This window comes from Paenibacillus sp. EC2-1 (genome assembly GCF_049311625.1).
GTDB lineage: Bacteria > Bacillota > Bacilli > Paenibacillales > Paenibacillaceae > Paenibacillus_AQ.
Window position 1 is genome coordinate 5143357 of sequence record NZ_CP186006.1, and the last position, 115343, is coordinate 5258699.

Annotated in this window: 101 protein-coding genes, 4 riboswitches and 1 other annotated feature (1 of these 106 running past the window's edge); of the genes, 44 read left to right on the top strand and 57 right to left on the bottom strand. The window is 45.0% G+C overall.

Annotated elements, in window-relative coordinates; genetic code table 11:
- The 3 genes from ACK8P5_RS24150 to ACK8P5_RS24160 form a co-directional block, all read right to left on the bottom strand.
- Nucleotides 1-1016 carry the 5' portion of a cytochrome ubiquinol oxidase subunit I gene (locus tag ACK8P5_RS24150; RefSeq protein ID WP_422658716.1) on the bottom strand. Its footprint begins 391 nt before the window's first position, so only the first 1016 of its 1407 coding nucleotides appear in the window; it begins with the start codon at nt 1014-1016; its stop codon lies off the left edge, out of view.
- Nucleotides 1017-1290: 274 nt separating this feature from the next.
- Entirely contained in the window at nt 1291-3081 is a 1791-nt protein-coding gene (gene ade, locus ACK8P5_RS24155; protein WP_422658717.1) for an adenine deaminase, read from the bottom strand.
- Nucleotides 3082-3284: 203 nt separating this feature from the next.
- A riboswitch (purine riboswitch) is annotated at nt 3285-3386 on the bottom strand.
- Nucleotides 3387-3466: 80 nt separating this feature from the next.
- Nucleotides 3467-4174 carry a sulfite exporter TauE/SafE family protein gene (locus tag ACK8P5_RS24160; protein ID WP_422658718.1) on the bottom strand — a complete coding sequence of 236 codons (708 nt, stop codon included), beginning with the start codon at nt 4172-4174 and terminating at the stop codon, nt 3467-3469.
- Between the two features lie 195 nt (nt 4175-4369).
- Between ACK8P5_RS24160 and ACK8P5_RS24165 the strand changes: the two genes are divergently transcribed.
- From ACK8P5_RS24165 to gdhA, 3 genes are all read left to right on the top strand, one after another.
- Nucleotides 4370-4681: an antibiotic biosynthesis monooxygenase gene (locus ACK8P5_RS24165; RefSeq protein WP_422658719.1), complete on the top strand. Its 312-nt coding sequence runs from the start codon at nt 4370-4372 to the stop codon at nt 4679-4681.
- Between the two features lie 294 nt (nt 4682-4975).
- The gene (locus ACK8P5_RS24170; RefSeq protein ID WP_422658720.1) at nt 4976-5107 is read left to right on the top strand and encodes a DUF4023 domain-containing protein; all 132 of its coding nucleotides are present in this window, start codon (nt 4976-4978) and stop codon (nt 5105-5107) included.
- A 189-nt stretch (nt 5108-5296) separates the two neighbouring features.
- The gene (gdhA, locus tag ACK8P5_RS24175) at nt 5297-6667 is read left to right on the top strand and encodes an NADP-specific glutamate dehydrogenase (RefSeq protein ID WP_422658721.1); all 1371 of its coding nucleotides are present in this window, start codon (nt 5297-5299) and stop codon (nt 6665-6667) included.
- 238 nt (nt 6668-6905) lie between these two features.
- Here gdhA and ACK8P5_RS24180 read toward each other — a convergent pair whose 3' ends face one another.
- The 7 genes from ACK8P5_RS24180 to ACK8P5_RS24210 all read right to left on the bottom strand — a co-directional run bounded on the left by ACK8P5_RS24180 (nt 6906) and on the right by ACK8P5_RS24210 (nt 13246).
- Nucleotides 6906-7859 carry a 1,4-dihydroxy-2-naphthoate polyprenyltransferase gene (locus ACK8P5_RS24180; RefSeq protein ID WP_422658722.1) on the bottom strand — a complete coding sequence of 318 codons (954 nt, stop codon included), beginning with the start codon at nt 7857-7859 and terminating at the stop codon, nt 6906-6908.
- A gap of 156 nt (nt 7860-8015) precedes the next feature.
- The gene (locus ACK8P5_RS24185; protein WP_422658723.1) at nt 8016-8600 is read right to left on the bottom strand and encodes a DoxX family membrane protein; all 585 of its coding nucleotides are present in this window, start codon (nt 8598-8600) and stop codon (nt 8016-8018) included.
- 307 nt (nt 8601-8907) lie between these two features.
- Complete coding sequence (locus ACK8P5_RS24190) at nt 8908-9408, bottom strand: DoxX family membrane protein (protein WP_422661570.1); 501 nt, start codon at nt 9406-9408, stop codon at nt 8908-8910.
- 199 nt (nt 9409-9607) lie between these two features.
- The gene (cysK, locus tag ACK8P5_RS24195) at nt 9608-10522 is read right to left on the bottom strand and encodes a cysteine synthase A (protein ID WP_422658724.1); all 915 of its coding nucleotides are present in this window, start codon (nt 10520-10522) and stop codon (nt 9608-9610) included.
- Between the two features lie 91 nt (nt 10523-10613).
- Nucleotides 10614-11354 (bottom strand): ABC transporter ATP-binding protein, encoded by a 741-nt coding sequence (locus ACK8P5_RS24200; RefSeq protein WP_422658725.1) that lies wholly within the window; start codon nt 11352-11354, stop codon nt 10614-10616.
- A 1-nt stretch (nt 11355) separates the two neighbouring features.
- On the bottom strand, nt 11356-12174 hold the full coding sequence (locus tag ACK8P5_RS24205) for an ABC transporter permease (protein WP_422658726.1): 819 nt from the start codon (nt 12172-12174) through the stop codon (nt 11356-11358).
- 37 nt (nt 12175-12211) lie between these two features.
- Nucleotides 12212-13246, bottom strand: coding sequence for an ABC transporter substrate-binding protein (locus ACK8P5_RS24210; protein WP_422658727.1), 1035 nt, complete (start codon nt 13244-13246; stop codon nt 12212-12214).
- 162 nt (nt 13247-13408) lie between these two features.
- On the opposite strand from ACK8P5_RS24210, the gene ACK8P5_RS24215 reads away from it, so the two are divergent.
- Nucleotides 13409-14266, top strand: coding sequence for a lipoate--protein ligase family protein (locus ACK8P5_RS24215; RefSeq protein ID WP_422658728.1), 858 nt, complete (start codon nt 13409-13411; stop codon nt 14264-14266).
- Nucleotides 14267-14349: 83 nt separating this feature from the next.
- On the opposite strand, the gene ACK8P5_RS24220 is transcribed toward ACK8P5_RS24215, so the two are convergent.
- Complete coding sequence (locus ACK8P5_RS24220; protein ID WP_422658729.1) at nt 14350-15561, bottom strand: MFS transporter; 1212 nt, start codon at nt 15559-15561, stop codon at nt 14350-14352.
- 231 nt (nt 15562-15792) lie between these two features.
- Between ACK8P5_RS24220 and ACK8P5_RS24225 the strand changes: the two genes are divergently transcribed.
- Nucleotides 15793-18090 (top strand): helix-turn-helix domain-containing protein, encoded by a 2298-nt coding sequence (locus ACK8P5_RS24225; RefSeq protein ID WP_422658730.1) that lies wholly within the window; start codon nt 15793-15795, stop codon nt 18088-18090.
- A gap of 84 nt (nt 18091-18174) precedes the next feature.
- Here ACK8P5_RS24225 and ACK8P5_RS24230 read toward each other — a convergent pair whose 3' ends face one another.
- The 11 genes from ACK8P5_RS24230 to ACK8P5_RS24280 form a co-directional block, all read right to left on the bottom strand.
- Nucleotides 18175-19209 carry a glycoside hydrolase family 18 protein gene (locus ACK8P5_RS24230; protein WP_422658731.1) on the bottom strand — a complete coding sequence of 345 codons (1035 nt, stop codon included), beginning with the start codon at nt 19207-19209 and terminating at the stop codon, nt 18175-18177.
- A 6-nt stretch (nt 19210-19215) separates the two neighbouring features.
- Nucleotides 19216-21864 carry a transglutaminase domain-containing protein gene (locus ACK8P5_RS24235; RefSeq protein WP_422658732.1) on the bottom strand — a complete coding sequence of 883 codons (2649 nt, stop codon included), beginning with the start codon at nt 21862-21864 and terminating at the stop codon, nt 19216-19218.
- A gap of 6 nt (nt 21865-21870) precedes the next feature.
- Nucleotides 21871-22893 carry a carbohydrate-binding family 9-like protein gene (locus ACK8P5_RS24240; RefSeq protein WP_422658733.1) on the bottom strand — a complete coding sequence of 341 codons (1023 nt, stop codon included), beginning with the start codon at nt 22891-22893 and terminating at the stop codon, nt 21871-21873.
- 38 nt (nt 22894-22931) lie between these two features.
- The gene (locus ACK8P5_RS24245; RefSeq protein ID WP_422658734.1) at nt 22932-24221 is read right to left on the bottom strand and encodes an alpha-L-fucosidase; all 1290 of its coding nucleotides are present in this window, start codon (nt 24219-24221) and stop codon (nt 22932-22934) included.
- 76 nt (nt 24222-24297) lie between these two features.
- Nucleotides 24298-25686: an alpha-L-fucosidase gene (locus ACK8P5_RS24250; protein WP_422658735.1), complete on the bottom strand. Its 1389-nt coding sequence runs from the start codon at nt 25684-25686 to the stop codon at nt 24298-24300.
- Nucleotides 25687-25840: 154 nt separating this feature from the next.
- On the bottom strand, nt 25841-27439 hold the full coding sequence (locus ACK8P5_RS24255) for an extracellular solute-binding protein (protein WP_422658736.1): 1599 nt from the start codon (nt 27437-27439) through the stop codon (nt 25841-25843).
- A 56-nt stretch (nt 27440-27495) separates the two neighbouring features.
- Nucleotides 27496-28404 carry a carbohydrate ABC transporter permease gene (locus tag ACK8P5_RS24260; protein WP_422658737.1) on the bottom strand — a complete coding sequence of 303 codons (909 nt, stop codon included), beginning with the start codon at nt 28402-28404 and terminating at the stop codon, nt 27496-27498.
- A gap of 17 nt (nt 28405-28421) precedes the next feature.
- Nucleotides 28422-29342, bottom strand: coding sequence for an ABC transporter permease (locus tag ACK8P5_RS24265; RefSeq protein WP_422661571.1), 921 nt, complete (start codon nt 29340-29342; stop codon nt 28422-28424).
- A gap of 388 nt (nt 29343-29730) precedes the next feature.
- Complete coding sequence (locus ACK8P5_RS24270; RefSeq protein ID WP_422658738.1) at nt 29731-29949, bottom strand: DUF378 domain-containing protein; 219 nt, start codon at nt 29947-29949, stop codon at nt 29731-29733.
- A 102-nt stretch (nt 29950-30051) separates the two neighbouring features.
- The gene (locus ACK8P5_RS24275; RefSeq protein ID WP_422658739.1) at nt 30052-30492 is read right to left on the bottom strand and encodes a hypothetical protein; all 441 of its coding nucleotides are present in this window, start codon (nt 30490-30492) and stop codon (nt 30052-30054) included.
- 50 nt (nt 30493-30542) lie between these two features.
- Nucleotides 30543-31442, bottom strand: coding sequence for a LysR family transcriptional regulator (locus tag ACK8P5_RS24280; RefSeq protein ID WP_422658740.1), 900 nt, complete (start codon nt 31440-31442; stop codon nt 30543-30545).
- Nucleotides 31443-31591: 149 nt separating this feature from the next.
- Between ACK8P5_RS24280 and ACK8P5_RS24285 the strand changes: the two genes are divergently transcribed.
- Nucleotides 31592-32626, top strand: a complete 1035-nt coding sequence (locus ACK8P5_RS24285) for a YeiH family protein (protein WP_422658741.1) — start codon at nt 31592-31594, stop codon at nt 32624-32626.
- A 133-nt stretch (nt 32627-32759) separates the two neighbouring features.
- Here ACK8P5_RS24285 and ACK8P5_RS24290 read toward each other — a convergent pair whose 3' ends face one another.
- Both ACK8P5_RS24290 and ACK8P5_RS24295 read right to left on the bottom strand, forming a co-directional pair.
- Nucleotides 32760-34808, bottom strand: coding sequence for a putative bifunctional diguanylate cyclase/phosphodiesterase (locus ACK8P5_RS24290; protein WP_422658742.1), 2049 nt, complete (start codon nt 34806-34808; stop codon nt 32760-32762).
- Nucleotides 34809-34959: 151 nt separating this feature from the next.
- On the bottom strand, nt 34960-35679 hold the full coding sequence (locus tag ACK8P5_RS24295) for a Na-translocating system protein MpsC family protein (protein ID WP_422658743.1): 720 nt from the start codon (nt 35677-35679) through the stop codon (nt 34960-34962).
- 573 nt (nt 35680-36252) lie between these two features.
- Between ACK8P5_RS24295 and ACK8P5_RS24300 the strand changes: the two genes are divergently transcribed.
- The 3 genes from ACK8P5_RS24300 to ACK8P5_RS24310 all read left to right on the top strand — a co-directional run bounded on the left by ACK8P5_RS24300 (nt 36253) and on the right by ACK8P5_RS24310 (nt 38575).
- Complete coding sequence (locus ACK8P5_RS24300; protein WP_422658744.1) at nt 36253-37707, top strand: alpha-amylase; 1455 nt, start codon at nt 36253-36255, stop codon at nt 37705-37707.
- 73 nt (nt 37708-37780) lie between these two features.
- Nucleotides 37781-37960 carry a CsbD family protein gene (locus ACK8P5_RS24305; RefSeq protein WP_422658745.1) on the top strand — a complete coding sequence of 60 codons (180 nt, stop codon included), beginning with the start codon at nt 37781-37783 and terminating at the stop codon, nt 37958-37960.
- Between the two features lie 132 nt (nt 37961-38092).
- Nucleotides 38093-38575, top strand: a complete 483-nt coding sequence (locus ACK8P5_RS24310) for a glutathione peroxidase (protein ID WP_422658746.1) — start codon at nt 38093-38095, stop codon at nt 38573-38575.
- Between the two features lie 16 nt (nt 38576-38591).
- Here ACK8P5_RS24310 and ACK8P5_RS24315 read toward each other — a convergent pair whose 3' ends face one another.
- From ACK8P5_RS24315 to ACK8P5_RS24335, 5 genes are all read right to left on the bottom strand, one after another.
- Nucleotides 38592-39323, bottom strand: coding sequence for an HAD family hydrolase (locus ACK8P5_RS24315; protein WP_422661572.1), 732 nt, complete (start codon nt 39321-39323; stop codon nt 38592-38594).
- A gap of 98 nt (nt 39324-39421) precedes the next feature.
- Nucleotides 39422-40351 carry a dihydrodipicolinate synthase family protein gene (locus ACK8P5_RS24320; RefSeq protein ID WP_422658747.1) on the bottom strand — a complete coding sequence of 310 codons (930 nt, stop codon included), beginning with the start codon at nt 40349-40351 and terminating at the stop codon, nt 39422-39424.
- Nucleotides 40352-40396: 45 nt separating this feature from the next.
- Nucleotides 40397-41272, bottom strand: a complete 876-nt coding sequence (locus ACK8P5_RS24325; RefSeq protein ID WP_422658748.1) for a carbohydrate ABC transporter permease — start codon at nt 41270-41272, stop codon at nt 40397-40399.
- A gap of 12 nt (nt 41273-41284) precedes the next feature.
- Entirely contained in the window at nt 41285-42181 is an 897-nt protein-coding gene (locus ACK8P5_RS24330; RefSeq protein WP_422658749.1) for a carbohydrate ABC transporter permease, read from the bottom strand.
- An 85-nt stretch (nt 42182-42266) separates the two neighbouring features.
- Nucleotides 42267-43655 (bottom strand): ABC transporter substrate-binding protein, encoded by a 1389-nt coding sequence (locus ACK8P5_RS24335; protein ID WP_422658750.1) that lies wholly within the window; start codon nt 43653-43655, stop codon nt 42267-42269.
- Between the two features lie 221 nt (nt 43656-43876).
- On the opposite strand from ACK8P5_RS24335, the gene ACK8P5_RS24340 reads away from it, so the two are divergent.
- From ACK8P5_RS24340 to ACK8P5_RS24350, 3 genes are read left to right on the top strand one after another with little or no spacing between them, the layout of a single operon-like run.
- Nucleotides 43877-45547 carry a response regulator transcription factor gene (locus tag ACK8P5_RS24340; RefSeq protein ID WP_422658751.1) on the top strand — a complete coding sequence of 557 codons (1671 nt, stop codon included), beginning with the start codon at nt 43877-43879 and terminating at the stop codon, nt 45545-45547.
- Entirely contained in the window at nt 45544-47346 is a 1803-nt protein-coding gene (locus tag ACK8P5_RS24345; protein WP_422658752.1) for a cache domain-containing sensor histidine kinase, read from the top strand. Before ACK8P5_RS24340 ends, ACK8P5_RS24345 begins: the two co-directional genes overlap by 4 nt.
- A 49-nt stretch (nt 47347-47395) precedes the next feature.
- Nucleotides 47396-48268 (top strand): class I SAM-dependent methyltransferase, encoded by an 873-nt coding sequence (locus tag ACK8P5_RS24350; RefSeq protein ID WP_422658753.1) that lies wholly within the window; start codon nt 47396-47398, stop codon nt 48266-48268.
- A gap of 69 nt (nt 48269-48337) precedes the next feature.
- On the opposite strand, the gene ACK8P5_RS24355 is transcribed toward ACK8P5_RS24350, so the two are convergent.
- The 3 genes from ACK8P5_RS24355 to ACK8P5_RS24365 all read right to left on the bottom strand — a co-directional run bounded on the left by ACK8P5_RS24355 (nt 48338) and on the right by ACK8P5_RS24365 (nt 49821).
- Nucleotides 48338-48487, bottom strand: a complete 150-nt coding sequence (locus ACK8P5_RS24355) for a hypothetical protein (protein ID WP_422658754.1) — start codon at nt 48485-48487, stop codon at nt 48338-48340.
- Nucleotides 48488-48632: 145 nt separating this feature from the next.
- Nucleotides 48633-49076: a threonine/serine exporter family protein gene (locus tag ACK8P5_RS24360; protein ID WP_422661573.1), complete on the bottom strand. Its 444-nt coding sequence runs from the start codon at nt 49074-49076 to the stop codon at nt 48633-48635.
- 19 nt (nt 49077-49095) lie between these two features.
- The gene (locus ACK8P5_RS24365; RefSeq protein ID WP_422661574.1) at nt 49096-49821 is read right to left on the bottom strand and encodes a threonine/serine exporter family protein; all 726 of its coding nucleotides are present in this window, start codon (nt 49819-49821) and stop codon (nt 49096-49098) included.
- A gap of 468 nt (nt 49822-50289) precedes the next feature.
- On the opposite strand from ACK8P5_RS24365, the gene serS reads away from it, so the two are divergent.
- Together serS and ACK8P5_RS24375 are read left to right on the top strand one after the other, a co-directional pair.
- Nucleotides 50290-51576, top strand: coding sequence for a serine--tRNA ligase (gene serS, locus ACK8P5_RS24370; protein ID WP_422658755.1), 1287 nt, complete (start codon nt 50290-50292; stop codon nt 51574-51576).
- 193 nt (nt 51577-51769) lie between these two features.
- Nucleotides 51770-52810 (top strand): LLM class flavin-dependent oxidoreductase, encoded by a 1041-nt coding sequence (locus ACK8P5_RS24375; protein ID WP_422658756.1) that lies wholly within the window; start codon nt 51770-51772, stop codon nt 52808-52810.
- A 77-nt stretch (nt 52811-52887) separates the two neighbouring features.
- Here ACK8P5_RS24375 and ACK8P5_RS24380 read toward each other — a convergent pair whose 3' ends face one another.
- The 7 genes from ACK8P5_RS24380 to uxaC all read right to left on the bottom strand — a co-directional run bounded on the left by ACK8P5_RS24380 (nt 52888) and on the right by uxaC (nt 60376).
- A complete protein-coding gene (locus ACK8P5_RS24380; RefSeq protein WP_422658757.1) occupies nt 52888-53640 on the bottom strand; it encodes an SDR family NAD(P)-dependent oxidoreductase in 753 nt (250 codons plus the stop codon).
- 29 nt (nt 53641-53669) lie between these two features.
- Nucleotides 53670-54080 carry a MarR family winged helix-turn-helix transcriptional regulator gene (locus tag ACK8P5_RS24385; protein ID WP_422658758.1) on the bottom strand — a complete coding sequence of 137 codons (411 nt, stop codon included), beginning with the start codon at nt 54078-54080 and terminating at the stop codon, nt 53670-53672.
- A 447-nt stretch (nt 54081-54527) separates the two neighbouring features.
- Complete coding sequence (locus ACK8P5_RS24390) at nt 54528-55154, bottom strand: nitrite reductase (protein WP_422658759.1); 627 nt, start codon at nt 55152-55154, stop codon at nt 54528-54530.
- 43 nt (nt 55155-55197) lie between these two features.
- Complete coding sequence (locus ACK8P5_RS24395; protein ID WP_422658760.1) at nt 55198-57639, bottom strand: heavy metal translocating P-type ATPase; 2442 nt, start codon at nt 57637-57639, stop codon at nt 55198-55200.
- A 418-nt stretch (nt 57640-58057) separates the two neighbouring features.
- Nucleotides 58058-58381 (bottom strand): metal-sensitive transcriptional regulator, encoded by a 324-nt coding sequence (locus ACK8P5_RS24400; RefSeq protein ID WP_422658761.1) that lies wholly within the window; start codon nt 58379-58381, stop codon nt 58058-58060.
- 201 nt (nt 58382-58582) lie between these two features.
- Nucleotides 58583-58828 carry a glutaredoxin family protein gene (locus tag ACK8P5_RS24405; protein ID WP_422658762.1) on the bottom strand — a complete coding sequence of 82 codons (246 nt, stop codon included), beginning with the start codon at nt 58826-58828 and terminating at the stop codon, nt 58583-58585.
- 144 nt (nt 58829-58972) lie between these two features.
- Nucleotides 58973-60376, bottom strand: a complete 1404-nt coding sequence (gene uxaC, locus ACK8P5_RS24410; RefSeq protein ID WP_422658763.1) for a glucuronate isomerase — start codon at nt 60374-60376, stop codon at nt 58973-58975.
- 105 nt (nt 60377-60481) lie between these two features.
- Between uxaC and ACK8P5_RS24415 the strand changes: the two genes are divergently transcribed.
- The 4 genes from ACK8P5_RS24415 (at nt 60482) to trpS (ending at nt 64564) form a co-directional block, all read left to right on the top strand.
- Nucleotides 60482-61141: a GntR family transcriptional regulator gene (locus ACK8P5_RS24415; protein ID WP_422661575.1), complete on the top strand. Its 660-nt coding sequence runs from the start codon at nt 60482-60484 to the stop codon at nt 61139-61141.
- A gap of 43 nt (nt 61142-61184) precedes the next feature.
- On the top strand, nt 61185-62276 hold the full coding sequence (uxuA, locus tag ACK8P5_RS24420) for a mannonate dehydratase (RefSeq protein WP_422658764.1): 1092 nt from the start codon (nt 61185-61187) through the stop codon (nt 62274-62276).
- Nucleotides 62273-63145, top strand: a complete 873-nt coding sequence (locus tag ACK8P5_RS24425) for an SDR family oxidoreductase (RefSeq protein ID WP_422658765.1) — start codon at nt 62273-62275, stop codon at nt 63143-63145. Before uxuA ends, ACK8P5_RS24425 begins: the two co-directional genes overlap by 4 nt.
- Before the next feature lie 98 nt (nt 63146-63243).
- Nucleotides 63244-63523, top strand: a binding site (T-box leader).
- 54 nt (nt 63524-63577) lie between these two features.
- The gene (gene trpS / locus ACK8P5_RS24430; RefSeq protein ID WP_422658766.1) at nt 63578-64564 is read left to right on the top strand and encodes a tryptophan--tRNA ligase; all 987 of its coding nucleotides are present in this window, start codon (nt 63578-63580) and stop codon (nt 64562-64564) included.
- A gap of 160 nt (nt 64565-64724) precedes the next feature.
- Here trpS and ACK8P5_RS24435 read toward each other — a convergent pair whose 3' ends face one another.
- From ACK8P5_RS24435 to ACK8P5_RS24445, 3 genes are all read right to left on the bottom strand, one after another.
- The gene (locus ACK8P5_RS24435) at nt 64725-66032 is read right to left on the bottom strand and encodes a 6-phospho-beta-glucosidase (protein ID WP_422658767.1); all 1308 of its coding nucleotides are present in this window, start codon (nt 66030-66032) and stop codon (nt 64725-64727) included.
- A gap of 49 nt (nt 66033-66081) precedes the next feature.
- Entirely contained in the window at nt 66082-67047 is a 966-nt protein-coding gene (locus ACK8P5_RS24440) for an N-acetylglucosamine kinase (RefSeq protein WP_422658768.1), read from the bottom strand.
- A 145-nt stretch (nt 67048-67192) separates the two neighbouring features.
- Entirely contained in the window at nt 67193-68062 is an 870-nt protein-coding gene (locus tag ACK8P5_RS24445; RefSeq protein ID WP_422658769.1) for a helix-turn-helix domain-containing protein, read from the bottom strand.
- A gap of 235 nt (nt 68063-68297) precedes the next feature.
- Here ACK8P5_RS24445 and ACK8P5_RS24450 point away from each other — a divergent pair, with 235 nt between their 5' ends.
- Nucleotides 68298-69476, top strand: coding sequence for an MFS transporter (locus tag ACK8P5_RS24450; RefSeq protein ID WP_422658770.1), 1179 nt, complete (start codon nt 68298-68300; stop codon nt 69474-69476).
- A gap of 93 nt (nt 69477-69569) precedes the next feature.
- On the opposite strand, the gene ACK8P5_RS24455 is transcribed toward ACK8P5_RS24450, so the two are convergent.
- Complete coding sequence (locus ACK8P5_RS24455) at nt 69570-70334, bottom strand: TrmB family transcriptional regulator (protein WP_422658771.1); 765 nt, start codon at nt 70332-70334, stop codon at nt 69570-69572.
- A 101-nt stretch (nt 70335-70435) separates the two neighbouring features.
- Entirely contained in the window at nt 70436-70885 is a 450-nt protein-coding gene (locus ACK8P5_RS24460) for a hypothetical protein (RefSeq protein WP_422658772.1), read from the bottom strand.
- A gap of 380 nt (nt 70886-71265) precedes the next feature.
- Nucleotides 71266-71475, top strand: a riboswitch (cyclic di-AMP (ydaO/yuaA leader).
- Between the two features lie 117 nt (nt 71476-71592).
- Nucleotides 71593-71759: riboswitch (cyclic di-AMP (ydaO/yuaA leader) on the top strand.
- A 126-nt stretch (nt 71760-71885) separates the two neighbouring features.
- On the opposite strand from ACK8P5_RS24460, the gene ACK8P5_RS24465 reads away from it, so the two are divergent.
- The 6 genes from ACK8P5_RS24465 to ACK8P5_RS24490 all read left to right on the top strand — a co-directional run bounded on the left by ACK8P5_RS24465 (nt 71886) and on the right by ACK8P5_RS24490 (nt 79288).
- Nucleotides 71886-72296 carry a hypothetical protein gene (locus ACK8P5_RS24465; RefSeq protein ID WP_422658773.1) on the top strand — a complete coding sequence of 137 codons (411 nt, stop codon included), beginning with the start codon at nt 71886-71888 and terminating at the stop codon, nt 72294-72296.
- A gap of 161 nt (nt 72297-72457) precedes the next feature.
- Nucleotides 72458-72523 (top strand): potassium-transporting ATPase subunit F, encoded by a 66-nt coding sequence (locus tag ACK8P5_RS24470; RefSeq protein WP_422661576.1) that lies wholly within the window; start codon nt 72458-72460, stop codon nt 72521-72523.
- A gap of 30 nt (nt 72524-72553) precedes the next feature.
- On the top strand, nt 72554-74233 hold the full coding sequence (gene kdpA, locus ACK8P5_RS24475; protein ID WP_422658774.1) for a potassium-transporting ATPase subunit KdpA: 1680 nt from the start codon (nt 72554-72556) through the stop codon (nt 74231-74233).
- 21 nt (nt 74234-74254) lie between these two features.
- Entirely contained in the window at nt 74255-76288 is a 2034-nt protein-coding gene (gene kdpB / locus ACK8P5_RS24480; RefSeq protein ID WP_422658775.1) for a potassium-transporting ATPase subunit KdpB, read from the top strand.
- A 28-nt stretch (nt 76289-76316) separates the two neighbouring features.
- Complete coding sequence (kdpC, locus tag ACK8P5_RS24485; RefSeq protein WP_422658776.1) at nt 76317-76919, top strand: potassium-transporting ATPase subunit KdpC; 603 nt, start codon at nt 76317-76319, stop codon at nt 76917-76919.
- Nucleotides 76920-76957: 38 nt separating this feature from the next.
- Nucleotides 76958-79288 carry a histidine kinase gene (locus tag ACK8P5_RS24490; protein ID WP_422658777.1) on the top strand — a complete coding sequence of 777 codons (2331 nt, stop codon included), beginning with the start codon at nt 76958-76960 and terminating at the stop codon, nt 79286-79288.
- A 57-nt stretch (nt 79289-79345) separates the two neighbouring features.
- On the opposite strand, the gene ACK8P5_RS24495 is transcribed toward ACK8P5_RS24490, so the two are convergent.
- The gene (locus tag ACK8P5_RS24495) at nt 79346-79927 is read right to left on the bottom strand and encodes a TIGR00730 family Rossman fold protein (RefSeq protein WP_422658778.1); all 582 of its coding nucleotides are present in this window, start codon (nt 79925-79927) and stop codon (nt 79346-79348) included.
- 165 nt (nt 79928-80092) lie between these two features.
- Between ACK8P5_RS24495 and ACK8P5_RS24500 the strand changes: the two genes are divergently transcribed.
- The 5 genes from ACK8P5_RS24500 to ACK8P5_RS24520 all read left to right on the top strand — a co-directional run bounded on the left by ACK8P5_RS24500 (nt 80093) and on the right by ACK8P5_RS24520 (nt 87705).
- On the top strand, nt 80093-80632 hold the full coding sequence (locus tag ACK8P5_RS24500; RefSeq protein WP_422658779.1) for an RNA polymerase sigma factor: 540 nt from the start codon (nt 80093-80095) through the stop codon (nt 80630-80632).
- Nucleotides 80619-82262: a DUF4179 domain-containing protein gene (locus ACK8P5_RS24505; RefSeq protein ID WP_422658780.1), complete on the top strand. Its 1644-nt coding sequence runs from the start codon at nt 80619-80621 to the stop codon at nt 82260-82262. Before ACK8P5_RS24500 ends, ACK8P5_RS24505 begins: the two co-directional genes overlap by 14 nt.
- 204 nt (nt 82263-82466) lie before the next feature.
- Nucleotides 82467-83864 (top strand): MBOAT family O-acyltransferase, encoded by a 1398-nt coding sequence (locus tag ACK8P5_RS24510; protein ID WP_422658781.1) that lies wholly within the window; start codon nt 82467-82469, stop codon nt 83862-83864.
- 15 nt (nt 83865-83879) lie between these two features.
- A complete protein-coding gene (locus tag ACK8P5_RS24515) occupies nt 83880-85367 on the top strand; it encodes a copper amine oxidase N-terminal domain-containing protein (protein WP_422658782.1) in 1488 nt (495 codons plus the stop codon).
- Nucleotides 85368-85736: 369 nt separating this feature from the next.
- A riboswitch (cyclic di-GMP riboswitch) is annotated at nt 85737-85825 on the top strand.
- A 143-nt stretch (nt 85826-85968) separates the two neighbouring features.
- A complete protein-coding gene (locus ACK8P5_RS24520) occupies nt 85969-87705 on the top strand; it encodes an Ig-like domain-containing protein (protein ID WP_422658783.1) in 1737 nt (578 codons plus the stop codon).
- A gap of 98 nt (nt 87706-87803) precedes the next feature.
- On the opposite strand, the gene ACK8P5_RS24525 is transcribed toward ACK8P5_RS24520, so the two are convergent.
- Together ACK8P5_RS24525 and ACK8P5_RS24530 are read right to left on the bottom strand one after the other, a co-directional pair.
- Nucleotides 87804-89255 carry an FAD-dependent oxidoreductase gene (locus ACK8P5_RS24525; RefSeq protein WP_422658784.1) on the bottom strand — a complete coding sequence of 484 codons (1452 nt, stop codon included), beginning with the start codon at nt 89253-89255 and terminating at the stop codon, nt 87804-87806.
- A gap of 140 nt (nt 89256-89395) precedes the next feature.
- Nucleotides 89396-89683, bottom strand: a complete 288-nt coding sequence (locus tag ACK8P5_RS24530; RefSeq protein WP_422661577.1) for a DUF6509 family protein — start codon at nt 89681-89683, stop codon at nt 89396-89398.
- 234 nt (nt 89684-89917) lie between these two features.
- Here ACK8P5_RS24530 and yedE point away from each other — a divergent pair, with 234 nt between their 5' ends.
- Nucleotides 89918-91126: a selenium metabolism membrane protein YedE/FdhT gene (yedE, locus tag ACK8P5_RS24535; protein WP_422658785.1), complete on the top strand. Its 1209-nt coding sequence runs from the start codon at nt 89918-89920 to the stop codon at nt 91124-91126.
- Nucleotides 91116-91343 carry a sulfurtransferase-like selenium metabolism protein YedF gene (gene yedF / locus ACK8P5_RS24540; protein WP_208917198.1) on the top strand — a complete coding sequence of 76 codons (228 nt, stop codon included), beginning with the start codon at nt 91116-91118 and terminating at the stop codon, nt 91341-91343. The genes yedE and yedF overlap by 11 nt, the downstream gene beginning before the upstream one ends.
- Before the next feature lie 49 nt (nt 91344-91392).
- Here yedF and greA read toward each other — a convergent pair whose 3' ends face one another.
- The 3 genes from greA to rlmN form a co-directional block, all read right to left on the bottom strand.
- Entirely contained in the window at nt 91393-91878 is a 486-nt protein-coding gene (greA, locus tag ACK8P5_RS24545) for a transcription elongation factor GreA (RefSeq protein WP_422658786.1), read from the bottom strand.
- A 61-nt stretch (nt 91879-91939) separates the two neighbouring features.
- On the bottom strand, nt 91940-92707 hold the full coding sequence (locus ACK8P5_RS24550) for an AAC(3) family N-acetyltransferase (protein ID WP_422658787.1): 768 nt from the start codon (nt 92705-92707) through the stop codon (nt 91940-91942).
- 127 nt (nt 92708-92834) lie between these two features.
- Complete coding sequence (gene rlmN, locus ACK8P5_RS24555; protein ID WP_422658788.1) at nt 92835-93896, bottom strand: 23S rRNA (adenine(2503)-C(2))-methyltransferase RlmN; 1062 nt, start codon at nt 93894-93896, stop codon at nt 92835-92837.
- A 228-nt stretch (nt 93897-94124) separates the two neighbouring features.
- Between rlmN and ACK8P5_RS24560 the strand changes: the two genes are divergently transcribed.
- The 4 genes from ACK8P5_RS24560 to ACK8P5_RS24575 all read left to right on the top strand — a co-directional run bounded on the left by ACK8P5_RS24560 (nt 94125) and on the right by ACK8P5_RS24575 (nt 98060).
- Nucleotides 94125-95222: a PRK06851 family protein gene (locus ACK8P5_RS24560; RefSeq protein WP_422658789.1), complete on the top strand. Its 1098-nt coding sequence runs from the start codon at nt 94125-94127 to the stop codon at nt 95220-95222.
- A gap of 115 nt (nt 95223-95337) precedes the next feature.
- Nucleotides 95338-96009 (top strand): lysoplasmalogenase, encoded by a 672-nt coding sequence (locus ACK8P5_RS24565; RefSeq protein WP_422658790.1) that lies wholly within the window; start codon nt 95338-95340, stop codon nt 96007-96009.
- Nucleotides 96010-96261: 252 nt separating this feature from the next.
- Nucleotides 96262-97422, top strand: a complete 1161-nt coding sequence (locus ACK8P5_RS24570) for a YhgE/Pip domain-containing protein (protein WP_422658791.1) — start codon at nt 96262-96264, stop codon at nt 97420-97422.
- Nucleotides 97423-97523: 101 nt separating this feature from the next.
- The gene (locus ACK8P5_RS24575) at nt 97524-98060 is read left to right on the top strand and encodes a PadR family transcriptional regulator (protein WP_422658792.1); all 537 of its coding nucleotides are present in this window, start codon (nt 97524-97526) and stop codon (nt 98058-98060) included.
- 93 nt (nt 98061-98153) lie between these two features.
- Here ACK8P5_RS24575 and ACK8P5_RS24580 read toward each other — a convergent pair whose 3' ends face one another.
- The 6 genes from ACK8P5_RS24580 to ACK8P5_RS24605 all read right to left on the bottom strand — a co-directional run bounded on the left by ACK8P5_RS24580 (nt 98154) and on the right by ACK8P5_RS24605 (nt 104409).
- The gene (locus tag ACK8P5_RS24580; RefSeq protein WP_422658793.1) at nt 98154-99167 is read right to left on the bottom strand and encodes an aliphatic sulfonate ABC transporter substrate-binding protein; all 1014 of its coding nucleotides are present in this window, start codon (nt 99165-99167) and stop codon (nt 98154-98156) included.
- Nucleotides 99168-99205: 38 nt separating this feature from the next.
- Nucleotides 99206-100132 carry a TauD/TfdA dioxygenase family protein gene (locus ACK8P5_RS24585; RefSeq protein WP_422658794.1) on the bottom strand — a complete coding sequence of 309 codons (927 nt, stop codon included), beginning with the start codon at nt 100130-100132 and terminating at the stop codon, nt 99206-99208.
- A 262-nt stretch (nt 100133-100394) separates the two neighbouring features.
- Nucleotides 100395-101540, bottom strand: coding sequence for an anti sigma factor C-terminal domain-containing protein (locus ACK8P5_RS24590; RefSeq protein ID WP_422658795.1), 1146 nt, complete (start codon nt 101538-101540; stop codon nt 100395-100397).
- Nucleotides 101533-102036, bottom strand: coding sequence for a sigma-70 family RNA polymerase sigma factor (locus ACK8P5_RS24595; RefSeq protein WP_422658796.1), 504 nt, complete (start codon nt 102034-102036; stop codon nt 101533-101535). Before ACK8P5_RS24595 ends, ACK8P5_RS24590 begins: the two co-directional genes overlap by 8 nt.
- A 115-nt stretch (nt 102037-102151) precedes the next feature.
- Entirely contained in the window at nt 102152-102964 is an 813-nt protein-coding gene (locus tag ACK8P5_RS24600) for an SDR family NAD(P)-dependent oxidoreductase (RefSeq protein WP_422658797.1), read from the bottom strand.
- A gap of 392 nt (nt 102965-103356) precedes the next feature.
- Complete coding sequence (locus ACK8P5_RS24605) at nt 103357-104409, bottom strand: NAD(P)/FAD-dependent oxidoreductase (RefSeq protein ID WP_422658798.1); 1053 nt, start codon at nt 104407-104409, stop codon at nt 103357-103359.
- A 196-nt stretch (nt 104410-104605) separates the two neighbouring features.
- Between ACK8P5_RS24605 and ACK8P5_RS24610 the strand changes: the two genes are divergently transcribed.
- The 8 genes from ACK8P5_RS24610 (at nt 104606) to ACK8P5_RS24645 (ending at nt 114379) form a co-directional block, all read left to right on the top strand.
- Complete coding sequence (locus ACK8P5_RS24610) at nt 104606-105454, top strand: ABC transporter ATP-binding protein (protein ID WP_422658799.1); 849 nt, start codon at nt 104606-104608, stop codon at nt 105452-105454.
- Nucleotides 105405-106325, top strand: a complete 921-nt coding sequence (locus tag ACK8P5_RS24615) for an iron-hydroxamate ABC transporter substrate-binding protein (protein WP_422658800.1) — start codon at nt 105405-105407, stop codon at nt 106323-106325. The genes ACK8P5_RS24610 and ACK8P5_RS24615 overlap by 50 nt, the downstream gene beginning before the upstream one ends.
- 9 nt (nt 106326-106334) lie before the next feature.
- A complete protein-coding gene (locus ACK8P5_RS24620) occupies nt 106335-107345 on the top strand; it encodes a FecCD family ABC transporter permease (RefSeq protein ID WP_422661578.1) in 1011 nt (336 codons plus the stop codon).
- Nucleotides 107342-108349 (top strand): FecCD family ABC transporter permease, encoded by a 1008-nt coding sequence (locus tag ACK8P5_RS24625; protein ID WP_422658801.1) that lies wholly within the window; start codon nt 107342-107344, stop codon nt 108347-108349. The genes ACK8P5_RS24620 and ACK8P5_RS24625 overlap by 4 nt, the downstream gene beginning before the upstream one ends.
- Before the next feature lie 177 nt (nt 108350-108526).
- Nucleotides 108527-110824, top strand: coding sequence for an AraC family transcriptional regulator (locus ACK8P5_RS24630; RefSeq protein ID WP_422658802.1), 2298 nt, complete (start codon nt 108527-108529; stop codon nt 110822-110824).
- Nucleotides 110825-111046: 222 nt separating this feature from the next.
- Nucleotides 111047-111925: an ABC transporter permease gene (locus ACK8P5_RS24635; protein WP_422658803.1), complete on the top strand. Its 879-nt coding sequence runs from the start codon at nt 111047-111049 to the stop codon at nt 111923-111925.
- A gap of 12 nt (nt 111926-111937) precedes the next feature.
- On the top strand, nt 111938-112801 hold the full coding sequence (locus ACK8P5_RS24640; protein WP_422658804.1) for a carbohydrate ABC transporter permease: 864 nt from the start codon (nt 111938-111940) through the stop codon (nt 112799-112801).
- Nucleotides 112802-112843: 42 nt separating this feature from the next.
- A complete protein-coding gene (locus ACK8P5_RS24645; RefSeq protein WP_422658805.1) occupies nt 112844-114379 on the top strand; it encodes a hypothetical protein in 1536 nt (511 codons plus the stop codon).
- Between the two features lie 88 nt (nt 114380-114467).
- Here ACK8P5_RS24645 and ACK8P5_RS24650 read toward each other — a convergent pair whose 3' ends face one another.
- Nucleotides 114468-115313 (bottom strand): neutral zinc metallopeptidase, encoded by an 846-nt coding sequence (locus ACK8P5_RS24650; protein ID WP_422658806.1) that lies wholly within the window; start codon nt 115311-115313, stop codon nt 114468-114470.
- Between the last annotated feature and the right edge of the window lie 30 nt (nt 115314-115343).

A 115343-nucleotide genomic window follows, 5' to 3' on the forward strand; every position in this document is an offset into this window, starting at 1 on the left:
GAACCCGCAGCAACCATGATACGGAAGCTCCAGAATGTCGTGCGAACTGGCGGAATGTAGTCCCCAGGTCCGTACTGCTGCTCATACTGTGCCTGCAATTCTTTCATCCCGATAACTTCACCAGAGAATTTGCTGTAGGACAGGAAGCTAAGCAGATAAGGAACTTTAAATTCTGCCTTATTTGTCTGATTCTCCGGATCAATCGAGGCAACAACCGTCCACGGAGCCGGGTCATCACTCGTTTCCCACAAAGCTTCTGCAGCAGCCATCTTCATAGGCTGTGTATCAACCAAGTACTGTGCTTGTTGGTGACCGAAGACAGCAACGAGCACGGAAGAGATAAGTGCGACAATAATTGCAATGTTAAATGATTTTTTGAAAAACTCGATATCTTTCTTCTTAAGCAACTTATATGCACTAACACCTGTAATCAAGAATGCACCTGTAGCCAGTGCACCAAAGATCGTATGCGGGAACTCAACCAAGAGCTGACCATTTGTAATAATGGCTAGGAAATCATTCATTTCCGCACGTCCATTATTAATCTCAAATCCGACCGGACGCTGCATGAACGAGTTAGCAGCCAAGATCCAGAATGCTGACATCAGCGTACCGAAGGATACGAGCCATATGCTAAGCAAGTGAACTTTCTTGGACACACGGTCCCATCCGAAAATCCAAAGACCGATAAACGTAGATTCTAGGAAAAATGCAAGTAATGCTTCAATAGCAAGCGGTGCTCCAAACACATCCCCGACAAACCGGGAGTAGTCCGACCAGTTCATACCAAACTGGAATTCTTGCAATATACCTGTAACGACCCCGACAGCAAAGTTAATGAGGAACAGTTTCCCCCAGAATTTTGCCATCTTCTTGTATATTTCCTTGCCCTTGACGACATACATCGTCTCCATTATGGCAATCAGAAACGCCAAACCGATGGACAACGGAACAAAGATGAAATGAAAAATGGTTGTCGAAGCGAACTGAATTCGCGCGAGCATAACCGGATCCATAATATACCCCTTCCTTTTGGTCACGTATTAATGCTTCAAAATTTATCTTTAATTATTTTCGCAGACCGCCGTTATAAGAATTGTGATCTTTATCACATTTAAACAACTTGAAAGGGGTTAAATAGTTGTGAATTTGTGACGAAAATCACGTTGTTGTCAAAAATAAAAAAAGCCACCTATTAAAGGTAAATCTTATGACTATATTTGCTACAAAAACATGAGAAGAGTTGCCCAATCTTGGACAACTCTTCTGCCTTATCTGTTTAAACTTTACTTAAATTTCTGTCTCAATTAATTTGAATTCCGTCACATCAGCCAAGCCCCGGTTCGTAATACGAATGTCTGGAATGACTGGCAAAGCGATCAATGAAAAGGTCATAAAAGGTGCATTTAGTGGACAACCAAGCTCTTTCCAAGCTTCTTCCATTGCCACCACTTCAGCCGCTACGGTCTCAAGCGGACGGTCTGCCATAAGTCCAGCTACAGGCATAGCTACTTTGGCAAGCACCTTGCCGTCTTGCACAACAACCATCCCTCCGCCGCATGCAGCAAGTTCGTTGGCTGCAAATGCCATATCTTCAGGATTCGCCCCCATGACAAGCAGGTTATGGCTGTCATGAGCTACCGTAGAAGCTACGGCACCGGATTTGATCTGGAATCCATTAGCGAATCCAAGAGAAATCTGTCCTGTTCCTTTATGCCGTTCAATACATGCAATCCGAATAATATCCTGTGCCGGATCTGGCTGAATAATACCATCGACTACCGGAAGGGATGCCGTTACTTTAGCAGTACGAGCACTATTCTCAATCGCACCTACGACATTGACCTGTGTCTGATCCGCATGTTTTTTGCTACGGAGTAGAAAGTCATCGGCTACAAGTGGCCTTTGAAGTCGTACGGAGCTTCGAGCTTCGGCTGGATATTCATAAACCGGGAATTCCTTCACGATCTTACCGGATTCAGCAACAACCTCACCATCTGCAATAACAAGTGAAGGCATCATCTGTTGTAAGTCATCAATGAGCAGAATATCAGCCGATTTACCTGGCGCAATACTTCCAATCTCCTTATCCATTCCAAAGTAACGAGCGACATTGATTGTACCCATCTGAATCGCAGTAACCGGATCAACACCTTCTTCAATCGCTCGGCGTACAACATGATTCAGATGACCCAAGTTCAGAAGCGTCATTGGATATACATCATCAGTTACAAGGGTAATATTATCTGTACGTACCTTATCTTCTGTCACAACTTTTATAACTTCCTTCACGTCATGCCATGCGGAGCCTTCACGAATCATCAAATGCATACCAAGACGAACCTTCTGCAATGCCTGCTCACGGGTTACTGTCTCATGACAAGAATCCACACCCGAAGCTAAATAGGCTTGCAACATACGCTCATCGTCTGATGGGAAATGCCCTGTGACAGCTTTACCCGCCTTAAGCGTTGCTTCAATCTCACCACACATCGTCTCATCACCAAATACGACACCAGGGAAATTCATAACCTCGCCAAGGCCTTCCACGCCCGGCCATTTCAATCCTGCTTCGATATCAGCTACTCCAAGAGCCGCACCGGCGTCTTCAAGATCTGTCGTTGCAGGCACACAGGAAGGAAACGTCGTAAATACTTTAAGGGGAAGTTGTTGTCCCTCCTCATGCATCCAGCGCACACCATCTGAGCCAAATACGTTCGCAATCTCATGCGGGTCCATAAAAATAGCCGTTGTGCCTTTTGCCATCGCCGCTTTAGCAAATTCCGTTACCGTCAGCATCGTGCTCTCTACATGCATATGTCCATCCAGCAGACCTGGAGTGATGTACCGTCCATTTGCCTGGATCACTTTTGTATGCTCACCAATGGTATGATCAGCTTGACCGATGTATGCAATTCTACCAAAGGCAATTGCGATATCTACATGCTCTTGAAGTTCTCCGGTAAACACATTGACCAATGTGCCATCCTTAATCACGGTTTCTGCCGCTGCCTTCCCCATTGCGATCTGTCCGAGTTGATAACTAACCTCGTAACGCTTCTGTCTCTTCTTCGAACTCATGTATGACACTCCCTTATTCAAATATAAAGTCGTCTAGCTACAGGCTTCCCTTTGAACACATACAAAATAACCCAGGCAGCGTCTTCTGTCCGGGTTATCGACCATACACGAAAAAGAGAGATTATGGAAGCCAATCTATGCGTTTTATAGAACAGGCCCAGCATCTATTCCTGTGGCCCTGATTTCTGTTATTCACATGATGTTTATTCTCTCATCTTCTATGTAGTCAAGTCATTTACGGTAACCTGGTAGAGACGCCTGAGCCTTATTCTCTGGCATATACATAAAATCTTTTTAGTTGTTGTATGCATTATAATCCTTTAGGAACGTAAGTCAATAGAATGGAATTTTATTCAAAAAACCAGAATTATATTGCTGCTCACTTTTATAATAGAAGATATATGCCCGTACTGACCAACAGAATATAGGTAAGCACTTTGAAAATTCGGGGATTAAGCCATTTAAAAACGATCTGACCTAGAAATAATCCGAGAAACACCATTGGAATGGCTAATAAGCTGGATGTCCACACCGTTTGATTCGTTCCAGCGAATACGGTCTGGCTCATCAGACTAATCGCATAAATAAATAGATAAAAGGCTAGCGTTGTAGCCCTAAGCTTCGATTTCTCCGTATCAGTTCCTGTAAAGTAGAGTAATAATGGTGGACCAGGCATGCCAATACTAGTCGTTAGTACACCGGATAACCCACCAACAACAAAGTCTCTGGCTGATGTACGCTGGATCTTGAAATTACACATTAGTAGTAGAGTTAATAAAAGAAGAAGAACACCAAGCCCTAACTTCAGAGCATTGATATCCATCGTCATAAAGACGAGAATGCCAAGAGGTACCCCCGCGATACTCCCTACCACAACTCTTTTTAAAAGTCTGATATCAATATCATGTCTGATCTTCCATATCAATGATACGGAAATAAGCAGCGATAATATGATATTGATCTGTATCGCTTCATTCGGCAGGAAGATCATGAGCAAGAAAGGAGTTGCCATAATAGAGAATCCAAAACCTGTGCTGACTTGAAGAATAGAGGCTAATAATACAATAGCTGCAAAAGCAAACATCGTTCCCACGAAAACATCCCTCCTAAGTGAGATGACTGCATCCTCTTATTTTATCATTTATAGAAGGTTAAAAGAGCCTCATTTCAAAACACACCTGCTTGCTTGGATGAAATGACCATCTCGGCTAAGGTATAATAGACATGCAATTATAACCCTAATAACCGGCTAAGATTAGCCGAATTACAAGCCTAAGGAGGAACAAATATGCTGGTCGTAACGAACTCAATCAAAGTCAAACCAGGGCACGGCAAAGAACTGTCCGAACGATTCGCACAGGCAAAGGGTGTACAGGAAATGCCGGGGTTCATCCGAATGGAAGTATGGCATGAAGCCAAGGAAGGCGCGGAAGCCGAAGAACTCAAGGTTTGCACCGTATGGGAGAACGAAGACGCATTTAAAGGCTGGACTTCCAGCGAATCGTTCCGTCAATCTCACCGTGGAGGCGGGAGTGAGTACATTCTTGGCGCATCCCTGAATAAATATGAACTGCTTGTGAGCAACCCACCAATCGCTTAAACCTTAATAAACCCGCGGAAAGCCTAGACTTCCCGTGGGTTTATTAGTTAGTTGCGGTTCTATTTTAGCAACTTACCTGATACTTATTTCGCACTTTTCGACTCTGTTTTCACAAAAAAGAGCGCTGTCATCACTCTTTTTTCAAAGGTCGATAGGAAAGTTTTATGACCGGGGTAAACTTCATGGAATGTCTACATAAAAATTCAACATATCTATACAAATTTACGCAATGGGAAATAGTAAATGAGCACGCAAAAAACACTAAATAGACCCACTTCAAAGGAGGATTTTAGCGTGGAAAACACTCATGAGTTTGTTGAAAAGATGAAATCAAATGCCGAAAAAGCGCGTCACAACAAGGAAAACCATGGTAAGGGAAGTCCCAATTCCAAATTACCAACAAAACAGCATGGAACCAATAAGTAACGTAACGAATGCATAACGTGGCGATCCTTTGGATCGCTTTTTTTGCACTAATCGTATAATTTCTGAAAGCATTTTTTAGGTAAAAATGTATAAATAATTATTCACGATGTATAAATTGAAACTTGCAAGGATGCTGAATATTTGATAAATACAACATAATACATATTTATGAGAGAGGTGGACCTGTACATGAATCTTACTGCACAACAATCGCAAGAAGCGGTATCTTACGTCCAATCCATATTCGAGACAGTACAAAAGCGTAACCCTAATGAGTCTGAATTCCATCAGGCTGTGAAAGAAATTCTGGATTCACTCGTTCCAATCCTCACAAAATATCCGCAATACCAAGAAGCTGGAATTTTAGAAAGACTCGTTGAACCAGAGCGTGTCATCACATTCCGTGTTCCTTGGGTAGACGACAAAGGTAAAGTTCAGGTTAACCGCGGCTATCGTGTTCAGTTCAACAGCGCGATCGGACCGTACAAAGGCGGCCTCCGCTTCCACCCTTCTGTTAACGTAAGCATTATTAAATTCCTCGGCTTTGAACAAATTTTGAAAAACTCCCTGACAGGTCTTCCTATCGGCGGCGGCAAAGGCGGCTCCGACTTCGATCCTAAAGGCAAATCCGATAATGAAATCATGCGCTTCACACAAAGCTTCATGACGGAGCTATACAAGTATATTGGTCCTGATACTGACGTACCTGCTGGTGATATCGGTGTAGGTGCACGTGAAATCGGTTATATGTTTGGTCAATACAAACGTATCCGTGGTGGTAACGAGGCTGGTGTTCTGACTGGTAAATCCATTCAGTACGGTGGAAGCTTGGGACGCCCTGAAGCAACAGGCTATGGTTGTGTGTATTTCGTAGAAGAAATGCTGAAATCCAAGGACATGAGCTTTGAAGGCCAGACGGTTGTTGTATCTGGATCCGGTAACGTGTCCATCCACGCGATCGAAAAAGCACACCAACTCGGTGCTAAAGTCGTAGCATGCAGTGACTCCAGCGGTTATATCTATGATCCTGAAGGCATCTGTCTTGAAACACTTCGTCGCCTTAAAGACGTTGAAAGAAAACGCGTAAGCGAATATGTTAAAGAGCACCCACGTGCTAGTTTCACTGAAGGCTGCCAGGGTATCTGGACGATCCCTTGTGATATTGCCCTTCCATGTGCTACGCAAAACGAAATCAACGAATCAGACGCTGCGATCCTCGTATCCAACGGCGTAAAAGCGATCGGTGAAGGTGCTAACATGCCATCTACACTTGAAGCGATTGATCTCTTCTTGAAGAACAATGTACTGTTCGGACCTGCAAAAGCAGCAAACGCTGGTGGCGTAGCTGTATCCGCACTGGAAATGTCCCAGAACTCGATGAGATTGTCTTGGACCTTCGAAGAAGTGGACAACAGACTTCACCTCATCATGAAGAACATCTATGAGAACAGTGTGCAAGCGGCTGAAGAATTCGATTGCGCTGGTAACCTTGTTGTAGGTGCTAACATCGCTGGTTTCCGTAAAGTAGCAGACGCTATGCTCGCTCAAGGTATTGTTTAAAGACTAGCAAGGTTTCAATGCATACCCTGTGCTCTTGGTTTCAGATTGTAGGCAAAGTCTAATGGAAGCTGATTACACACATCAGGTTAAGCGGTATCCATCATCTTCTGTTTGACTTTGTCATCAGCCTGAGACCTTGGCAGTACACGGGCTGTGGTTGGAATGCTTGTATGCTTTATAGAAAAACCTCCGTTTCAATGAATTGAAACGGAGGTTTTTCTATGTTGAATATTATTTTTTATATGCTCATCCATAACACCGCTATGCCAAGCGCCATAATCCTCGCTATATTCATCATGAGAAAGTTTTGGACTGCGGTGATAAAGGTCGCTTTCTTGGATGGATTGGCCATAAATCGCTTTATATTTCTGTGGATCGGAATGACGGTTAGTAGGATAAGCAGTACAATGATCGGGTTAATGCCTATGAAAAGCAGCACTACGACATCTACATAAGCGAGAAAATAAAGCATACGAAACAGAACAAGCGCATTTGGACGGCCAATATAAACCGGAAGGGTGTAGCGTTTATTCTCGATATCCTCCTCCACATCACAAATATTGTTCGCGAGCATAATGTTAGCAATACCGAGTATGGCCGGAATCGAGAACATAAATAGCACAATCACTTCCGGTAAATTCACCTGTAAACTCGCCATCCCTCCCTCTAACGTCAGACTCGCCAGCTGATTCCCATCCACATGAACCCATGCCGAGATAAAGATGATCACAAAGCCCATGAATAGTCCGGAGAACAGCTCACCAAGCGGCATCCGTGAAATCGGAATTGGTCCAAAGGAATAGAGAATACCTACCGCGAACGATAGCCCGCCAAGCAGTAGGATCAAAAGTCCTGTATCAAGAAATAACATTATACCTGCACTGACTGCGATCAATAACAGAATAGCAATCACGGTAATTACCGCTGCTTCCTTCAATTTGTGGTGAACAATCGGATTGTGGAACTCATAACCGAAACCGTTCTTTTTAATCGCCTTTTTATAGTCATAATAGTTGTTAATCGCTGTGGTAGCCATATCGAATGATAGTAAGGAGGCAAGCATAAGCACAAAGTGATACGTATTAAACTGCTCAAAGCGGAATAGCGCATACAGTGTTCCCATAAGAAAAGGAACCATGCTCGCAACCTTCGTCTGAATCTCCACCAGCCTAAAAAAAGGTTTGACCCCCATCTCTACACCTTCCGTCCTTCTGTGTACATTATCTAAAAATAGAATATCTTATATTTTAAATTTTGGATGTGGAGTTTGTGCTTGACAAAGAAAAAACACCCTTTAGATAGGATCATATTCACATATCATCCTATCCAAAGGGTATTCTAATATTCATTATATATGCGTCGTTTGTTCCTTCGTTTCCCGGCTACTCCGAGTCCAAGGCGTACCTAACAACGGCAATGCCCAGCGATCTAGTCCATACCAGCCTGCTACCTTCCATGCGAGCACGATCAAGATTGCAAGAATGAACAGAATAGGATTCACACTGATCGAGCCAGCGAACAGGAAGCTGACATTCATCAGGCCACCAAAAAATGCCGCAATTCCTGTCAGTAGACCGAGAATAAGACCTAAGCCAACCAATGTCTCCCCAAATGCCACCATATGGGCGAAGACTTTCGAATTAGGAAGAACCACATTTTCAAGAAAGGTCGCATACCAGCCGGTGACATCATCGCCACCTTCCGCTTTAGCAAGTGCTCCTTTAACAAAACCTTCCAGCCCAGCTCCTGCATTCTCACCGGTCCAAGTACCAGACGATAACTTCTTGATCCCAGCAGTAAACCAGGTATACCCAAGATATAGACGTAAAGCAAGCCATATCCATGCTGAGTAAACACTGTTAAAAAGAAACATCGATACCGGATTCTCCGGTATTACCATATACTGACCTTCTCTGAAGCTGTTCTTCTTCATAACTTTCCTCCCCATTTCTGCATAAATGATAATAATTCGTTCAGAATTTACCATTTATAAGGAGAAGATACAATCCTTCCATTGGCATAAATTAGAAATACATGGTTATGACCTTTAGATGATTCCCTTTTAGCCTATAAAACGACTTGTCACCTCACTCCAACCGTATATTTATGTAAAAATATTCAATATTAATCATTACCATACATATACTGACACACAAAAACACCCGTAAGACGGGGCCAACTGCGCGCGAGTCCATCTTAAGGGTGTGTACTTCTTACCTATTTAACGAATATTTATTCTTTCAATCCCGCTTCCGTCGACTCCATGGTGTACCTAGTAGAGGCAACGCCCAACGATCTAGTCCGTACCAACCAGCCACTTTCCAGGCAAGTACGAGCCATGTTGCCAAGATGAACAATAGTGGATTGGTGCTTAGTGTACCAGCAAACAGGAAGCTCGCATTCATCAGTCCACCGAAGAACGCTGCGATCCCTGTCAGAAGTCCGAGAATAAGCCCTAATCCGACTAGCACTTCCCCATAAGCAACCATATATCCAAAAAGTTTAGCATTCGGCAATACGAAATTTTCCAGAAACGATGCATACCAACCCGCTACATCCTTACCACCTTCAGCTTTAGCAAGTGCACCTTTCACAAAACCTTGAATCGCCGCTCCAGCATTCTCACCTGTCCAAGCATCAGCCGATAACTTCTTAATTCCTGATGTAAACCATATATAACCTAGATATAGTCGGATAATTAGCCATATCCAAGCCGAGCGGGTACTGCTGAACAGAAACATGGACACTGGGTTCTCAGGTACAACGATATACTGCCCATCTCTTAAATCTCGTTGTCTAGCCAAACCAATCATCTCCAATCCTGATAAAATGGATATAGTCATTCTAAATATAACCATTATTCCAGAATGGATTCAACCCAATTATTTCTTATAACTATGGGTTAATGCATGTAAATGAGAAGAGACAACTGATTTAACATTAAAAAATATTCATACTCAGATATCTTTCACCCGTATCTGGTGCAATACATACTACTCGCTTACCCGCACCTAACTTCTCAGCTACACGTATAGCGGCGAATACAGAAGCACCTGAAGAAGGACCGACCAATATGCCTTCCTTTCGAGCCAGACTACGAACAGTCTCAATGGCTTCTTCATCCGCAATTTGAATGATCTCGTCGTATACATTTGTATTCAGAATATCCGGAACAAAACCAGGACTTGTCCCTACGAGCTTATGTGGCCCAGGCTGACCACCAGAGAGTACAGGCGAGCCTTGTGGTTCAACCACAGCGATATGCAGCTTCGGAAGATGCTTGCGCAGTTCCTCTCCCGTACCTGTAATCGTCCCCCCTGTTCCTGCTGTCGCAACAAAGGCATCAAGACGCCCTTCCATCTGCTGCAGGATCTCAGGTGCTGTCGTCACCCGGTGAATATCCGGATTCGCTTGATTCTCGAACTGCTGTGGAATAAAGCTACCTGGAATTTGTTCCTTAAGCTCCAAGGCTTTAGCAATCGAACCTGGCATACGTTCACTGCTAGGTGTCAACACTACCTCCGCTCCGTAAGCTTTCAAGATATTAATCCGCTCTTTGGACATATTATCTGGCATAATCAAAATCGCACGGTAACCCTTAGCTGCAGCAATCATAGCCAGTCCAATGCCGGTATTGCCACTTGTAGGCTCGATAATTGTACCGCCTGGCTTCAAATGACCCTGCTTCTCAGCGGTATCGATCAAATTAAAGGCTGCACGGTCTTTCACACTGCCGGAAGGATTGAACATTTCCAGCTTCACATACACCTCAGCTGCTCCATCCGGAACGATTCGCTGCAACCGAACCATCGGCGTTGCACCGATCAAATCTACAATATTATCGTATATCCCCATGGTGTTCTCCTTTGTTATAACAGAATGATTGGATCCGCCATTAACCTTAGCGCTCTCTCTATCATACCATTCCTATCGGATATAGACATAATCAATGATTGCTTAAATCAAGATGCTTCATAATCCTCTCTCGCAGAGCAACAAAATCTGCTCCGTTACGGTTACGGGGCCGGGATGAGTCAATTGAGATTGACTCCACAATCCGTCCAGGACGTGGACTCATAACATAAATGGTATCCGCCAAATATATTGCTTCATCAATATCATGTGTAATGAGAAGAACAGTCTTGCCCGTGCCATCCCACAGTCGAAGCAGCTCATTTTGCATCGAGATCTTGGTGATTGCGTCCAATGCACCAAACGGTTCGTCTAATAGCAGCACCTCAGGATCCATCACAAGTGCACGTGCAATAGAGGCGCGTTGGCGCATGCCGCCGGATAACTGATGTGGATAGTACTTCTGGAATCCACGAAGGCCAACCTTCTCCAGCATGGCGTCTACCCGAGAGCTTCGTTCTTTTTTGGATATACCTGCAAGCTCCAATCCGAAACCGACGTTATATTCAACCGTCCTCCAAGGATACAGAGCATGCTCTTGAAAGATTAACATCCGGCTAGGATCAGGCTTTACAATCGCTTGTTCGCTCGCAGTAACCTTTCCGTCTGAAGGGTATTCGAGACCCGCAATCATACGCAGCACAGTACTCTTTCCGCAACCCGAAGGGCCGACGATCGCCACGAACTCACCTTGGCGAATTGTAATGTCCACCTCTTCAAGTACATTCAATGATCCGAAAGATTTCGATACATTGTCTACATGTATGGTCTGCATGCTACTCATCTCCTCCCGGCTGAACGTAGCGATAACGTAACAGCTTTCTTTTTAGCCCCTCTAGCAGCACTAAATCTAACAGCGCCGCGATCGTTCCGATGACGATAATGCTCATCAGCACGCCTTCCATATCAGCGACCTCACCACGCCAGCGAGAGTAGAATCCCAGTCCTGCCATCGCTCCTCCCACCATTTCTGCTGCAATTAGGGAACGCCATGCGTTCCCGAATGCAACCTGTGCGCCAGTAACAAAGGCTGGTAGGGACTCAGGAGCAAATACCTTCGCCAGCAGCTGACGGCGGCTTGCACCCATCACACGGGCCAGCTCCAGATGCGTACGATTAACGCCTTCAGTGGCATTCAGAACGGATAGGGCCATGGGGAAGAAACTCGCAATAATAATGACTGTAATAATGGTTTTGTTACCGAAGCCTAACAATATAACAAAGAAGGGCACCCAAGTAATTGGTGGAATGGCCTGCAAAATAGATATCAGACTGCGCAGGTAAACGGCAAAGCCTTTCGAAATCCCACCAATTAGACCTAACAACGCTCCGAACAGGCACGCAAGGGGATATCCCCACAAGAGCCGGATCAGACTGTCACCGATATGGCCTCTGAATTCAGGATCTTGGATACTGCTGAACAAACGAACGAATACATCAGGCACATCTGGCAGCAAATAAGAGGGCAAGAATAACGCCGTGATCTGCCAAATCGCAAGAAGGCTCCCTACTGCAAGGAGATAGGGGAGCACTTTTCGCCAGAAGGAGCCTGATTTCGGTTTGGTCCGCGACACTTTCGAGTAGGATGGATTCACCGGAAACTCTCCTTTTGTATGATATATGACTTACCTATTATTTCTTCATTTGATCCTGCCAGCTTAAATCGATAATATCTGCTACTTTCACGTCTTTCTCGAGTACACCCTGTTCTTTCATCATGTCGGATATTTCCTGCATACGGGTCACTTGATCCGGTGTTATATCCCAGTTAAATACTTGCGTTTCAATCGCTTGTTTGATAACATCTACCGATTCTACTGTACCGCCATGGTGAGAAGTCATCGTATCTGAATCTACAAAATGCTTCATGATCAGTCCCGCAGATTTCTTCGGATCCTGTTGCAGCATTTCGATGGCTTCCTTCTGAGCATCCAGCAGTTGATTTACCGCTTCACGTTTGTTCTTCAAGTTATCTTCTGTTGTAATGACGACCATGCATGGAAACGGCCATACCTTACCAACTTCGTATATTTGTTTAGCACCGAGTGTGTGAGTGGCGATACTATCGTATGGCTCAAACACAAATGCTGCATCCACCGCGCCGGAAGCCAGAGATTGAATGGCCTGACCCGGATCAACATACACCATCTGCAAATCTTTACTCGTCAACCCTGCTTCCTTCAGTACAACACCATTCAGAACGATATCTGCCGTACTTCCTTGCCCTTGGGAAGCTAGCTTCTTGCCTTTAAGATCTTCCACTTTCGCAATAGGGCTGCCATCCTTCACAAGTACACTGTGGAATCCAAGCTGCGCTCCACCAACAACCTTTACTCCTGCCCCCTTTGAGGCCCATGAGACAGCATTCGTAAAACCAAGAACCCCGGCATCCACCTGTTTACCGACCATCGCTTTGATAAGATCAGTTCCGCTCTTGAACTGCTGCATTTTCACATTCAATCCGTGCTTCTCATAAAGATTCGCCTCATAAGCAAGCATGGCTTGCGCATCATCCATCACGTTCAGATAACCGACTACAAAATCGGTCTTCGCTTTACCATCTCCACTTCCTTGCTTCGCATCGTTGCCGCAGGCTGTAACCGCCAGCATCGCAATGACGAGCAGGCCTATCATGAACCCTTTCAGACTACGGGTACCCTTTATCATTTTAAATCCCCCTTTTTATATAAACCCGATAAACTTACTAGGATTATAAAAAGATTCCTGTCTATTGTCAATCCATTCCATTGGAATTTTAAGGATAGAGTAATATAGATATTTTCTCTTTATGGTATTCTGTAAGTAATTAAAATCAGGAGGACCTCTGTCATGACTACACCATTCACCCCATCCCAAGGGACAGGGCCAATATTGCTGTTAGATCGCATACATGAACTATCCGAAGATGACGTGCTCTACTCTTTTGCACTGGACGAGCTGTTATGCAGGCAAACAGGGCGCGGCGGCCCGGCGATCTGCCATCTTTGGCGTCATCCTCGTGCTTTTGTGATGGGCGTACGAGATAGTAGACTACCAGAGGCCTCTGAGGCTGAGCAGCAGCTACGCAAGCTCGGTTATGACACAGCGACTCGCCACTCAGGCGGAGCGGCCGTACCGCTCGATCTAGGAGTTGTGAACCTCTCCCTCATTCTTCCACTCGGCGATCAGCCGAACCATCAGAACTTTCAGCAAGATTTCGAATGGATGGTGCTCTTGATACGAGAGGCACTCCGAGATACAGGTTATACCGTAGATACGGGTGAAATTGCCGGTGCTTTCTGCCCTGGCACATATGATCTTAGTATTGAGGGGCGCAAGTTTTGTGGTATTGCCCAGCGGAGACAGAATAAAGCGTTCATTATTCAAGCCTTTATTATCGCTGAAGGTTCTGGCAGTGAGCGCGCAAGTCTCGTCCGATCCTTTTATGACAAGGCTGCGGCAAAAGCTGACCCTGCCGACTATCCATTGGTTCAACCAGAATCAACCGCAAGCCTTGAGCAACTGACAACTCTTGGCCCGAATGCAGTTGACGTCTTCACAGAAGCCGTTAAGAGAGTCATCAGGGAGTGGCAAGTTAGCATGGAACAAGCTGAGATGATATCAGCAGCTGCCAACCTGCAGCTTCCGTCTTCGGAAGAGATCCGTCATATGGCACAATCACTTCGTCAGCGCTATACACGGGATTAAACGCAAAGAGAACCGCCCTGTTTCTAAGGCGGTTCTCTCCAAATGATATGAGGTTTATTTCAATAAGTGTGAAGTTCTCTACACTAAAGGGTCAGTCGCTGATTCGGTGGTTGTGCTGATCCCCGAATATCCCGAATGTGCAGACCTAAGAAGCAGATCGTGGCTAGAACAAGCAGCCCGCAGTTCACGATAAATACGGCTTTAATATCCATCTGCGAGAATAAATATGACCCTACCACAGCACCCACGGTAGCAGCGAATACACTCATGAACATCGACATGACAGCCTGCCCCGTAGAACGATAGCGATCGGGAATCAACTGGATCATATACTGAGCTGTATAAGAAAGATAGATTGCGATGGCTATGCCCATTACCGCTTGTGAGAACAATAATACTGCAAGATTCATCGTAAAAATGATCATTAACGAGCGAACAGCGAACAGAAACGTACTCAACGCAAGCATGAATAGTGGGTGAAAGCCGCTACCGTGTCGTCCAATGATGATGAAGACGACAACCTCAACACCCGCGGGGATCATCCATGCCAAACCATTATGAAACGAAGTCCCTCCCAGATCGACAAGCAGGAAACTTAAATATTGGTCACTCATGACCATGGCTATACCGCATAGACAGCTTACGAGCAGGAACAACAGCACTTGAGGTTCACGAAACAGCGGCCAGGCTTCCTTCATCGATACCTTCTCCACCAGCTCAATGCTGTCCTTAGAAGGCCTCCTCGGATCACTAACAGGTATAAGGCTAATCAGCGCGAACGCCATGAACAACAGAAACATGTAGCCGATGGGTTGAAGTCCCGTAATAAACCCTAATGTTATGCCAACAATCAATGCAGCAAAAGAAAATCCTGCTGCTCCAGCACTTCGTAGTGAGGCATAAGAGAGCTTCAAGCTCGTTGATTTCAACATAATGAAGCTTTCCACGAGCACAGCCACCGGAGCTGCAAAAAATTGATAGGTTAGCATCGAGGCCATAACACCAAACGGATTTTTCAGTGTAAACATAACGGCAACGGACAGCAGCGACATCAAGTTTAGTCCAATAAGTAACAGTTTGATTCGGCTTAGCTTGTCACTCAGAATACTCCACATGTAATTCGATAACAGTGCTACAATCGGCAGTAGAGCATTTTGGAGGCCGTATAATTCTCCTGAATATCCGACATCTCTGAAATAAAGCGGAAAAAACGAAGCAACGATCCCTGCTGGAACAAATAAAAGAAAAACCGATATAAACGATAGCGGAGCTTGTTGGTTAAAATATGATCTCAATATTCACACCTCACTACTTCCATGAAGGCGACCGTCAACTTAGCTCCGCCCAAATTATGTATACTACTTAAAGCATTGTAGACAATGATTAGCGCCATTGGCAACGATAAAAACAATGAAACACCATCTTGTAATACATAAAACGGAAGTTTCATTGATTTTGGAAAGCGTTTACCTTACAATTTTAGTAGGCAAACATCACGTTAGCGAGCAACTTAGGAGGTCACACCCATGAAATGGAATCATTTCAAGTCGAAGCTACTACTAAAATATACATTGTCCTATATAGCTATTTTCCTCATCCCGCTCGTTATCATGACGATTATCCTCTATCTCAATGCTGCCAAAACACTTCGTTCTGAGATTGAGCAAACGAATGTCAATCAGCTGAATCAAGCCAAGACGGTTATTGATGAACGTATGAAGGAGCTTCAGGATATGGCATCCCGAATCTCTTACGACGAGCAGCTGACAAAATATTTGACACATGACCCTTATTACAGCCGCGAGGCGATATTTGCTTTATCTAAATACAAAGCGACCAGTTCTATCATTAATGAAGTTTTCCTGTTTTTTCGTGAAGATGATCAAATCTATTCCTCTCAAGGCCTCGAGGATCTCGATGTTTTCACCAAGCGGTACAAATTTCATTCCTGGAACGAGACAGATATGGTTCGCGACTTAAATACATTACAAATCCCAACCATGCGTCCAGCGGAACAAGTGGATCAAAGAAGCAATGTTCCAGAATCTTTGCTTGCCTACCTTGTACCCATTACACCGAACCAACCGAATGCACATGGGACCGTCATGTACTTGATACATGAATCTACCTTGACTGGATTAATTGATTCCATCCTTGGTGACTACCAAGGGATGACTTATATATTTGATAATAATGGAGAGGTGCTGGCTGGTAATTATCATGGAGAGACGATGACTCCCCAGGAAGTAGATTCCTTATTCAAGCTAAAGCCTGGAACTCACAGCCTTTCACTAAATCATGAACCCCATTCTGTTGTATCGGTTAAATCCGATTCTGGATGGACCTATGTCACTGCCATGCCAAGCAGTCAGTTTTTCAGCCGGATTGTTCATATACGCTCAATTATTATCCTTGTTTTCTCCCTTACCGTTGTCATGGGTACGTTCCTAGCAATTATACTAGCGCGGAAACAATACCATCCTATCTCCGACCTAATGGAATTTGTCAAACTAAAAGCAGCGGCCGACACTTCCTCCAGTAACGAGCTGGAATGGATCAAGAAAACATTATACGACTACAGCCAGCGTGTAGATCTTCAAGAGCCTTATGCACGCAATCACATTTTGTTAATCATGTTGAAGCACGGTCATACAGAGGAATTCACACCTGAGTTCAAAGAAACACTAGGCATCCGGTTTAACCGCAACCACTACTTCGTGATATGTATGGGTTGGGATGCGAATACATCTTTGAAAAGTGATGGTACTGAATCGGATAGTGTCTTTATGCTAATGAACGATGTAGAACTACCCGCCCATTCTGCCCATGTCTATGGAATTGAATTACCTCAGCCCGACAGATTAGCTCTTATTGTTGGTTTTGATGCTGCAACAGGTGATGAAGCCCAGTTACAAACGTTAATGGAGGGGATCGTCGAGACGCTTGGTCTGATGGTGAAGGAGCATATGAATCTATCTCCTGCTATTGGAGCTGGCGCACGTTACAGTCATCCAGAACAGCTGAATCAATCTTACATTGAAGCCTCATCTGCTTTTGAGTCATCAATGCTTCATGGCGAGGGTAGCATTACCTTTTTCGATAAATTATCTGGCATAGAGGATCCGGATTCTTCATTTTGGGTGCCAAAAGATGTACTTCTAAAACTCGTTCAAAGTTTGAAGCAAGGAAGCTATGATGTAGCGGTCCAGATGGTCTCAACTGCGCTAAACAATTTGAAGACAGAGAAACCGAGTGTCCCTCTAGTGAGATGTATATGCTTCGATATTCTGAATACGATGCTAAAAACCGCTTCAGAACTCGAAATTCACCATGTGGTGAATGAAATTCCACGAATCACCTCCTTTGACTCCCTTGAGGATTTGGAGAAGAGCCTTACAAGACTAGCTGCAGATATCTGTGCTCATGTCGAAGCGAAAAGTGAAACTGAAGAAAGCTCTCTCATGGATCAGATTCTGACCTTTATCGATCATCACTTTACCGAATACGATTTAAGTTTAGCGACGATCTCTAACAAATATTCCATATCCTCTTCGTATTTCAGCCGTTCTTTCAAAGAGAAGGTAGGGATTAACTTCTCCCAGTATATATGGCAGAAACGGATGGACGAGGTCATCAGGCAGCTCTTGCATACAAGCGATCCTTTAAAAGACATCATTACACGAGTCGGTTATCTCGACACACCAAACTTCATTCGCAAGTTCAAGAAGGAGCTTGGCTGCACCCCTGGCCAATATCGTAAAATGCACAGTCTAAACGGATCCTCCATCCCATCAGACGATGAGGAAGAAGAATACACAGGATAACAAGCCCTTATACATTATAAAAACAACGAACTCCCCAAGGCTTTAGCCTCGGGGAGTTCGTTGTTTGGTACCTTGAAACTATAATTAGCCTTGAAGTCCTTGATGCATGGCTCCAAGCAGACTGTATGTTTTGTCACAGCCATACTCCCAGAACATAACACCTGCAAGACCCTCAGCCTTTACATACTCACATTTACACTGTATCGATTCCTCATCATCATAAGAGATCAGGCTCGATCCATCGAACAAGTAAGGCGCCTTAGCCTCATCATCCCAATAACGAACATAACCATTCTTATTAATGTAGTTCGCAGCCAGCTCCGTAAAGTCAGGACCGTAGCCGCCTGTTGTACCAGCCATCTGATGAAGGCCGTGGTTACGATCAGGAACCTGCTTCCAGACACGGGAGTAGAATGCAGCTCCAATAACAATCTTCTCCTTCGGCACGCCTGCACGGATGAATATGTTGACGGAAGCCTCTGTACTAATACGGAACAAATCACCTGTTGATGTATGCAGGTTCGTGTGATGACCCGTCAGCACTTGGAATCCTCCGCGCATATCGTAGGTCATTAGCTGAACGAAATCCAGATACTTCTGCACTTGATCCATCTCCGTGCCATCCACGTAATACTGATCAGCACCTGCCGCAATGGTAAGTAGATAGTGACGTCCATCTTGAGTGCCTTTTGCATCCAAAGCTTCACGGATGGTTTTGAGCAGCAATGTGAAATTTTGTTTGTCATTCGGGCTCGAAGCAATCTCAGCTTCACCATAGCAAGGATATTCCCAATCCAGATCGATACCGTCTAGAGGGAGATCATTCAAGATCTGAACTGCGGAAGCTGCCATGCTATTTCTTCCTTCTTCTGTGGAAGCCGCCTCAGAAAATCCCCCAGCACTCCATCCTCCTACGGACAACAGGATCGTAAGCTCAGGATGCTCGGATTTAATCTTCCCAATCGACTCTTTATTCTGTAGATGCTCAATCGTAATGGCATCGTTACGAACATGGCCAAAGGCAATGTTCATATGCGTTAATTTCGATAAGTGCTCGTGTGTCATATTCGGAAGGTCTCTATCAGACACATATCCAGCAGAAATATATTTCTTCGTCATTCTCATTCACTCCGATTCTTGGGGTCGCTTAAACACACCAGATAAAATTTGTAATGCTTCCTTTCCGGTACCGATCTTGTACCCGGAGGAGGTATATCGAATTTGGTCTAAGGCGTCCAGCACAAACAGATGCGGGAAGCCAGCTTCACTAGCAGGTGACTTCGATATGAAATCTGGTAAAGATGCATAGGATGAATCCCGTACAAAAACAGTTCGTGCAGGCAGGTTCGGATAATTCGCAGGATTAAATGAAGCTGTCCACTCCGAATCGCCAACGATCAGAACGATCGGTGAGCCCAGCTTATCAAGCGGTTCAGCTATCTCGCTCAGCTCACGGAACAAATGCTTAGTCGGCTCCCGTTCAGGCTCGATCCACGCAGTTATCGCTCCCTCAGTCCCGATCAGATCGCCCAGTAATACTTCGGTACTGCCATCCAACTGAAGCAGCGAGCTGCTGCGATCTAAAGTACCAAGAACAGGAATCTCCGAAGTCGTCTCACGGTAAGTCAGCGTAACTGTGGTTTGTTCAGCAGCGCTCACCGTGAAATATGAAAAGCGAGCTCTTACCGTTCCATCCTTCAGGCGAATGCCTGAGGTTAAGCGATAAGCTCCTGGATCCACTTCAAATGGTTCATCGTAGACATCTTTTTTGCCGTGAGGATAAACGAGTGTCTTGTACACCCCATCCTCCAGACGGGCAAAAGAGAAGTTCTCATAGTAGGATGCTGCCGGCGTATCCTCTGCAGCTTCCGGATCCGGCAGTAGTTGCAGTGTACCACTCGTCACGTGCTGATCCTCTTCTTGTGAGGAAGATGAGATTGCAAATACAGCATCCACCCAGTTCCCATCAACGAGATATTGCGGCTTCTGCTCGCTCGGGTGAAGACGTGCCGGGATGCCCAAACTACGGCAGACAGCCACGAACATAATGTCTAGTGACACCCTATCTCCCATGCCCAAGCGGTATGTACCCAGTGGATTCCCTTTACCCTTCAGGTTAGGGAGGTCCTCCCAGATTTCATACCCCTGCTCTAAGGTCCGCGCAAGCTCTGCAGGATTAGTCTTAAATACCTCAATTTCTGCGTCACTAAAGGACTCTCGGAAAGCTTGTCTATATGGCACAATCATCTCATGGAGAACGCGTGGGCATAAAATATATTTGGAGAATACATCTTCTGCCTCCGCGAAATCTCCGAGATACACGAGCGCACCCTTCAGATGATCATCAAGCGTAAGTTGGAACGTATCAGTCAAATCCTTTTCATTCAAAGTTTCCAGCAAGCATAGCGGCCACTGGCCATGTTCAGCGGAACGATCTTGAAGAAATGTTGCGATCTCTTTGCTGTTCCCGCGTGCTTTTCGCAGTACATCCCACACTCTGTCAGACGGTAGTCCTGCTGCTTCGGCAATTCGTAACGCATCCTCTTCACTAAGGAAGGTAGACTCGTAATTTGTCCGTATCTTTGTACCTTCTTCAAGACGATTGTTGTGATGTTGAATCTTCTCTTCCGTGAGCGATTCAGCACCTTCTCCCTCACGTTCTGGAGGAGGAACCAAGTCGAAATCAAACGTACCCAGCGGTTGCTCCGAAGTATCGAGCACGAGCTCAAAGGATTCACGATCCGCAACGGTTATCGCCATTTCGCCCCACTGGCCGTCTTTCACTGCACGAATTAGCAGGTCGCCGTAGCCAGTCTTAAATGAAGCTTGTCCCTGCTCATCCGTTGGGAGGATGGCAATCGGATATAGTTCAGCCATGTTATACAACTGGAAGTGAACTTCAGCACCACTAACTGGAACACCCTGTCCGTCTTTCACATGAATGTGGATCGTACGCGTAGGCGCATAATTCTCCATCAGGTTGATTTCCGTAAACCATTCGTCTGTAAGTGTGATATCTTCAGGTCCAGGATAATCCGCGAAGATACGAGTGTTGATTAACATCCCGCGTCTTGCAGGCGGGCTGAACCAGCCTTGATTAAGCCGTGCTTCTGGCTCGCAAGCACCGAAATAGAACCATTCACCATCAGCCCAAGCCTCTACCCATGCATGGTTGTCATCACAATGCGCCCAGCGCGGAGTATATACCTGACGAGCAGGGATACCAATACTGCGCAGCGCTGCGACAGCCAGCGTAGATTCCTCACCACAACGCCCTCTCGCATTACGCATCATACCAAGTGGTGACATCGTCCGCAGGTCACTACCAATGTAGGTTGCCGTCTCATGACACCAATAGTTGGCTTCCATAATAGCCTCTGCCATGGATAAATGTGCTGTCCGTTCAGACAATTCATTATACATAACTCCGCGGTAATCCTCGATATTCTCGGTATTTACCCGGTAAGGAAGAACGAAATGCAAGAATAAATGGTCTGGCACACGTGCTCCCCAAGGAACCTGCTTCCGGATCGCGAGCGTCTGACGCACATGGCTCAGGAATAGTTCACCATTGTAGTCAGCCATATCGTTGATCGGCATATAGGCATATAAATATTTCAGCGCCCAAGTCTCTTCCTCGGTTAGCTCCTCTTGAAAGATATCAAACAACTCAGGCTTACGCGATCCAACAATCTTCTGTTTCTTACGAAATTTCTGATCGATTAACTCCAGCATAGATGGTTCCAAAGAAAATACAGATGTCTGTATCGTCATGAATGCTTACTCCTTCCATAGCTTTCCGTCTTCTCGAATACAGATGAATCCTTGTCCATCCGAGGACGGAGCTGTGATCTGAAACAGACCACGGGTCGTTTCAATGACTGGATCAATGCTCCACACATCGTCACCCATGAGCTGCTTTTTGTCCGTCGTAAACTGACCGTGAGCTTCGAAATAGTTACGTTCACGGTAATAGAGCTTACGCAGCTCCCACTTAATCAACTCATCCTTCGGCAGTTCAAAGGTGTCTGGTGTGCTTTCATCGGCAAACACAACGTAACCCCATAGCTCTGGATAGTGCATGTTGATGAGACCCATCGGCGACCATACCCAGTTGTCTTCCGGATAAGGTCTGCCTGTTTCCGGATTCAGCACTTTACGGTACTCACCATCTTGAACCTCCGTCTGCCATTCAACACGGGAGAAATTGACGCGCCAGAACTCACCTAAGAGAGGTGGACGGCTTTCAGCTGCACATTCCCGCAAGCTGGACCAAGGGATCGCTACTTCCACACTCCACTTCCGGTTGTCTGCATCCGGGCGATTCAGTTCACCGTCGATATGAACAGCGGTCTTCAGGCCGTTAATATCCCAGCCATTCACCGGAGGGCCACCGTCACGGTATGGCTTTACCAGAAGCAGATCCCATACCGTGTTCAGCGCGTTAATCTCAAACTCATAATAATTGTGTGTATCGCCATCGGGATCGATGAAAATCTCAAAATCTTTGTCATAAAAAATGACGGAGTCACGTTCTGTCAGCGTCGCCCAAATCTGATCCTCGATCATCTCTGCTGCGAAGTAGAAATACTCATCATCCCATAGCATCTTGACCCGGGTCTGCTTGCTCGGTTTTGGACGAAGATCGCCTTCGATATCTACGAAATCGTCGGTCCAATCCGCTGCGTTCCAGAATGCCTTATCTACTCGGCCATCTAATTCAAGCGGCCCTTCCGCCCGTCTACATACATAATGCTTAGGAGCATATTCAATATTTGGCTCCGGCACTCCACTTCTGTTCATTGTTCTACCCCGCTTCTTTATTGATGGTTAAATCCTCGTTAGTTATGGGTTACAACAGCTCCAGAACCGCCATACATGTCCAGCTCTTCATCGAATTCAAGCTTCAAGACCGTAACATGCTCATGAGTATCCTCAGGAGTCATATGAATCCAAGTTGTACCTGGGATGTTGAACCAAGGCACACCGCCATGAATCTCATGAGTGAGCTCCTTGCCGGAATGAAGCACAGTAATTTTCTTAATCGGGTTACACAGACCTTTCAGACATACATTCTCTTTCGGATCATCGTATACAAATAGATATAATGTTTTCTTGTCCTCGGAAAGTGTGCTACCTCCCAAATAATAGCGGGTCATGATGCCTTCACCTGTTCCGAAAACAGCTTCTTCATGAGCCCTGATCCATTCACCCAGTCCAAGCAGAATGTCTTCCTGACGCTTATCAATCGTTCCGTCCTCACGAGGACCGATATCGAGCAGCATATTACCACCCATGGAAATACAGTCACAGAACATCCGGATAATCTGGTTCAGTGATTTATACTTATTGTCTGTTGGCACATAGCCCCACGATGAATTAATCGTCGTACAGAACTCCCAAGGTCCTTCCGGTCTTGTAATCGGAATCCCCTGCTCCGGCGTCTTATAATCCCCATGTCCCTGAAGGCGTGAATTGATCATGATGTCCGGGTTAAAGGACTGTAGATAATGCTTGAACTCAGGTAAGTTCCATTGTTCAGCGCTCCGCTCCCAATCGCCGTCGAACCATAACAGGTCCACTTTACCATAATTCGTTAAAATTTCCCGCAGTTGATTATTGTTAAATTCAAGGAATTTCTGCCATTTCTCTTCATCCTGTACTCCATCCACGGGGTTTGAATGCGGGTTCACATTACTGAGATCCTCAGGAACCTTTCCACCTTCAAATACACTTGGATAATCCGGGTGAGACCAGTCAATAAGTGAATAGTACATCCCTAGGTGAATACCTCGTTTCGTAATTGCTTCTGCGTACTCCTTAATAATGTCTCGTTTAACAGGGGTCTTCTTCACTACATTTAGATCGCTGTACTGCGTATCCCACAGCGCTACACCATCATGGTGCTTGGTTGTTAGTACTGCGTATTTCGCACCTGACTTCTCTATTAAATCAGCCCACTGGTCGGCATCAAATTTAGATGCGGTAAAACCGTCCAGCTGCTTCATATATTCATCGTAAGAGATTCTTCCGTTATAGAAGGACCATGATTCCGCGACTCCATCCACGGCATAAATACCGTAGTGTATAAATATCCCTAGCTTTGCGTTATCAAACCAATTTTTTTGCATATTCTGTCACACCTTCCTTATGTATCAGCTCTAGTTATTGTTAATCACTTACTTGAACATCCGAATGAATTGTAATTTACGTTAGACGAAGTACATGAGCGATCGGAGCTAAACCTTGACGTTCCTGTTCTGGCAAACGTACCACGATTCCCGCATCTGTGCGGCTGAAATCAAGCACTTCTTGTCCACCCACTAGATCAATGCGATTAAAATCCCCCTGAATCGGTATATACAGTTCATCTGGAATATTCTCATTCTCATCCTTATAGAGGTAGAAGGCATACGTTGTACCGCCTTTTTGAGTAAACTGAACGTTCTCCACAGAATATGGCTCACAAGCACGAGTTTCATAGATCGCTTCTCCATGAACATTCAGCCATGCTCCCATACCTTTAATCCGAGCAATCGCTGTTTTGGACAATCTTCCATCTGGCTGTGGCGCTACGTTCAGCGCAAGGTTACCGCCTTTTGCAACGATCTCAACAAGAAGGTGAATGAGCTGTCGAACTGATTTGTAATTATCCTCATAGCGGAAAGAGAACGCAGATCCCATGGTGATGCAGCTCTCCCATGGTACATGCAGTGCACGCTCAGGAAGCGTCTGCTCTGGTGTAATCAAATTCTCATATGGACCGCCCACCGTGCGATCTGCTGACAGAAGCCAAGGCTGGATCTTCCGTGCCTTATCCACCACTTCACCCAACCGGATATTCTGATCGCGATAATCATTGACCCATCCGGCATCAAGCCACAACACATCGATGCGGCCGTAATTGGTCATAAGTTCCATGATCTGTTCGTGCGAAAACTGAACGAATTGCTCCCATAGCCAAGGGTACTCCTTCGGATCATAGGTAGGCCCTCTTGATGTGGTGGTTCCAGGCTTCATACCCGGTGCCCAGTAATAGGGAGTATGCCAGTCGGCTTTGGAGAAATACGCTGAAATACCTAGTCCCTTTGCACGGAAAGCGTCAAATAGTTGTTTTGTGATGTCAGCGAATTTGTGCGTATGGAATGGACAATCGGGACCCGTAATCCTGTAATCCGTTGTGTGGGTATCCCACATGCAGAATCCGTCATGATGCTTGGTCGTAAAGTTGAGATATTTAAAACCGTTCTCAGCAGCCAAATCAGCCCATAAATCAGGTTGAAACCGAAGAGGATTAAACGTCTTATTTAATGCAAAATACTGGCGCTTTAGCTCCTCCGCATCGATATCCCAATCAATCTCATTGCGCGACCATTCTTCGTCTGTGTCACTGAGTGCCCATGACTCCACAAGCCCGAGCTGAGAATAGGGACCCCAGTGCATCATCAATCCCAGCTTCTGATCCTTAAACCACTCCAGTCGCTCAAGCAGCAGCGGGTCCTCTGGCTTAACCCATTCTTTCTCACTGCTGTAATTATGAACACCCTGCTCGATAAAGTCTTCTTTCTCTTCCTCTATCAATTTGTTATCACTCATTTCACACCTCCGAAGTTATGTATTCGACATCATATTCTATTAGCCTTGTAAAAAAATGAATTCGTTTTCATAGTGAGGTTAATAATGTTAATAGCCAACCTCCGGTCACGATGGACCGGGCTGTGTTGGCTATTGTTTTTAAATATATTTAAGTTTATTTCTCTGTATTCCAACGATCATATGCACCTTGATAAAGCTCAACGAGGCGGTCAGATCCCATTTTCTTGACTTGAGCAGCATACTTGTCCCAATTCGATAGTGGCTCTTGGCCCGTAACGAATTTCGCTTCCATCTGCTGAACATACGTGTTGAGGTCAGACATCAGAGCACTTGCCTCACTCTGTTCTTCATTTGTAAGATATACGTTAGGGAACGGAGCTTTCGCGATTGGAATTAACTTCTCTTCGTTTTGTTTATTAATCCATTGATCAAAGTCGGATTGAAGTCCTTTAGACACTTCCGGATCATTGATACCTGGTGTCAAAATACCGAAGTTTGGTGTTATTTTGCCTTTGTATTCCTCACGATCGCCACCGCCTGGTACCGGCAACCATTCTTTTACGCGATTCTCTTTATCTTTGAACTTCCAAAGTGTATTCTCTGGTCCTTGAGAGAATAGTGTTGAACCTTCATAGCTGTAAAGATAGTCGATCCAACGCATAGTAGCTTCAGGAGCTGGGTTTTTGCTCGTAATGGCGAAGGTACCATTCGTAGATATCCCTGGATGCTTACCATAAACTGGAGAACCTTCAATATCACTCTTCACTGGTGTCATCATCGGATGATCTGAGCTTGGCTCGCCCCCGAGTGTAAAGTATGGATAGTAATCATTAAACAATGCGATCTGATTCTTCTGACCTTTCGACTTCTTCTGATCCGATGTCTGGGAGAACGTTTCATGATCTAGTAGATCTTCTTTCCATAGACGGTTCATGAATGTCAGGTAACTTTTGTATCCTTCTTCTTGAGGAGAGTAATGTACTTTACCATCCTTGTCAGCATAGATTTTCTCGTCGTACATTCCAAAGAATCCAAAGAAGTACATACGTAGATCATCCAGTTTTACGGAAGTCAGTGGAATTTCATCCTTTTGTCCATTACCGTTCGGATCTTCCTCTTTCACTCGTTTCAAGAACGTGTACAACTCCTCTGTTGTCTTCGGTTCTTCAACATTAAGCGCCTTCAAGAATTTACCGTTATACCACATCGGACCGCGGTACCAAACTGCTGCACTATCAATAAAAGGTAGCGCATACATATGGCCGTCAGGAGTCGTGAACGACTTACGAATATCCGGGTTCTCGTCTAGAATTTTCTTCAGATTAGGCGCATAGCCCTCATCAATATATTTTTCCAATGGAATAAGTACACCCTGACTACCATAAGTCACTTGCTCCGCTGGTTTTAAATCCGCTGCATAGAACATATCCGGCACATCGCCACTCGCAAAAACGAGATTCTTCTTCGTTTCAAAGCTATCAACTGGTGAGAGCTGATATTCTAGCTTAATGCCTGTTAGTTTCTCCATCTCTTGCAATACAGGCATCTTGTTCCAATCTGCTACACCCGCATCCTGGGACATGACCTTCAGCGTAATTGGCTGCTCAACGATTGGAAATCCTTCTTTTTTTACGTCAGCTGCACTAGTAGAACCGGATGAACCGCTTTCACCTTTAGCGCCACAAGCAGCCAGTATACCGGCTGATAGTGTGAGGCAGAGTAAGATAGATGATGCCTTACGAAGCTTATTCATGACAACAACTCCCCTTGTTTAGTGTTTGATGTTTTGATGTTTTTTCTATGACACGATCAGCCCTTTACAGAACCAATCATAACACCCTGGACAAAATAACGCTGAAGGAATGGATAGATCGCAATGATTGGAACCGTAGCTACGATAATAACCGCATACTTAACGAGTGCAGCAATTTCTGCCTTACTGTTCATCGCAGCAGCTGTCGAAGCATCAATGGCTCCGCCACCCTGTGCAGACATTTGTTGAAGTACGAGAATTTGACGCAATACCAGCTGCAATGGATATTTAGCTGAATCATTCAGATAAATGAGAGCCGAGAAGTAGCTGTTCCAGTTACCTACACCATAGAACAAAGCCATAACTGCGATGATTGGCATAGAGAGCGGCAGAATGATTTTGACGAACAATCTCATATTCGTACATCCATCAATCTGAGCTGCCTCCTGTAATTCCTTCGGAATCGAGCTTTGGAAGAACGTACGAGATACGATAATGTTCCAAATCGATGCAGCCGATGGAATGACGATAGCCCAAATTGTATCAATCATGCCGAGCTGTTTTACAAGTAGGTAGGAAGGTACGAGCCCACCACCAAAGAACATCGTTACCATGAACATGCCCATAAAGAAGTTGCGGCCAATAAAATCCTTACGGCTTAGAGCGTAAGCTGCAGGAAGAGTTACTACTAAGTTAATCGTCGTTCCGACTACCGTATAAAGAATCGTATTACCATATCCAATCCAAATACTAGTGTTCTCGAAGACTCGCTTGTAGCCGTCAAATGTAATTCCCTTTGGAAAGAGCCACATTTCCCCGGAACCGACAAGCTTCGGATCACTGATCGATGCGCTGACCATATACACTAAAGGATAGAACACAATGAGAAATGCAAAGAATACATAGATATAATTGCAAATCAGAAATATTCTGTCTCGTTTGGTTTCCTTAACACCTGTAAGCATTCATATCTTCCTCCTTTCTACCACAAACTATTTTCACTTGTACGGCGAACAATCTGATTCACAACAACCAACATAATTGCATTGATTACGGAGTTAAACAATCCGATTGCTGTCGAGAAGCTGTACTGAGCATCCACAAGACCTGAACGATATACAAACGTAGATATGACATCCGAGGCCCCCATGTTAAGCGGGTTCTGGAGCAATAAGATCTTCTCAAAACCTACACCTAGCAAACTACCTACATTCAGAATCAATAGAATGGTCATCGTAGGAATAAGTGTCGGGATGTTAATATGACGCAAACGCTGGAAGCGCGAAGCCCCATCGATAACAGCAGCTTCGTGAAGCCCTGGGTCTACACCAGAAAGCGCTGCCAAGTAAATGATAGTTCCCCAACCTGCGCTTTGCCATACACCGGAGAATACATACATGGTCTTAAACCATTTTGGATCTGTTAAAAAGTCAGGTGCAGTAAATCCGAGTCCCTCAATAATATTAATGATCATCCCTGTTGAAGGAGAAAGGAAAGTAATAATCATCCCCGCCATAACAACGACAGATATAAAGTGAGGTGCGTAGGTGACCGTCTGGGCCAACTTTTTAAAGAATCCGTTTCTTATTTCGTTAAATGCTAGAGCTAGAATAATGGGAATCGGAAATCCGACAGCCAGTTCGTACAAACTGATACTTAGTGTGTTCCATAATAGATCCCAAAAATAGTAGGATTCAAAGAATCGCTTAAAGTGATCGAAACCTACCCATGGGCTACCCGTAATCCCCATTGTTGGAATGAAATTTTTAAACGCGATCTGAATACCATACATCGGTCCATACGCGAAAATAAGAAAGTAAAAAAATGCAGGTGCTATAAAGATGTACAGCTCCCAATTCTGAAGCATTCTTTTCCATACACTTTTATTGCTCTTACCGAGCATCGTTCCCTGACTGCTTGCAATAGCAGCTTTTGTTTCCCGCATAGGATCACCCCTTCCTGATGATGTGGTTATTATTGTAATGATTCCTAAGTTAGCTATCACATCATGTCTCGATGTGTTAACGCTTACACGATTACAATAGCTGACAATCCTAATCATCGTAAATATGTCGTTTTGGGTATCCTTGAAAACCTAGTATTACCAAGGGTTTCAGCCATTTGACACCCCCTGCTGACAACTGGACAATGTGTTGTTTTTGACCCTCAAATTGCTTATTTTTTCGAATAAACCATTGATGACAATTTCCACCTCATAACAAAAACAGGCTACCCGTCATGATTACTTTAGGGTAGCCTGCTTCGTATTTTGAGCATTCAAGAACCAAATCTTAACGTGCACTCGAGCGATGATCTTCGGTAACATCTCCAAAGAATTTAATGGAATACAGAGCACACACGCCTACAAGGGTGTAAATAACACGGGCTCCAGCAGAAGTTTGTCCTCCGAAAATGGAGGCTACCAAGTCATATTGAAATAAACCAATAAGGAGCCAGTTAATTCCCCCAATGATAAGTAAAAGCAATGCAATTGTATTTATCGTTTTCATGTCTACTCCTCCTTTTTCATTACACATATTTTCCCCATATCTATTCCGTTTAGTCATTAATTATAAAAAAAAAAAAAACACCCCCTAATTTAGGTGATGTTCTTATGACCTGATGGATGAGCCAACTTGCTTCTTAACTCTCCTGACCAGTAAACGAATAATCTCTTGGATCGTCCAAAATATGAAAGCACCCATCATAAAAGGATATTTATAGGTATCCCAATCTCCGTATCCAACCACAGCTGAATAGATCCATCCTACCGCTACACCGCCGAGCAAATAGGATATCAATTTCATGCTAAATGCCACTCCCTTGGGGGCTTCATAAAAAAATCTCGCGATCGCTGCATCTATAATCAGTGAAATGGGGATGCCCAGAAATAAATACATTGGAAATAAAATAATCCAGCCTACGATAAAAAGTCTAAAATACGAATTATAGCTGACTCCGATCTCCCTCATATCCATCGGCGTATAATCTAGATAAGCTGCAACCAGACAGATTAACAGTGAGGAGAGAAGTGCGGCTAACCATTTCGACATCACATGAACACACCTCCACCTTTAATAACACGGTGAAAGCCCAAGAAGTTTCATATATAACTTACTGGAAATGCTTTATTTTGCCGTAGCATATCAAGGAAAATATCCGACGCCCTTGTATGGTATGGTGTTGCCTGTGTAATCAGTGAAAAATGTCTTCGCACCCGCTCACCGTAAGGCTTGAGCATGAGCAGTGTACCAAGTGATATTTCTTTCCTCACAGCCCAGTGGGATAATAGTGTTACCCCAAGTCCAGCCTCTACAGATTCCTTAATTAACTGGGTGCTTCCGAACTCAACCTTATGCTCCGGTTGAAACCCCCATCTGACAAACATCCGCTCTGTCGCATTTCTTGTTCCAGACCCACTTTCCCTGACGATCCAAGTTTCTTCACTAAGCTCGGGTAAATGGATTGCATTCATCCCTGCATAGCGTTCTTCGTTCGGTACAATAATAAATAAATCATCCTCTGCGAAAGCTTCAATATGAAGCTTATCATGATGATACTCGCCCTCTACAATCCCAATATCAGCTTGATGGTTCAAGATCATTTCGGCAACTTCTGATGTATTCCCGATTTTAATTTTCGGGCGAATCAAGGGATATTCCTTACGCAGATATGCCAATAAATGCGGCAGAACATACTCACCGAATGTGTAACTTGCCGCTATTGAAAGATCACCGCTTGCCCGATCCAACAGATCATCAACCAATGATTGCATACGTGTATATTTTCCCAAAATATCTTTAGCATGGTGAAATACGATTTCCCCTGCCTGATTTAATCGCACATACTTATTCGTTCGTTCCAGCAGTTTAGCTCCTACCGTGCGTTCCAATGATTGAATGTACTGGCTCACAGCAGGCTGGGTCATCCTGAGTTCTTCCGCTGCTCGAGTGAAATTACCTTTCTCCACAACGGTGACAAAAACTTCTAAGGTCAAATCCATAATGAATCTCCTCTTTTTCGGCAAACTAATACCATCAGGTTATCATAAGTTATTGCTTATTATAACCATTATAATGATTTATTTTTCTTATTCTAGGAATTAAGCTACGATGGGTTTAGGCCAACCGAACATATCGGAGGTTATAACGAATGAACAAGACACAAGATCAAGCACTACCGAAGCCTAACCCTAGCCCTAAATTTAGTAAAGCTACTTCAATGCTTGGCGGGATCGGCTTCACCTTTCTAATCGCTCTTATGGGCTACGGATTATCCTTCGTCCCTAAACTCAGTGTTCTGGGACAGTTGGCATGGGCCATTCTGATTGCCGCATTGTTTCGTCAGGTCTTTGGATATCCAGAAGCGCTGCGTAGCGGCATTCAATTCACAGCTAAAAAGTTGCTCAGGCTTGCCATCATTCTATACGGACTCAAACTCAACATCGCTATCGTATTCAGCCAAGGACTCGGACTTCTGTTACGTGATGTCGTAGTCATTGTGTTCGCAATTCTCGTGACCATGCTTTTGGCAAAATGGTTAAAAGCTGATGGCTCCCTGTCCCTTCTCCTCGGTATTGGAACCGGAGTTTGCGGCGCAGCAGCAATCGCAGCCGTATCACCGATCCTGAAAGCCAAAGATGAGGATACGGCACTCGGCGCTGGGATCATCGCCTTCATCGGAACTGTATTCGCCGTTGTCTACACACTTCTCCAGCCTTATCTGCCGCTTACGGAATCCCAATACGGCATATGGTCCGGTATTAGTCTGCATGAGCTAGCCCATGTCGCCTTAGCGGCTGCTCCTGCAGGAGAAGATGCGCTAGCAGTTAGCCTTTTAGCCAAGCTCGGCCGGGTATTTCTTCTTATTCCTTTAAGCCTCATCTTAATGTACTGGATGCGGCGTACCGGACGAATTGAGAAGGGTTCTAAGCTAGAATTCCCATGGTTTCTACTCGGCTTCATCGCTTTGAGTATCGTTGGCAGCATAGAATTGAACGGCCAGCCCATGATTCCAACAGGTCTAAAAAGCGGAATTGCAAATTCGGCATCCTTTATCCTTGCGATGGCCATGGTCGGCCTTGGACTTAATATTCACATTAAATCGCTTCGCAAAGCATGGCGTCCCCTCCTTGCCATGACCATCACTTCAATCCTACTTGCAGTACTTAGTTTCTGGATGGCCTAACACATGAATCTTACGAGTAAGGGATAAGTGATAGCTTAGAAATCAAAAGGTCAACGGCTGACCTCACATGATGAGGCCAAAATGATCAGCATAAAGAAGAGCAAGGTAAACCCGCTTCCAAGTAAAAGTGAGGTTACCTTGCTCTTTTGTTATCTTGTTCTAACGTAATAGCAGCACCACCAGCAAGCAGCCAGTGTCCGAGAGCGTCTACTCCCATAGGCTTGCCAAAATAATAACCCTGCATGATATTACAACCGCAGGACTTTAAAAATTCCATTTGTTCTCTATTCTCTACACCTTCAGCTACAATATTCAGATTTAGATTTTTCGCAATAGCGATAATATTGTTAATGATGGCCTGTTTATCGAGCATATTGCTCTTCTCGATAAATATTCTATCGATTTTAAGCGTATCAACAGGTAGTGCTCCCAATCGTCCAAGCGAAGAGTATCCAGTACCGAAGTCATCGAGGGAGAAGCTAATTCCTTTTGATCGAATACGTTTGATCTGTTCAACCATCCCCTCCATATTCATCATGGCGGTGGATTCTGTTATTTCCAACTCTAAATATCTAGGAGATAGTCCGCTATCCAGTAGAGCCTCGTCTACCATAAATCCCAGCATCCCACTCTCCAGTACCTGACTCGAAATATTAACGGAAATAGGAACGGTCGCTAACCCCGCTTCCTGCCACAGCAAATTCTGACGGCAAACAGAGAACAATACCCACCGCGTAATTGTAAGAATACTTCCGTTCTCTTCTGCAATTGGGATGAATTCTACTGGTGATACCGGGCCAAGCTCGGAATGCTTCCAGCGAAGTAAAGCCTCCATACCCGACAATTGATTGCTTGAAATATCCCACTTGGGCTGATACACAACTTCAAATTCATGGTGCGCTAGCGCTTTCTGTAAGTCTTTTTCCAGACGAAGTCGTCTCGTCTGCTTCTTCACCATATGATCATCAAAAAATTTGTAGCCGTTCTTACCGGAACTTTTCATATCATACATTGCTGAATCCGATGCCTTGATTAAGGATAATCGATCTGTACCATGCTCAGGCGAAAGACTGATCCCAATACTAGCTGTTATATACAGCTCATGTTCTTCTACATAGATGGGTTGCTGTACCACATAAAGCAGCTTCTGAGCAAATGCAGCTGCACTAGTCCGTGATCCTTTCGGCAGAATACCCAAGAACTCATCACCACCGAGTCTGTACATCAGCGCACTTGATCCTGCGCATTGCACGAATCGCTCTGCAACTTCTTGAAGCAGTATGTCACCAAAATCATGTCCGAGGGTATCATTAACCGTCTTAAACCGGTCCAGATCAATAAATAATACAGCTCCATGCCAGGAGTTACTCAATTGGTTATCCATGTCTCTAACCAATCCATACCGATTCGGTAGACCTGTCAGCGCATCGTGATATGCCATCTTCTCTAGCACATGGCGGTCAAAGAATAACGCAATCATCGATACAGCCAATATAATAAAGGTTGCTACAGACACTCCAAGAAGTAAAAAACCTCCATAGTCATGCTCTTCGAACCTAATCATGGACTCCTTATGGTGAATTTGTACAGCCAACATCCCCGTATAGTGCATACCCGAAACCGCCATACCCATAAGGACGGCGCTGTAAACCTTCCAGCGACTAAAGTTAGGTATATGTCGGAATCTCCGGAACAGGAGAAGCGAAGCATTGGAAGCCATGAGTGCTATCAGTGTGGATAACCCCTGTAACGATCGATTATATGTAAGTGTTCCCTCCATACGCATAGCTGCCATCCCCATATAGTGCATGAGCACAACACCTATTGCCATACATAGTCCTCCGAGAAGTAGCTTCCTCGTATCTGCGTCCGGATCTGAAGCAATATAAAAAGCAATTAGCGATCCGCCGATGCTAACCAATAAAGACAGTGCTGTTATTCCCGTGTTATAAGTTACCGGTAAGCCGAAATGAAATGCTAACATACCAATAAAATGCATGGACCAGATACCTAAGCCCATCACGCTCGACCCTGCGAGAAGCCAGATCCATCTGCTTCGTCCACGAGTTCTATATATTTTCCCTGCTATGTTTAGAGCTGAATAGGAGGCACAAATGGATATAACTACAGATAACAATACAATCCACCCATTATAGTGACCCTGAAACGGTGTCAGACCCATCTTGGACGCCCTCTTTACGTTTAAATATCAGTTTATATTTACTCGTGAACTAGTATAAGGGAACCCTTATGGAAAGAAAAGAAAAACCACCGGAAGGATATCGTCTCACGTCTCATCCGGTGGCCTTTCACATTAACTAGTTGTCTATAACCTACGACTTTGAAGAAGTAATTAATACGATAATACTTTTGTCGAGTTCATAATTCCAATCTACAAAAATATCAAGAATCGGTCGGTTCAAAATCTGTTCGAAACCGGCATTGTTATATAACGAGTTCTTCTCTAAATTTCGTTTCACTTCTTTAAGAAGCTCTTTATGCCCAAGCCGAATAAACTCCTTCTCAATCGGTACCAGAATACCTTCTCTCACAAACAGCAGCGTCCGGTTATTCATCTCACATGAATAAAGACGATCAGGCGCTTTCTGCGCCTGTTCACTAATGAGCCTTAGCTCCTGTTCTAACTTCTCTTTATCGCTGTAATCCTCCCGAATCTCGGAATCATCAACCAGACGTTCAGGACATAGAATGGTAATCATGCCTGATTGATTCTGAAGCGCCCAGTCATAATATATTTCCGAGGGAATAATTCCGGTCAATTGCTGAATGAACCCCAAAACCTCTGGATTAACCATCTGCATCAATTTATCTCGCATTTGATTAATGATGATCACATGATCCTGCTGGAGCAGAATCCGTTCTGAAGGGGTTAGGAAATTTCTTAAGTATATCGTGATGTATTCCCCGCCGATTGAGACGAGGACCGATTCGGGTCCTTTGCCAAAATGCTCCCTCAGGAGCTTACCTGTATAACTCGCTATGAGTTGCTGAAATTGATGTATTGTCTGATTCATGGGATATGACTCGTCCATTGCTTACTCCTTATCTTTTGAAGGTGCTAATATTCATATAGAAATGAACGAATACTCCGACCCCTCCTAACTTAAGACGTATCATGAGCGGCGTACGCCGCCGCAGTTGTCACCTAGGATTCCGAACTTCTACTTCGTTTAGAATATATTGGAAATAAAAAATGGCCTAACTCTCCCTTGCGAGAAAAGTTAGGCCATGAAAGTGACTTTTATCCTAGATAGAATAGATTCACCCATTTACCTGATTATATATTCACGAGTATATGTAGCTCATATCCCGAAATGTTAGACTGCAGATCAATTCGATTCTATGAAAACTTAAAAGCAGGTCTTGCGTTAAACAACCGGAATCTATTATATCACAGACACTCAGGCAAAAAAAGGGCATATTATCTGAAATTAACTACGCCTTGAGTGATTGTCATTTTTATCTGTAAATTGGGCAAAATAATAGTGATCCCACCCTATAATACATAGGAAAGTTTAACTCTCTCCACTTCGTGGGTAACTAGATCTATAGAAGATAGCTTCATATACAAGTCATAGATTCATATTATAGAGGAGATGGGATCATTGGAAAGAAATCATACCATCATGCAGTTTTTTGAGTGGCACGTTAAAGCGGATGGGTCACATTGGAGACGACTTAAAGAGGCTGCACCTCAGTTAAAGCAAGTAGGGATTAATTCGGTATGGATTCCTCCCGTTACCAAGGGACAATCTGCAGAGGATACGGGTTATGGCATATACGATCTTTACGATCTCGGTGAATTTGATCAAAAAGGGACCGTTCGGACGAAATATGGTACGAAAGAGGAGCTAATCGAGGCAATTCAGACATGTAAAGCTAACGACATTGCTGTCTATGTAGATCTTGTCATGAATCACAAAGCAGGTGCTGATGCCACAGAACGCTTCCAAGTCATACAAGTCGATGAAATGGACCGAACCAAAGATATATCGAAACCTTTTGAAATCGAAGGCTGGACCAAATTCACATTCCCAGGGCGGGGTGATACATACTCATCCTTCAAATGGAACTTCAATCATTTTAATGGGACAGACTACGATGCGAGCCAAGACCGCACAGGTATCTTCCGCATTATTGGTGAGAATAAGTCATGGAGTGAGAATGTTGATAATGAATTTGGTAACTATGATTACCTGATGTTCGCAAACATTGATTATAGCCACCCAGATGTCCGCCGTGAAATGACGGATTGGGCCAAATGGATGGTCGATACACTGCAATGCAGTGGATTCCGCCTTGATGCTATTAAACATATCAATCACGATTATATAAAAGAATTTGCCTCCGCAATTAAGGAATCGTACGGAGAATCCTTCTATATGGTCGGTGAATTCTGGAACCCAGAGCTCGACGCTTGCCGAAATTTCCTCGACACCATCGATTATAAGATTGATCTATTTGATGTATCTCTTCATTATAAGTTGCATGCTGCATCCAAAGCAGGAAGAGATTACGATCTTCGCAAGATCTTAGACGACACTCTCGTTCAATCTCACCCGATGAATGCGGTCACCTTCGTGGACAATCACGATTCACAACCTCATGAATCACTGGAATCATGGATAGAGGATTGGTTTAAGCAGAGCGCTTACGCCTTAATCCTACTACGTAAAGATGGCTATCCTGTCGTATTCTACGGTGATTATTATGGAATCGGCGGGGAAACTCCTATACCTGGCAAACAAATCGCCATCGATCCGCTGCTCAACGCCCGTTATCATAAGGCTTATGGTGAGCAGGAGGATTATTTCGATCATGCCAATACGATTGGCTGGGTACGATTTGGAGTTCCTGAGATTGAAGGATCTGGCTGTGCGGTCGTAATCTCCAATGGTGATGAAGGCAGCAAACGGATGAATGTAGGCACTGAGCGAGCAGGAGAAGTTTGGGTTGACCTCACCAATACTCGAGAAGATCATATTACTATTGGCGAGGATGGATTTGCTGTCTTCCCCGTGAATGGCGGTAGTGTATCGGTATGGGCCTTAAATACTTAAATGATAAGCTTGTTTGGATCATAGGCAGTGCGGGTAATTACTTGTATCCTAATACGAATTGGAGATGTTAATCATGAGTAATCATAATGGACTCGGAGATAAGATCAAAGGCGGCGTTTCCAAAGCGAAGGGCGAAGTAAAGGACCAAGTCGGGAACGCTACGAACAATAAGTCGATGCAGGCTGAGGGTAAAGTGGACAAAGCCAAAGGTGAAGTTCAACAAAAAGTCGGCGAAGTTAAAGATAAGCACTAAGCTAAGCTGACACATATATAATGAACCCCCGGTCTCTGAGGCCGGGGGTTTTGAATTCGAATTATAGATGAAACTGTGTAGAATAGAAATCGTATACTCTTTTATCAAATGATATAGAAGGAGCTTGTGCCCATGTCTATTTATGATTTCGAGGTTACTACAATTAACGGTAGTCGTCAGAAGCTAGAAGCGTACAAGGGTCAGGTCATGCTGATCGTCAATACGGCAACCAAATGCGGGTTCGCCCCTCAGTTCGGCGGCTTGGAAAAACTGCACGAATCATATCATGATAAGGGTCTGGCTGTGCTCGGGTTCCCTAGCAGCCAGTTCATGAATCAGGAGCTTGAGAACGATACGGATATCGCTGAGGCATGCAAATTGAACCATGGTGTCACTTTCCCTTTGTTCTCCAAAATTGACGTCAATGGAGAAAGTGCACACCCGCTGTTTACATATCTGTCCTCCGAAGCTCCAGGTGCGCTCGGTACCAAGCGTATCAAATGGAATTTCACCAAATTTCTAGTGGACCGAGACGGAAAGGTTGTTAAGCGATTTGCTCCAACGGATACACCAGAGAAGATCGAAGCGCACATCAAAGAATTGCTTGGGAATTAAATTCCATTAGAGCGTGTTAGAGCTGGGCTTTCAAGACTTCGCCCAGCTCCGCGTAGCTCGCTACGGTATAATGCGGACGATGCTCCGTCTCTGGCTCTATACCCCGGTGATTAAACCAGATCATGCTCCAGCCTGCTTCCAAAGCGCCAATTACATCATTCCGCCATGAATCCCCGATATAAAAGCTATGCTCTGGACTGGTTCCTGTGATCTCATTCACATAAGCAAAAATACGCTTGTCCGGTTTATCCCAGCCAACGGCTCCCGATATAAATAGCCGATCTTCTGGGATGATGTCCCCCAAATTCATCGCTGCAATTTTGCTCATCTGATGCTGAAGGGGGCCATTCGTAATTAAACCAATAATATGACCATCCGCTGCCAGCTGCTGAAGCAATTCACGTGCACCATCAAACATCTGTATGTCATACTGACATCCGATATATGCTGCTTGCATTTGATTGGCTTGATCTGAACTGAGATCGATATCAAATTCCTCTAAAGCAAGCTGAAAGCGGCGTCTTCTCATCTCCTCCACTGCAAGATCATACGCTGCGGAACCTGCACCGCCCAGCTCCAAAGACAATATGTCACTATAATATCGCAGTCTGTGATAAGCCGCTTCATACGGAAAATCGCCCGCAGGGCGGGCAATCTCATCCACTGCTCTCCGAAAAGGAGTCAGATGGTCATATAATGTATCATCCACATCAAAAAAAACAGCTTTCTTATGTTCATGTAAAGGCAATGGTCTTCCCTCTTTCTGGTCTGTTTCATCTCCTACCTTTCTATTGTAGTCCACCTTGCCTAAGGCCTCAATGTCTTAGGTCTACAACCAAGCCTACATTACGCTTCCACAGTCGACTCACACGCTTGATTTACATACTGCTGAATCTTACCTGCGAGTACAGAGATTCGATCATCATCTTTACGCTCCACAGGAAGTAGCGGAAGCCTTGCCTCTCCACAATCGACACCCTGATGCCGCAAAATCGCTTTGCAAGCTCCATAAAGTGACGGATAAGACAGCAGCTCATTAATGATTTCATTGACTTTATACTGCCAAGCCCGTGCTTCATCCATCTGTCCATTCCTATAACATGCTTCAATCTTGAGGAACAGCTCCGGCATAACTCCATAGGTACCACCAATACCACCATCAGCACCGATACTTCGTCCGGCTAAATACTGTTCATCTGGGCCATTAAGGACGAGGAAATGATCTCCACCAGCTTCCTTAAATTGCTGGAGTTCATAAGTGCTCTCTGACGAGATTTTGACACCGATGACTTTGTCTTGTGCGGCCATTTTAGTTAACAGAGACTTCGAGAGATGGAACCCGGTCGTCTGTGGGATATGATAAATAATGAATGGCAGCGCAGTACTATCAATCATAGCTTGCCAGTGGCTCTCTACACTATTCGGTGACAGTCTGTAATAGATAGATGGTACGGCAGAAATAGCGTGTGCGCCTACGGATTCGGCATGCTGCGCAAGCTCAACACTCTCACGCGTTGACGGTGCACCAACATGGGCAATAATCGTTAAATCGCCAGCAACCTCCATCACAGCCTCAAGAACAAGTTTGCGTTCCTCAGTAGTTTGAAGCATCCCTTCTCCGCTGCTTCCGCCTACATACAATCCTTTCACGCCTTTGTTTATATAATGACGAACAAGCTGCTTCACGCCTTCTTGATGAATGTCCCCATTCTGATCGTAACATGCATACATAGCTACGATGATTCCTTTGAATGCATCTAAGTTAACCGTTGCCACAGATAATCCCGTCCTTTTGAGTTCAATTTGTATTACTGTATGATCTTAGCCTTTCACAGCACCCATGGTAATCCCTTGTGTAAACGCCTTTTGGAACAAGAGGAAGATCGCAATCATCGGCAGAGATGCAAGCGCAGCACCCGCCATAATGACACCATAGTTGGTTGTGAACTCTCCTTGTAATGTGGCGATACCCAGCGGCAATGTCATCATCGGTGTTGAACGGGTCATAATCAGTTGACTGAAATAGTCGTTCCAGGAGCCAATGAAGGTGAAGATCGCCAAGGCTCCAAGAGCCGGGGTCAACAGTGGAAGTACAATCGTAGAGAACATCCGCACTTCCGAGCAGCCGTCGATCTTGGAAGCCTCCAATACCTCACTTGGAATGGTCTGGGAGAATTGCTTCATTAAGAAGACACCGAAGGGCCATCCGATGGCTGGAATAATCAAACCGCGATATGTATTGACCCACCCGAAGTCAGCAAGCATCGTGAAGAGAGGTACTAGAATAACTTGTTTAGGAAGGGCCATTGCAGCTACAAACATCGTGAATATAATTTTTCGGCCTGGGAATTGCTTCTTCGCGAGTACATAACCTGCAAGGGAAGCCACGAGACAGATGGCAATCATCTCGACGAAGGAGATGAAGAAGCTGTTGAACGTCCATCGCCATACTGGATTCCGAAACAACTCCTCCCAGTTGGAAAGTGTAGGCTGGAGCGGAAACCATTCTGGCGGAATTTGTGTAGCCACCGTCTGGCGCTTAAAGGCCCCCGTAATGATCCAATAAAAAGGAAAGATAAAGAATATCGTTAGAAAGATTAGTAGTGTGTTTGACAGGATTGAACCAACGCTCCATTTTTTTAAACGCTTGGATTTAGGGCTTCCTGTGCTCAGCCCAACTTGTAATGGTGAACTCATCGTTTTATCCTCCTAGTACTCCACATCGCTGCCAAGGTATTTAAATTGGATGATGGATATTATGCCTATCACTACAGCGAGTATAATTCCCATGGCGGAAGCCATGCCAAAGTTTCCAAGCTTGAATGCCTGTTCATATACACCATACATAACTGTTGAGGTGCTGTAGTATGGACCTCCTGAAGTAAGCAACTGGATAAGAGCGAAACACTGGAACGTATTAATTGTGGTGATCACGATAATATAGAGATTGGTCGGCATTAACATCGGCCAAATAATTTTCCTGAATATTTGCCAGGAGGAAGCCCTGTCGATCTGAGCTGCTTCAATATAAGAGCTTGGAATATTGCCCAGGGATGCGACATAAAGAATAATCGGCTGTCCTACTGAGGTTGTGATCAATACCGCAATGATGGATAGCAGGGCCGTCTTTGGGTTTCCTAACCACGAGATTGGATCTGCTCCGAACATACCAGTCAGGTAATTGAGCACACCGTAGTTTGGATGGTAGATCCAGCCCCATACCACGGTAATACTTACAACGGAAGAAACGGCAGGTAAGTAGAACACACCTCTGAAAAATGAGCGTGAAGCTTCTTTTTTACGATAAATAGTCATCGCGACAAAGATTGAAAATACGATAACAATTGGAACAGCAATCAATACTAATAATGAGGTGTTCCACAACGATTTTAAGAAGTTTTCATTCTGAAATAGGTGAATATAGTTATCGAGCCCTGTAAATTCAAATTTTCGCAGAGAATAATTGAAAAAGCTGATGTAAATCCCCTTAAGCATCGGATAGGCTACAAAGATAATGAAAAAACCGAATGCCGGAAGCAAAAACAAATAACTCATCATCCAGTCACGCACCATGCCTGGACTCGCCTTACGGATCTTAGTCTCCATGATCGTTTCCCTCACTCCATATCTTGTTGAAAGGAGTAGCACTTATCTACTCGTGCTACTCCGAACAGTTGAATATTATATATACTTATTTTCCAGCGTCAGCTTTTGCTTTCGTAATGGCTTCATTCGCATTTTTAGCAAATGTATCAAGTGCTTCTTTACCTGATGCTACACCAAGCAGAGCACGCTGCAATTCAGGGAACCAGAACGTACGAACCTCAGCCCAACCATCAACGATTGTTGGAGGATCTGTGTAGAACTCACGTGCTTTTTCCGCATATGCATACTCAGGATCATCATACAGACCTGTGATGGAATTGCGTGCAGACAGTCCACCTGTTTGGATCAGGTTCTTCTTACCCCACTCTTCATCATTCGCAATGAAATCAACAAGTTTCTTCGATGCAGCAATCTTATCTTCGTTACCATTGTTGAATACAGCCATTCCGCCGAGGTACGGCTCCAATTGTGGTTTAGCACCATCAATCGTTGGGAAAGGCAGCAAGATGTCTTCAAACGGTTCTTTTTTCAGTGGATTATTCTGCGCTCTGAGAACCGGTGAATAGTTAATGGAGAATGCCAATTTACCTTGAAGGAACATATCGTTTACATCAGCAGCTGTAAGAGACTCGGAACCCGAAATAATCAGCTTGTCTTTGACACCTTTAACGATCCAGTCCAGAGCTGCTCCCGTTTTATCTGTGTTAATTGCAACTTGTGCATAATCTTCAGTGAAGAAGCGGGAATTACCCAGGTTAGCAAGATATGCTCTTGTACCTTGGTCGCCAGCTTGGCTCTTGGCAAAGAATCCAGAAGGAATAATGTCTGGAGCTTTTTCCTTAACAGCTTTAAGCGCTGTCTCATACTCTTCCAGTGTCCAAGTACGATCCGGGCGATCCAGAGGAAGCAGGTCAAGTGCATCGATCTTCTCAAAAATCGTTTTGTTAACACCCATCATGAATGGAGCGGTGTTAATTGGATACATATAGGTTGTGTCACCAACCATCGACTGCTTCCACAGTGCTGGTGAAATGTCATTTCGAACTTCATCAGTGACCATATCATCAAGCGGGGCAAGCAAATCTTTTTTCGCCCAATCCAGAATCCGTCCTGGTGCATCATAAATGACGTCTGGAGCTGTATTTGATGCGATGGCAACATTCAGCTTTTCTGGACCTGCTTCAAACGTAAGCATCTCCAAGTTGACCTTAATTTCAGGATGCTTCTTGTTGAAAGCTTCAATAATCTGTTTCTCATACTTACCGGCTTCTCCGTCTAGCGGCTGGAAGCTAGGAAAGTTCCACCATGTAATTTCTACGTTCTTCGGTGTTTCTTTCTGCTCTGCCGGAGGAGTTGTCGTACCAGGTTCTTCGTTCTTTGGTTGTTCTGCTGTTTTGGATCCGCATGCCACAAGAGATGATCCAATCAGCACAATGCTCAGTGCCGTCATGAGTCCTTTTTTAAACGCTTTCATGTCTTGCCCCCTCAATATTTAGTAGTCTATAATGTGATGCGCTTACATTTATCATTGTAAGTTGCTATTAATCTTTGTGAAATACCCTTAATTTTACTTTCATACCTCATATTTGACCTAGTCCCCTGTTCCTTTCCATCCCTCGTCTGCAAAATATGTTGTACCCTCCTCTACTCTTCCGATACAATAACTACTAAACTGAGATGACGGAGGCTTGGATCATGTATAAACTACTGATTGTCGAGGATGAGCCTTTAATCCGTAAAGGATTAACCAAGTATTTTGACTGGGAGGAGCTTGGGTTTCATCTTATCTATGAAGCGGAAAATGGTGCTGAGGGCGTTCAAGTAGCTCTGCAAGAGCAGCCTGATCTAGTCATTACAGATATACGAATGCCACTGATGGATGGACTAGAAATGATAGAGCAGCTCCGTGAGAAGCTACCTACTACCCTGTTTGTCATCTGGTCTGGTTACAATGAATTCTCTTATGCACAGAGGGCTCTTCGGCTCGGCAACGTATTCGCTTATCTATTAAAACCTCTACAATATCAGGAGAGCATGAAGACCATTCAGGATTGCATAGAACTGCTTGAGAAGAGACGTAAAGAACAAGAGAACCTATTAGCACTTGCCCACGAATCAGAGGATTATGTTCATCTCAAGCGGAGTCAAATCGTGAAATACTTACTAGAAGATCGTAATCTATCAGAGACTGCTGAACAGGAGCTGCGCGAAGAATTAAGTGCTTATATAGATATGTATAAAGGGTTCAAGCTTCAGCCCATTGTCCTGTCCTATGTACCAGCTTCATCTCCGGCTCTAAAAACGAGAGCATGGTGGCGACAAAATGCCGAACGAATTCTAACCTCATTGTTAACCCACACTCACGCATCTACCAACACCTTGCCACCCTTTTTAAGCTATCTCAGCCATTCAAAATTGTATGCGTTTACAGTTGTAGGTGAATCCGAGTATTGCGCTCCTTATCTAGGATCAGACACACGAGATAAGCTCACGGCTATTCTTCATCAAGAAGGGGCTTTTAATCAGGTTCATCTGTATCTATCCATAGGACCGTTAGCTGAAGATTTCAAGATGCTCTCCTCTCTGCTTGTACAGACAGATAAATCACTATTCGAGCGTTTCCATCCAGCGAGTGGATCTATTTTTGAGGTGAAACATTCAAACCTAAGTCTTGTAAAAGGAACACAGCTCTCCCTCACTGACCAGGATAAGGTCAAATTTCTAGCCTGCTTAGAGCAACATGATGCTTCACCGTTAAAAGAGTTTCTGCATCGTATAGCTGTGGATGCGGAGTCAAAAGTCGGACAGTATGTCCAGGATCAGTGGCTTCCTTATATACAGGAGATCATTACTGTTGCGATGCGATTTGCAAGTAAACACGGATTAAATATGGAGGAACGGTACCACGAGAAACTGCTGCACCTCACCTTCTTGGATGACTTCGATTCGATGACAGCGATGTTTGATTGGTTATCCCACTGGATGGTTCAGCTTCAAGTTGAAGCGCAGCAATCCGGCGGAGAGGAAGAGTCACTAGACGGGGCAATTTTCGAGCGTATTGAAGAGTTTATTATTCAACATATAGATCAAGACGTTACACTGCAGATGGTGGCGGATCAATTCTTCTATAACCCTTCTTATCTAAGCCGGTTGTTTAAAACCAAGCTGAATAAGAATTATATGACCTTTGTTACCGAGATCAGAATCGAGTTCGCCAAACGATGCTTGCTGCAATCCAAGACGTTAATGACTGACGTCTGCCATATGTGTGGATATACGAGCTATAAACATTTCGTAAAAATGTTTCGTAAATTCACCAACATGACACCCACAGACTACCGTAAAAAAATGGGGATGATCGATTGAAAAGTCCATTTGGCATTCATAAATTATTTTATAGAAACCATTTAAACACGCAGATTTTTGCGCTTATGATCCTAACGATTACCATTCCCCTAATCATTATCTCGGGTATCATTTACTATGTATCTCTACAGACGGTAAAGGCAGAGTACAAGAACAGCTCCGATCTCATTCTGAACAATCTCTCTTTCAATATCGATCAGTATTTACAAAGTATTGAAAAGGGAACCTTATACGCTCATCTCGATGGGCAGCTCCAGAATGCGCTTGAGAATTGGAACCGAAACCCCCAGATCGATCAGACGATTACCTATCAGTCCGTCATCCAACACTTTATTGGCACGCTTGAAATGACGATCAAGAATGTAAACAGCGTACAAATCTATGCAGGCCATCAATTGTTCTACTCCGCCAACTTCAATCGTTCAGATATTAACTATGATGACTTCGAACAGGATGAATGGTACCAAAAGACGTTAGAGAAAAAGGGCGGCATTGTCATTTTCGGTACGCATACTCCTTTTTACAATAAGAAGTCTACGGAGAAGGTTCTCTCCATTGCACGGGTCATCAACAAAACGGGCGGAAAACAGCCACTAGGCGTACTTCTTGTTGATATCAGACTCGATTCTTTAAGTGAAATTCTGAACCTGTCGGAGAACACCGAACGGAATTTCATTATCACAGACCCATCCGGATCAATCATTTACGCTTCTAAGGACATGGATATTTCGAATCCGCTTGAAATCGATAACCAGATGTTTGATAAGGTCCTAGATGAGCCATCCGGTAGCTTTACTACTCCTTTCGAAGGCTATAATTCGTTCTTTAACTTTGTAACCTCTCCCTATTCCGGGTGGAAGGTCATTCAATACATGAATGAGAAAGAAGTGACCCGTAGCTCAGCGCTTCTTGGCAAAATGATGCTTGGACTTGCCATTGGGTCGATTGGAATGGCTGTACTGTTCATGATTCTGATGTGGCATCGTGTCACGAAACCGATCATTTTTCTGAAGAGACAAGTTGAAAAGGTCGGATCCGGCAATTTCGATGTGGAGCTGGGAAGCTCAAGAAAGGACGAATTTGGTGTGTTGTATCAAGGACTTCGGCGTATGGTGGAAGAGCTGCAGAACTATATTGAACGCTCCTCGAGGGCTCAGGTCCAGCAGCGTGTGGCTAGACTTGGGGCGCTGAAAAGCCAGATCAATCCCCATTTCCTCGCGAATGCTCTTGAATCTGTTCAAATGAAAGCAATCATTAACGGGGAGCGTGAGATTGGAGAAATGGTTGGTACGCTCGGGCAATTATTCCGTATTCACACCCAGATGAGCAAGACGATTATCCCACTGCATCAGGAACTGGAGCATATTCGCTTATATGTAAAAGTGCAACAGATGCGTTTTGGCGATAAAATTCAATATGAAGAGCATGTGCTAAAAGAGACGGAATCCCTTCAAGTGCTGCATTTCTCACTTCAACCGCTCGTGGAGAATGCCATTATTCATGGTCTAGAGCGCCAAGCAGGTCCGGGTCTGCTTGAGATTTCTACGGATCGATTGGACAATCAGATGCTTATTACGATCCGCGATCATGGTGTTGGCATGAGTACAGAACAGCTTCAATCTTTACGCGATCGGCTCAAGAGTCACAAAGAAGATGATGATAGCCATATCGGACTCGTCAATGTCAATGAGCGTATTCGTCTTCATTATGGGGAACAGTACGGCATTTGTCTGGACAGTGTACTAGGCGAAGGAACGACCATTACCATTAAGATGCCTGCACTTCCGCATCAACCCTGAACCATCAGGAGAAGAAAGTATAGTACTCGAGTTAAGGAGAGAAAAGATGATGAGAGAACAGTCAAATCCGCTAGAATCGGGAATACAGACTACAAGTCCTATTCCAGAAGGCAATCGACTGAGTAATGTAGAACGTTTCTCTGGATATGAGGACACCTATGACCTGTTTCGACCAGAGGCACCTGAAGAAGTGGTACATATTTTGACCGGTTACCTGCAGCGAAATCCAGGTCTTGTCGTGGACATCGGCTGTGGAACAGGATTATCTTCTTTTGTATGGCAGGACTATGCCCGTCAGATTATCGGCGTTGAACCAAGTGATGATATGCGAGGAAAAGCAGAGAGGAAACTTCAAGAACAAAGAGATCATACCGAACATATTTCTTTTATCGCCGGCTACTCGAACCAGATTCCACTTGAAACAAGTTCGGTGGATATCATTACGTGTTCGCAATCATTCCACTGGATGGAGCCCGCAAGTACACTGAAGGAAGCGGCACGCCTATTGCACCCAGGCGGGATCTTTGCGGTCTATGATTGTGACTGGCCTCCAAGTCTGCACTGGTCAATCGAGAAATCTTACCACGAGCTCATTGAGTTAAGTGATGAATTAATTAATAAACATATGGATGACAGTAAGAAGGCACGCAAAGGAAACAAGAACGAGCATCTGAAGCATATCCGCGAAAGCGGGCTGTTCCGGTTTGCCAAAGAAGTCGTCTTTCACCATATGGAGTCTTGTACAGCGGAAAGGTATGTAGGGCTTGCCATCAGTCAAGGCGGCATTCAGGCCTTATTCCGGCAAGGAATAGATGAACTCACTCCTACGATTGATACCTTTAGGCAACAGGTGGAGGATTTTTTCCAAGGAGAGTCGCGCGAAGTGATGTTCAGCTACCGGATGCGTCTGGGGATCAAATAAATTGGTTGTACTTCTCATATATAAGTAGACCGAGGATGGAGCTCCTCGGTCTATCTCAAAAATTCTATCTTATTCAGGTTGATGGCCTTTCTGTGCTTCCGGTTCGATCTCATCATGCATATACTCAAGCTTCCGATCACATCTGCCTGCAAGAATTATAAGTGTACTGAGCAAGGTATAGACAATAACCTTTATGTTCAGTATTTCTTTCTCGTTCACGGCCCACCACCTGCATCCCTTCCATGAGCATTATTATGTATAACGCCTGCAGGCAGAAGAAAGTTATCTCGCATTTATTAGAAATAATGTCCAAATTATGACATTAATAACCTTTTTTGATTCAACATGCACTATAACTCTTTCTCTATGGTCGCCGAACTGGGGCAACCTTTTTGATCACCTGATTCGTTACTTCCGCGAGAATCAGACCTAGCGCAATCGCACCGGAAATCATAAAAGCTCTAGCACCGAGCTGAACGGCAAGATCATATTCATTCATAGCAACATGACGGAGCGCATCGTAGGCGAGGCCACCTGGAACAAGTGGAATTATGCCGGATACACTGAATACGATAATGGGTGTTTTGTATTTTTTCGCAAAATAGTAACTGATCATGGTTACCAAGAATGCAGCGACGACTGTCGCAGTTATGGGGTTCACTTCCATATTCTGAAGCCATATGTATAAGATCCAGCCAATCATACCAGCAAAACCGCACTGCATCAGTGCCTTTCGCGGCACATTAAAGATCATCCCAAAGGCAGCGGAAGCGATGAAGCTGGTTACAAGCTGCTCAACATACATCATCATCTGTTCGCCTCCCCTTCTAGTAGAATGACAACATAAATGCAATACCTGCACCAATCGCAAACGATGTAATGAAAGCCTCTGCCCCCTTGGACAAGCCTGAGATTAGATGTCCTGCCATCAGGTCACGTATCGCATTCGTAATGAGAAGTCCCGGGACAAGTGGCATCACGGAGCTGATGATAATAATATCGATCTGATCTCCAAAGCCGTTTTTCACCAACCATACCGCGGATATACCAATAATCATTGCTCCAGAGAACTCCGCAAAGAATCGAACTGGAATAACCCTGTGCATAAAAACATAACAAGAAAACCCGAGCCCCCCTGCAATCGAAGCCGGGATAAAATCATGCCAACTTCCCCTGAACATAATAAGAAAACAGCCGCTTGCAATCGCAGACATGAGGATTAAGAGCGGTAACGGATAATTCGGCTTCGCTCGCTCCACATCTTGTAATGAACGATAAGCTTCCGAGATCGTTAGCTCCCCCTGACTGATGCTTCTAGAGATCGTATTCACCTGGTCTATTTTATTCAAGTTGGTCGTGCGCTCCGATATTCGGATGAGCCTCGTAATGTGCTGCGGCTCTTCAACTGAAAATATAATACCTGTAGGGGTCATATAGCTATGACTGTTATCCACCCCATAAGATGCGGCAATCCGCATCATCGTATCTTCTACGCGGTAGGTCTCCGCCCCACTCTGGAGCATGATTTTACCCGCGAGCAGACAGACCTTCATGATCTCATGCTCACGTTGCAGCAGCTTGTCCAATGCTGTTCCTCCCTATTCTAAGGTCGCGCCAATTACAATGTAGCTTTATTATAATATTTTTGCCTTGGGTAAGCACCGTAATACGGCAGGGAAGTGATGTGTTACAGGAAACATGCTTTGCACATCGATGCCTATAGCTTTATGAATAGGTTAGGCAAAACACCTTGAATTAAAATATAAGCTTGCGTTATACTATGTCTACAATATAGAAATCAGGCCAATGAAGAGCTTCCAACTCTGAGGCGTTCTCGTCAAGGGGAGTTCCCCCTAAGTTAACCGGACCCGCCCGTTACCGCGGAATCAAAGTGGATTGAACCCTGAAACTTCAGAGGTTTGATCAATTTGGGTGGCACCGCGAGCGCACAAGCGTCCCTCGTCCCATACGGACTAGGACGCTTTTTTGGTATTTACACAAAAAAAGGAGCGCTGGTAGACATGATTGACATGAAATGGCTTAAAGAACGGGAAGAGCACCAAGAAGAAGTTCAGAAAGTAGCAGATCAGAAAGGAATTTCGTTATCGATATCGGAACTAATGGAACTTGATGAGCAGCGTAGAACGCTGTTGCAGGAAGTAGAGATGCTTCGCCAAGAGCGAAATCAGCTTACACAGGATATTAGTGTTCTGATGCGGGAAGGTAACCGAGAGCTCGCTGAGCCCATCAGATTAAACGTCAAGAACATCAATGAACAGTTAACCGTGGAAGAGAAACAACTTCGAGAGATCGAGGCAGCATATACTGAACTCTTAATGCTTGTTCCTAACATCGTCTCGCCGGATACCCCGATCGGGACCTCGGACCAAGACAATGTAGAGATTAGAAGTGTCGGTACACCCAAGATGTTCGAGTTCCAACTTAGAGACCATGTAGAACTCGGCGAAATGCATAAGATGATTGATATTCCACGAGGTGTCAAAACTGCTGGTAGCCGTAACTACTATTTAACCGGCGTTGGCGTTCTGCTTCATCGAGCCGTGCAGCAGCTTGCACTGGATATGCTCGTGAGCAAAGGATTCACCTTGTTCGATGTACCTCTGATGGTGCGGACGGAGGCTCTTATGAATACAGCTTTCTTCCCGCTTGGTAAAGACCAGACGTTCCATATTCCAGATGAAAACAAATGGCTGGTTGGAACCTCTGAAGTTCCGCTCGTTTCGTACTACAGCGGTGAGACCGTCGATGTCACCGAGCCGCTGAAGCTAGCGGCTGCCTCGCTCTGTTTCCGCAGCGAAATCGGGTCGGCAGGTAAGGATGTACGTGGTCTGTATCGAGTCCATCAATTCGCTAAAGTCGAACAGGTCATCTTATGCGAGGCCAATCATGAACTTTCGGAACGGATGCTTCAAGAAATCACCGCCAATGCTGAAGAGCTTCTTCAGAAGCTTGAGCTTCCCTACCGAGTTATGGCCGTCTGTACAGGAGATATGTCGCAAAAGACTTATAAACAATATGATATCGAGACCTGGATGCCAAGCAGAGGTACCTATGGAGAGACCCATTCGTCGTCGAACCTGCTAGATTTCCAGGCACGCCGTTCGAACATCCGTTACCGAGATCAGGAAGGTAACATGCAGTACTGCCATACCTTGAACAATACAGCGGTTGCTTCGCCGCGTATCCTTATCCCTTTGCTTGAGAACCATCAGCAGGAAGATGGATCGATTGCCATTCCGAAAGCTCTGCAGCCATACTTGAATGGTATGGATCGAATCAAGCCTTAAACCGGCGAAGTTAATCACAATATATAGAAAACTATTGAGGCCAAGGCACATCCACCATGACAGATGTGCCTTGGCTTATTTTTAATGGAAGGACGGATAAAGTTGGTATGTAGATTTTTGTTATGGTCTCACTAGGTATATAATATAACTGTGCTATAATTTAAACAGTATAAACTTGAGGAGGCTATTTTAGATGACGGAACATGATCTATCTACACATACATCCAAACAGCTTCACAATATACCGGTATCCATTCTGGATCTGGCTCCAATTACGGAAGGCAGCACAGCCGCTGAATCGCTTCGGAATTCGCTGGATCTTGCGCAGCATGCAGAGAAATGGGGTTACCATCGCTACTGGTTTGCTGAGCATCATAACATGACAGGTATCGCAAGCTCAGCGACGTCCGTTGTAATTGGTCATATCGCAGCCGGTACCCATACCATGCGGATCGGTGCTGGTGGCATTATGCTGCCAAACCATTCCCCACTCGTCATAGCAGAGCAATTCGGCACACTAGAATCTCTGTTTCCGGGGCGTATTGACCTCGGTCTTGGGAGAGCGCCGGGATCGGATCAACTGACAGCACGAGCTTTACGCCGGGGCCCAGGTAGTGACGGACAAGATTTCCCTGAACGACTGGGAGAGCTTCGCAATTATTTCCATCCAACTTCCGGCTCCTCTATGCGAGTTAGAGCAGTGCCTGGCGAAGGTCTGGACGTTCCAATCTGGTTGCTGGGATCAAGTGGGTTCAGCGCACAGCTCTCGGCACAATTAGGTCTACCGTTTGCGTTCGCCAGCCATTTTGCACCAGATTATCTGCTCCCTGCACTCGATCTGTATCGCAGTAACTTCAAACCTTCAGAAGCTTTACAGCAGCCGTACGCCATGATAGGTCTTAATGTGATCTGCGCAGATACAGATGAAGAGGCTCAGAGACTTGCCACTTCAGCTCAACAGCAGTTCCTGAACATCATTCGGGGCCGTACAGGTCAGCTCAAGCCGCCAGTGGATTCCATGGACGATGTCTGGACCCCGCAGGAAAAAGCTATTGTCGGACGCACTTTAAGCTTCTCCGCAATTGGAAGCCCAGCTACTGTTCGCCAACAACTGGATCGCTTCATGGACATGACAAGTGCGGATGAAATTATTGTCGCTTCAGCCATCTATGATCATAAGGCTCGTCTGCGGTCCTATGAACTGCTTGCAGAAGTAGGCATTGCTACAAAATAGCAACACAAAACAACCCCTTGTTATCTACAAGGGGTTGTTAGTATTACGTGTATAAGATTATAATAGCTTTTGTTTGCTTACTTCGCTGTGTATCCGCCGTCTACAGGAAGCTCAACGCCAGTGATGTAATCAGACTCGTCAGAAGCTAGGAACAATACCGCTCTTGCGATATCTTCTGCTTTACCTAGACGTGGCAATGGAGTCATAGACTTGAACCAAGCTGACATTTTCTCATCTTTGAACATTTCTACAGTCATTGGTGTTTCGATGAATCCAGGGTGAATGGAGTTTGCACGAATGTTGTGCTTAGCGAAATCAACTGCTGTAGCTTTAGTCAGCATACGTACAGCGCCTTTACTTGCTGTGTAAGGGCCTGCGCCGCTACCGCCAGTAAGACCAGCGATGGAAGAGATGTTAATGATGGAACCTCCACCAGCATTGATCATATGTGGAATCACATATTTTTGACCCAAGAAAATGCTAGTAACGTTGATCTTCATCACTTTCTCAAAAGATTCAACCGTTTGCTCCATGAATGGAGTAGAGCTGGAGATACCAGCGTTGTTTACAAGAATATCGATCTTGCCGAATTTAGCAACCGCTTCGTCAGCAACACGGATCCAATCTTCTTCGGAAGCAACGTTATGCTTGATTGCAAGTGCTTCACTACCCAGTGCTTCGATCTCTTTTGCAACATCATTCAATTTATCATCTTGAAGGTCAGTAATAACAACCTTTGCTCCTTCTTTTGCGAAAAGAAGTGCGTCTGCTTTACCCATACCACCTGCTGCACCTGTAACGATAGCTACTTTGTTATCTAATCTTCCCATTAGGAATACCTCCTGTATGTGACTATTCGTCACTTGTATTGGTTATGTTGCTGTTGTAAGCGCTTGATCATCTTCTCGTATGATGAAATTAAAAGCTCGACTTCCTGCTCGGAGAAATCAGACCAAAGTCCTTCGGTCAATTCCTTGTATCGCTCCAGCATTCGTGACATATAACCTCGGCCTTGATCTGTAATCCGCAGGTAAACAATTCGTCTGTCCGTCTGGCTTGGAACACGCTCTATATATTCCTTGCTGACGAGCTTGTTGGTCAAGTTGGTAACAGCCGATAGAGTTACTCCTAGGGAACTAGCAAGTTCTGAACAAGTCCGCATTTCATCATCCGTAAGCATCTGAAGAATAAAGTATTGAGATGCCGTCAGATCATTGTCTAGCAGCTTAGCGAATCCGGCAACAAGACTGTTTACATGATTGGAAACCAAGTATGACAGCCTCCTTTTCTTGTCCAGAATCCATCACCTCAAATCTATCATCTTCCATCTTAAACGCTACAACATTAAGAAGTTAAAACCTTTAAACAATTCAAGCTTAATCCTGCTTCACAAAATAGTCAATGTTGCGTTATCCCTGATATGTTAGGAATTACCTGACCCGAACTCCTTGTACAATATATTAACCTTCAAAAAAGAGAGTAAAACGAAGAAAAACGAAGAATTGGTGTGATAATGATCACTCTTGTTAGTTGTCGAATTTTATCGTATTTTGGCATATTCTTGTGACAAATCTCCTAGATTTTTATCACGAAAAATATTTTTTTATGATACCTATATACTATCAATTCATTTTAACCTCTTAATATAATTTCACCAAAACATAACAAAATAAGCACCGTATCCCTATGATACAGTGCCATATTCTTGAACTCTTCACTACGAGATGCCGCTTACCAGCTCATGCAGCTTCTCTGGTGTTATTCTTTTTACAAAACGAGCGTAAGTCTCTTTCTTCTTACCATGTTCCTGAAAAATTGAGATCAAACGACTGACGATCGGAAAAATCTGCTCTTCCTTGAGCCCTTTTATGAACATCTGAGCAAGGTTAGCCTTGATTCCTTTGGATTCTCCCCCGATATAAATATCAAACTCATCCTTCATCTTCACCACAGCAATATCCTTAATAAGAGGTTCGCTTGTGCCTAAAGCACACCCAGCATATCCAATCTTAAGCGGACTTGGTACCACATGATCTGCCACGACTTTGTCGAGTTTCTTAGCTACATCCAGACCTGCATCCTCAGCCCCCCGGCAAAAGTTACATGTGATGAGGCTTTTGGAGAGAAACCCGGCAGGGTGCACTTCCAAGCCTACCTGCTCCAATTGCTCCTGCACTTCAGGCATTCGTTCTTCGTCCATCGCCACGTACAACTGTTTGAAGGTGGTCATTTCAATCTCTGCATCCGGTCCTAGGATCGAACCGAGTACAGCGAGCTGTTCCGGCCGGAAGAGAGTCCCTCCGACCTCGAAACCCGGTGTAACCGCGAACTTTTTAACCGCCATATCTCCCCGAATCTCCCCTCTATATAACGCTTCCCTTACAACTTTACACCTTCATCCGTTGTAGTCTGAGAGCATTGAGCACAACCGACACCGAGCTCAGTGCCATGGCTGCACCCGCTACCCAAGGAGCGAGAAGACCCAGGGCGGCAACCGGAATACCCAGAGAGTTATATCCTAGCGCCCAGAACAGATTCTGCCGAATATTTGACATCGTTTTGCGGCTCATATAGATGGCATCCGGAATACTGTTCAGATCGCCTTTCATGAGCGTAACGTCTGCGGCTTCCATAGCTACATCGGTACCTGTACCAATAGCCATTCCGATATCTGCCATCGCTAGTGCTGGTGCATCATTGATTCCATCTCCGACCATAGCTACCTTCTTACCTTGTTGCTGCAATTTCTTCACTTCTTCTGCTTTCCCCTCCGGGAGCACTTCAGCTCGAACGTGGTCAATGCCGGCTTCCTTAGCAATCGCTTGAGCTGTACGCTCATTGTCACCAGTAATCATGATGACATCTATACCCATGGCCTTCAGCCGAGCCACAGCTTCTTTCGATGTTTCCTTGATCGTATCCGCTACAGCTACTAGACCCGCGTACTGACCATCTACAGCAGCCAGCATTGCAGTTTTCCCTCCGGTCTCAAGCTGAGACATCCGCGTATCTGCCTCACCAATTTCAATCTGATGCTTGTTCATAAGCTTCCGGGTACCCACCAATACCGTGCGACCGTCTACAACCGCGCGAATTCCGTATCCTGGGACCGCTTCGAACTCATCCACTGGTGGGAGGGTTAAGCCTTCAGCTGTAACACCAGCAACAATCGCTTCTGCAAGTGGATGCTCCGAATTTCTCTCTGCTGCCCCAACGAGACGTTTGAACTCTAATTCATCGATTCCCTGAACCTCAACATCCGTAAGCTCTGGCTTTCCTTTCGTTACTGTGCCAGTTTTATCGAGAATAATCGTATCGATTTTGTGTGTGGACTCCAAATGTTCGCCGCCTTTAAACAGCACACCTAGCTCTGCAGCACGACCCGAACCTGCCATAATCGAGGTTGGTGTTGCAAGACCAAGCGCACATGGGCAGGCTATAACCAGAATAGCTATAGCTATTTCAAGCGAGCGTGCGAAGTCACCTGGCGTCACTACGAAATACCAAACCAAGAAAGCCACGACTGCTATACCTACAACAATCGGGACAAATATACCCGAAATTACGTCAGCCACCCGCTGGATCGGAGCCTTAGAGCCCTGGGCCTCTTCTACCACCTTGATAATCTGGGCAAGTGCAGTTTCTTTGCCTACCTTCGTTGCCTGAATCATCAATCTACCGTTCTTGTTCATCGTAGCACCGATGACTACATCCCCGGCTTTCTTCTCTACCGGAATACTCTCACCTGTCAACATCGACTCATCTACAGCCGACGTTCCTTCCACAACTTCGCCATCTACCGGAATCTTCTCACCCGGTTTAATAATGACTACATCTCCGCGCATGACCTGCTCAACGGGAATGGACATTTCTTGCCCATCACGAACAACGACGGCTGTCTTAGCCTGAAGTCCCATCAGTGTCTTAATCGCTTCAGAGGTCCGGCCTTTGGCCAGAGACTCGAATAGCTTACCAAGAAGGACAAGTGTAATCAGGATTGCACTCGTTTCATAATACATTGCAGGTCCGTGGTGAGCACTCGCTCCCGCTAGAGCCCAATCTATCGTCAAATACAGACTGTAAAAATAGGCGGCTGACGTTCCCAGAGACACAAGTACGTCCATATTCGCACTCTTATTACGCAGCGCCTTATATGCCCCTACATAAAACTGCTTACCAATGTAGAACTGAACTGGCGTAGCCAGTATGAGCTGGAACCAGGGATTCATAAACACATCTGGTATCCAGATCCATGAAGTGAATGAGAAATGACTAACCATAGACCAGAGCAGGGGCAGTGACAGTATCGCAGAGATGATCAGCTTACGTTTCTGTTTCTTTATCTCCTTCTCACGATGCTCTGTCTTATCCTGCTGCTCTTCTTTCGGCACTGCCTGATACCCAAGCTTATCAATTCGCTGCTGAATATCTGTGACACTAACCTCCGCCGGATTATACTCCACACGCAGACTCTCCATTGCAAAGTTTACAGCTGAACTAGAAACGCCAGGCATTTTACCAACGACTTTCTCTATCTTAACCGCACATGCCGCGCAGTACATACCAATTAACTGTAGATCCGCAGTCTCTTTCGTCGTACCATATCCCAGCTTTTCAATCTTCTCTTCCATCTGCTGAACGGTGACCATCTTCGGATCGAAGCTAACTGCCGCTCTTTCCAGCGCAAAGTTCACATTCGCCTCCTGCACACCCTCCATCTTGCTGAGCCCTTTCTCAATCCGATTCGCGCAAGCTGCACAGGTCATACCTGTTAGCTGTAGCGTAGTCTTCTTCAGCTCTTTCTGGAGTGATTCATTTGCTGCTCCCATGGCTCAATACACCTCTTTCCCATCGATTACATGCAATCTAGATAACCATGTATTCATGAATTCCATCTTCCTTCAAGTTTCGAATCTTCAACCTCGTAACATATACTCTAGCTCGGCTTATTGCCATTATCGTTACCGTGCTTCCAGACACTCATACCCAGCACGATTCTAAAGTCACACTCACTGTTCCTTTGATCTGATCGTCGGTGATCGTCGGTTGAACATTTCAACTCTTTACGAACTTTAGTTTACCCCCCTACCCTATATTTGTCAAGCAAAAGAAAGCCTAATTTCCTACAAAAAAATAAATAATAAAGCCACTCCGCATAACGGGTGGCAATTTACTGTTGGTGTTATGATCAGCAGTAGGCTTACTGCCATTCCACTGCTCTTGCAGCCTGTACTAATGAATTAAACATTATTTCATTAATTTATTCATTGTAATGAGAAGCTCTGATATGACTTCATCATCACCTTCTTGAATTCTCTCGATTACACAGCTCTTCATATGATGTTCCAACAGCAGCTTACCCACCCCATTAAGTGCTGACTGGATCGATGAGATCTGGTTTAACACATCGTCACAGTAAGTGTCTTTCTCAATAAGCCCCTTCACGCCGCGAATTTGTCCTTCAATCCGATTCAAACGACTGATTAAGTTGCTCTTGGTTTTATCCGAGTGATGACTCTTCCGTTCTCCTGAAACGCCACACGACTCGTGTGAGTGATTATCTGTTTCCACTTACGATCCCCTCCTGATATACATATCTTACAATAGCTACGATCACAACGTATAGATGCCGATCTTGTAGCCTCTCGTATTCCTATACTCTAAAAGAAGCCATCTATATAAACAGCTCTTCTAAGCTGTATATTTCGTTATTGAAGATAAAGACAGCCACCTAGCAGGCAGCCGTCTTTCAAAAACCTATCTGTATTATCGTTAGCCTAACAACAACTTTTCAATCTCCTGACGATTAAATACGAATCCAAAAAACTCCTGATTATTAATATATATGGTAGGAACCAGCGTTTTTCCAGAACGTTTCCGGAGTTTATCAGCATACTTCGGTTCATCAGCGATACTATATTCCTTATAGCTTATATCATGTTCATTCAGAAACTTCTTGAAGTTCCGGCAGTCTTCGCAGGTTGGCGTTGTGTATACTTCAACTTTCAGCTTCTTCATGGGAAGGCCCTCCTTCAAAAATAATGAAACGATGGTGCTTTGGTTCCATTATAACACATAGCCCCCCACCCTATCTAGATCTACTCCAATAAACAATCGGATACCCGCATAGTAATCGCTTACAATTCAATATTTCACACGCCATCACCGAATTTCAAAATACCGCTCTGCGTTCCGGTAACAAATGTCCTGAATGATTCCACCAATGTAGTCATAGTCTGCTGGGAGCTCTCCATCTTTGATCCATTCCCCGAACAAAGCACATAAGACACGCCGGAAATACTCATGCCTTGGAAAAGACATAAAGCTACGTGAATCCGTAAGCATGCCTACAAATGTACTGATTAGTCCAATAGAAGATAATGCCTTCAGCTGCTGAAGCATCCCTTCCTTCTGATCATGGAACCACCATGCTGAACCCAGTTGAAGCTTGCCTTCGACTTCAGAGGATTGGAAATTACCAATCGTCGATGCAATCATCTCATACTGCGCGCTATATAAGCTGTAGATAATCGTTTTAGGAAGTTCATTCGTCCGGTCAAGCTCACTTAAGAATGCATTCAGTGAAGCCGCCAGATGAAAATCAAGTATCGAGTCATACCCGGTATCCTTACCAAGAAGACCGAACATGCGAGCATTATTATTACGGATTGCTCCGATATGTAGCTGCATAGCCCATCCACGGGCACGATACATTCGTCCGAGTGCAAGCAGCGTAAAGGTACGATACTTCCCTTCCTCTTCAGACGAAACCTTCTCTCCACGCATTGCTTTCTTGAAAATGCCCACTACTTCTTTTTCAGACGCATTTACAAAAGGAAAGGCTCCGAATCCATGGTCTGACAATCGACAACCTTGCTCATGGAAGTAAGTAATCCGCTGATCTAGCCCATTTATAAGTCCGGAGTACGAATCGACCGTTACATTTGCGATATCCCCCAACGCCCTTACATACTCGGTAAATCCATCATGGTTAATGTCCAGCACGCGGTCAGGGCGGAACGCCGGTGTTACAATCGTCTTGATATCGGGATTAATTCTAATGCTACGATGGAACTCTAGATGGTCAATTGGATCGTCGGTCGTACAAGCTACTTTAACCTTGAATTTCTCCAGTATACCTGCCGCACGCAGGGATGGCTCCTGCAGCCGCTCATTACAACGATTCCACACGTCTTCCGCATTGTGCTCTGACAGTCGATCATGAATGCCAAAATATCGGGATAACTCTAGATGTGTCCAGTGATATAACGGGTTCCCAGCCATTCGAGGGACATTTTTGGCCCATACCATAAACTTGTCTTTGTCGGAGGCATTTCCTGTAATAAGCTCCTCATCAACACCAAGCCAGCGCAGAGCCCTCCATTTATAGTGGTCTCCATCCAGCCATATTTCTGTTAAATTATCAAACTGGCGATTTTCGGCAATATCTTGTGGACTCAAATGATTATGGTAATCAATTATAGGCATTTCTGCTGCATAATCATAATACAGCTTTCGGGCGCTTTTACTTGTGAGCAGCAGAGATTCCGTATCAAAACGACTCATTCTTCATTCCCTCCCCGTAATGGTCATTAACAATCATTTCCATACTACCATACTTGTATGGTAGTATGGAACGAAGGAGGTGATCATGTGGAAGATTCTTTACACATGGGACCTGGATCAGCAGGTAACATCGTATACAACAAGTTAAAACAACAGATCGTGAGCTTGGAGCTTCCGCCTGGAACATCACTGTCCGAGAAGGAAATGTCCCTTGCATTTGAGGTAAGCCGGACACCCGTTCGTGAAAGCTTTGTAAGATTGGCTCAAGAAGGGCTTGTTCTCGTATTGCCACAGCGAGGAACCAAGGTATCGCTAATTGATTCCGAGCTCGTTGAGGAAGCTCGCTTTATGAGAGAACAACTGGAGAAGGCTGTGATTCGGCTTGCATGTGAAGCATTTCCGGAGAATAAACTCGAGGAGCTTGAAGCCAACCTAGCCCAGCAAAAGGAAAGCATTGAACACCAGGATGGTAAACGAATGTTCGAGCTGGATGAGTCCTTTCATCGGATTTTATTCGAAGGCTGCCGTAAACAAGGAACTTGGAATATCATTCAGCAGATGAATGCACACCTGAACCGGAGCCGCATGCTGTGGCTATCTGCTAATCCACACTGGAGTCATCTGTATGAGCAGCACCGAGAGATGGCTGACGCGATCCGTCGACAAGATGGTGATTATGCGGAGCGCATCATGCAAGAGCATCTAAGTCTTATCATCTCGAACCTAACGGTACTTAAGGAGAAGCATCCGCATTATTTTAAGTAAACCATTGTTTGTATCGTATTTTTATGGAAGAGGCGGTGGAAATATGCGTATGGTATTCCGCTGGTTCGGTGAGGGGAACGACACAGTCTCGCTGGATCAGATTAGACAAATTCCCGGAGTAGAAGGTATTGTATGGGCACTCCATGATGTCCCCGTAGGAGAGGAATGGCCTATGGAGCGGATTCAGGAAATCCGTAAACAGGCTGATGTATACGGGCTACATCTAGATGTCGTGGAAAGTGTTAATGTCCACGAAGACATTAAGCTTGGCCTGCCTTCACGTGATCACTACATAGCGAACTATATTCGTACGATCGAGAAGCTAGCTGAGGTTGGCGTTAAAGTGATCTGTTACAACTTCATGCCCGTATTTGACTGGGTTCGTACGGATCTGCATAGAGCTTCGGGGGACGGATCAACGGCACTCTTTTTCGAAAAGGCACGGATTGACGGCATCGACCCGATGGAGCTTGTACGAAGCATTCATGATAACAGTGCATTAACCATGCCAGGCTGGGAGCCGGAGCGTCTTAATCATCTCTCCTCCTTGTTCGAGGCATATCGCAATGTGACGGAAGAGGATTTGTGGAACAACCTAGAGTATTTCTTAAGCGCCGTCATTCCAGCTGCGGAACAATGCGGTATTCGGATGGCCATCCATCCCGATGATCCACCTTGGCCGATCTTTGGACTGCCACGTATCATAACAAGCCAAGATCATATCCGAAGATTCCTGAACTTATATAATAGCCCGTCTAACAGCATAACATTGTGCAGCGGCTCTCTCGGAGCCAACCCAGACAATGACATCATTGCAATGATCCATGAATTTCATCTCCGGATTCCGTTCACCCATATTCGTAACGTACGTGTATTCGATAATGGTGATTTCATCGAAACCTCCCACCGAACTCAGGATGGCAGTGTGGATATTGCAGGTATTGTGAAAGCCTATAATGATAACGGTTTCAACGGGTATTGCAGACCTGACCATGGACGTCATATCTGGGGCGAGGAATGCCGTCCAGGCTACGGACTATATGACCGCGCACTCGGCATCATGTACTTGTGGGGGGTATGGGATGCGGCCCAAAGAGCCAAAACGGAAAATCAAAAGGAGGCTTCCGCTGTATGAGCCAATCCCCGCATTCAGCAAGACTTCCCCTCCACCCATCTCTTGCAGGAAAAGTTGCTGCGATCACAGGCGGGTCTGGGGTCTTGTGCCGAGCAATGGCACTGGAGCTTGGACGGCAAGGCGTAAAGGTAGTGGTTCTGAACCGAACCTTGGAGAAGGGACAGATCGTAGCGGATGAGATCCAGGCAATCGGTGGTGAAGCCATTGCTGTCGCTTGTGACGTCACGGATATCGAAAGCGTGCGCCTTGCTGAGCAGTCGGTGCGTAGTCAGCTTGGACCCTGCGACATCCTCATAAATGGAGCCGGTGGTAATCATAAGGATGCCAATACGACGAATGAAGTTTTTCGTCCAGAGGATCTGGAACATCCCGAGGTATCTACCTTCTTTGACCTCAGCGTTCCTGGCTTCCGAAGTGTAATGGATCTGAATTTTATCGGGACACTCATCCCGACCCAAGTCTTCGGTCAAGGCATGCTTGGCCGCCCCGGTGCCGTCGTGCTTAACGTCTCGTCCATGAGCGCACCTTCGCCGTTGACCAAGGTTCCAGCCTACAGTGCAGCGAAAGCAGCCATCAACAACTTTACCCAGTGGTTAGCGGTGCATCTTGCCGAGTCCGGCATTCGGGTCAATGCCATTGCACCCGGCTTCTTCTTGACGGACCAGAATCGTAGTCTTCTCACGCATGAAGATGGCTCTCTGACCGAGCGCTCGCATAAAATTATTACGCATACCCCAATGAGGCGCTTTGGTGTGCCTGAGGATCTGCTCGGTACCGTTCTCTGGCTTGTCGATGAACACACCTCCGGGTTCATTACCGGAACGGTCATCCCGGTAGATGGCGGCTTTATGGCCTATTCCGGGGTATAGTATACTTAGCAAACATGAGGTTACACTAGTTTTGAAAGAGTCTAAATAACCACCTTGACGATCTACTTGAAATATGGCATCTTAGTAAGAACAAATACACGAAAGCAATGAAGGGAAAATAGTAGCTTATCCATCGTTGTTCAAGCGAGCCGGCGACAGGTGTGAGGTCCGGTACAATGAGGTTAGTGAATGGGTCCCTTCGCTTCAAACCCAACCCCTGTCTATGCAGGGCAGTAGGCTTTGACGGTACTCCCCCGTTACCATGGGAGAAGTGATCGGAATAGGTTATGAATAATGACCCTCTTCCCGTCATGTTAAAGTGCGGCATATGTTGCCGAAAAGTGGTGGTACCGCGGAGTCAAACACTTCGTCCCTGATAACAGGGGCGAGGTGTTTTTTTATTGTTTCATAAACCAAAGGAGGTCAATAATTATGAACAAAAGAATGTTATCGGGCATTAAGCCCAGCGGAGATTTGAACATCGGGGGCTACAGTGGCTCACTCAGCCAATTTGTAGCGAACCAACACGACTATGATTGCTATTTCTTCATCCCTGACCTACACGCCATCACAGTCTATCAAGACCCTAAAGAGCTATACCAGCGCTCCCGGGACATTGCTGCCCTATATATTGCTGCTGGCATTGATCCGAAAAAGGCTGTCATCTTCCTGCAATCCCAGGTGTCTGCTCACGCGGAACTTGGATGGTTGCTAGAGACACAAGCACACTTCGGTGAACTGAGCCGGATGACACAATTTAAAGATAAATCGGAAGGTAAAGATACGGTCAGTTCCGCTCTCTTCACTTATCCCGTGCTGATGGCAGCCGATATCCTGCTCTATCAAGCTACTCACGTGCCAGTTGGTGATGATCAGAAGCAGCATATCGAGCTAACACGGGATCTGGCTACAAGGTTTAACAACAAGTACGCCCAGACCTTTGTATTACCTGAGCCGGTTATTCAAGATACAGGTGCAAGAATCATGGGTCTTGATGATCCATCCAGTAAGATGAGTAAGAGTAACCCGAACCAGAACAGCTACGTGTCACTTCTGGATGATCCAGCTGTAATCCGTAAGAAGTTCTCCAGAGCTGTAACAGACTCTGATATGTGTGTTCGCTATGACTGGGATACGAAACCAGAAGTGAGCAATCTACTTGAGATATATTCCGTATTCTCAGGCGAATCTATTGCATCGATTGAGAAACAATATGATGGCCAAGGATATGGTGCGTTCAAGAAAGGTCTAGCAGAAGCTGTGATTACGAAGCTCGAACCGATCCAGAAAACTTACCATGAAATCGTAAATTCCGCGGAGCTAGACAGCATCCTCAAGGACGGCGCAGCTCGTGCAAATGAAACCGCCCAAGCAACATTGACGGCTGCGAAGCGCGCAATGGGCCTCGTAACATTCTAAGCTTGCGTCTAAACATTTACTGATCCACTGACAATACAAGAGCCTCCTATATAGAAGAAAGGTGCAGGCCAATTCGGCATGACTCCACTTCTACAGGAGGCTCTTGTTCTTTTCTATTATGGAACTAATATGAGACTAAGTTGTCTTCATAATGAATCATTTATTTGAAAAATGCGGGCAGATACGCTTTGTGTGCTTCCAGCAGCTCATCCAGAACTTTTTTGGCTACATCTACAGACGGAACAAGCGGATGGTGAACGAGTGCCTGAAGTGCAATTCCACGGTCACCGGTTACAGCCGCATCAATCGTTAACTTCTCATATACTTTTACTGCATGCATTAATCCCTTCACATGCTCTGGCACGTGCTGAGGTGAAAGCACAATCGGTCCTTGTCCTGTCACTACGCAGTTTACCTCAATGCTAGCGTCCGCTGGCAAGAAGTCAAAGGTATTGCCATTCGCCACGTTCAACGTCTGAATATCACGTTTGTCGTTATAAATGGAGTTCATCAGATTCACCGCGGCCTCAGAATAAAAAGCCCCTCCACGCTGCTCCAACTGCTTCGGCTTCACGTCAAGATTCACATCTTGATACAGCTCGAATAATTCCTCTTCCACACGACTTACGACGTCTGCACGAGTGCCCTCCTTATCCAGTGAGGTCTTCATATCTGCAAACATTTTGTCTGTCATGTAAAAGTATTTCAAATAATAAGTTGGAATCGCACCTAACGATTTTATGAAGTCTGCGTCCCAGCCGAGGGTTGGAACGTTTTTGGCTGTGTAGCTTTTTCCGCCATCCAGCAATTCCGGTAGCTTCTCCTCACCACGAACGAGCGCCGAGGTTACCCAGTGCAGATGGTTAATACCTACGAACTCTGGCAGCACGTCTTTCTCAGGCACCTGATACTCTGCAGCTAAGAACTTCTGGACGTTAATTGGAGAGTTACACAAGCCAACTGAACGAACCTTACTGTGCTTCAGCACCGCTTCCGTCACAATACCTGCCGGATTCGTGAAATTCAGCATCCATGCATTCGGAGCGAGTTCCTCGATATCACGGCAAATATCCAGAATAACCGGAACCGTACGCAGCGCCTTCATCATGCCCCCTGGACCTGTTGTCTCCTGTCCAATGACTCCGTGCTGAATTGGAATATGCTCATCTAGCTTACGAGCAGCCAGTAAGCCGACACGCATCTGAGTTGTCACGAAATCTGCGCCTTCAATCGCTCGTCTGCGGTCAAGCGTCAGATGTACTTCAATCGGAAGTCCCGATTTCTCAATCATACGTTTAGCAAGGTTACCTACGATGTCCAGCTTATGCTGACCTTCCTCAATGTCAACGAACCACAATTCTCTGATCGGCATTTGATCATAGTTGCGAATAAATCCTTCCACAATTTCTGGGGTGTATGAGGAACCTCCACCGATGACTGTGATTTTGAGTCCATGTGCTTGTGTCACTTCAATCGCCTCCATAAGATGTTATATGAACTAAGTGATATCAGGTCGCTTAGAAAGATAGTGATTTCAGTCTACTCTCGGTCTCTGCGTCAATGACTTGACCATCCGCATCCATCGCACTTAGCAAAGCACCAGCCACAGGGTCCGCATTCAGATGAACGCATCTAGCACGAGGTGCTCGCTTCGCTACAATTCGTTCAATGGCATTGGTAAGAATCGAACTTCTACCTTTGTTTAAAACGCTTCCAATGTAGACGATATCAAACGCATCATTCTCCATTCCTAGACGCTCAATCAAAGTACATACGGCGTTAGCCAGCTCCTCGCCCTCAGTCTCAAGAATAGATACCGCTACGGTATCGCCCGCTTCAGCCGCTTCAAGCAATGTCTTCACCAGGCTAGATGGGACCGAGGTCTTACCATACAGAACATCCTCGTACAAAGTTTCAACAGAAGTGTATCCCGTGTGTTCAAGCACCATAGAAGTTAGCAAGGTTTGGGGACCTCGGCCATCCCACGCCCTTATAACAGACCGGAATGCTAGTAGCGCTAGTCCAGATCCACCCGCGTATCCATCTCCATACTTAAAGCCAAAACCACCGTATTGCAGTTCCTCGCCATCCTTATTCCGAGCTGCACTATTAAATCCAGTTCCACAGATGATTGCTGCACCATAGGAGCGGTCTGTGCCAGCACGCATGCCAATCATCGTATCACAGGCAATTTCGTGCCTTGGGTAACCCATACTTCCAATCATGGGACGAAGTATCTCATAATCCGCTTCTCGATCCGCTCCCGCTAATCCGAAATAAGCGAAGTTAAGCTCTTCCTTCCTAATTCCAGCCTCAAGCAATGCAGCTTCACAAGCAGCAGTGATATTACGCTCTGCTACTTCACGGTCAATCTGATGGTTACCGTTACCAGATATCCCTTTACCCAGCACACTACCTCGCTCATCCACGACAACAGCATGCGTCTTGCTCCCTCCAGCATCTACGCCCAGGTACTTTCTCATGAACTTCCTCCCTTTCGCAACAATCGCGCAATCGCAGGATTAAACGTTTACTATATGTTCAGAATAATCCTTTAGGAGGGCTCACACTACTGCTATACAAGTAAGAACTGATACTATCTTACTGTCATATATAAAATCATTATTTTTAAGACCGTTCTCTTAACTCACTAGGTGACAAGCCCGTATGCTGCTTAAAGAGTCGGTTGAAATTAGATAAATTACGAAACCCGCATTCGTCGGCAATACCAATAATCTTCAAATCCGTCGTCTCCAGCAAATGCACTGCCTTAGTCAATCTTAACTGAATCAAATAATTGAGTGGAGAAGTCCCTACAGCCTGTTGAAACAGCGCACTAAACCGCGAAGGGCTCAAGTGGGCAAGATCAGCCAATTCATTCAACGTCCACCCATAACCCAGATTCAGCTCCATCGTGTGGAGTACATCTCTAAGAACATGCATGCCGCGATGCTTCATAGGGAGTGGAACCATCTGCTGTGGTACTTCATGCAAATATCGGTTCGTAAGCGCAAGAAAACGGATGAGATCTGCTCGAATTAAGCTCATAAAGCCTTCTCCCTGCATGCGGTACTCTTCCATTATTCTGCAGAATAGCTGAACTAGCTGTGGTGTTACAGGCTCACCATGCGTAATGACATGGCTGAGATGTACACCCGCCTCACGAAATGGACGCATCAAATCCGGGTCATACTTCAGATCAATGGCCAGAAGTGAAGGATCAAACATCATAATATCCATCACCAGATCTTCCGTCTCGAAAGCCCGGTGTAAATCGTTACTATTAATAAAAAGAAGATCACCTTCCTGAAACGGTATCTTCATCCCATTGATGAGATAATAGCCGCTTCCTCTTCGGATGTAATTCATCTCTAAGGTTTGATGCCAATGTAGGCGTTGAAATCCGGGACTCACGCCCTCTGTCGTCGAAACCGTGAATGGAAAAGACATGTCCGGAAAGAGAATATGATCGCGCATGACCGTCTGTGGCCTGTCCATATTCACAAACCCACCTCCAGCTTATGTTCTTAAAAGCAGCGTTCTCATGCCGCTCCAAATCAATCATTCAAATATTACCATGATGTAATAAGACAGGCTATTACTCGTTATGACTTTAAATCGACGAAAAGGAAAATACTTCAATCCAACTCAAAAAGTGTTGCGCCTAATAGATCAGGTTACTATAATGGTAGTAACTTAAATGTAATACTTTATGAGATAAGGATGTGTCGGTTTGAATTTTCGAGTATATATACTGGCCATAGCCGCGTTTGTTGTTGGCATGGTGGAACTGATTGTTGGAGGTATCCTCAATCTTATTGCTGATGATCTCCACATATCGATCAGTTCGGCAGGTCAGTTTATCACCATTTTTTCAGTTTCTTTCGCTTTATCAGGTCCAATCCTCATCAATTTGACTGCAAAAATGGAGCGGAAAAAGCTCTATTTGTATACAATGGCTGTCTTTATGGTCAGTAACCTGATCGTAGCGTTCACCTCAAGTTATGCAGCCATCATCGTAGCTCGTGCGTTATCTGCTATGAGCGGTTCCGTCATCGTTGTATTGTCCATCTCAATGGCAGCTTCACTTGTGCCAGAATCGCATAAGGGACGAGCAATCGGAATTATTTATATGGGTATCAGTGGATCACTTGTGCTTGGCGTACCACTTGGAATCGTTATTGGTAATGCGTACGGCTGGCGTGCTCCATTCATCGCTATTGCACTGCTTAGCCTATTAGCCATGATTGGTATTGCCTTATTCACAAATCGTGTAGCTCCGAAGCCCGTCGTCCCTCTACGTGAACAGCTTGCTCTGTTAAAGAACAGCAAGATCATTAGTGCACAACTGATCGCATTCCTGATGCTGACCGGTCACCTGACCTTATATGGATACCTGCAGCCTTATGTGCAGTCTACATTTCACGTCAGCTCCAGTACGATGAGTGTCGTGTACTTCCTGTTCGGCATAGCTGCTGTAGTTGGTGGAGGAGCAGGTGGCTTTATAGCCGATCGATTCGGTACAAAACGCTCCATTCTCACCATTGTGGCTTGTTTCTCCATATCCATGTTTGTCGTCATGCTGACCGCACAAGTCTCATTCTGGGTGTTCCTCATCGCCATGATGCTATGGAGCGGGCTCAGCTGGGCGCTTTCTCCAGCACAGCAAGCTTATCTGCTTCAGCTGGCTCCAGACAATGCAGAGACTCAGCTGAGCCTGAACTCTTCTATGTTCCACTTGGGGATTGCACTTGGTTCCATGATCGGTAGTGCGGTTATTGCCCAAAGCTCGGTTGCTAACAACCCTTGGGTGGGAGGTACGATTGCCGCCGTTGCCTTTGGCGTAGCTGCCTTCTCACTGACCCGCAATTCCACAGGCAAGAAAGAACAGACCGTCTCGGCTTCGTCATAGTATTCAAGTTAATAATGACAATGTTTGTTAGACTTTTCTGTCATACACATGAAAGCCCCCGGCCTATGCAGCCAGGGGCTTCTTCGTATATATCTAATATCGAAGTCGGAGCAACAGAGACTTAATCTCCTCGTCCTTAAACATCTCTTCCGGATATTTACGGCTGAACGCCGTCAGCGCCATATCATGATAGAAAAACTCAGCAAATACCTTCACAAAGGGCTGTGCCTGCGTCCGGATTGCTTGCCAGCTCCCCTGCTCCACACCTGCGAACAGCAGCTGCTTCGTATCGATCACAAGAAGCATAAATCTCTCTAACTTATCGTGATCTGCGGTAGGGTTCAGAACATATAACTTCGACAAGTTAACATCAGGGTGATCACTCCCCGTCACCAGTGCCTCAACACGCACGCCCTCACGTTCTTTACGGTTCAGTAGATCCGTAATTTCACTAAATTCGTCGCTCCACATGGAGACGAGAACAGACTCCTGTGCTTCCTCAATCATCTGCTTGCAGAACGCTTGAATGGAGCTGTGCGACTTCAGACTCCACACCTGGTCATCCACAACCTGTTTACGGACACCTGCTGAACGAAGCTCCTTTATATCACTTTCAAACTCATGCGTCAGCTTGTCAATGACTGCCTCAACAGGCAGTGCTGTATAGGTTCGCTTTTTACCGGATACGGTGTCCATCACGATTCCCTTATCAACTAGACGATCAAGCACCTCATAAATCTTGGCCTTGGGAACACCAGAGAGCTTCACAATACTTGATGCATCCATCGCCTCACCGCTCGTTACCAGCGTTTCATATACTTTACTCTCGTACTGCGAGTACCCGAATTGTAGAAGCATAGCTCCTCCTTGTACACTCTTGTTACCCTCTATGTTACCGGAGCGCGGGCCGATTGACCAGTCCACTCATAACACCTAACCATATATATTTAATAAATGAATTAGAACCAAAAATACGCACGTGAACAATCCATTAGAAAAGAACGCTCCAATGGCAAGCTGCCTAACCGCTTCCGCTCATGGCTCTGTTGAAAATTCAAGGATAAATCCGTTAGAGCAGACTCCGCGAGTCTACATCGAAGAGCTCCCCATTCCTGCCGCTCTACAATTCGCAGAGCTTCCTCCAGAGGTAATCCCTTCAAATGCCTAAATACAGATGACCAGCGCACCAGATCCGCGAACTCTCTTGTCTCTGGCAGTGTATACTCCGCATAGCCAGAAGCCGTACTGCAAGATATTTTGAGCAAGCCGCAGTTCGGGCTACTTATATTCCTTGGTAAAAACCGTTCAGCATAAGCACAGTCAAAACGAAAAATTTCGATATAACGTATCGTTGTCTCTTGTAATGTAGGTTCCGTTAACGCTGGCAAAGGTTCGATTATTCTAGCCATGACGCGTGTCTCCTTTTCATCGGTTCGATTACAACTCTATTTGTAGATCATATGGATGAAGTTGGATGAATCATACGTTATGTCCCTTCCAAAGTAAATATCCATAACAGGTCTATATCTTCAAAAAACACACGAAAATGCCAAGTGAAAACGCGTACATTACACCCTTACATCGATTATCTATCCAAATGCACAGTATCTTGCGAGTTTGCTTATTTCGGGAGATAAACAGAGAAATATAGAGCATCATGCAGTATAAATGAGAATTCAACTCACTTATCACCCTTTCTGGTTATAAAACAGCTCAATACATGCTTCTCCCTCGATTTACATTCTAAATCGCCAGAAGTATGATACGAAGCATGAATTGAACAATGAATTCACTTGAATCGCTGAATGCCCTTGTCATGTAAGGGATCGGGGGAACCAAATCAAGAGATGTGCAAGGTGGTGTGAGAGCCGCCTGAAGCATCTTCCAGGGGTGAATCCTGCTTCTAAATCCAATGAAATACTGGATTTCAGGTGCAGGTAGGGCGACTCTCACCGCCCGAATCCGTCAGCTAACCTCGTAAGCGTTAGAGCTTAAGCCATTTATGCCTTAATCTGCATAGATTCGCTTGCTTATAGGAGAGGATGATGAAGCTTGTGATCGGGTAATCTCGACCACAGAGGCCTCTAGCCCTCTGTGGTTTCTTTAGATGAACAAATGCTTTTATTCGCTGAGTCCTTGAACGGAAAAGGAACGGGGGAACCAAACGGGAGATATGCATTTCTCTCTGGGGTGAATCTCATCGGCAGGATCACTGCCTATGGGTAGGGCGACTCTCACGCCCGAATCCGTCAGCTAACCTCGTAAGCGTTACTTAGAGAGAGGCAACGATTGTCGTGTGCAGGGCACGGTGTATTTCACTGTGCCATCTTAAAGCCACGGGAAGAGTGATCCTCCTTCCCTGTGGCTTTTTTTGTTGTCTTCTCTTTCTAACCATTAGGAGGAGAAATCATGGAGGAATGGCAAGAAATGATATTAGTATCCGCACCAACCAAGGCTGGAGAGGAATTTATCCACCAGCTCATCTATTATAAAATCCCGTTCGCAGCGATCGCGAATAACCGTGCAGAACGGGATCGTCTTGAGAGCATCGGGACGAAGAACATCGTCTTCATTGATACCACCGATGAACAAACCTGGATCATACCGGATTTTTCCGTGAGCAAGGTGTTTCTGTTCGAAAGCAGCCTGAATTTATGCTGCCGTTACTTGCGGATATGCCGCACATGGACAACGGATCCAATCTATGTCATCACGCATTCAAGCAATCCCAGATTAATTTATAAAGGACTTGGCGCTACCTTTGTGATTCATACCAATAACCATCATGTGTCCTTCTTAGTTTCATCACTCACCAGCTAACCTTGATCCATACTTCATTAAACATGTTTTGGAGGGATTTACATGCAGGATTTGTACATGGTGCTCATTCTCGGAGGAACCTACACGCTATTCACCCTGTTTCTATCCTGGTGTGGACGCGTAGTCCATGAACCGGAGGCAGATAACGAATGATCATTATTATGTTATTGCTGATTTTTATCTTTCTATATTTGATTTACGCGCTGATTCACCCGGAACAATTCTAGGGGTGCTATTGAAGGAGGAAGCAATCAATCATGGGCATTATACAAATTGCCATCGTTATTCTAGTTCTGGTGCTGCTCGTTAAACCAATCGGAACTTACGTGTATCATGTATTTCGCGATGAAGCCAGCAGGACGGATAAATGGTTCTCATGGGTAGAGAAACCGATCTACCGATTAATCGGGCTTAAAGAACGTAAGGGCATGACTTGGAAAGTATATGCCCTTAGCTTTGTAATGACGAACATCGTACTCGTCGCCGTTGGGTATCTCATCCTACGGCTGCAAAAGGCGCTTCCTTTCAATCCGAACGGGGTTGATCATATGGAGCCGACACTGTCATTTAACACCATCATCAGCTTTATGACGAACACGAATCTCCAGCACTATAGTGGTGAATCAGGACTGTCCTACTTCTCTCAGATGGCTGTCATCACGATGATGATGTTCACCTCCGCTGCAACGGGGCTATGTGTCGCGATCGCATTCATTCGGGCGATTACGAGTAAGGGAACGACCATTGGTAACTTCTTCGAGGATTTTGTTAAGGCACATACAAGAATATTTATCCCCTTAGCTTTTGCTGTGGCTCTGTTGCTCGTTGCTCTGCATGTTCCTCAAACCTTAAAACCTACGATTAACGTAACGACGCTTGAGGGTACCGAGCAGCAAGTATCGGTGGGTCCGGTGGCGGCACTAGAGTCCATCAAACATCTGGGTACGAACGGCGGTGGATTTTTCGGTGTGAATTCTTCACATCCATTTGAGAATCCGAGTCCGCTCACGAATGTAATCGAAATCTTATCCATGTGGTGCATTGCGGCAGCTCTGCCGTACACGTTCGGCTTGTTCGCGAAGAACCGGAAGCAAGGGTGGGTTATTTTCTCCGTCATGATGGTTCTGTTTACCTTGTTTCTATCGCTTGCCTATGTCTCGGAATCGAGCGGAAATCCTGCAATGAACCAGCTTGGAATCGATGCCTCACAAGGCAATATGGAAGGTAAAGAGGTCCGTTTTGGTGTTGCACAGTCTGCTCTATTCACGACAGTCACCACAGCCGCCACCACCGGGTCCGTCAACAATATGCACGATACGCTGACCCCGCTCGGTAGCATTACACCGCTCTCGCTCATGATGCTGAATTCCGTGTTCGGCGGAAAAGGTGTAGGTCTGATGAACATGATGATGTACGCGATCTTGGCTGTATTCCTTGCGGGGCTCATGGTCGGACGTACACCGGAGTTTCTGGGGCGGAAGATTGAGGCAAGAGAAATGAAGCTGATTGCAATCGCCATTCTAGCTCATCCTTTTATCATTCTTGCACCAACGGCGCTTGCACTCATAACAGATGCCGGTCAGTCCGGGATTACAAATGGTGGGTTCCACGGCATTTCACAAGTGCTGTATGAATACACATCCTCGGCAGCTAATAACGGCTCAGGGTTTGAGGGGCTCGCAGATAACACACCATTCTGGAACATTTCAACTGGACTTGTCATGCTCTTTGGGCGTTATGTCTCCATGATTGCCCTTCTGGCCGTCGGCGGTTCTCTGCTACGCAAACAGTGGGTTCCCGAGACACTTGGAACCTTCCGCACGGATAACCGGCTATTCGCCTTTATTCTCATTGCAGTAGTCCTGATCATCGGGGCACTGACATTCCTGCCTGTGATTGTGCTTGGCCCGATCGCCGAGCATTTAACGATCCGTTAAAAGAAAAGGTGGATTATTCTAATGAATAACAATCGAACAACAGTATTAACCGGAGATATGATTCGGAAGTCGCTGAAAGATAGCTTCATTAAATTAAACCCGATCACGATGATGAAAAATCCCGTGATGTTCGTTGTAGAGGTCGGTACATTTATCGTCCTTCTCATGACGATCTTTCCTAAATACTTCGGTACAGAAGACAGCATCGGCTTTAATCTAACCGTGTTCCTGATCCTGCTCTTCACCGTCTTATTCGCGAACTTCGCCGAGGCCCTTGCCGAAGGGCGTGGTAAAGCCCAAGCGGACTCCTTGAAACAGTCCAAAAAAGAGATCACAGCAAACAAGGTTGTAGATGGCGGTGGAACTAGGATCGTTCCATCCACCGATTTACGTAAAGGTGATGTCGTCATCGTCTCACAAGGTGAGATGATTCCTGGTGATGGCGAGGTCATTGCAGGTCTCGCATCTGTCGATGAATCCGCTATTACTGGGGAATCTGCCCCGGTTATTAAAGAAGCTGGCGGAGATTTCAGCTCCGTAACCGGCGGTACACGCGTCGTGAGTGATCAGATCAAAGTCCGGATCACCAGTGATCCGGGCGAATCCTTCATCGACCGAATGATTTCACTCGTCGAAGGTGCATCCCGGCAAAAAACACCTAATGAGATTGCACTGAACACCCTGTTGACCGTACTAACGTTGATCTTCCTAATCGTGGTTGTCACACTTGCCCCGATCGCCAAATATCTCGGCATCGAACTTTCGATTCCTGTTCTGATCTCTCTTCTTGTCTGTCTCATTCCAACCACCATCGGTGGTCTGCTGTCTGCTATTGGGATTGCCGGTATGGATCGGGTAACACAGTTTAACGTGCTAGCGATGTCCGGTAAAGCCGTTGAAGCTGCGGGCGATATCAACACAATGATTCTTGATAAAACAGGAACAATTACATTCGGTAACCGGATGGCAAGCCAGTTTATCCCGGTTGGATCCGAATCGGTTGACACTGTCGCCAAGTGGGCGGCCGTTAGCTCGGTCCTTGATGAAACCCCAGAAGGCCGTTCGGTGCTGGAGCTGATAAAGAAAGAAGGCATTGCATTTGACCCATCGATAACAATGGGTGCAGAATTCGTTGAATTTAAAGCCGAAACAAGAATGAGCGGCATGAACCTGAAGGAGGGCATGAAAGTCCGAAAAGGCGCAGTCGATGCTGTGAGGAATTGGGTCCAGTCTCAAGGCGGAGCGATCCCATCCGACCTGATCGCCAAGAGTGACGCCATCGCTACCGAAGGCGGAACACCGCTGGCAGTGGCGGTAGATAACCGAATCTATGGCCTGATCTACCTCAAAGACACGGTGAAGCCCGGCATGAAGGAACGTTTCGATCAGCTGCGGAAAATGGGTATCAAGACGATCATGTGTACCGGTGATAATCCACTGACCGCAGCAACGATCGCACGGGAAGCAGGTGTAGATGATTTCATCGCCGAAAGTAAGCCAGAAGATAAAATTGCCGTCATTCGTAGAGAGCAAGCCGAGGGCAAGCTCGTTGCTATGACCGGTGACGGAACGAACGATGCGCCTGCACTGGCCCAAGCGGATGTTGGGCTTGCTATGAACAGCGGCACAACCTCTGCGAAGGAAGCTGCTAACATGGTCGATCTGGATTCCGATCCGTCCAAGATTATCGAGGTGGTTGCTATTGGCAAGCAGCTCCTTATGACACGCGGTGCACTCACCACCTTCAGTATCTCGAACGACGTGGCCAAATATTTTGCCATAATACCTGCCATGTTCACCGCTGCCATTCCAAGTATGAATGCACTTAACATCATGGGGCTCGGCTCACCACTGTCCGCTATTTTGTCAGCCCTCATCTTTAACGCCATCATTATACCTCTACTCATTCCACTGGCGATGAAAGGTGTGGCTTATAAACCGATGAGCGCTTCCAAGCTGCTGCAGCGGAATCTTCTAATCTACGGACTTGGTGGCGTAATCGTACCGTTCATCGGAATCAAGCTTATTGATATGGTCGTCCACTTGTGGATTTAACGATAGATAAGGAAGGGATCGAATAATAATGAATAATCAGGAGCAAAAACAAAACCATACCGCCCGCTTTTCATTTAGCATCGCACTAAGAGCAAGTCTCGTATTTATTGTCTTGTGCGGTATTCTATATCCGCTTGTAACGACTGGAGCGGCACAACTGCTCATGCCGGAGCAAGCAAACGGCAGTCTAGTCAAGGACAGTGAGGGTAAAGTGGTCGGGTCTGAGCTCATCGGACAAAACTTTACCGACCCGAAATATTTTCAAGGCAGGGTATCAAGCATTGAGTACAACGGAGCCGGATCGGGAAGCAACAACTACGCTCCCTCAAATCCGGACTTAATGGAGAGAACGAAGGCTTCTATTGAAGACTGGAAGCTGAACAATCCGGATGTGCCGGTGGGCGAACTCCCGATTGACCTAATCACGAACTCTGGTTCTGGTCTAGACCCACACATCACACCGCAATCGGCTAAGGTCCAGATCCCCCGGATCAGCAAGTTGACGGGTGTGTCGGAAGGCGAGCTTATAAAGCTTGTTAAGGAGCATACCGAAAACCGCGATCTTGGAGTGTTCGGGGAACCTCGTGTCAATGTATTGAAGCTGAATCTGGCGCTGCGCGATCTGTTGTAAATCTCAGGTGTTAGGAGCCTCAAGGGAGCGAGAAAGGCATGAATCCATTCAGAAGAAAAACACCTGAAGAAATCCTACGCTCCATCTCGAAGCTGCATCAAGGACGGCTAAAGGTGTATATTGGAGCCGTAAGCGGCTCCGGAAAGACATATCATATGCTCCGCGAAGGCCAGACTTTAAAGTCTCAGGGCATCGACGTTGTCATCTGTGCTGTGTCTACGATGCAGCGTCCGGAAACGATGGAGCAGATCGGCGATTTGAACCGGATTCCCAGTATTCACTGGATAAAGAATGGTCTAGAGCAAAAAGATTTGGATATCGAGCGGATCATGCAGCGAAATCCAGAGGTGTTGCTCGTTGATGGACTCGCTCATCGAAACCGGGAGGGTGCACGACACGCTACCCGGCTTGAGGATATAAGATACCTCCTAAGCTGCGGGATCAGTATCATTACAACGATTAACGTATATGAATTGGAAGACGTACGAGAGATTGCGAGTAAACTGACGGGAGTCAAGGCTACGGATAGCGTACCCGCAGATACGCTGGAGCTGGCAGATGAAGTCATATTGATCGATGTCACCCCTGAAACGATGCTCAGCCGTGCAGCCGAGGGATTATCTGGCGGGGGCATGGATGTTCTAAAGCACGGAAATCTGGCTGTACTACGGGAGCTAACCCTCCGGCTCGTTGCAGAGGGCGTGAGCGGCTCTCTTGAAAGATATCGTAAAGAACTGGGGCTGATCGGACCATCTGGCGCAGATGAGCGGATCTTAGTATCCATCCAGTATCACTGGAACGGCTCTATTTATATACGTCGTGGTCAGCAGATCGCAAAGAGACTCAACGGCGACCTGCTGGTCGTTACGTTTGTTGATCAGAATAAAGAGCTTAGCAAAGAGCAGACCACCTTTAAACGCTCCATCGTTAAGCTTACATCACGAATCGGAGCCAAATTTGAAGAGCTTCCCCGCTGTTCCAGAAGATCGCTCGCGGAAGTTCTCCTGAAATACGCACTAGAGCATCATGTTACCCGGATTGTGCTCGGGCATTCGAAGCAGACGCGGTGGCAGGAGTTATATGAAGGCTCCATCATCCATGATCTGCTTCAGAGAACACGCGGTGTAGATATTTTCATCGTGGCTGACCGCACAGAGCTAGAAGGGGAACGCATCCTACCCGCTCAGATCAATCGGCCTCCTGGTTCATTTGAGTCGTTCCACAGGTTAAATCCTCAAGAGATTGACCAGAAGATTAGGCAGATTAAGCGTGGGCGGTTCAAGGTATATATCGGGGCTGCCCCAGGTGTAGGCAAGACGTATACAATGCTCCGCGAAGGCAATGACTTGCTTCGTAAAGGGATCTATGTGCTAACCGGATTACTCGAAACACACGGACGTAAAGAAACACTAACACAGGCGGGAAAGCTTGAAATCCTTCCCCGGAAGATCGTTGACTACCGCGGTACACAGCTGGAAGAGATGGATACGGATGAGATCATCCGCCGAAATCCAGATGTCGTACTCGTCGATGAGCTGGCGCATACGAATGTACCGGGCAGTAAGCACAAGAAGAGATATGAGGACGTACTAGACATTCTCGGCGCAGGTATTTCGGTCATCACAACGGTTAATGTGCAGCATTTAGAGAGCCTGAACGACTCGGTAGAGCAGATTACCGGCGTTCGTGTCCGGGAGACTGTGCCGGACCATATCTTACAGCTAGCAGACGAGGTCCAGCTGATCGATGTGACCCCCGAATCACTGCAGCAGCGAATGAAGGACGGTAAAATCTACGCCTTGGATAAAGTCAATCAGGCGCTTAGTCATTTTTTCAAGACGGGTAATCTTATCGCACTGCGAGAGTTAGCACTTCGGGAACTGGCAGACGATGTGGATGAGCGTCTTGAATCATGGGAGCGTAGCAATTCACTAAGGGGCCCATGGAGGCGCCAAGAGGTCATTTACGTATGCGTAAGCCTCAGCTCTCAGGCAGAGCGATTGATCCGGCGCGGCTTCCGAATTGCCCACCGACTTAAGGCAACCTGGTATGTAACCTTTGTTCGAGTAGAATCTTTATCTAGCAATAGAGACATCAAAGACCGCCTAGAGATGCTTCACACCTTATCAGAACAGTTAGGTGGAACATTTATTGTTCAAAAGGCAGAGCATCAGAAGGACATTCCTTCAATTCTCATGACCGAAGCCGATAAAGCTGGAGCTACTCAGATGATTATCGGTCAATCCAGTGCCGCGGTCTGGAAACAAATACGCCAAGGTAATATCATCAAAAAGCTACTTCGAGGTACAAGACACATGGATGTGCTTGTAGTCGCAGATAATGAAACACGGAATGGACTCAAGCGCTAGTTAAATAAGGGACCCGCCAAGCATGAAGCTGTGGCGGGTCCCTTTGACTTTGTATTGTTACGTTTCGTCTTCTGTTATATAAGTCTTCACTGTTGGTGGCTTGTATGCATTGAACTTCTCTATTAATTCATCCGGACTAGCGGCAACAAGTGCCATCGCACGGTATTTGTCCTGTAGAAATTGCTGTTCATTCATATGATCGAAGAATGAGATCAGCAAGTCGTAATAGCCGTTCACATTCAGAATACCGCAAGGCTTCTGATGAAGCCCCAACTGAGCCCAGGTGAAAATTTCGAAGTATTCCTCCATCGTACCCGGACCTCCCGGCAATGCAATAAATCCGTCTGCCAACTCCGCCATTTTCATCTTTCTCTCATGCATCGAGCCCACAACAATAAGCTCCGTTAAGCCGCGGTGAGATATCTCCCGGTCCTCAAGCATTTGGGGAATGACACCAATGACTTGCCCTCCTGCTTCCAGAACGGCATCGGCTACAGTCCCCATAATGCCGACACTTGCTCCTCCATATACAAGTGTAATTCCTCGTCTGGCAAGCTCTTTACCTAGCTGCACAGCACCTTCCTTATACGCGGATGAAGCACCGTCACTCGATCCGCAAAAAACAGCAATCTTCTTCATGGTTGTCCCTCCGTATCTAATCTTTTTGAATTATACTTCTTTAATATATACGATTGGTATTTTTAACTAAAACAAATTTAAGATGATCAAAACTCAAAAAGGATGAACCTTTTTCCATGGTCATCTGTTTATATTACATCACACAAAAGAAAGGAGCGCCTTTCATTGACGACGGAACGTGAACTATTCGATTCATACAACAAAGATGTGTATCGTACCTGCTATTACATGCTGCGGAACGCACAAGATGCAGAAGACCTCTGTCACGACGTATTCGTCACCGTATTTCATCAGGACTGGCGAAGTGTTGATCAAGTACGTGCTTGGATCATGCGCATCACGATGAATCACTGCTTAAACTTCATTCGCAAGAACAAGACCAAGCGCGATAAGCAGCCCGAAGTGGAATGGCTTTATGATCAGGCCACAGCAGCAGCCAAATCCGTTGATACCCTTGTACTTGAGAAAGCAGATGCGGCGGAATGGGATAAACTGCTGAAACAGCTTCCCGATAAACAGATGGCGGTCGTTACCCTCCGCTTCATCGGTGAATTATCGATAGCCGAAATTGCGGAGACATTGAACGTCCCCGTAGGGACGGTTAAGTCAAGACTCCATAAAGCTTTAAAGATGATGCGAAAAAAGCTCGAGCAGCAACACCATAGCTTTTATTTGAAGGGAGAGAAGCAATTTGGAACGCGTTGAGAAGGACTTAAAGAATCAGATAAAGGCTCCAAATAACATCGTGTATCCTGATTTCGATAAGATGTGGAACAGTATCGAGCAGAAAGAGCTGAAGGTCGTGGGTAGTGAATTCGTGACATCTCGTCCCCGGAGACGTAAAAGAACAGCCGTTATCGTCTCATTATCTGTTGCCCTGATGGCTACACCAGTATATGCAGCTATTCAATACGATTGGTCCGATATTCTCTCCTATAAATCCGGTATTCAGTCTGCATTGGAGCAAGGCTTAGGCCAAACGATTAATCAATCGATAACGAATAGCGGCGTGACGTTGACGCTCCATACCGCATTCACGGATGAGAATCGGACCTTCCTACTCTACAGCATTAATCCCGGATCTTCATGGGATGGAAAAGATGTAGGTTTTGATCAAATCGGCCTTAAAGATCAGAAAGGCAATCTAATTGAGGGAACTTATACACATAGGTGGAATGAAGAGCTGGGTGTATTTCAGGGATATTTCGAAACAGACTGGGTCTTGGATGGAAGCACGGCTACTGTTGAGTTTGCGATGAAGGATCTCGTTTTTATGGGCGACGGCAAGCAAACCATCGATTACAATCCTAACACCTCTAAAACACAGATATTCAATATTCAAAAGGATGGCATAGACAGCGTGACATTGCAGTCTTTCGATCAGTCTGATGGTAAGGTGCTGCTGAAATCAGCCATCACATTCACAGACCCAGAGCTACAAAAGAGGAGCTGGGTGCGGGTTCAAGCACTAGACGAGCAACAGCAGCCCATTAAAGAAGCGGAAACTCCTGTCTTCGGAACGCCGGGAGCTTCTAATGAATACTTGAGTCAGCAAATGTTCAAATCCGATCAGCTACGTTCCAAGGAAACCAAGTTCCAGCTTGGTTATGATCGAATCGTGGGAACAGCTGAGGGTTCTTGGAACATAAACTTAACTCTTTCCAAGAAACAATTAGAAAAGAGTTCATTTGAAGAAACACTGAATATTCCGGTAGACCAAGTTACTGACGGAACCAAAATAAGTAAGATGATTGTAACACCAACACAGGTGCGGCTGATCATGACTCACAAAGAGAAATACACACGCGTTCCATTTATGAACTATCAACTCGACGTGGATGGCCTACTGCTGGATGGGGGTATCTCATACGGAACTAACAAGCCCAACAAAACCGAATTACGGTTTGAAATGACCGGGCTAGATGCCGCTTCTCTTGTGAATAAGCCTGTATCCTTGGTTGCGAGTCACCGTGTGGATGAACATGTAGGTGACGACCATCCGATACGTTTAACGAATATCTCGGATAAGCAGCAAACCATCAATTCAAGGATTGCAGGATATCCAATTACATGGAAGTACTATATGAAAGACAATCATCTGTACGTGGAATCCTTAAGCTCTGATCCGGCATTTGGCGGGGTCAACCAGACCTACTATTTAAGCGGTAAGGATCGAGAATACGGGAAACCGGCAATGATGGGCATATTAGGTGATGGAAACAATAAACATATGGATGTCTATGAGAATTTTGATTCATCCGACCTGGAAATTTACATTTATAGATACACAACAGAACAGCCGGAAGACGAGATGCGCATCAAGCTTAAACCGTAAAGTAAAACATCTTTGTTCCAAAAACTTCTTAAACCGCCCGCGGGTCTACCTCTGGGTGGTTTTTCCCTGTCATTCCTTTTTTTCGCGAAGAGTCTATCATTCATATTCAAAATATTCCATAATTACTATATTCATATATTTAGCTTCCATGTCGATAATTCTCTAAGAACGATCTATTACAGGAAGAAAGTAGGAATAGACCCCGTGTTGTTTAATTCATATGTTTTTATCTTTTTGTTTTGGCCGGTTACTTTAATTGTTTATTTCGCACTGAATCGCTTCAGGTATACGGACGTGTCCAAGTACTGGTTAGCCCTCTCATCTCTCTTCTTCTACGGCTGGTGGAATGTTAAATACATCCCGCTACTGCTCGGATCGATCGTGTTCAATTATATGATTGGACGTCTACTAACCTCTAAAGACGATACACATACCACACATAAGCGCAGACGTAAGCTCATACTCACCTTCGGAATCATTATGAACCTACTCCTGCTTGGTTACTACAAGTACGCTGACTTCTTCCTAGACAATCTCAACCACCTCACGGGCGGAAACATCCCCATGTTACACATCATTTTGCCGCTTGGAATCAGCTTCTTTACATTCACTCAGATTGCCTATCTCGTTGATGGCTACCGAGGAAAGGCGCAGGAGTATAACTTTTTCAGCTATATTCTGTTCGTTACCTTTTATCCGCATCTCATTGCCGGCCCCATTCTCCACCATAGCGAAATGATGCCTCAGTTCGATCGAATTCGTAACAAGATTCTGAACTGGTCTAACCTCTCAAGAGGTATGTATGTATTCTGCATCGGATTAATTAAAAAGGTTGTCATAGCCGATACGTTTGCCGTGTTCGCAAATGACGGATTCAACTCGGCTACAGGATTCATAGATTCGTGGGTTGCCGCACTGTCCTACACGTTCCAATTATACTTTGACTTCAGTGGATACACGGATATGGCCATCGGTGTTGCCCTATGTTTCAACATCAAGTTACCTGAGAATTTCAATTCACCATATAAAGCCGTTAACCTTCAGGATTTCTGGAGAAGATGGCATATGACGCTAAGCCGCTTCTTGCGTGATTATATCTATATTCCGCTGGGTGGGAACCGCCGAGGAGATGCTATAGCCATGCGTAATGTCATTATTACCTTCTTAATCGGTGGTCTATGGCACGGAGCTGGATGGACTTTTATGATCTGGGGTGCGCTTCATGGCGTCGGTCAGGCGATTCATCGCTTATGGGCGAAACTCGGACGGCCTTTGCCTATATGGGCCGCATGGTTCATTACTTTTATATTTATTAACATCACTTGGGTATTCTTCCGTTCCACGAGTTGGGGACAGGCCCTGCGTATACTCAAGGGCATGAGCGGTTTGAACGGCGCTGGACTTCATTCGCCGCTTACACTCTTTATCCCGATCATCATGATCGCCATCTTTCTGCCCATTGTACTCTTCACACCGAATTCCACTCAGCGCCGCGAACAGATGAATCCCGATTGGAAGACCGCATTTACGATGGCTGTCATGTTCGTCTTGTCCCTGCTCTATCTCAACCGAATTTCTGAGTTTTTATATTTTAATTTTTAAAAAGGTGGGAGTCTCTTGAGCCCGAATACGAATACGGTCATAACGAAACCGAAACATACGGCCACCCGAAAAGCTAAAAACAACAGCGCCCGAGCAAAGGCTATGCTTCTGCGCTTCACTATGTATACGATTGCCTTAACCGCAGCCATCATTACCTTGACTGCGGTACTTGACCCGCTGCAATTTTATCGTAAAGCTACATGGTACAAGCCTTTTCTGTCCAGCGATGCTAGGTACCAGAACCCTGGGCTTGCTAAAAATTACGACTACGACACCATTATTATTGGAACATCGATGACCCAGAACTTTCTACCTTCGGAAGTTGGACAAGCGCTAGGGGGCACCGCCATGAAACTAGCCATCGAAGGATCTACGGCAGACGAACACTACTATACGGCCAAGTTGGCACTTGAGACTGGTAAGGTGAAGCGAATTGTCTGGGGTCTCGACTACTTCTCGCTGAAGGCGAATACGAAGCAAGCCTCTGATCAATTCCCTCTTTATATGTATGATGACGTTTGGTGGAATGATTATAATTACTTATTTAATTACTCCGTATACGACCAGTTCTTCAAGAGCCTGTATGGCAAACTATTCGGAAATAAAGATAAAGATTTAGAATATCTGAACAACTGGAATGATAAAGCAAAATTTGGTGCTGAAGAGGTAATGAAATCCTACAAAACAGCAAGTCAGCAAGATGTGTACTTCGGAATTAACGAGGAAAGCCTCGATGTGGTGCAAAAGAGCTTTACCGATAACATCTTGTCGCTCGTTAAAGCTTATCCTGATGTAGAATTTCACTTCTACTATCCACCCTATAGCATTTTGCGTCAGACGATGTGGCAAGAGAGCAATGCTGCTCGGTTCGATAATCAGATCACCATGCGAAAATGGATGTTTGAACAATTCGCAGTTCACACGAATGTAAAGCTTTATGATTTTCAGACAGAAACCGAGTGGACGTATAATTTGGATCTATACAAGGACTTGTCTCACCATTCACAAAACGTAAATTCATGGATTGCAGCCGCTATTGGTCGAGATGACATCAAGTATAGAGTGACCCATGAGAATATCGATGAGTTGAATAACAAGCTGAATATAGATACTCTTCATGCGATGGTGACCCCTGAGCCGGGAGTCCGCAATATGTTCACTACTATACAAGAACAGGAGCTTGATTTTACAAAGCGGGCATGGGCTGGGCAGCAGGATCTCATGGTTCCTGTCAAAGAATTGGTCAAAGCACTTGATGCGCAGTGGTCGTGGGACAAGAGCTCCCGCACCATGCGTCTATCAAGTAAAGATTATAAGCTCCAAATGACCGTTGGACGTGCTGCGGCTTTAACATCGACCGGTAATTTATCAATGGAATCACCTCCACAAACGATCGGAGGAGTGACCATGATTCCACTTGTTTGGACGGCTGAGCAACTTGGTTGGTATGCTGATGTTCAGGAAGATACCTATGAGACACGTATAGACCTGCGTCCAATGTAAGGCGTAGAAGAAGAGCAGCCGCTGGCTGTTCTTTTTTTATGCGCGGAACTACACGTTTCCAGCGAATACAAGACCGTGTTCCTGCAACGAACTACAATGCGAAATAAAGCGACCTGTTTAGACAAACTTTTATAAGGAACGACAACATGTTTCTCGCGAAAATGGAAGCTTCTAGACGTTCTATATCATAGTACCTCTAACAGCAACAATTCTAGTCATTCGTTTAATCAGAATGAACAACTTCATATTCAGATAAAGGTTACTAGTTGTGATTAATATAACAATTGTTATTTCTTAGGACCCACACTATAATTTTAATGAGTTACTATTTCCCTATCTATGATTAGGTGTAAATAACTACATAGTTAATTTACGAAATGGCAAACTTATCGAAAGGTAAGGGCGCAAAGCTACGGGTCTAGGGTTCTGACAAGAACGATGATCGCCGGGCCGCCGAACAGAAGAGGTATAAACACGCCTGTTTTTTTCCATTTCGGGGAAAATGACAGGCTTTTTATTTTATTAAGGGGGGACATCACCAAGCTTCATATTAAGTCAGCAAGTCCTTAGTAAAGAAAATAGTTTACGGGAGAGAAAACAAATGAAAAAGTCATGGTTGAGTTTCATTGTATCTTTATTGCTTGTATTTAGTATATTTCCAAGCTCGTGGGCTGCGGCAGACGGCACACAAGAGCTGACGTTTAACAACAAGATTTCCAGCTCCATCACGAGCGCAGGCAAAGAAATGGATCAGTATTCATTCACAGTTCCTTCTGCAGGACGGGTAAATCTAGAAGTATTCTCGCAAATTAATGAAGTGATAATCTATATCGTGGCATCCGACGGAACAACAGAGATGGCCATGCAAGATCTTTACTATGGAAGTGAAGCAGAACCAAAAAAGTGGAGCAAGTGGCTTGATCTAGAGGCAGGCAAGTACTTCATCAAAGTTAAACAATATGGCAAGTACACGGGTGCATACTCGCTCGAACTAAGTCACACACCGAATGGCAGTAACGATATTGAGCCAAATGACAGTACTGCAGCATCACAGCCTTTGGATTTAAAAGGAACGGTACGGAAGGGCTTTATTTCTGAATCCGACGCAATTGACGTATATCGATTGGACGTGCCATCAGCTGGGCAGGTAGATTTCGAAGTATTCTCACATAATTACGAGGTCTTATTGTATGTATTAGATCAAGATGGAACAACGGAAATTGCGAGTAAGGATCTCTATTATGGAAGCGTGGACGAGCCGAAGAAATGGGAGCTGTCACTTGATCTAGAGGCGGGGACCTATTACTTTAAAGTTAAGAAGTATGGTAAACATACAGGGACTTATACGGTTAAGGCGAAGCACACGCCGGTCAAAGGAAATGACGTTGAGCCGAACAACAACATCGAACAGTCGCAAAACCTTTTGACCAATGGCAAAGTTCAGACAGGCTATATTTCCGTATCGGATGATACTGATGTTTACAAATTTAAGCTGCCTAAGGCCGGACAAGTTGATTTAGAAGCTTTTTCTCAGATCAACGAGGTGATGATCTATGTCCTAGACGCGGATGGCACAACCGAGATTACGAAGAAAGACCTTTATTACGGAAGTACTCAGGAACCGAAAAAGTGGAATGATTCGTTAGATCTTGAAGCAGGCACGTATTATATCAAAGTAAAGAAATATGGTAGCTACACCGGCAAATATACATTAAAAGCAAACTTTAAAAGCTCTAACGGTAATGACTCCGAGCCGAACAATACGAAGGACAAAGCACAGCCAATCAGTATAACAAATCAATTGGTTAAAGGCTGGATCTCTTGGTCGGACGATGTAGACATGTATAAACTAACGGTACCCAAAGCAGGCCCTGTAGAGCTGAACTTCACATCACAAATCAATGAAGTACTTGTCTATCTCCTTGGGAGCGATGGGGTAACCGAATTGTTTAATAAAGACGTTTACTATGCTAGTGAATCAGAGCCAAAAAAGGTAGTCCAGCAATTCAATCTCAAATCAGGTACATATTATATCAAGGTGAAGAAATATGGGTCTAACACAGGATCTTATAGCCTCAAAGTGAAGGAACTGACTCCACCACCTGCACCGAAGGTGAATACACTTACAAGAAATTCAACCCGGGTTACTGGCAAAGCCGAACCTGCTTCTACGGTGACCATATATATTGGAAAAACACTTCTTGGGAAAGCAAAGACGGACCGGAATGGTAATTATTCTGTAGCCATCAAAGCGCAGCGCTCAGGTAAGAAGGTTATCGTCTATGCCACGGACGTTGCAGGAAACCGTAGTACCGGCAGCTCTGTTATTGTGAAGTAATTCAGCCTTCATATCAAAACCATTGCGTAAAGGTACAGTAAAAAGCAGCAGGAATCTCTCCGTGAGCGGAAAGGAACCTGCTGCTTTTCTATTCAACCTTATTTATCTAATGAAATGCCGTAATCCTTCTTCAAATAAGCATGAATTCGGCGGAAATCGTCCTCGTTGAGATCCTTGAGCCTTTTCGTCTTCATCTCATGACCTAAGATGATTCCAATCGTCTGTGCAGCTAGGGCCGTATTCGGCATGATTCGTGCAGTACCGTAGGCTTTGACATCAGCTCCTACATTCTTACCAGCGACCAGTACATTCTCATAAGATTTCAATTCAAATGATCGCAGCGGCATCCCGTACTTGTCTGTCTTCCCAAAGCCTATGCCTTTGGGAATATGCCTTGTGGCCTGAAGATCAACCGAATAACCACCAATACTCACGTTATCCCAGAACATATGACTCTCTTTAACATCCTCATAATTCAGGACATACTCCGTCTCGAAACGGTTATAGTCTCGAATGTACAAATAATCAGGAAACCCGTTCAGCTCCGCCTTAGCAAACCCCGGAATATTCTTACGCATAAATTCCAGTACATAAGGTGCCTCAGCTTTCGCTTTATGTAGCGCATCTTGAACGGATTTCGCATCCGCTGGATCCACATCATAGATCAATAAAGCATTCATAATCACTTCGCCATGTCCCTGATCGAGTGTGTTCATCCCTCTCAGAACCATCTGTGGATCTTGCGGTTTATACTTCATCATCATGTTACTGAGGCCTGTTGCAATACTCCAATCCACGTATGTATTCGGACCATATTTCTTCTGCACATTGCTCAGTGGGTAGTCCTCTAATATCGTTTGGTGAAGCTTGCGCCAATCGACTTTCTTGAACCGGAGCATAAGTGTCGCTGCCATGTAATCCGGCTCATGCTCAGTTTGTTTGTATAAACTCTCCATACCCGGAATCCGCTTAGCATCCAGCTTGCTCGTCAGGGCATTAAAGTCTGTATTCTCGACCCAATAATCAGCCTGCACCTGATGGCGCTTGCCGTCGGCGAGATAAGTCAGTGATTGAAGAGACTGTTCTCCGTTCACCTTCATCGTCTTCACGGATTCGATCTCAATCCCACTCTTAACCTTAATATCCTCTATCTTACTATCGTAATATGCATTAAACTCGGGGGCTTTACGAATCGTGCCTTTCTTAAAACCATCAAACAACTCTTTGATATCGCCTTGTACTAGACTCTTCTGGCTCTTGTCATTGGGCTCGTCCAGAAACTGCATCTGGCCTTCAATCAGCTCTCCACCCGGTTTCTCCCGCGGATCAAGAATAATAACATCAAGCCCATGCTTCATCGCTTCCCTTGCAAGGAGAACACCCTGAATCTCACTCCCGATGACAACAATGTCATACCGGATACAACCGTGTCCACAGGTCGCAGGGGCCTGGACTGTCTTGGCGTGAGGATAAGGTACAATCCATTGCACCATTAATGCTGCTATTAAAAGAGAGATTAATAATCGAAAACTATTCTTCAATACATTCATATGCTACGTTTACTTCCCTCCGAGTATAATACCTTTCACATTCGCAGTAATATTTTCCATTAAAATGCTAGCACACTTGCTATTCCCTTTCAATATCATCAAAAAAAGCATCCCCTCAGGAATGCCTTTGATCACACCGTTCACTCCGGTATATTGTTTTTGCAAAACTCAGCTAGCTGTTCTTCCTCTTCAGGCTCCATATCAAAATCGAGATACAAATCACTCGTTCTTTCAAAGAAATCATACTTCACTATGCGTGACTGATCCTCATCTGAGAGAAAGATAACTCGTACATATACACCACTCTCACGGAACAGTTCATCATCCTCTGGGACATCTAGATCAAATACAAATTCATATCTCTTCCCCGGTAAGATGCCGAACGGATCTTTAACAAATTCAGCAGTATATTCCTTTATCGTTAGCATGTAATCATCCTTTCCAAACACGATACCTATCATTATACACATTATCTCCGAAGTTAAGAATTAAATAGGGTTTTCACCAATGAATTGGAATACTATTACATTTGTGTAATAAAAAGAAGTTAATATTTTTGCACAAGCATCCGAGGTTTGTAGTAAAATGAAAATTGTTCGTTTTTTTCAGCAAACACGGGAGGGCTATTAGCTCTCACCAATTGAGGAGATATAGAAACAAAGATGAAGAACTTGTATACCAAATTGTTCGGTAATTATTGGAGTCCATATGTTGCCATGAGCGTCGCAGGCATTCTGAGTGCAATTTATTTCGGAATTACAGGGAGTGTCTGGGCAGTAACCGGTGAATTCACTCGTCTAGGAGGCCATATCCTTGAATTCTTCGGGGTCGATATTTCCGATTGGGCTTATTTTGATCTCGTTAAGATGAATGGTACCACTTGGACTCGGACTGATGGCTGGATCGTATGGGGTATGTTTATTGGTGCCATGATTACGATTCTACTCAGCAGCAATTTCAAAATCCGAATTCCGAAGCAGAAACGCCGTTATGTACAAGGGTTAGTCGGTGGCATCATTGCTGGTTTCGGTGCTCGTCTTGCACTGGGATGTAACCTAGCAGCTTTCTTTACAGGGGTTCCCCAGTTCTCGCTTCACTCCTGGATCTTCATTATTGCTACTGCAATCGGAACATTCTTCGGTGCTAAGGTCGTGAATACAAGATGGTGGAAAGGAAAGCCCGTTCTAACAAAAGGCAGCATAGCTCCATCCACTAAGCCAAAGCGTAACATCCAGCCGCTTGTGGGAGCTATTATTGGACTTGCTTATACCGGACTTATTGTCTACTTCTTCGTAACTGGACGCAATATGCTCGGTACGGCTGCTCTCTTCGGTGCAGCATTCGGTATTCTGATCGAACGAGGTCAGATCTGCTTCACGTCTGCATTCCGTGATTTGTGGATTAGCGGCCGTGCAACCATGACCAAGGCAATTACACTTGGTATGGCCATCAGTTCTGTTGCTACCCTCATCATCATTCTCGTATACGGAATCGATCCGATTACGAAAATTGCAGCTCCAAGCACTTTTGTCGGTGGCTTACTATTCGGTATTGGTATCGTAATGGCTGCTGGCTGCGAGACGGGCATGATGTACCGACTCATGGAAGGACAAGTCGTCTTCTTACCTGTATTTATCGGTAACATTTTGGGCGCAACAGGCCTTGCTTATGCATGGGATCATCTGGGCATCTACGACCTGCTCGTGAAGAGCGGATCTAAGGTTAACTTGATCACCACCATGGGACCTGCTGCGGCACTTACAGCTACGCTAGTCGTTCTCGCTATTGGATTCGCCATTGCCGTCTACTGGCAGAAAAATTACCGCTTCGGCGTTGGATTTAAGAAAGGGGATTATACAAATGTCCGTTGATTTCACACTTGATCTTCGTGGAGAATCTTGTCCTTATCCTGTTATTTATACGCTCGAAACATTACGCGACATGAAGAAAGGTCAATTGCTTCAAGTCATCTCTGACTGTCCATCTGCGTTCCGTAACGTGCCTGAAGAAGTAGTTAAACACGGCTACACGATGGCTCAAGAACCTGAGAAGACTGGCCAAGAGTTCAGCTTGTTCATCCAAGTTTAATTTAATCTAAAAAATCCCCCTAAGATAGGGGGATTTTTTGATATTTAATTTAAAGGGCTGCTTTAATCTCAAGCAACTCATATTTAATGATTCCCATTGGAGCATTTACATTTATAACGCTTCCTACCTCTTTGCCCATCAGCTCTTTACCAAGTGGACTTTCATAAGAGATTTTATTGTTCGCTACGTCTGCTTCTGCCGGTCCAACGATCTGATACTCAATTTTTTCAGAGAATTCAATATCGTTTAGGACAACCACGGTGCCCACATTTACTTGATCAAAGTTAATACTGTTAGCATCAATGACTTTTGCCTTGGTTAGCATTTTCTCAAGCTGCATAATCCGGGTTTCCATAAACGATTGATCATCTTTAGCAGAGTGATACTCACTATTCTCCTTCAGATCGCCGAAGCTGATTGCAAGTTTAAGCCGCTTAGATAATTCTTTACGCTTGGGCCCCTTCAAATATTTCAGTTCTTCTTCCAGCTTAGCGTAACCTTCCGCGGTGACAATTACTTCTTCTTCATTAGCCATTTATCCAGCTCCTATTATCTTCATTTATTCCATTGTACCCTAAATCAGAGATCAACGTTGATTATTCCTGCTTCTGAAGTGGTTCATTATCTACGAATAGATCAGGATTCGCACGCAGCATTGGAGCCAGGATGTCATATAACTTCGCCGTGTCACATACACGTACGACCGCATCACCCCATACCCCCTTATACATGCCCCCTTGTTCTTCCAGAAGATCTTCTACCTTCCAGAAGTATTCTGAGGAGGCAGGACCTTTATGTCTACGTGAAGGGACCGATATTTCTGTACCATCGCTTAAGACAGTAGTAAGAGCCTCATGCTCCTCAGTAAGCCGATCTGGGACATCCACCCATTCCTCAATTCCATGAATGAACGTGTTTCGGCGTAGGTCTACACCGACTAATAAGATAGTCGCTTTACGATCCAGAAGCTTCCCCCATACGGACTCACGATGACATGGCGTATTATATCGTTCAGCCCCTTCCGTAAATGCCGCAGCTTCCTTCCCTAACGCAGCTACAGAGTGCGTTGGATGATAGGATCGGATTACACCTTCACGTTTACGGAACAGCTCCGGCAGTATTCCAACACATGAAGGGGAGTTGTCCACTTCAAACTTAGGATTATCAGCTTTAATATACGACCATGTATGGGTAGGCAAGACCAGCAGTCCATCCTCCATATATTCTGATAACGCATCTAGTACGGTATCGGCTCCGCCCTCCACCTCTCCGATACTTTTCATGGAGGAATGGACGAGTATGGTTCCTCTTCGATCAATCCCCAGAGTTTCAAGTTCCTTCATTAAACGATGTTTAGTATGCATATAAAGGCCCCCTTCTTATGATTACCAGAAATTCCACGCTAGAAAAAAAGCGTATCGCAAGAACCGATACGCTTTTCCTATTAGTTTAACACTTATATGGCTCTATTTAATTGATCTTTGCCGCACATCACTGTACTTTCTTAATCTGCTTGCTTCGAAGCTGCCCACAAGCGGCATCGATATCTGTTCCGTGTTCAAGACGAACGCTGACACTGACACCTTGTTTCTTCAAAATATCATAAAAAGCAGTAATCGATTCCTGCGTACTACGCTGATACTGACTGTGCTCGTCCACCGGATTATAAGGAATAAGATTCACGTTTGCTAATTTTTTGCGATGACCGACAAGCTCAGCAAGCTCCAGCGCATGCTCTTTCTGATCATTAACATCCTTTAGCAAAATATATTCGAGCGTAATTCTGCGGTTAGATTTCTCTAAATAGTAATCTACTGCAGGCATAAGCTTTTCTAATGGATAGGCACGATTGATCTTCATGATCTGGGTACGGAGCTCATTATTCGGTGCATGCAGAGAAAGAGCCAGGTTGACCTGGAGATCGCTATCTGCAAACTCAATAATTTTAGGAGCGATTCCGCTTGTCGATACCGTGATATGTCTTGGTCCAATTGCCAATCCCTTATGATCCTTGATAACCCGAATGAAGTTCGACATATGCTCGAAATTATCGAACGGCTCACCAATTCCCATAACAACAATATGACTCACACGTTCACCTTGCTTAGCTTCATCCAGATGAAGCTGAACCTTCATAATCTGCTCAACAATTTCTCCACTGGTTAAGTCACGACTCTTGGCTATGAGCCCACTCGCACAGAAACTGCAGCCAATGTTACATCCAACCTGTGTCGTTACACACACGGACAATCCGAATTTATGTCTCATCAGCACCGTCTCGATCAAATTACCATCTTCCAGCTTGAATAGAAATTTAATCGTACCATCTGCAGATTCTTGCTTCGTGTGCACTTCTAGCGTCAATATTGCAAAATGTTCTTCCAAAAGCTGCAGGCATTCTGAATTTACATCGATCATCTCTGCAAAGGTGGTGACCCGCTTCCGATATAACCAATCCCATACCTGTGCAGCACGGGATTTCTTGTGCCCCCGTTCTTCAAGCCAAGAAGCCAATTGTTCTAAGGTTAACCCATATATAGATGGTTTGTTCATGTATATGTCCTCTCTCTTTAAGAAACGTTAAAATTTAATCTTACTATCTTACGCTATGAATGACTACAACATCAACACTCTGTTTATTATTGTCCCAAAATTCCAGGATGAACACAAGTGGAGTTCATAAGCAATTCAGTTTCATAGTTGAAGGCCGCACCTTTTTCGACCTCACTTAATACCATAAGAGTAAAACCCATGACATTAGCCTAGAAAGGTGTGACAGTTATGACTGGAATCATTCGAAATTTCTTCGCAAGCGGCAATACCGCCCGCGGTTTCACAAGTCTTCTCTCCTCTTCCCTTCAGGGAATCAACTCACTCTTCATCGTGGATGGATCGCCTGGCAGCGGCCACTCCAATCTCATTCGGAATATTGGAAATGAGGTCTCTGGGCTTGGTTATGAACGGTGGATCTTCCATACGGCCTCGGATAATGACGCCATTGATGGCTGGATCGCTCCTGAACTGAGCACAGGCATGATCACAGGCTCCGCATTCCGTGGTATGTCTATGGATGAGACAGGGGCTGCTATCCAGTTTATAAATCTGGATGATACCTGTATCGATCTAGATGGACTGAGCGCATTTCAGACCGAAATTGAAAACCTCAACCTCTGCATAAAGCAATCCCATGAGAAAGCCTATGCTGGGTTTGCAGAAGCTCTTCGTATACACGATGACTGGGAGGCTCTGTACATTGATAATATGAACTTTCAAGCAGCTGATGAGATGACTAATGAATACTTGAATATATTGTACGGTAATCAACAGCTTGAGAAACAAGCCCGTGTTGATCATCGTTTCCTAGGGGCAGCTACCCCAAGGGGCGCCGTTGACTATGTTCCGGATCTAACACAGGGACTCAAAAGATATCTCGTGAAAGGACGCGCCGGCTCCGGTAAATCCACCATGCTCAAAAAAATCGCAGCTGCAGGGGAAGAACGAGGGTTCGACGTCGAGGTTTACCATTGCGGTTTTGATCCGAACAGTCTCGATATGGTCATTGTCCGCGAGATCGGATTTGCAATCTTTGACAGCACAGCACCTCATGAATATTTTCCAGATCGCGCTGAGGATGAGATCGTAGATACTTACGCTCGCTGCATTCAGCCAGGAACCGATGAACAACATGCGGAGGCACTCCACGACTTCAAACAGCGTTATGCAGCCCAAATGAAAGTGTCGATTCAGCATCTGACGGATTCCAAAGGGTATTTGGATGAGCTAAAAGCCATGATTGCACCATTCGTTGATCCTGCTAAGGTTGACGGCATCCAAGAGGCAATACGACGTGAAATTGTCGGTATCGCCCAGAAATCTTAAGTTCATTCATGCAATAATCTGCTAAAAATCTTCATTTCGATCCTAATTAAAGGATTTTCGAGGTGTTTGGTGAAAGTGTATGGCACACAATACATTCTCGGAGGATCGATCCATAATGAAAAAGTACGGGTTACCACTGCTCATCCTCCTGATGAGCATTCTTTACATCTTCTTTATTCCAGCTGAACCGATGGAGGTAAAACTTTTATTCAAGCTTATCCCCATGTGGCTTATGATCGGTTATGCATGCTTACAACTTCCGTCTAGGAAGACACGTACACACTACCTCATCCTAGCTGGATTGTTCTTCTGTATGCTGGGCGATGGTTTACTCATCTGGTTTGTCATTGGACTAACAGCATTTCTAATCGGACACTTATTCTATATGACTGGCTTCTTCAGTCAATGGCGGTTTTCAATCATCCGATTGATTACGATTGTACCGATTGGAGCATACTCCTTTTTCATGGGAAAAGAGCTGATAACCGCACTAGAACTAAGTGGTAAGGACACACTGATCATACCTGTACTAGCATATATCACGGTTATTTCCTTCATGTTATGGTCAGCGATTATGACAGCTAACCCTTGGGCCATTGCTGGAAGTGTCCTATTCGTGATCTCTGATTCTATTCTTTCTTGGAATATGTTCATTTCGGATGTTCCTAACTCCGGTGTCCTCATCATGTCTACCTACTACAGCGCCCAGTTCCTGATCGCACGAAGCCTTTCATCGTTTGGAGGATCGAATCGGCGTTCAACAATCAGGCATTTTCCTGTAAATTAATGATTGTATAAGCGTTTAGTCCATATCCATGAAAAAGAGCAGTCTGTAAGGTCATTTTTAGACCTTGGGGCTGCTCTTTTGGTTAAATCCAAGTCTATCTCTTAAACATCTTTCTCGATTGATCTGTAACATTTATCATTGCGAAGAATTGTGAAATTTGACACTCAATTAAGCAGATAGTATAATTTCTCATTACTTACTCAAATTTGAGTACTTTAATATAAATATTATATATAGAGGTGTATGTATTATATGAAGAACTTTCTTACGATGTTGAAGAATGGATCTGTGATCGGCGGTATCGTCATGATTATTTTTTATCAGATCGCATTTATCACCATTTTCATGTCCGGCTATTCTGCCATTCCAAGAAATATGGACGAGCTGTCCATCGCGATTGTAAATGAAGATACCAAAGCAGGCGGGCAAATTGCGGAGCAGCTCCAAGAACAACTGCCGTTTAAAATGGTAACCAATCTTCCGCTAGAACAAGCAAAAGAAGATCTAAATAACCGTGATATTCATATGATTCTGCATATTCCGGCAGACTTTAGTGAGAAACTAGCCAAACAGGGTGATCACCCTCAACTGGACTTCCTTATTAATCAGTCTAATCCCGCAATGGTAACCAGCACGATGGACCAAATATCTACACAGATCACGAATAGCCTGAACCAGCAGTTTGCTGTTCAGGGAGCTGAGGGGATTTTGCTGAAATTGAACATGCCAGAAGATCAAGCTAAAGAGCTTGCAGCTGGTATTCCAACGAAAGTAACACCAAATGTTGTTTACTCTAACCCAGTACCTAACGGTATGCACAATCAGATGGCACCATTCTTCTTGACGATGGTAAATTATGTAGGTGCGATGATCTTCTCTATGATGGTCGTAGGCGCAATGAATATGTTAAAAGGTAAAATGGGTCTCTGGCCGGCATTCTGGTCTGCACAAGGTGTAAATGCATTGGTTTCCTTGATTGGACCGCTGATTGGTCTCACTATTTATTTCTTATTCCAAGGTGGACATGGAGCTGATACCTTCGTGAAGATGTGGCTACTCCACTCTCTGGAACTGTTCGCTGCTATTGAATTTATGTCTATCTTCAGTATCTTGTTGAAGGATAAAGCGATTTTCGTCAACTTATCTTTGATGCTGATCCAGACCATTTCAAGTGGTGCAGTTCTCACTTACGGTATGATGGATGGGTTCTATAAGTTCTTTAGTCATATCTCCATCATGTTCTATACCGTACAGACTGAGTTCAGCATTCTCTATGGTGGTGGCAAGATCAGTGAGCATCTGACAGGGCTTATCGTTATGACTGTCGTCTCCGTTCTCATTGTCGCTCTATCCTTTAAATTCATCTCTCCTGATATTAAAAAAGAAAAAGAGGCAATTTCCACTGCATCCTAACGCATTTTAAGTTAAAATAAGCGTATATACTAGAGAGCCTGCCGCTTCCCCCTCGGAAGTGGCTGGCTCTTCGTATGTTGTGAAAAAGGAGGACGGTACTGATGTCGCTTCGCGTATTTATTTTAGGGAATCTTTGTGAAAGAAACCATCATCCTTATGATGTCAAAAAAATGCTCAAAGGCGATAACATGGAGGATGTCCAAAAAATAAATGACGGACGTTTATATTACAACTTTGAAGTGCTGTTAAAACAAGGGTATATCGAGAAGATCGAGGTCACTCGAGAGGAAAATCGGCCTGAGAAAACAACCTATGGCATTACAGAAGCAGGACGAAAGGCACTGGAAGAGGAAATTTACACAGCCTTCAAAAACTTTAAAGATGTGAAATCACTATATTCATCCACTGTATTTCTGAAGCATGCTGACCCTGTGAAGCTGGCATTTCTAATTGAGGAAGCCATCCAAAAGCTTCAAAACGCAATTAATCGAAATGTAGAGGATTGGAAGATCATAGGGCTGAAAACACCCCTTAACGTTCACTTGGTTCAGGAACACTCCTTGAACTACATGGAGCTGGAAGTCTCTTTTTTGAAGAAGCTGCTCGCTTTTGTTCGCGGCGAATTGACCGCACTCTAATTGAATTGTCCCTGCCTATCATAGGACATTTACACAAAAAATCTTCAATCCCAGCACATATGCCGGGGTTGAAGATTTTTAAATCATCGCTTTCTACTCCTTCAAAGCTTCGAGGATAAAACGATCATTAACCGATTCCTTGAAGTCGATCTCCCTACGGATAAATCCATTCCCGGCCAAAATATCGCTAGCTGCCTGTTGCTCTCTTAGCGCTTCCTCCGTGTAAGCAGATACTAATGGCTTTCCTTTGCTCAAGATCGTCTTAATCGTAGCCACTGGAACTTTCGTCTTCGCATTGAAGATCTGAGCCGCTTCCTCCTCATGCTCAAGCTGCCACAGTGCCGCTTTCTTAAATACTCTTAAATAGGCTACAACCAGCTCCGGATGTTTCTTGGCAAAATCCTTGTGGACAATCGCCGAGGACGGTGCCATCACCTCACTCGCAGGAAGGGCTCTGGCCTTATTCGTGGCTATATTTTGCGATACGTAGGGGTCCCATGCAGCCCAGGCATCAAGCTTACCACTATCGAATGCAGCCTGCCCATCATCGGGTTGTAAGTTGATAATATTGAGATCGTCTAGTGTGATGTTTGTGTTCTGCAGTACCTTAGCTACATATACGTGAGCTGTTGTTCCTTTTGGAAGACCAATGGTCTTTCCTTTTAGGTCTTCTACTTTCTCAATAGAACTGTCTTTCGGGACAATAATGGAGACTGTGTTCCTGCCTTCAGAAAGAAGTGCTATAACTTCAAAAGGAAGTCCACTCGCAATTCCAGCAATCGTAGCTCCGTCACCAAGAAAAGATAGATCGACCCGACCTGCAGAGAGGGACTCCAGCAGCGGGGGACCGCTAGGGAACTCGCTCCACCGAACCTCTGCATTTAGCTTCTTGAATTCATCCTCCACCCACCCCTTATCTTTGGCAATGTTAAGCGGACTGAGCTTACCATTAATAGCGATGTTCACGGTTAGCGGTGGAGAGTCCTGTTGTGTACTTGCACCGACACTGGTTACGGCGTTACCGCTTGTTTTGGTGCATCCAGCGAGTAGCAGCACAGCTATACTAACGACCAGAATGAAGATGGGCTTAATTGCTCGTGTTCTCATCGATATTACCCCTTCATAGTTTGACATCCAACTTCTTTTTAAAATGGTTTATCACCCTCGATCGAAATACGCTCCGCTACACGGCGATGCGGATAATAATCCGAGACTGCATAATGCTGTGTTGCTCTATTGTCCCAAAATGCCACGGAATTTTGCTGCCAGCGGAAGCGTACCTGATATTCTGGCACTTGCGCCTGTTTGAACAGGTATCCTAGTAGTTCCTCGCTTTCTTCTGGTTCTAATCCTACAATTCGAATCGTGAAGGCTGCATTGACGAATAACGTCTTCCTTCCCGTCTCTGGATGAGTGCGTACAACCGGATGCTCTGCAACAGGGTATTCCTCCTGCTTCGCGGCCAGCTGCTCTGGTGTCAATCGCCGTCCAAAGCTAGGCGTAAAATCATGAATCGCGGTCAAACCGTCGATTCTCTGTTTCACTTCCTCAGGCAGATTGTCGTATGCGGCCGCCATGTCAGCCCATAGCGTATCGCCACCGCCTAAAGGGGGAACTTCCGAGAGGCGTAGCAGCGATCCAAGTGCTGGATTCACCCGCCAAGTCACATCTGTGTGCCACAGGTTCTCCATTCCGGTATTTTTCTCGTCTTTTTCAAACCTTGTAACCTCTTCAGCACTTCCTTGAGGAAGAAAAGGGTGCTTCTCAATACCTCCCCACAACCGTGCAAAGGCTAGCTGCTGATCACTATTAATCGTCTGGTTGCGGAAGAACAGCACCTTCCATTCCAGAAAAGCACGATGTAGCTCTGCTCTTAACTCCGGAGATACCGGCTGGCTCAAATCCACGCCTTCAATTTCCGCACCTATTATCGGTCCAAGCGGCTTGAGTTTAAAGATCGTATATGGACGCTCCTGTTCACCTTCAGGCAATCGGTTAAGTACACGCACCCCTGCTCTGCGGTCTCTTGCGGGTACATAGTCACGGGATAAGTAAGTTGTAGCTTGCGTCATGTCAATCCACTCCTTTAAATGATTTCATATTAAATATCATATTTAACCCATGCAAATAATCGGATTTAAGACAGCGATACCCCCTTTGATTGCGAGAATGAGGAACAAAAAAAGATCCAATGTCGCAGCCAAAGGCTGCACATTGAATCTCTGGTGTTCCAGTCGATTCGATGACTACAGGTCACACTTAACGTGATCTGCAAATATCTTGGGCACATCATAACAACCGCCGAGGTAAACTGTCAACCATTATTTTCCTTAATTACCCCTCTTGGTCAGTGAACATCCAATTCCAAAGACGGGCATCACTTACTTGAATTCCTTTTACCCAGGGCTCTTTCTTGAGCTTCAAGAGCTCTTTGGTTGGTCCTGTAACCACAGCTCCATAAATTTTCACTCCATTCGATTCCACATACTCTGTAATTTGATCAAATTTCACGAATGGATTCACTTTGCCTGTTATAGATGGATAATCTCGAAGCAGCCTTAACGTTTTGATAAAGTTCTCTTCCCTCAACTTGCCGCTTCCATAATTATCTACGGTGGGGTAGGTTCCTCCCTGTAAGACGGTTTTGCCGAATCGAGTCTTCTCTTCCTTGTGACTTATAATCGTTAGATCTTCGTGATGCCACATGGGTTGATAGGGAAACCCGATCGGATCATAGCTTTCCTGCTGACCGGCATCTACAGCGAACCACACGGGCTCTAAATTCTTACCCTCGAAGTTCTTCAATATCTCATCGGTCGTAAAATACTGATCGAAGGAAAGATAGGCTTCTGCCACTGTCCCCTCCGGAAGCTTCTCTAGCTTGTTCCAATCGTGCTGCATATCCATATCCACGGGGTTATCGGGGCTATTAAAATATCTTGTTTTGGGATGATCGTCTGACCATTTCATCTGTAGTATTCCGGGTAGACCTAACCTGAAGGGCAGCTCAAATTGGCCAATCGTATACCATTCACTTCCGATCTGCTTCTTCATCTCACCGGTGAACTCATAACTGAGGTATCCTGCCATGCCACCTGTCACATGAACACTCACATTCGGATGGGTTACCATTATCGCGAATGAAGCCACATCTCCATATGTATCTGCACGACTGGGATCACCTTCACCAAAATATATGGAATTGAAAATATTACCCGCCCATGTGACCAGGATAAATATCACCAGTACACTGAGCACTGTATTCATACGCGCCTTCCATTTTCCACGCTTTATGATCTTAGCTTCATTACGCGACGTTCTCGTATGATCCATTTCGCCCTGTTCCTTATTCATGACTTCATCCAAATGAGCCTGATACGTCTCCATTCGCTCAAGCTCTTCCTCAAGCTGAATCTGTTCCTCTTCAGACAGCTTTCCGTCCTCGTAGTCCTGTAACCTGCGCCGAAACTCATCACTCATCCTGATCATCCCTTCCCTTCCGCTGTCGAAGTGTCTGTCTAGCTCGAAATAATAATATTTTGAAATGAGAGAGACCCACCTTCATAAGTGCGGCTGCCTCCTGATACGAAAATTGATGAAAATTATATAACACAATCGCCTGTTTCTGTCGTTCCGGAAGTTCGCCTATCGCTAGCTTCAACTCATCCCATCGTTCCTGCTCCATCACTTGTTGCTCCAACGTCTCCGTATGGAACAAGGAGTCAAAATAACTGATTTCATGAAGATCCATCCGCTTATTCTTCCGCTTCACATCAATGAATGCATGGTAAGCTACCCGGAAGAGCCATGGTTTTACCTTGTCATCCTTGCAGTTCTCCAAATGCAGATATGCGCGGTAGAATGTTTCCTGCAAAATATCCTCAGTCATATGGTGATCTCGGCAGAGGGAGTACAAATAACGATACACGTCTTTCATATGCTGCTGATACATCCAGTCCAAGTCGTCTTGCTTCATTGCCTCCCCCCTCACCCTATACACGTTCTTACCCTCATAAAAGTTACAAAAAAAAACTTCACCAGCTCTAATGAGCTAGTGAAGTTTCTGAAAGTTACTTCTATATTGAAGTGAATTAACCTTGTTGTTTCATTTCGAACATGTAGTTCTCAACGTCCGCGATACTTGGGTTAGCCATGTAGTGGCCACCTTCAACTTGGATCGTTTGGCCTGTGATAAATTTGGATTCATCAGAAGCAAGGAACACAACTGTGTGTCCGATATCGTCAGCTTCACCGTGATAAGGAAGCGCGTTAAACTTAGCGAAGATATCCAGAATAGCTGGAGGCATGTTGTTCTTAGCAGCTGGTGTCAAGATTAGACCCGGCGCTACACCGTTACAACGGATGTTATGCTTACCGTATTGAACTGCGATATAACGAGTCAAGTTAACCACTGCTGCTTTAGAAGCGCCATAAGCCGTACGAACGGAGTCACCTGCAAAACCAGCCATGGAAGCTGTATTGATAATGGAACCGCCACCTGCTTTGATCATATGAGGAATAGCGTAGCGTGCTCCAAGAAGAACACTCTTCGTATTTACATTCATTAACTTATCCCATTCCTCGAGATCCATATTAACAACGTCCAAGTCTTTACGAAGATTTGTCATACCAACGTTGTTGTAAAGCACGTTAATCGTACCGTATGTTTCTACTGTAAAGTCGATAGCTGCTTTAATGGACTCTTCATTACCTGCATCCAAGAATACACCAACAGCTTCGCCGCCAGCTTTCGTAATCTCTTCAGCTGCCGCTTTAGCACCATCTACGTTAAAGTCAGAGATAACCACCTTAGCGCCTTCTTTAGCTAATAATGTGGCTGCGGAAAGACCGATGCCTGACGCTCCACCTGTAATTAATGCTACTTTCCCTTGTACTCTACCCATTTCTGCACCTTCTCTTTTGAAGTTAATAAATTATGATTGCTAGGCCTTACTGTGTCGAATCCGTCAAGGACACTTATCACAGTCAATATACTAATTATAGTCCTATTTAGAGGCTTCCGCAAATTTTGAAAGAGATCTATCAAGCCACTTAAATTCAAGTGAATCCAGCAATTTAACTTCTTGTAACAACCGTTTATAGAGACTAAAAATCCTGAATACAGATTCCGCCCTAATCTCCGTTTATATATAAGTAAAAACATATCATGTACCCAATACTTGGGTTGTTTATAATATTGTTCTATCTTTCACAATTACAGTGATGTGCATCGCCTAATAAACTACAATCTTTAATTCTAATGGTTAAAAAGGGTAGGACTCCCACCCTTCTCAACTTATGACTGAATTAACTGCTTCACGAGTTCTCGGTTACGCTGTTTAAATACCTCATTATGGGAGGATACCATTGCTGATTTTCCTGCCTTAGGCTCAATATATTGCTTCGCTTGGTTAACGGCATTGGCTGCATCTTGGAAGGCCCCCGCGATTAAATGAAGCTTTCCTTCATGCATCAGAATATCTCCAGCGGCATATAGCCCTTCAATCGATGACGAGCCGTTTGCATGACCTGAAATGTAGTATTCATCTATAATATCGATATGAAGTGGGCTGTTCTCAAGTAAGCTCTTATCTCGTTCGTAACCGTGATTGATAATGACTTCATCAATTATTATCGTCGATAATTCTCCTGTCTCATGATTGGTAAGTTCAACTCGCTCAATCCGTTCATGATTGTCACAAGCAATCAGCTTTGTGATGGATGTATTTAGACAGCACTCGGCTGTGCTGTTCATAAGCTGTGCCACCTGCGCTTCATGACCCGCAAGCGCTCCTTTCCGATAGCTAAGATACACTTTCTTAGCGATTGGCTCTAATTCGTTTGCCCAATCTATAGCCGAGTTACCGCCACCGGAGATGATCACCGTCTTGTCTTTAAAACGTTTTAAAGATTTTACCGTGTAATTTAAGTTAGACACCTCGAAGCGTTCCGCCCCTTCAATCTCTAGCTTTTGCGGATTTAAGATCCCGCCTCCTACTGCTACGATAACCGTTTTAGAATAATGCTTCTCTCCTGAAGCTGTATGTAATATGAAGATCCCATCTTCATCCTTTGTAATCGTCTCCACTTTCTCATTCAACAACACTTCCGGATCAAAGGTTAGCCCCTGCTCAACAAGTTGTTCAATAAGCTTGGCCCCGGGGAGGGGAGTCATCCCACCTACATCCCAGATCATCTTTTCTGGATACACATGAATTTTGCCACCAAGTCTCGGCTGATACTCAATAAGCTTTGTCTTCATTTCCCGTAGACCACTATAAAAAGCGGAGTACAGCCCTGCAGGACCTCCCCCGATGATCGTTACATCATATAACTCCTGCTGACGCATAACAGCCTACCTCCTGGAATGTGATGTTAATGATTATCATTCTCAATACAATATAATCTCATTCTACTCGATTTACAACTAAAAATAAAAGTTGACAACCCAATTACTTTAGTTTTAAAGTAATTACCGTAGTGCAATTGATAATCATTATCAATTAGTATCATCTAATAATTATTCTAAATTGGAGGTTCCCCTCATGACCCGCCTATACACGGAGGACTTAAGCATCGGTTATGGTGAACGTCTCATTGTGAAAAAGCTAAACGTGGCGATCCCCGACAAAAAGATCACTACCATTATTGGTGCCAATGGCTGCGGAAAATCAACTTTTCTTAAAGCGATTACACGTATCATTTCACATCAGGATGGAAATATCTTGCTTGACGGCAAGCATATTGCGAAGGAAGACACCAAAGTTCTTGCCCGAAAGATGGCCATTCTCCCTCAGTCACCGGAAAGTGCGAGTGGACTCACCGTCTCCGAGCTTGTCTCATACGGTCGCTTCCCCTATCAGAAAGGCTTTGGTCGGCTAACGAAAAGAGACTTCGATGTCATTGACTGGGCACTTGAGGTAACAGGTACTCTGGAATTTAAATATCGCCCCGTTGATGCCTTATCAGGCGGTCAAAGACAGCGAGTCTGGATTGCTATGGCTCTTGCGCAGGAAACCGATATTATCTTTCTAGATGAGCCTACCACCTACTTGGATATGGCGCATCAGCTTGAAGTGCTAGAACTACTGCAGAAGCTTAATCGAGAGCAAGAACGTACCATTGTTATGGTGCTGCATGACCTCAATCAGGCTGCCCGCTTCGCCGACCATATCATTGCAATGAAGGATGGTGAGGTCGTGAAATCCGGAAGCTGCGCCGAAGTCATTCATCATGATGTTCTGCGTGAAGTGTTCCAGATTGATGCAGCAATCGGTCAAGACCCCCGAACAGGTAAACCCATGTGTGTTACATATAACTTACTAAAAGGAGAATCATTCAATCATGAGAAAACTACTCACCCCCATCCTCTTGCTGTCACTTCTGCTACTTAGTGCTTGCGGCAGCTCAACTGCCAAACCAGAATCATCACCTAATAGTAACAGTGCAGAACCCACAACTATTACGTATCAATCTGAGAATGGACCCATTGAAGTACCTGCCAATCCGCAGCGCGTCGTAGTCCTCTCATCCTTCGCAGGAAATGTCATGGCTCTTGGGGTTAACCTTGTTGGTGTCGATTCTTGGGCTAAGCAAAATCCGCGTTTCGAACAATTGAAAGACGTAGCAGAAGTTAGTGATGAAAGTCTTGAGAAAATCATCGAACTTGATCCTGACTTAATCATTGGACTATCGACGATTAATAACATCGACAAACTGAAAGAAATTGCTCCCACAGTAACTTACACCTACGGTAAAGTGGATTATCTAACACAGCATCTGGAGATCGGAAAGCTGCTCAATAAAGAGAAGGAAGCTACTGCATGGGTAGAAGACTTCAAGAAACGTGCCGCTGAAGCAGGCGAAGAGATCAAAGCTAAAATTGGAGCAGACAAGACCGTATCTGTTATCGAGAACTTTAATAAACAGCTCTATGTATACGGAAATAACTGGGGGCGGGGCACTGAAATCCTGTACCAGGAAATGAAACTTAACATGCCAGAGAAGGTCAAAGAATCCGCGCTGGAGCCAGGCTATTATGCCTTGTCTACAGAAGTTCTTCCTGAATATGCGGGGGACTACATGATTCTGAGCAAGAACTCAGAGACAGACAACTCGTTCCAAGATACCGAAACATACAAGAATATTCCGGCGGTGAAGAACAATCAAGTGTTTGAGGTCAATATGAATGAATTCTACTTCAATGATCCGCTTACGCTAGACTTCCAATTGGAGTTCTTCAAGCAAGCCTTTCTTGGCAACTGATGAATGAACATGCGTACTGAAACAAAACGTACCTTACCTTTTACATTGAAGCTAGTCGCAGGACTGTTCGTGTTGATCGCTATATTTGTTATTGCCATGGTATTCGGGGCTGCAAATACCACCTTAAGTGATTTGTGGCTTGCCTTAACCTCGAATGTTCAAGGTGATAAAATTTCGATCCTAAGGGAAATACGCCTTCCCCGCGAAATAGCAGCGATCTTCGTAGGTGCTGCCCTTGCTATTTCGGGTGCAATTATGCAAGGCATGACCCGCAATCCGCTTGCTGATCCAGGTCTGATCGGGTTAACAGCTGGTGCCAATGCAGCTCTTGCTGTTACGATCGCCTGGATTCCCTCTGTCAATTATTTTGGCATCATGATCGCTTGCTTTATTGGAGCTGCTATCGGTGCGATCATGGTGCTGAGTATGGGCACAATCAAGAAGGGTGGCTTCTCTCCCCTTCGTCTTGTGCTTGCAGGCGCTGCTGTAACAGCGTTTCTACATGCAGTCTCAGAAGGCATCGGTATCTATTACAAAATATCCAAGGATGTTTCCATGTGGACAGCCGGCGGCTTGATCGGCACAACCTGGGGCCAGCTCCAGATCATTATTCCTGTCATCGTAGTTGGGATCATCATCGCAGTATTCTTGTCCAGACAGCTTACGATCCTTAGTTTAAGTGAAGAGGTAGCTGTTGGACTTGGTCAGAAGACGATGCGGGTCAAAGCGGTCCTGTTTATCGTCGTCATTGCACTCGCAGGCGCTTCCGTGGCTCTTGTTGGGAACATGGCATTTATCGGGCTGATGGTCCCCCATATCGTTAGAGCCATTGTCGGAACAGATTACCGATTCATTATTCCGATGTCCGCAATTTGCGGCGCATCCTTCATGCTGTTCGCAGATACCTTGGGGCGTACCATTAATATCCCGTATGAAACGCCTGTAGCTGCTATTGTAGCGTTGATGGGCTTACCTTTCTTCCTGATTATTGTACGTAAAGGAGGAAAAGCATTCTCATGATCCATCCAGCTCTTGTGAAGAAACAACGTTTAATTCTCATTGCATTATTAACTTTAATCGTCCTAACAGCAATTATTAGTATGGGTATGGGCTACTCTTCCTTATCGTTTAACCGATTGATTCCAACCCTATTCGGGCAAGGTACTTTTAAGGAGGAGTTTGTACTCTTCTCCATCCGTCTGCCACGTATGCTGATCACCCTGCTCGCAGGAATGGCACTGGCGTTATCCGGAGCTATTTTGCAGGGGATCACACGGAATGACCTTGCAGATCCAGGTATTATCGGCATAAACTCCGGTGCAGGTGTAGCGGTCGCCGTCTTCTTTCTGTTCTTTCCGATCCAAGCAGGCTCATTTGTTTATCTGCTGCCGGTCGTGGCGTTCCTAGGCGCACTCATTACAGCTTGTCTAATCTACGCCTTTTCGTATAGCCGAAGCTCAGGTCTTCAGCCCGTAAGATTAGTGCTCATCGGCGTAGGTTTCTCCATGGCGCTGTCCGGTCTAATGATCGTAATTATTTCATCGGCTGAGCGTTCCAAAGTCGATTTCATCTCTAAGTGGATTGCCGGGAACATCTGGGGTGCAGACTGGCCCTTTATCTGGGCGATCCTTCCTTGGCTTGCCATTCTGATTCCATTTACGCTGTACAAGGCTAACCGTTTAAACCTTCTTGGTCTTAGTGAACCGGTTGCCATCGGCGTAGGTGTAGCGGTGGAAAAAGAACGAATCGTGCTGCTGCTCACAGCCGTTGCACTTGCCGCCTCAGCCGTTTCCGTGACTGGTGGCATCGCATTTATCGGCCTGATGGCTCCTCATATTGCGAAGTCGCTCGTCGGCCCACGCAACCAGATGTTTATCCCAGTAGCCATTCTCACTGGTGGATGGTTGCTGCTGCTTGCGGACACCATCGGTCGTAATCTGGTAGACCCGGATGGCATTCCGGCTGGAATTATGGTTGCGCTCATTGGCGGGCCTTACTTTATGTACTTGCTGCTGAAGAAATAACAAGACAAGACTCATCTAGAAACCCTGGACCCTTTAAGTGGTACAGGGTTTTTCTCAATGTTGAAACCAACCCAATCTCACGTTTGTGGAAATGTTTTCTTTACGGCTCTAATGCGCATGAATATAATTAACTATATTTATGTGGAGATGAACAAATTTCAGGAGGTGCACCTTTTAATGAAAGGGCTTTCAAAAAATATGTTTTTCAATCGTTCCTTATTTCGTAAGCTCCTGCTCTCCTATCTAGTGTCCGTACTGATCCCGACACTATTGATTGTCTCCGTTTATGCCTACACAAATAAGGAAGATATTCAGACCCAAATCGAGCAAAATTCGGAGTCCAAAATTCAGCGAGTTTCTAAAAATATTGAAACTGTTATTGATCAGATTAATTCGTTCTCGCTGCAGCTTTCATTTCTTCCGTACATCAATGGATATCTACAACAGTCTGGAGAATATGACATGTATGATGTCTATCAATTGAAAGAACAACTGCGAAAACACATTGTGCCGAATAAATTGTTTCATTCGGTATACCTCTATTCCTTTGCAGGAAACAAAGTAATTACAACGAATGATGGGATTTTTGCAGCGGATGAATTTTATGACCAGCAGGCGATTCAGCAAATTCGAGACTTTAGCGAGAACCAGCCATGGTGGTATCAGGTCCGAATCCCTCCCAAGGAGGCATTTTGGAATGCCGATTCGTCCGATCACGATGATGAATTTGTCACATTCTATAGGCCCGTTCCGGTGACTGCTGTCAAACCAACTGGGATCCTAGTCTTCAACATTCCTAAGACGATGTTTCTAAATACCCTCTACCATATGTACAACGGCTCCGAGAATGATACTGTAATTATCGACGGCGAAGGGACCGTGATCTCAAAGTCCGGAATAGCCCAAGTTCCTGAGCTTCAAACGCTGACCCGTGAATTACCGAAGATGCCGACCAACCGAATGAGCAGAATTACATGGAACAAGGAGTCCTATTTTGTACGTGTTGAATCCGTTCCCGATAATGGCTGGAGTGTCGTTCATCTGACACCATACCAAGTATATCAGGAGCGTCTGCTAGACAAATTAATGGGCTTGTCATTTGTTGTGATCTTGGTTGGATTAATTGGACTGTTCGTCTCATACATGTATGCAGTGAAGATGTATCACCCTTGGAAAAGTTTAATCGAAACCTTAAACGGCAGTGGAGGAAAAAAGCCGGAATGGTCCGCCAGAGAGGACAAAGATGAATTCTCTCTAGTCCGTGGTGCCATAACCACCATGTTACATACACTCAAGCAAAACGAGCCCGTAATAAAGGATCACTTGATCGGAGATATCTTACAAAATAATTTATTAGATCAGGGTTCGATACCTAGCCGTTTAGAACAGTTAGGTATCTCCTTTTCTGCTCCTGGTTATCTCGTTATGGTCGTCGCCGTCGATCCGGCTGCGGGCGAAGAATCGCATGATCCACAACATAAGCTTGTCATGTTCAGCTTTTTGCTGGAGACACTTAAGACTCATTTTATAGGGGAAGGCACTATTTTAGATGATCATAAGTTCGGCTTCATCCTGAATGTTAACACTTCCTATCTGCATGAAGGCCTGAAAGAACGCATACGTGAATGCTATGCCGAAATGACGACATTTCTTCAAGGACAGCTAAACGTTTCCTTACAGCTATGCGTCAGCGAAGTTAGTCCGATCGAGAGAGTTCATCAATCCTATGAGCGCATTAGACGTGCTTTAAATTATAAGGCTGTCATGGGAAGTGATGAAGTCATTTTTGTTGAGGAAGCTCCGAAAGATTGTAAGCTCGAATATCCCATGTCCATGCAGAAACATCTGCTTCACACCATCGTTACCTTGAATCGGGATAAGGCAGAGGAATGTATTGAAGAGTTGTTTGAACAATATATCTACAATTCGAGTTATTCACATGAGAAGTTACAGGGGATGCTTGTCCTGTTGATGGGTAGTATCGATAACGAGCTGCTTCGAGAGGGCTATGACATTTGGGACCTGAATGAAGGTATTGGGATTCTAAAGCTGAACGATTGCCGTAACAACGATCAATTGCGTCAATTCATGAGCAGACATATACAGCGGCATATATCGCATCTTCAAGAGCTCGAGAATCGCAAACACATGAATAGATACACGGCCAAAGCAATTGAGTACATGGAAGAGCACTTTGCCATGAATATCTCGATTACGGATATTGCCGAACACGTTGGCATTAGCAGCGGACATCTTAGTCGGACCTTCAAGACGGAAACAGGAAGATCGATGCTTGAATATCTAACCGAATTTCGTGTGGCAAAAAGTAAAGAAATGCTGGTTCAGCGATCCGACTCATTAAATGAGATTAGCCAAGCACTGGGATATAACGATGTACAGAGCTTTATCCGCTTCTTCAAAAAATTCGAAGGTGTAACACCTGGAGAATACCGAAAAAGCATGGGAAAAATCTGATATTCATCCTCAAATCCTGATCCAAAAGCGTAAATCATCATAAAATCCCTATGTTTATCGCAAACTGATGATTTTGTTATCCCCTTATTCTTATTACGATGAAAGCGTACACATTAACACGTTGTGTAACGATTCAATCGTAAAGGAGAGGAGTCATTGCCTAATTCAATCGCTGAAGCGAAACAACCGTTTCGGGGAGAATCACGGAGAAGGTCACGATTCATGAGATCTTTTCACAAGCATAAATACTATTACCTGCTGCTATTACCGGGAATTTTGTACTTCGTAATTTTCAGATACATTCCCATGGCAGGCATAGCGATTGCTTTTCAAGATTTTAAAATCGCCGGCGGCATGTTCTCCGGGCCCTGGACGGGTCTCAAGTGGTTTCGAATTCTATTCGAGGCCCCCGACTTCTGGGTTGCACTCAAGAACACCATCATCATCAGCTTTTATAAGCTTATATTCAACTTCCCGGCGCCGATTATTCTAGCATTACTGCTGAATGAAGTGGTGAATAAGTTCTTCAAGCGAACTATTCAGACCATCATCTATTTCCCACACTTTGTTTCCTGGGTGGTACTAGGCGGGATCCTATTCTCCATATTTTCAACGGATACGGGGCTCCTTCAATTATTCGGTGTTCATACATCACCGATCATGGACCCGAGTTCGTTCCGTGGATTTCTGATTCTGACAGAGATGTGGAAAGAGGTTGGATGGGGAACGGTTATTTATCTGGCTGCAATTGCAGGTGTGAATCCGGAGCTCTATGAAGCTGCGCGAATCGATGGGGCCAATCGTTTTCAACTGGTCCGATTTATTACACTGCCTTGTATCTCCTCCACGATTATTGTTCTGCTCATCTTGCGGACTGGACAGATTTTGAGCGTTGGCTTTGATCAAATTTTTATATTATATAACCCGCTTGTTTTTGAAGTAGCCGACGTACTGGATACGTACGTGTACCGTCTGGGCCTTACGATGGGCCGTTATTCCTTTGCGGCTGCAGCCGGCTTATTCCAATCGTTTGTTGGGTTGCTGCTGCTGTTATTTACGAACTGGCTTGTCCGTCGGATGGGCGAGCGCGGGCTATGGTAGGGGTGACAGATCATGAGAAATAATACGATGGGTAGCCGTTTATTCGACTGGGGCAACGCTATTTTCCTGATCCTATTTTGCTTAATCACGTTTTATCCTTTATGGCACGAAATATCTATTTCCTTCAGTTCTTCAGCTGGCGTGTTAAAGGGCGGGCTATTTCTCGGACCAAGAGAATTTACACTTGGGGCTTACGAAAGTGTATTTAAGTCGAGTTTCATCTGGCTGGCTTATCGAAACAGTATTATTGTTGCTGTAGCTGGAACCTTTCTGCATGTCCTGTTAACGGCAATGACGGCTTACCCGCTAAACCGCAGCAATCTACCCGGCGTGAAATTCATTACGTTTCTCATCATTTTTACAATGCTCTTTGGCGGCGGTATGATTCCAACCTATTTGCTTGTGAAAAATTTAGGCATGATCAATTCGTTATGGGCTTTGATTATACCTGGTATGATTTCAGCCTTTAATGTCATCGTAATGCAGAGTTTTATGCGAGGCATTCCTACTGAAATTGAAGAATCAGCTACCATTGATGGGGCCGGGCCACTGCGTACTTTTTTTCAAATTATTCTTCCGCTATGCAAACCCGTTCTCGCCACAATTGCACTCTGGGAGTGTGTTGGTCTATGGAATAACTTCATGCAGGCGTTGATTTACTTGAATGATAAGTCACAGTATACTCTTCCGCTTCTTCTAAGAGAGATTATTGCTGGCCAGCAGCTTGTTGCTGAGACGGGGCAGATGACAGACTCCGCGACAGAATCAGTTATCGCTGCCGCCATCGTTGTCTCGATCATCCCTATTATGTGCACATATCCTTTCTTGCAAAAATACTTCATTAAAGGCACAACGCTTGGCGCTGTTAAATCTTAAATTGAAAGTTACTTGATTGGACTATATAAGGGGGAAACAAGAATGAAAATATGGAACAAACGCTTGTCCACGTTGTGTCTGGCTAGTATGATTCTGGTCGCCGGCTGCGGCGGCGGTAAGCAAGGTGCGGATACTCCTGCTCAGGATAACGGAGCTAAAACAGATAAAAAAATTACTTATGATATGTTTTTTAGTCTAGGAATTCCCGAATACCCAGAAAACGGCGGAGAAGCCAAAGCGAAAATTATACAAGGGATGGAGAAAGCGGGCATTACGAATGTCGACTTTAAGGTCTCGCTGATGGGGTCCGAGTATACAACAAAGCTGAATCTGCTTGCTTCTTCTGGCGAATTACCTGACTTCTTCGGTGTGGATACGACCACGCTTACTCAATTTATTGATCAGGGCCTCATCATGCCGCTCGATGATTTATTGAAGGATGCACCACATCTTATGAAAGTCATTCCGAAGGAACGCTGGGAAGGTGTTACATTCGACGGTAAGATCTATGCGATCCCAAGTGGTGTGCGAGAGGAGCCCTTCAACTCACCGAACACAAACGGTCTCTTAATTAGACAAGATTGGCTTGAGCAGACAGGCTTGAAGCAGCCAACTACACTCGATGAACTACACGCTGTCCTTAACGCATTCGCGAATAACGATCCAGATCAAAACGGTAAAAAGGATACGTTTGGATTAGGCGGAAGTAAAACGTCCCAGTTCAACGTTGTCTTTGGAGCATTCGGCGTGAACCCATACTTTTGGACGGAAAGAGACGGAAAAATTGTAAAAGGCTTCACCTTACCAGAGACCAAAGAAGCACTAGCCGTGCTTCAGCAATGGTATAAGGAAGGGTTAATTGATCCAGAGTTCCCTGTTATGGAGCCTAAACAATTCGAAACCCGCGTCACCAACTCGAAAGTGGGCGCATTCGAGTATGATGCCTTTTCCGTCGATCCGAAAGGAGCTACGCTGCCTGAGGCACTTGTAAAAGCAACGCCTACGGCGAAGCTCATGATGGTTACACCTCCAAAAGGACCTGATGGCAAAATGGGTTACCCGGAAGTGAACCCTTATGCAGGCGGTGCTCTCAAATCAATCAGCGCAAAAACAGAACAACCTGAGAAGCTTATTCAAATGCTGGATTGGTCTGTCAGTGACGATGAGAATGGCGGCGTCAACTTGCTCACTTATGGAGAAGAAAACGTAGATTACACTTATGACAAAGAAAAAAATCTCATTGCCCAAACATCGACTTACTCAGAACTTTATCAGAAGGGATTCTCCAATCCCGTTCGGTTCGTACAAGTGGTTGACCGCCGGTGGACGAATGATAATGTTCGTACTGCCCTAGAGACAGCCTCCAAGGATCTCATCAAGAACGAGTTGTGGAAGGCTGTACCTGCGCAGCTGGATTATCCAGATCTTGAAAATAAACTATGGCTAGAGTATTTCGTCAAGATCGTAACTGGAACATGGAGTGTTGATAAGTATGATGAATTCGTACAGAAGTATTATCAACAAGGAGGTCAAGAAATCGAGAAACAAGCCAACGAGGAATGGAGTAAGAACAAATAAATAAACTTAGACTTTATCCAGTTTGCCGAGTAACGCTTTCTTGGCAGCTCTTAAGATGGCCCCTTTTGGGGCCGTTTTTTGTATCATGCTATAAGTTCTTGGCACCAAATGTATCTCCGCCCTTTATGGTTCCATTCTCAAACCCCTGATAGAACCAGCGCTTCCGCTGCTCGGAAGTTCCATGCGTGAAGCTCTCCGGAACGACGTATCCTCTAGCCTTTTTCTGTATCGTATCATCCCCTACTGCGCTGGCAGCTGTTAATGCTTCTTCTAAGTCACCTTTCTCCAACAAGTTCTTGCCTTGGACATGATGAGCCCACACACCAGCCAAATAATCAGCCTGCAGCTCGAAGCGAACCTGATATTTGTTATACTCCTGTTCACTCAGACTTTGACGATACTTCGCTAGCTTGTCTGATGTACCCAACAACGTCTGCACATGATGGCCCACCTCGTGAGCGATCACATAAGCCATGGCGAAATCGCCCGGTGCCTGAAATTCCTGACGAAGTTCATCGTAGAAACTTAGATCAATATATAACTTCCGATCACCAGGGCAATAAAATGGCCCAACTGACGAACCCGCTGTTCCGCATGCAGATTGTACACTTCCCGTATAGAGCACCAGCTTGGGCTTCTCATAGGTCAACCCTTCCTGCTTGAACATATTAGTCCATACATCCTCCGTATCTGCCAGAACAACCGAGACAAACTGAGATAGCTCCTTCTCTTCCGCCGTCTCGGTGTATGTTGCGCCCGTATCAGATCCCGAACCTACAAGACTACTCAGCAAATCTACAGGGTTGCCGCCACCAAGCAAAGTCACGACGAGCAAAATAACGATACCACCAATACCTCCGCCAACCAGTCCTGGTCCCTTGCGACCTCTTCGATCCTCGACATTAGAACTTCCTCTTCTTCCCTTCCACTGCACCCTTGTCTCCTCCTCGATATAGTTCGAATG

Coding starts and splice junctions, on each gene's coding strand:
- ACK8P5_RS24245 (WP_422658734.1), bottom strand. CDS start 24,221: ATGCAAAAAAATTGGTTTGATAACGCAAAGCTAGGGATATTTATACAC.
- uxaC (WP_422658763.1), bottom strand. CDS start 60,376: ATGAGTCGTTTTGATACGGAATCTCTGCTGCTCACAAGTAAAAGCGCC.
- ACK8P5_RS24225 (WP_422658730.1), top strand. CDS start 15,793: ATGAAATGGAATCATTTCAAGTCGAAGCTACTACTAAAATATACATTG.
- ACK8P5_RS24210 (WP_422658727.1), bottom strand. CDS start 13,246: ATGATAAAGGGTACCCGTAGTCTGAAAGGGTTCATGATAGGCCTGCTC.
- serS (WP_422658755.1), top strand. CDS start 50,290: ATGATTGACATGAAATGGCTTAAAGAACGGGAAGAGCACCAAGAAGAA.
- ACK8P5_RS24455 (WP_422658771.1), bottom strand. CDS start 70,334: ATGCTTCTACAATTCGGGTACTCGCAGTACGAGAGTAAAGTATATGAA.
- ACK8P5_RS24305 (WP_422658745.1), top strand. CDS start 37,781: ATGAGTAATCATAATGGACTCGGAGATAAGATCAAAGGCGGCGTTTCC.
- ACK8P5_RS24290 (WP_422658742.1), bottom strand. CDS start 34,808: ATGGGTCTGACACCGTTTCAGGGTCACTATAATGGGTGGATTGTATTG.
- ACK8P5_RS24445 (WP_422658769.1), bottom strand. CDS start 68,062: ATGGACAGGCCACAGACGGTCATGCGCGATCATATTCTCTTTCCGGAC.
- ACK8P5_RS24560 (WP_422658789.1), top strand. CDS start 94,125: ATGACTGGAATCATTCGAAATTTCTTCGCAAGCGGCAATACCGCCCGC.
- ACK8P5_RS24615 (WP_422658800.1), top strand. CDS start 105,405: ATGAGAAAACTACTCACCCCCATCCTCTTGCTGTCACTTCTGCTACTT.
- ACK8P5_RS24390 (WP_422658759.1), bottom strand. CDS start 55,154: ATGGCGGTTAAAAAGTTCGCGGTTACACCGGGTTTCGAGGTCGGAGGG.
- ACK8P5_RS24570 (WP_422658791.1), top strand. CDS start 96,262: ATGAAGAACTTTCTTACGATGTTGAAGAATGGATCTGTGATCGGCGGT.
- ACK8P5_RS24295 (WP_422658743.1), bottom strand. CDS start 35,679: ATGGACGAGTCATATCCCATGAATCAGACAATACATCAATTTCAGCAA.
- ACK8P5_RS24550 (WP_422658787.1), bottom strand. CDS start 92,707: ATGCATACTAAACATCGTTTAATGAAGGAACTTGAAACTCTGGGGATT.
- ACK8P5_RS24230 (WP_422658731.1), bottom strand. CDS start 19,209: ATGACGAAGAAATATATTTCTGCTGGATATGTGTCTGATAGAGACCTT.
- ACK8P5_RS24380 (WP_422658757.1), bottom strand. CDS start 53,640: ATGGGAAGATTAGATAACAAAGTAGCTATCGTTACAGGTGCAGCAGGT.
- yedF (WP_208917198.1), top strand. CDS start 91,116: ATGTCCGTTGATTTCACACTTGATCTTCGTGGAGAATCTTGTCCTTAT.
- ACK8P5_RS24310 (WP_422658746.1), top strand. CDS start 38,093: ATGTCTATTTATGATTTCGAGGTTACTACAATTAACGGTAGTCGTCAG.
- kdpC (WP_422658776.1), top strand. CDS start 76,317: ATGAATAATCAGGAGCAAAAACAAAACCATACCGCCCGCTTTTCATTT.
- ACK8P5_RS24565 (WP_422658790.1), top strand. CDS start 95,338: ATGAAAAAGTACGGGTTACCACTGCTCATCCTCCTGATGAGCATTCTT.
- ACK8P5_RS24200 (WP_422658725.1), bottom strand. CDS start 11,354: ATGCAGACCATACATGTAGACAATGTATCGAAATCTTTCGGATCATTG.
- ACK8P5_RS24425 (WP_422658765.1), top strand. CDS start 62,273: ATGAGCCAATCCCCGCATTCAGCAAGACTTCCCCTCCACCCATCTCTT.
- ACK8P5_RS24165 (WP_422658719.1), top strand. CDS start 4,370: ATGCTGGTCGTAACGAACTCAATCAAAGTCAAACCAGGGCACGGCAAA.
- ACK8P5_RS24495 (WP_422658778.1), bottom strand. CDS start 79,927: ATGAAGAAGATTGCTGTTTTTTGCGGATCGAGTGACGGTGCTTCATCC.
- ACK8P5_RS24525 (WP_422658784.1), bottom strand. CDS start 89,255: ATGAATGTATTGAAGAATAGTTTTCGATTATTAATCTCTCTTTTAATA.
- trpS (WP_422658766.1), top strand. CDS start 63,578: ATGAACAAAAGAATGTTATCGGGCATTAAGCCCAGCGGAGATTTGAAC.
- ACK8P5_RS24330 (WP_422658749.1), bottom strand. CDS start 42,181: ATGGAGACTAAGATCCGTAAGGCGAGTCCAGGCATGGTGCGTGACTGG.
- ACK8P5_RS24335 (WP_422658750.1), bottom strand. CDS start 43,655: ATGAAAGCGTTTAAAAAAGGACTCATGACGGCACTGAGCATTGTGCTG.
- ACK8P5_RS24215 (WP_422658728.1), top strand. CDS start 13,409: ATGACTACACCATTCACCCCATCCCAAGGGACAGGGCCAATATTGCTG.
- ACK8P5_RS24240 (WP_422658733.1), bottom strand. CDS start 22,893: ATGAACAGAAGTGGAGTGCCGGAGCCAAATATTGAATATGCTCCTAAG.
- ACK8P5_RS24270 (WP_422658738.1), bottom strand. CDS start 29,949: ATGAAAACGATAAATACAATTGCATTGCTTTTACTTATCATTGGGGGA.
- kdpB (WP_422658775.1), top strand. CDS start 74,255: ATGAATAACAATCGAACAACAGTATTAACCGGAGATATGATTCGGAAG.
- ACK8P5_RS24440 (WP_422658768.1), bottom strand. CDS start 67,047: ATGAGAAAGTACCTGGGCGTAGATGCTGGAGGGAGCAAGACGCATGCT.
- ACK8P5_RS24460 (WP_422658772.1), bottom strand. CDS start 70,885: ATGGCTAGAATAATCGAACCTTTGCCAGCGTTAACGGAACCTACATTA.
- ACK8P5_RS24605 (WP_422658798.1), bottom strand. CDS start 104,409: ATGCGTCAGCAGGAGTTATATGATGTAACGATCATCGGGGGAGGTCCT.
- ACK8P5_RS24530 (WP_422661577.1), bottom strand. CDS start 89,683: ATGCTAACGATAAAGGAATATACTGCTGAATTTGTTAAAGATCCGTTC.
- ACK8P5_RS24375 (WP_422658756.1), top strand. CDS start 51,770: ATGACGGAACATGATCTATCTACACATACATCCAAACAGCTTCACAAT.
- ACK8P5_RS24350 (WP_422658753.1), top strand. CDS start 47,396: ATGAGAGAACAGTCAAATCCGCTAGAATCGGGAATACAGACTACAAGT.
- ACK8P5_RS24465 (WP_422658773.1), top strand. CDS start 71,886: ATGGAGGAATGGCAAGAAATGATATTAGTATCCGCACCAACCAAGGCT.
- ACK8P5_RS24490 (WP_422658777.1), top strand. CDS start 76,958: ATGAATCCATTCAGAAGAAAAACACCTGAAGAAATCCTACGCTCCATC.
- ACK8P5_RS24580 (WP_422658793.1), bottom strand. CDS start 99,167: ATGAGAACACGAGCAATTAAGCCCATCTTCATTCTGGTCGTTAGTATA.
- ACK8P5_RS24645 (WP_422658805.1), top strand. CDS start 112,844: ATGAAAATATGGAACAAACGCTTGTCCACGTTGTGTCTGGCTAGTATG.
- ACK8P5_RS24575 (WP_422658792.1), top strand. CDS start 97,524: ATGTCGCTTCGCGTATTTATTTTAGGGAATCTTTGTGAAAGAAACCAT.
- ACK8P5_RS24395 (WP_422658760.1), bottom strand. CDS start 57,639: ATGGGAGCAGCAAATGAATCACTCCAGAAAGAGCTGAAGAAGACTACG.
- ACK8P5_RS24340 (WP_422658751.1), top strand. CDS start 43,877: ATGTATAAACTACTGATTGTCGAGGATGAGCCTTTAATCCGTAAAGGA.
- ACK8P5_RS24590 (WP_422658795.1), bottom strand. CDS start 101,540: ATGAGTGATGAGTTTCGGCGCAGGTTACAGGACTACGAGGACGGAAAG.
- ACK8P5_RS24620 (WP_422661578.1), top strand. CDS start 106,335: ATGCGTACTGAAACAAAACGTACCTTACCTTTTACATTGAAGCTAGTC.
- ACK8P5_RS24255 (WP_422658736.1), bottom strand. CDS start 27,439: ATGAATAAGCTTCGTAAGGCATCATCTATCTTACTCTGCCTCACACTA.
- ACK8P5_RS24325 (WP_422658748.1), bottom strand. CDS start 41,272: ATGAGTTCACCATTACAAGTTGGGCTGAGCACAGGAAGCCCTAAATCC.
- cysK (WP_422658724.1), bottom strand. CDS start 10,522: ATGGGGATATACGATAATATTGTAGATTTGATCGGTGCAACGCCGATG.
- ACK8P5_RS24190 (WP_422661570.1), bottom strand. CDS start 9,408: ATGTTTCTGTTCAGCAGTACCCGCTCGGCTTGGATATGGCTAATTATC.
- ACK8P5_RS24585 (WP_422658794.1), bottom strand. CDS start 100,132: ATGACGCAAGCTACAACTTACTTATCCCGTGACTATGTACCCGCAAGA.
- ade (WP_422658717.1), bottom strand. CDS start 3,081: ATGAGTTCGAAGAAGAGACAGAAGCGTTACGAGGTTAGTTATCAACTC.
- ACK8P5_RS24285 (WP_422658741.1), top strand. CDS start 31,592: ATGAACAAGACACAAGATCAAGCACTACCGAAGCCTAACCCTAGCCCT.
- ACK8P5_RS24640 (WP_422658804.1), top strand. CDS start 111,938: ATGAGAAATAATACGATGGGTAGCCGTTTATTCGACTGGGGCAACGCT.
- uxuA (WP_422658764.1), top strand. CDS start 61,185: ATGCGTATGGTATTCCGCTGGTTCGGTGAGGGGAACGACACAGTCTCG.
- ACK8P5_RS24250 (WP_422658735.1), bottom strand. CDS start 25,686: ATGAGTGATAACAAATTGATAGAGGAAGAGAAAGAAGACTTTATCGAG.
- ACK8P5_RS24600 (WP_422658797.1), bottom strand. CDS start 102,964: ATGGGTAGAGTACAAGGGAAAGTAGCATTAATTACAGGTGGAGCGTCA.
- greA (WP_422658786.1), bottom strand. CDS start 91,878: ATGGCTAATGAAGAAGAAGTAATTGTCACCGCGGAAGGTTACGCTAAG.
- ACK8P5_RS24280 (WP_422658740.1), bottom strand. CDS start 31,442: ATGGATTTGACCTTAGAAGTTTTTGTCACCGTTGTGGAGAAAGGTAAT.
- ACK8P5_RS24635 (WP_422658803.1), top strand. CDS start 111,047: ATGAGATCTTTTCACAAGCATAAATACTATTACCTGCTGCTATTACCG.
- ACK8P5_RS24185 (WP_422658723.1), bottom strand. CDS start 8,600: ATGAAGAAGAACAGCTTCAGAGAAGGTCAGTATATGGTAATACCGGAG.
- kdpA (WP_422658774.1), top strand. CDS start 72,554: ATGGGCATTATACAAATTGCCATCGTTATTCTAGTTCTGGTGCTGCTC.
- ACK8P5_RS24265 (WP_422661571.1), bottom strand. CDS start 29,342: ATGCTCGGTAAGAGCAATAAAAGTGTATGGAAAAGAATGCTTCAGAAT.
- ACK8P5_RS24180 (WP_422658722.1), bottom strand. CDS start 7,859: ATGGGGGTCAAACCTTTTTTTAGGCTGGTGGAGATTCAGACGAAGGTT.
- ACK8P5_RS24520 (WP_422658783.1), top strand. CDS start 85,969: ATGAAAAAGTCATGGTTGAGTTTCATTGTATCTTTATTGCTTGTATTT.
- ACK8P5_RS24365 (WP_422661574.1), bottom strand. CDS start 49,821: ATGAAGGTCTGTCTGCTCGCGGGTAAAATCATGCTCCAGAGTGGGGCG.
- ACK8P5_RS24415 (WP_422661575.1), top strand. CDS start 60,482: ATGGGACCTGGATCAGCAGGTAACATCGTATACAACAAGTTAAAACAA.
- ACK8P5_RS24260 (WP_422658737.1), bottom strand. CDS start 28,404: ATGCTTACAGGTGTTAAGGAAACCAAACGAGACAGAATATTTCTGATT.
- gdhA (WP_422658721.1), top strand. CDS start 5,297: ATGAATCTTACTGCACAACAATCGCAAGAAGCGGTATCTTACGTCCAA.
- ACK8P5_RS24275 (WP_422658739.1), bottom strand. CDS start 30,492: ATGTCGAAATGGTTAGCCGCACTTCTCTCCTCACTGTTAATCTGTCTG.
- ACK8P5_RS24235 (WP_422658732.1), bottom strand. CDS start 21,864: ATGACGATACAGACATCTGTATTTTCTTTGGAACCATCTATGCTGGAG.
- yedE (WP_422658785.1), top strand. CDS start 89,918: ATGAAGAACTTGTATACCAAATTGTTCGGTAATTATTGGAGTCCATAT.
- ACK8P5_RS24405 (WP_422658762.1), bottom strand. CDS start 58,828: ATGAAGAAGCTGAAAGTTGAAGTATACACAACGCCAACCTGCGAAGAC.
- ACK8P5_RS24360 (WP_422661573.1), bottom strand. CDS start 49,076: ATGATGTATGTTGAGCAGCTTGTAACCAGCTTCATCGCTTCCGCTGCC.
- ACK8P5_RS24595 (WP_422658796.1), bottom strand. CDS start 102,036: ATGAAGCAAGACGACTTGGACTGGATGTATCAGCAGCATATGAAAGAC.
- ACK8P5_RS24625 (WP_422658801.1), top strand. CDS start 107,342: ATGATCCATCCAGCTCTTGTGAAGAAACAACGTTTAATTCTCATTGCA.
- rlmN (WP_422658788.1), bottom strand. CDS start 93,896: ATGAACAAACCATCTATATATGGGTTAACCTTAGAACAATTGGCTTCT.
- ACK8P5_RS24630 (WP_422658802.1), top strand. CDS start 108,527: ATGAAAGGGCTTTCAAAAAATATGTTTTTCAATCGTTCCTTATTTCGT.
- ACK8P5_RS24610 (WP_422658799.1), top strand. CDS start 104,606: ATGACCCGCCTATACACGGAGGACTTAAGCATCGGTTATGGTGAACGT.